Raw genomic sequence first — 80875 nt, 5'->3', positions numbered from 1 at the left:
GCCCTCGACGGTACCACCACCCATTTCGCCCGCGCCCTCGGCCGCCCCCTCCTGGGGATGACCGAGGCTGCCGCCCCCGCCCCCCTGCGCCCTGCNTTCCCCCCCCTGCCCCTWACCCAGSCCTGCCCCCTKTYCCGTTTGCCCCCGCGCGARSCCCKGGCSGGTATGCCCCCCCAKGCCGCCCGCGCCCKCGSCCGCCCTGMCCGGGGGSGGATCGANGGTTGGGGCCCCCGCCGATCTGTGCCTGTGGGATGTGCAGCAACCTGCCGAGTTGGCCTATGCAGTCCAGCCGGGCCGGCTGCGTCAGCGCATCTTCAGCGGCGTCATTAGCTACAGCAAAGAGGCCAATACCCATGCACGCTGATCGCAACTCCATGGACCTCTGGCAGGGCCGCGTCGACCCGGAAGCCGACAGCCCGCGCTGGCATCAGCGCATTCAGGCCCTGAGCGCGGACAGCCAGCCTGGCGTCGCCCTGCTCGGTTTCGCCAGCGACGAAGGCGTGCGCCGCAATCATGGCCGCGTTGGCGCGGTAAATGGTCCGCTGGCGATACGCAAGGCGTTGGCCAACCTGGCCTGGCATCGCCAGGGCGCGGCCTATGACGCCGGTGATGTGCTGTGCGCCGATGGCGATCTGGAAAGCGCTCAGGCGCGTCTCGGCCACAACGTCTGCGCGCTGCTGGATGCCGGGCATCTGCCCATCGTTCTGGGTGGCGGCCATGAGGTGGCCTTCGGCAGCTGGCAGGGTATTGCCGAACACTTAGCTGGTGGCAAACCTCGGATCGGCATTATCAATTTCGATGCGCATTTTGATCTGCGCGACCCGGCTCACGCCCGCTCCTCCGGCACGCCGTTCGCGCAGATTGCCGAGCAGTGCGCCGCACGCGGCTGGCCGTTCGCCTATGCCTGCCTCGGCGTCAGCCGGGCGAGCAACACCCGCGCCTTATTCCAGCGCGCCGCCGAATTGAACGTGCTGGTGCGTGAAGACCGCGAGATCCGCGAAGGCAGCCTGGCGGCTATCAGTGCCGAACTGTCGGCCTTTGTCGCCGGTTGCGATGCGATCTACCTGACCATCGATATCGACGTGCTGCCCGCCTGCGAAGCACCGGGCGTCAGCGCCCCGGCAGCGCGTGGCGTGCCGCTGGCGCTGCTTGAGCCGCTGCTGGAAACCGTGCGCGACAGCGGCAAGCTGCGCCTGATGGACCTGGCCGAACTCAACCCCGAACACGATATCGACAGCCGCACCGCCAAGGTCGCGGCGCGGCTGATTCACCTGTTGACCCTGACCGGCTAAGCGCTACTTGGCCACTTCCCTGACAACAATAAATACAGAGGAATGCACAGATGACACCCTTCACCCAGCACCGCCACGGCGGCAGCCCGGCACCCCGTTTGTTGCGCGCGGAGAGCCGTCATGTCTGAACAGCTCACGGCTTTTGCCAGCGTGTCCAAGGGCCGCGCCCTGGTCCGGCTGCTCGGCTACAGCCTGATTGGCCTGTTGCTGTTTTTCGTACCCTTCGAAATCGGCGGGCGCTCGACCATCCTTCTCGACCATGCCGCCAGCGCCCTGCAAACCCATGCGCGGCCGCTGGTGATCACTATTGCCATGCTGTTTATGCTCTACGGCGCACTGCAGCCCTGGCTTAGCGGCAGCTGGCGCGGCGATCTGACGCGCACCGTGTTCAGCGTACTCAAGGTGCTCGGCCTGCTGATCGGCGTGGCCTATCTATTCCGTGTCGGGCCTGAAGCGCTGTATCAGCCGGGCATGCTGCCGTTTCTGTTCGACAAGCTGGTACTCAGCCTGGCGCTGATCGTGCCGCTGGGTGCGCTGGCGCTGGTTTTTCTGATCGGCTTCGGCCTGCTCGAATTGGTCGGCGTGCTGATGCAGCCGGTGATGCGACCGATCTGGCGCACGCCGGGCAAGTCGGCAATCGATGCCGTGGCCTCGTTCGTGGGTAGCTACTCGGTGGGACTTTTGATCACCGATCGCATGTACCAGCAGGGCCACTACAGCGTGCGTGAGGCGGCGATTATCGCCACCGGCTTCTCTACGGTGTCGGCGCCTTTTATGGTGATCATCGCCAAGACCCTGGGCCTGATGGAGGTCTGGAACCTGTATTTCTGGAGCGCGATGCTGGTGACCTTTGCCGTTACTGCCGTCAGCGCGCGTATCTACCCGCTGTCACGTCTACCTACTGAAAGTCGTCCGGAGCCACAGCTGCAAGCAGGCGAAAGCCGTATCGGCAGCGCCTGGCGTGCCGGGCTGAGCCAAGCCGCCAGTGCGCCCTCGTTGCTTAGTGCGTTGCGCGAGACCTTTGTCGATGGCCTGCGCATGACCGCCGCCATCCTGCCGAGCATCCTCGCCGTCGGCCTGCTCGGTTTGCTCGCCGCCAAATACACCCCGCTGTTCGATGCCCTCGGTGTGCTGTTCTACCCGCTGACCTGGCTGTTTGGCCTGAATGAGCCGATGCAGGTGGCCCGCGCCATTTCCTCAGGCCTGGCGGAGATGTTCCTGCCAGCCATGTTGCTGAAAGACGCCGACGTGCTGGTCAAGTTCGTCACCGCCATCGTCTCGGTGAGCAGCGTGCTGTTTCTCTCTGCCTCGATTCCCTGCGTGCTGGCCACGCGAATTCCCCTGCGTCTGCGCGACCTGTTGCTGGTCTGGCTGCAACGCACGTTCTTAAGCCTGTTGTTCAGCATTCCGCTGGGCTACCTGGCGCTCTACATGGGCTGGCTGTAAGCCGCCCGCACCTAACGATCTGTTGATAAGGAGCTTGCTATGAGCCTTTTCCGTGACACCGAAATCCGCGCCGCCCGTGGCACTACGCTGACCGCCAAGAGCTGGCTGACCGAAGCGCCCCTGCGCATGCTGATGAACAACCTCGACCCGGAAGTGGCTGAGAACCCCAAGGAACTGGTGGTGTATGGCGGCATCGGCCGCGCCGCACGCAACTGGGAGTGCTACGACAAGATCGTCGAAGTGCTGACCCGTCTGGAAGACAACCAGACCCTGCTGATTCAATCCGGCAAGCCGGTTGGCGTGTTTGAAACGCACAAGGACGCGCCACGCGTGCTGCTGGCCAACTCCAACCTGGTGCCGCACTGGGCCACCTGGGAGCACTTCAACGAACTGGATGCCAAGGGGCTGGCCATGTACGGCCAGATGACCGCTGGCAGCTGGATCTATATCGGCAGCCAGGGCATCGTCCAGGGCACCTATGAAACCTTCGTCGAAGCCGGTCGCCAGCATTACGGCGGCAACCTCAAGGGCCGTTGGGTACTGACTGCCGGCCTCGGCGGCATGGGCGGCGCGCAACCACTGGCCGCGACCCTGGCCGGCGCCTGCTCGCTGAATATCGAGTGCCAGCAGAGCCGTATCGATTTCCGCCTGAAAACCCGTTATGTCGACGAGCAGGCCAGCGATCTGGACGACGCCCTGGCGCGTATCGACAAGTACTGCAGCGAAGGCAAGGCGGTGTCCATTGCCCTCTGCGGCAACGCTGCGGAGATCCTCCCGGAACTGGTACGCCGCGGTGTGCGCCCGGATATGGTCACCGACCAGACCAGCGCCCACGACCCGCGTCACGGCTACCTGCCGGCCGGCTGGAGCTGGGACGAATACGTGGCCCGCGGCAAAACCGAGGAGGCCGTGGTGGTCAAGGCCGCCAAGCAGTCCATGGCCGTGCATGTACGCGCCATGCTGGCCTTCCAGCAGATGGGCGTGCCGACGTTCGATTACGGCAACAATATCCGCCAGATGGCTCTGCAGGAGGGCGTCGATAACGCCTTCGACTTCCCCGGTTTCGTCCCGGCCTATATCCGTCCGCTGTTCTGCCAGGGCATCGGCCCGTTCCGCTGGGTGGCGCTGTCCGGCGACCCTGAGGACATCTACAAGACCGATGCCAAGGTCAAGGAACTGATCCCGGACGACGCCCACCTGCACAACTGGCTGGATATGGCCCGCGAGCGCATCAGCTTCCAGGGCCTGCCAGCACGTATCTGCTGGGTCGGCCTGAAAGACCGCGCACGCCTGGCTCAAGCCTTCAACGACATGGTCGCCAGCGGCGAGCTGAAAGCGCCGATCGTGATTGGCCGCGACCACCTCGATTCCGGCTCGGTGGCCAGCCCCAACCGTGAAACCGAGTCCATGCAGGACGGCTCCGACGCCGTATCCGACTGGCCGCTGCTCAACGCCCTGCTGAATACCGCAGGCGGCGCGACCTGGGTGTCGCTGCACCATGGTGGCGGCGTCGGTATGGGCTATTCGCAGCACTCCGGTGTGGTGATCGTCGCCGATGGCACGCCAGAAGCCCACGCCCGCCTTGGCCGCGTGCTGCGCAACGACCCGGGCACCGGGGTAATGCGTCACGCCGATGCCGGTTATCAGATCGCCGCCGATTGTGCCCGCGAGCAGGGCCTGGACCTGCCCATGCTGGGTGGTCGTTAACCATGAGCTGAAAGAGCGGGTTCGGCGCGGCGAGCAGAGGCTCGCGCCGAACCTGTGTTTCTACCGAGTGTAGTTTGCAGAGGGCAGGCAATAATGAATACAAGTAGCCGTAAGCGCCTGAATGCAGGGGTCTTTATCCCCGCATTTACCATCATTCTTCTCGCCGTAATCGTCGGGCTGGTCGACAACGCGGCGCTGGTCAGCGTGGCCAAGAAAATCTTCTATTTCTCCCTGTCCGACTTCGCCTGGCTGTATCAGCTGCTGGCGTTTTCGGCGTTGGCGGTGACCGCTTATATCTTCTGTTCCAAGGCCGGTGATATTCGCCTGGGCGGGGCACATGCCAAGCCGGCGTTTTCCATGGCTTCGACCTTCGCCATGGCGCTGACGGGCGGAATCGCCACGGGTGTGGTCACCTATTCGGTGAATGAGCCGATCATCTACCTGGGCAATGTCTACGGCGAAATCGGCAACCAATCCTTCGCCGCCGGCAGTGCCGAGGCGGCGGTCTTCGCCCTGGCGCGCAGCTTCCATAACTGGAGCTTTATCCCCTACGCCATGTATTCGGTAGTGGGCCTGATGATCGGTTATATGCACTACAACCGGAAACAGGCGTTCTCCATCTCCTCGGCCCTGGCGCCGGTGATCGGCCGTTATGGCGAGCGGCCGTGGGTCAAGTCGCTGATCAACGTGGTGGCAGTGCTGGCCATCGCCCTCGGTCTGGCTTCCTCGCTGGGCGCCGGGCTGGCGCTGATCGGTTCGGGTATCGAGTCACAGTACGGCATCAGCTCGACGCCGACGACTTGGCTGGTGCTGACGTTGATTATCTCCGTGGTGTTTATCGCCTCCGCCCTGTCGGGGCTCAAGCGCGGTATCCAGTTTCTTTCCTCGGTTAACGCCTACATCTTCTACGCCTTCGTGATCGTGTTGCTGATCATCGGCCCGATCAGCTACATCTTCAGCCTGTCGACCACCGCGCTGGGTTACTGGCTGAACAACTTCTTCCTCTGGTCGTTCGACACCAAGGAGTCCGGCGGTGAGGCCCTGGTGACCTGGTGGACGATGTACGACTGGTCGATCTGGATCGCCTACGCGCCGCTGATGGGGCTGTTCCTCGCGCGTATTTCCTACGGCCGTACCCTGCGTGAGTTTCTGATCATCAATTGGGTGCTGCCGTCGGTATTCGGCATCGTCTGGTTCGCCATCTGGGGTGGCTCGGCGATCAAGTGGCAGATGGACGGCACCCTTGACCTGGTGCGTATCGTCACCGAGAACGGCGCGGTCTCCGGGCTCTGGGGCTTCCTGCAGAACCTGCCGCTGGCCGTGATTCTGGTGCCGCTGGCAATCTTTACCCTGATCATTTCCTTCGCCACCGCTGCGGACTCCATGACCTCGACCATCGCCTCGATCTGCACCCACGACATCCGTGCGGATGAAGAGTCGCCGAAGCGGCAGAAGGTCATCTGGGGCGTTTCCATCGCCGCCATTGCCTACATCATGGTGGCCTTCGGTGGCGGCGCCCAGGGTGTCGAAGGGATCAAGTACCTGGCGGCGGCGGGTGGCTTCACCGTGCTGTTTGTGTTCATTCTGATTGTCGCTTCAGCGGCCCGGGTGTTTGTCTTCAACAGGGGCGAGCCGGTCAGCGAGCAACCCGAGGCGCAAGAGCGGCTGGCGGGAGCGGTCCATGAGTAAGCCGGCCGAGGCAGTGCTGATTGGCGATGGCCCTATCGCCTGGCAGGACGTGGTCGCGGTGGCCCGTGATCGCCGTCCGCTAAAGCTGTCGACGCAAGCCTGGTCGCGGGTGCAGGAGGCCCGTGCGGCGATCCTCGCCATCGCCGGCTCAAGCAAGCCGCATTACGGCATCAACACCGGCTTGGGCGCGCTGTGCCATGTGGTGCTGGCGCCGAGCGAGCTGCAGAAGCTATCCCGCCACACCCTGATGAGCCATGCCTGCGGCATTGGTGCGCCGCTGCGCGCCGAGCAGGTGCGGGCGATCATCTGCTGTGCGGTGGTCAATTACAGCCACGGCTATTCGGGCGTCAGCCCGCAGGTGGTGGAAGGCCTGTTGAACCTGCTCAACCACGACATCGTGCCGTTGGTGCCGGCGCAGGGCTCGGTCGGCTACCTCTCGCATATGGCGCACATTGGCCTGGCGTTGCTGGGGCAGGGTGAGGTCGAGTTTCGCGGTCAGCGGGTTATGGCTCAGGCGGCGCTTGAGGCCGTGGGCATGGCCAGCGTTGCGCTGGGCGCGAAGGATGGCTTGTGCCTGGTCAATGGCACGCCGGCAATGACCGGACTGGCCTGCCTGACCCTGGCCGACGCCAGCGCGCTGGCCGATTGGGCCGATATCATTGCGGCCATGAGTTTCGAGGCACTTGGCGGGCAGCTGGATGCCATCAGTGTGGCGGCGATCCAGCGCAAAGCCCACGTGGGCATGCAGCAAAGCGCGAGCAATCTGCGTCATCTGCTACAGGGCAGCCGGGTGATTGAGCGTTGCCAGGGTGAACACCTGCAGGATGCCTTGAGTGTGCGTTCAATCCCCCAGGTGCAGGGTGCCTGCCGCGATCAGCTGCAACACGCGGCCCAGCAGATTGCCGGCGAACTCAACTCGGCGACCGACAACCCGCTGGTGGTCAAGGAGAACGGCACCTATCGGGTAATTTCCCAGGCCAACCCCCACGGCGAGTCGGTGGCGATGGCCTGTGACCTGCTGGCGATTGCCGTCTGCGAGTGGAGCAGTATTTCCGAGCGGCGCAGCTTCCGTCTGGTCACCCCGCAAGCGAACAAGTTGCCGCCGTTTCTGACCCACGGCAGCGGCGTCAAATCGGGGATGATGATCGTCCAGTACAGCGCGGCGTCATTGGTGGCGGACAACAAGCGCCTGGCGCTGCCGGCGGTTACCGACAACTTCCTCACCTCCGGGCTGCAAGAAGACCATCTGAGCCTGGGCGAAAGCGCGGCCCTGAAACTGGATAAGGCCCTGGATAATGCCTTGCATGTGCTGGCCATCGAGTACCTGCTTGCCGGCCAGGCCTTCGACTTTATCGAGGACCGACCCTTTGGCCAGGGCACCGGGCGTGCCTGGCAGTTACTGCGCGAGCATGTGGCCTTCTACGAGGAGGAGCACCCGCTGCATCTGGATGTACGTGCCACCTATGAGGTGCTGCGCAATCAAACAAACCTGGAAGCGCTGCGTGAGCTGCTTCCCCAGTTCGAATCCTGAGGCTACCCAGTCATGTCGACTATCGAAGTTACCCCTGGCCAGTTGACCCTGGCCCAACTGCGCGCCGCCTACCAGGCACCCCTGCGCGTGAGCCTGGCTGCGTCGGCCTATCCGGCCATCGAAGCCAGTGTTGCCTGCGTCAACGGCATCATTGCTGAAGGCCGTACCGCTTACGGCATCAATACCGGTTTCGGCCTGCTGGCCTCGACCCGCATCGCCAATGATGATCTGGAAAAACTGCAGCGCTCGCTGGTGCTGTCGCATGCCGCCGGTATCGGTGCGCCGCTGGATGACGCCATGGTGCGGCTGATCATGCTGCTCAAGGTCAACAGCCTGGCGCGCGGTTTCTCTGGCATTCGCCGCCAGGTGATCGAGGCGCTGATCGCCCTGATCAATGCCGAGGTCTATCCGCATATTCCGCTCAAGGGCTCGGTCGGAGCGTCTGGCGACCTCGCGCCGCTGGCGCATATGTCGCTGGTGCTGCTCGGTGAAAGCCAGGCGCGGTACCGCGGTGAGTGGCTGCCGGCAACCGAGGCATTGGCCATCGCCGGTTTGCAGCCGATGACCCTGGCCGCAAAAGAAGGGCTGGCGCTGCTTAACGGCACCCAGGTGTCCACCGCCTACGCCTTGCGCGGGTTGTTCGAGGCCGAGGATCTGTTTGCTGCGGCCACCGTTTGCGGCGGCCTGACTGTCGAGGCTGCACTGGGCTCGCGTGCGCCGTTCGATGCGCGCATCCATGCAGCGCGTGGTCAACGTGGGCAGATCGATGTGGCGGCGGTTTATCGTCATCTGCTCGGTGAGAGCAGCGAAGTCGGCCGCTCCCACGAAGCCTGCGACAAGGTGCAGGACCCGTACTCGCTGCGCTGTCAGCCGCAGGTCATGGGCGCCTGCCTGACTCAGCTGCGTCAGGCCGCCGAGGTACTGGCGGTAGAAGCCAACGCGGTGTCGGATAACCCGCTGGTGTTCGCCGCCGAAGGCGAGGTGATTTCCGGTGGTAACTTCCACGCCGAGCCGGTGGCCATGGCCGCCGACAATATCGCCCTGGCCATCGCCGAAATCGGTGCGCTTTCCGAGCGACGCACCTCGCTGATGATGGACAAGCATATGTCGCAATTGCCGCCGTTTCTGGTGGCCAATGGCGGGGTCAATTCCGGCTTTATGATCGCCCAGGTTACTGCTGCCGCATTGGCCAGCGAGAACAAGGCGCTGGCCCATCCGCACAGCGTCGACAGTCTGCCGACCTCGGCGAATCAGGAAGACCATGTGTCCATGGCCCCGGCTGCTGGCAAGCGTCTGTGGGAAATGGCCGCCAACACCCGTGGCGTGCTGGCCATCGAATGGCTGGGCGCCTGCCAGGGCCTGGATTTCCGCGAAGGGCTGAAGAGCTCACCGCTGCTCGAACAGGCGCGTCAGGCCCTGCGCGCGCAGGTGCCGTATTACGTGGAAGACCGCTTCTTTGCTCCGGATATCGAGGCCGCCAATGCCCTGCTCGCCGAGCGGGTGCTGACCCCGTTGTTGCCGAGCGGGGTATTGCCGTCGCTGGCGTAAGCCGTTGCACCCCTCTCCATGGTGGGAGAGGGCAGGTAAGCCGGTTATTATCCGCGCATCGGGTAACCACCCAAGGAGCCGCTGTGAGCAGTACAACCCCGCGCTACAAGGCGATTGAAGCGTTCCTGCTGGAGCGCATCCACAGCGGCGCTTACCCGGTCAATCATCAGATTCCGCCGGAAGAGCAGTTGGCGCGGGATTTCGGGGTCAGCCGGATGACGGCCAACAAGGCCATTCGCGACCTGGTACAGAAGGGCTACCTGCTGCGCCAGGCGGGCCTGGGCACCTTTGTCACTGATCGCAAGGCCGAATCATCGCTGCATGAAGTGCTGAACATCGCCAATGAAGTGCGCGGCCGTGGGCATGCCTACAGCAACGACATCATTCGCTGTGAGGCGTTGGCGGCGGATGATGAGGTGGCGCTGCGTCTGGGCCTGCGTCTGGGCGCGGAGGTGTTTCACAGCATCCTGGTGCACCGCGAGGATGGCGTGCCGATCCAGCTGGAAGACCGCTTCGTCAACCCGCGCTGGGTGCCGCATTACCTGGACAGTGATTTTTCCCGGCAGACGCCCAACGAGGTGCTGGTCAGCAGCTGCCCGATCTCCGATGTCGAGCATGTGGTCGAGGCAGTGCTGGTGGATCAGCAGGTGGCCGACTGGCTGGCTATCGAAGTGGCCGCGCCATGCCTGAGCGTGATTCGTCGAACCTGGTCGGATGAGCATCTGATCAGCTACGCCCGGCTGATCCATCCGGGCGATCGCTATAAGCTGCGTTCCTCACACAAACCACGCCGCTAAAATCGATCAGTTATTGATCTGCTGCTCGACCAGTTCGGGGTTGTCGATAAAGCGGTTGCGGGTGCCTTGCAGGCTGGCGATCTTGTCGTTGCGCGCCTTTTCCTCGGCATCAGGCGGGTCCATCTGGTGCCACTTCTTGTACATCTGCACCTGGCCGACGATGGGCAGGTCGTATTCGACATGCATATAAAAAATCGCCCGGGCCACGTTGCCCTTGGCTTCGTCGCGTGGCTCGACCAGCTGGAAACTGGTTTTCATATCGCAGCCGATATCGGCGAACTTGCTCGGCACGCTGTCATCCAGCTCGCCGAACTGCGCATTGCGCCGCACCAGTTCCACGCGGGTCATGGCCGGGTAGAGGTTGTGCAGGTCGGATGCCATATAGACGTAGCGCGGGTTCATGATCCCGCACTGGCGATCGGTTATGCAGCGCAGCGCGCTTTTCAGCTGTTTGCTGCTGTAGATCGCACTGGCTTTGAGCTGGCCGCTTTCCTCGGTGAACTCTTTACCGCAATACAGCGTGCTACCGCCCTGGCCATAAAGTTGGCTCCAGAACAGTTGTAAAGCGGCTTTAGGGTCGGAAAGCTGGCTTTGCCCGTTAGCCAGTGTGGGTAAGCTGATACTGGCTGCTAGGCAACCGATGGCAAGAAGCAATGAGCGCATGTGTGGCCCCATGACCGCCGTTGACGGGGTCTGTTGTTTTTGTAAGACAAGATCGAGTCTAACAAGACCTGCGTCACAAAATAAAGCCGAGCGTTTGCTCGGTTTTCCTCGGAAAAGTTCGCTGTAGGCTTTGGCTTACACGGCGTGCTGCAGATCGCCACTATGCCCGGTAGCGGACGATGGCTAATCTTCTTCCATGGACGTCGCGCAGGAAGCGCACTTTAGCAACAGGGATACGTGGGACAGCTGCCAGGATGGCAAGCAGATCAAGGATGTCAGCAAACAGTCTGCAAAGGCCCCGCAATGCGGGGTTTTCTTTTTTATAGCCTGCCATCCATGGCAGCCACCCTTCGGGCCATCGCTGCGCGATGTTAAAAATCATTCCAGATGATTTTTTGTGCTCAGCGCATCCATGCGCTTCACCCCTCTGGGGCTTCGCCAAACCGCATAACCCTTCTCGACCTACCGAAGCTATCGCGTGATCACGCTAAATACCGCGCTGGCGCGGGCGATACGCACGGTCTCGACCACAAAGTAGCAATTGGCAAACGCCAGGCTTTTGCCGACCTTCTGCACATCGGTTTCGATGCTTATCCAATCACCAAGTTTGGCGGTGCCGGCGTAGTCGATGGTCAGGCTGCTGGTGACTATGGGCGTGGGCGGCTCTTGGGCGAAGGCGCTGTTGTAGCCCAGGGCCACGTCGGCCAGGCTGCTGAGTACGCCGCCATGCACCAGCCCGCGTGCATTGCAGTGTTTCTCTTCGGCGCGCAGGCCAATCACCAGGCCTGTGTTGCTGCGCTGGTTGTAGATCGGTCCCAGTAGGTCAAGAAAGGGGCTGCTTCTAAACAGCGGGGTAAACCCTGGCGCGATCATGCTCATCAGCGAAACCTCCTTTGTTGTGGGATGTTCAGGCGGCCTGGCGCTGCGCCTGTAATTCGGCAAACCAGTTCAGCGTTTCATCCCACAGCGTCTGCGCCGCCGGGCGGAAGTAGCCCATATGACCGATGGCACCGATGCCTGAGGTTGAATCGATGGTGCGCGCTTGATAGGGCGCGGCGCTGTATGCCGCCATAAAGGCGTCGCGCGAGGCGGGCGGGGCCCACAGGTCGTCCAGGGCATTGGCGGCAATGATCGGCGTGCTGATCTGAGCAAAACGCTCCGCCAGTTCCGGCATCTGCGGGTCTTCAAAGAAGTAGCGTGGGTAGCCGCACCAGCGCTTCCACTGTTTGTACACACCCAGCGGCAAGTCCTCGCCCATGCCCAGCTTGCTCCAGGCCAGATAGCCCTTGTAGCGGGTCAGCAGTGGGCCGATCAGCCGCCACATGGTCAGCACGCGCAACTGCTCGGCCTTGGGCATCCAGCCGTGCCAGCCGGCCCCGGTGCCGAAGGTGTAGAAACCCTGGACTTGATCATGGTTCGGCAGCAGGCCGAAGGCATGCCCGCCAAAGGAGTGGCCGACCATATACAGCGGTCGCTGCGAGTGACGGTGCTGGTCGACGGCGGCCGCCAGGTCGAGGTGCGCCCAGTCCAGATAATCCATGGCAAAGCCGCGCAGGCTGGCCGGTTTCGATTGTCCGATACCGCGGTAATCCAGAGTCAGGGTGCTGTAACCGCGCTGTGCTGCGTACTCGGCAAAGCGTCGGTAGAAACCCTGGGGCACGCCGGTGGCGCCGGCAATCACTAGCTGCGCGATCGGCTCGGGGGCGTGATACAGCGTGGCGGTCAGCGGATAACCGTCAAGTGCCGGCAGCTGCACGCTTTCGCTAAGGATGGCTGGGGTATTGAGGCTCATGGGCGGACTCCTCCCGGAAACTGTTCGCGGGTCAGGTTGAACAGGGCAGTGGCGGCGCGCTTGAGCGGCTCGCTGCTGCCGGCCACGCGGGCTTGCAGCAGCCCGCCTTCATACAGCGCGACAAACAGCGCAGCGAGGTTATCCGCCTGCTCGCTGGGGTAGCCGTAGGCATGCAATTGCTGGCTCAGTGCCTGGCGCACGGCGGCAAAACTGCGTTGCAGGGCGGCGCGAATCTCCACATCTTCCGGGCCGCTTTCCAGGGCGATGGTGGCCAGCGGGCAACCGCGTTCGAACTGGCTGTTCTCCAGCTGTTGCAGTGCACCTTGCAACCAGTTGTGCAGCGCCTTGAGCGGGTCCGGCTGCTGGGTAAAAAGCTGGGTGAACAGGCTATCGATATGCCGGCTGATATGGTCGATAGCCGCCACCGCCAGCTCGCTTTTGCCGCCAGGGAAGTGGTGATAGAGGCTGCCCTTGGGCGCCCCAGCAATTTCCAGCAGCTCACTCAGGCCAACGCCGTGCAGCCCCTTGCGTTGCAGGGAGTCGGCCATGGCGTGAATCAGTTTGTCGCGGGTTGAGGTCTTTTTCATGAGGTAAATATATAGACCGGTCGGTCTATTTTGCCAAGGTTTTTTCCTCCATAGCGAGTCGGTATGACGCTGCATAAGTTGCCTTTGCGGCCGCCGCTGCCCCAGGCGTGTTGTCAGGGTGCGCCGGTGAGCATTTCCTTCAGCCGTTTTCCGCTACCATCTGCTTCTCTCCCGCATGCGATAAGGATTTCCCCCATGTCCATCTCCACGATGATTTTCCTGGCGGTTGTCGCCGCGCTGATCTTTTACGTGATTGGCATCTACAACCAGCTGGTGACCCTGCGTAACCGCTTTCAGAACGCCTTTGCGCAGATCGAGGTGCAGCTCAAGCGCCGTTATGACCTGATCCCCAATCTGGTGGAAACCGCCAAGGGCTATATGTCTCACGAGCGGGAAACCCTGGAGGCGGTGATTGCCGCGCGCAATAACGCGGTGACCGGGCTTAAGGCCGCGGCGGCGCAGCCGGGCAATGCGCAGAGCATGGCGCAGCTGGGCGGTGCGGAAGGGCTGCTGAACAGTGCCCTGGGCCGCCTGAATGTCACGCTTGAGGCTTACCCGGACCTCAAGGCCTCGGCGAATATGCAGCAGCTCAGTGAAGAGCTGAGCAGCACCGAGAACAAGGTGGCCTTCGCCCGCCAGGCCTTCAACGATGCGGTGATGGCCTACAACACCTACAAGCAGGCGTTCCCGCCGGTATTGTTGGCCGCCAGCTTTGGCCACGCTCAGGACGCCAGCCTGCTGGAGTTCGCCGACAGCGCGGCGATTCAGGAAGCGCCGAAGGTGTCGTTCTAAGGACTCCCTGGAATGAATTTCTTCGAGCAACAGGATCGCGCCCGGCGTAACAGTGGGCGTCTGCTGATTCTGATGGCGCTGGCGGTGCTTAGTCTGATCACTCTGACCAGTCTGGTGCTGGGGTTGGTCTGGCAGCTCTTTGGTCAGAGTCACAGCTCGCTGTGGTTGGCCAGTGATACGCCGAACAGCGTATTGCCCAGTTGGCCACTGGTGGGTTGCGTCGCGTTGGCGGTGATCGGTGTGGTGCTGCTGGGCAGTCTGTACAAGCAGCTGCAGCTGAGCCGTGGCGGCCAGGCGATTGCCGAACGGTTGGGTGGGCGCTTGATCAACCTGTCGCCACAAAACCTCGAAGAACGGCGGCTGCTCAATGTGGTGGAGGAAATGGCCCTGGCCTCCGGCACCTCGGTGCCGCCGGTGTATGTGCTCGATGATGCCGGAATCAACGCCTTTGCCGCTGGCCTGACGCCGCAGGATGCGGTGATCGGGATTACCCGTGGCGCGATCTGCCAGCTCAGTCGCGATGAATTGCAGGGCGTGATTGCCCATGAATTCAGCCATATCTTCCACGGCGATATGCGCCTCAACACGCGTCTGGTTTCGGTGCTGCACGGCATTCTGCTGCTCGGCCTGATTGGCGGTTTTCTGCTGCGCAGCAGTGGGCGTGGGAGCCGTTCCAGTCGCGATAACTCGGTGGCGATCGTGCTCGCCATTGGCGTCACGCTTTGGGTGCTGGGCTATGCCGGGACCTTTTTCGGCAATCTGATCAAGGCCGCCGTAAGCCGCCAGCGCGAGTTTCTTGCCGATGCCTCGGCGGTGCAGTACACCCGCAACCCGGACAGCATCGCCGGGGCTTTGAAGAAGATCGGCGGCAACCTGTATGGCTCGCAGCTGCAGGCCGGGCATGCTGCCGAGTTCAGCCATATGTACTTTGCCGCCGGCGTCCGCCAGGCGCTGGACGGCATGCTGGCCACCCATCCGCCCTTGGATCAGCGCATCCTCCGCATCACGCCAGGCTGGGATGGTCGTTATCCGCATGTGGCGGATATCAGCGCGGCAACGCCGGCGGCTGCAGCCAGCGATTCGGCGGTCAATCTGCATGATCTGAGCGCTTTTGCCCCAGGCTTGAGCGCAGCCTCGGCGAGTGAAGCGATTGGCGCCATTGGCGATCCGCAGGCGCCACATCTGCTGGCCGCGCGTAGCACTCTGGCGCATCTGGATCTTGCCCTGAGTGAGGCGGCGCACAGCTGCAGTGGTGCCCAGGCGTTGCTCTACGGCCTGCTGCTCGACCCTATCGAGACGCAAGCGGCGCAGCAATTACAGCTGTTGCAGCCACGTATCGCCGCCGAGGTTGCCGCGCAGCTTGAGCAGTTGCGTGAGCCGCTGCGTCAGCTGGCGCCTGGCATGCGTTTGTCTCTTCTGGATCTGGCCATGCCCGCCCTCAAACAACTGGCGGCCGATCAGTTCGCCACGCTCAAGGCCAACCTGGCCCTGCTGATTCGCGCCGATGGCCGGGTCGCACTGCTGGAATGGACGCTGCTACGGATTGTCGAGCGCAACGTCGCAGGCGTGCGTGCGCAAACTAGCCGTTATCAGCTGAAGGACCTGGCCGCTGAAACCTGCGTGGTGCTGTCACTGCTGGCCCGCGCCGGCGGAGTGGATGAACCAGCCGCGCAGCTCGCGTTCAAGCATGCCGGCAGTGAGCTGCCGTTCCCGCTCGCACAATTGCTACCGGCCAGTGCCAGTAATTTATCGGCGCTTGAACCTGCGTTGCGGCGCCTGAGCCTGCTCTGGCCGTTGCAGAAACCGCAGTTGCTCAAGGCCATGGCGCGCTGCATCGAACATGACGGCCAGATCAATGCCGCCGAGGCCGAGCTGATGCGCGCGGTGGCGGATATTCTCGATTGCCCGATGCCGCCTTTGCTCGCCGCGCAGGGCTGATCATCTGGTTGACCGTCTGGCGGTGCGGCTTGACCCTGCGCCGCTGCGGGTAGACTGTAAAACTGCGTCGCGTTGTCATGCCCTGGTCATCAAACGGGGCAATGCTGAAGCGGCCAATAACAATCTTCCTTCTTTCAGGGCGTTCGCCCCTTTCATTGCACTGCCTCCTGACCCCGTCACGCCGTTTTGTACGGCAAGGAGAGAGCCATGAACCTGTTGCAACCTGTCACCGCTGGGTTTTTTGACCCACAGCTACAGCTTGAAGCCGAGCCTGATGAGGCTGAGCCGCACGGCGCTAGCATCCATGCGGAAATCATCCACACCATCGCCGCTATCGACCAATTGACTGCGCACTTGCAGCGTCCACCTGAGTCATCGTTGCGCTAAACGTCACCAGCGTCTGGCGGTGTAGTGGCCGCCATGCGTCTGCTCATGTGGCAAAGGCTAGCGTCAGATCCTCGATAAACGCTTGCTGCGCATCCCCTTGATGCTGGCCGCGGTGGCTGGCCAGATGAAACTGCACTTCAAAACTCAGCGCATCGGCTTGCAGCGCACGCAAACGGCCGCTGGCCAGCCAGGGCGCGGCGATATGTTCGGGCAGGTAACCGATATGCCGGCCGGAGAGGATAAATGCCAGGGTGCCGTCTACCTGCTCGGTCTGCGCGGAACTGGCGGCGCTCTGGAAGGGCTCGCGGGCCTGCACAAAGCGGTAGGGGTGATGCACTCTGTCGGCCTGTTGCAAGTCGGCGAAGTTGATCTGCGCGCGCTTGAACAATGGATGGCCCTCCGCGCAGAACAGCACCTGGCGCTCGCGAAACAGAGGCTGATAATCCAGCGCGGCCTGGTTGCCGGAGAAGTAGCCGATGGCCAGGTGCAGCTGGTCCTGCAACAGGCGCCGCTCCAGTTCGGCCGGCATAGCGGTGAGCAGTTCGATCTGCACCGCCTGGTTGCGCCCGCGAAAGCGGCCAATAGCATCGGCTACCTGTTCCAGCACATTGGCCGCCAAACCCTCGGACAGGCCGATACGCAGCTCGCCCAGCAGTTTGTCAGCCATGCCCTGGGCTTCGCCCTTGAACGTATCGATGGCGCTGAACAGTTTGCGCGTGGCGCTCAGCACCTGCTCGCCCTTGGGCGTCAGGCGAAAACCGCCCTTGCCGCGTTCGCACAAGCGAAAACCCAGGCGGGTTTCCAGCTTGGCCATCTGCGTGCTGATGGTCGACTGGCCAATCCCCAGCTCGCCCTGAGCGGCGCTAAAGCCGCCGCATTCCACCACGGTGACAAACAGGCGCAGCAACTGCAGGTCAAGGTCGCGCAACTGGCTGAGCATGCCGGCTCCAAACATTGTTGGTTATCGATGCGCGAGTAGATCACTTGGTTTTTCTTCAATGCAACCTGGGATGCATCGCGTCTGCCTGACGCTGCGCCGTGGCAGCATTGCAGCCTGTGCGCAAGAACGATCAAGCGCGCTGCGTATTGGCTGCCGATACTGCCGCCATGTCTTGTGAGGAGCGGAAATGGACCCCGTCAGCAAAGCCCTTTGGCTGATCGAAACGGAACTCGATAAAGCACTCGACCTGGAGCTGCTCGCCAGTGTCTGCGGTCTGTCGCGGTTCAGCCTGTCGCGGGTATTTGCCGGTGCCACGGGGTGGTCGGTGATGCGCTACGTCAAGGCGCGTCGCTTGAGCCGCGCGGCGCATCGTCTGGCGCTGGGTGCGCCGGATATTCTTGAGGTTGCGCTGGAGGTCGGTTATGGCTCCCATGAGGCATTTACCCGAGCGTTCCGCGAGCACTTCGGGCTAACCCCCGAAGCGTTGCGTGCGAACGGTACATTGAATGGAATCGAATTGCGGGAGGCCCTGCGCATGCAAGCTACTACTACTTTTCCCCTGTTAGAACCCCGTTTTGTCGACGGCGAAGAACTGCTGATTGCCGGGCTCGGCGAACGTTTCACCGCCGATACGACCCAGGGCATTGCCGCGCTGTGGCAGCGTTTCGTGCCCTATATCGGCCGCGTGCCAGGGCAGCAAGGCTGGGAAACCTTTGGTGTGTGCTGCAACCCACAGAATGACGGCAGTTTTGAATACATCGCCGGGGTACTGGTCAATCGCACCGATGACTTGCCTGCGGGTTTCACCCAGCAGCGTTTAGCTGCCCACCGCTACGCAGTGTTTCTGCACCGCGGGCATATCTCGAGCATTCACGAGACCTTCAACGCCATCTTCCAGCGCTGGCTGCCCAACGCCGGGCTGCAGGGCGCCGATGCGCCGGAGTTCGAGCGTTACAGCGGCGACTTCAACCCGATGACGGGTACGGGCCAGGTGGAAATCTGGGTGCCGCTGCGGGGTTAGCGGGTCATCTTTTTCACGAAAACCACGACAAACAGCGCCATGGTGAAGCTGCCGGCGAACGCCTCGAAGGCGGCAATCGGGCGAGCCAGACCGTGTGGGGTGATATCGCCGTAGCCGAGGGTGGTGAAGGTCACCACGCTGAAGTAGAGGCAGTCGCCGAGGTCATCCAGGTTAGCCAGCCAGCCGCGCTCCAGGGCCAGGCCCAGGGTTTGCCCGGCGTGTTGTACGCCGACCAGAAAGTACAGCAGGCCGCAGAACACGATCAGCGCGATGGAGAACAGCACGACATTGAGCGGCTTTTCGCCGTAGCCGCTAAACAGGTCGACCAGCCAGGACAGCAGACGTCTGCCGCCATAGCGCGGCAGTTGGCGGCGGCGCATGACCATTTCGCGGTGGAAGAATATGCCGGCCTGCTCGAACAGCCCAGCTTTCTCCAGGTGCAGACGCAGGTTGCGATAGGTTTCCTCGGCCTCTTCAAAGCAGCGTCTAGCGGCGTCGCTGTCGCCAAGGCGTTGGTGCGCGCTGCCCTGGCGTTCCTGGCGCAGGCGCCGATCCCAGATCACGTTGTCCAGGCGCGCGCCGTCGAGTTGCACGCCGAGCAGGTTGCAGTCGCGCAGGTCGCAGCAATGCAGGTTGGCGCCACGCAGGTCAGCTTTCATCAGCGAGCTGCCGCGCAGATCGAGGCCGAACAGGTGGGCTTTCTGTAGGTCAGCGCGGTACAGGTCACTATCGCGCAGGTCGTAGCCGGTGCGCTGGTGGTGATTGACCAGATCGATACCGGCCAGCTTGGCGTACTTGAGCTGAAAGCCGCGCATCGGCGCGCCGCTTTGCGCGCGCTGGTGCAGGGCGGCGCAGAGCCCTTCGGCGTCGCGCTTGTCCTGGTCGGCATCGAGCCAGAAACTTTCGTCGGGCTCAGTCATAGGGCCGCTCTCTGGGAGTTATCTAACAAGCCTAGTCGGCTGCTGATGGGGCAGACGGCTTCGCTTGGTTAAACATTGATGGGTGGCAATGTCAGCGTGCGCCACTTCATATTTATCCGAAGCAAATGGCGGCGCAGGATGCACTGGCCCGATAAAAAAGCCGATGAGGTAATTCGCCATGCGCCCGCTCATGCCCCTGTTGCTGCTGTGCTGCGCCGTTGCCGCGCAGGCCGAGGAGAAGGCCCTCAACCTCTACAGCTGGTCCGCCTACCTGCCTGAGCAAGCGTTGCAGCGTTTCCAGGCCGAAACGGGGATCAAGGTCAAATACGACATCTTCGACAGCGCCGAAGCCCTGGACAGCAAACTGCTGACCGGCGGCAGTGGTTATGACGTGGTCTTCCCGGCTTCCAGCGGCCTGGCTCGGGCGATACAGGCCAAGGCCGTGCAGCCGCTGGATCGCACCCAGCTGCAAAACCTGGATAACCTCGACGGCGAGCTGCTGGGCAAACTTGCCAGCGCCGACCCCGGCAACCAGTACGGCTTGCCGTACACCTGGGGCACGGTCGGCGTGGGCTTTAACCTTCAGGCGTTGGAGCAGCGTCTGCCCGGCGTGCCGCTGAATAGCCTGGATCTGCTGTTCAAACCCGAGTACGCCAGCAAGCTCAAGGACTGCGGCATCGCGGTGATCGACTCGCCGCAGGAAGTGATCAGCATCGTCCTCAACTACCTCGGCAAAGACCCCTACAGCAGCGAGCGTGCCGACCTCGATGCGGTGGCGCAGCTGCTCACTCAGCTGCAACCGAACCTGCGTTACGTTGGCGCCGGGCGGCATATCAATGACCTGGCCAAGGGCGAAATCTGCCTGGCGCTGACCTACAACGGCGACGCCTATATGGCGGCTGCCAACGCCGCTGAGGCCAAGCAGCCGTTTGAGGTGCAGTACCGCATCCCGCGTGAGGGTACTTTGCTGTGGTTTGACACCATGGCCATTCCCGCCGATGCACCGCACCCCAAGGCCGCCCACGCCTTTATCGATTACATGCTGCGCCCCGAGGCCATCGCCGAGCTGACCAACAGCGTGTTTTTCGCCAACGCCAACCATGCGGCCACTGCGCTGGTTGACCCGGAAATTACCGGTGATGCCGATATCTACCCCGGTGAAACCGTGCGGGCCCGGCTGTTCGCCGAACAGCTGATGCCGCTGCGTCAACAGCGTGAACGCACGCGCATCTGGACCACTTTCCGCAGTCAGTATTGAGGACAAGGCAATGGAAGCATTCAACGGCAACGACCTGGCCTTCACCCGCGACAGCCTCTACGGCACTTTTTCCGAGCCGACCTACGCCGGCGTCACCAGTTTTATGCGCCGGCGTTACAGCCGCGACTTGCAGGGCGTGGACCTGGTGGTCAGCGGCGTGCCCTTCGACACCGCCACCACCAACCGCCCCGGCACCCGCTTCGGTCCGCGAGCGATTCGCGCCGCTTCGATCACCAGCGCCTGGGAGCGGCATTACCCCTGGGAGTTCGACCCCTTCGATCACCTGGCAGTGATCGATTACGGCGACTGCAATTTCGATCACGCCCTGCCGCACAAAATTCCGGCGGCCATCGAGGCGCATGCCGAGCATATCGTTCAGGCCGGTTGCGCCATGCTCACCCTGGGCGGCGACCACTTCATCAGCTACCCGCTGCTCAAGGCCCATGCGCGCAAACACGGCGCGCTGTCGCTGGTGCACTTCGATGCACACAGCGACACTTGGCCGGACAGCGACGACAGCGAACAGGGCGTCAGCCACGGCACCATGTTCTATCACGCTGCTCGCGAAGGGTTGGTCGATCCGTCACGCTCGGTGCAGATCGGCCTGCGCACCACCAATGACGACGTGATGGGTTTTCAGGTGCTGGATGCGCGCCAGGTGCACCGCAGCACGCCGGAGCAGATCGCCGCACAGGTACGCGCGCGGGTCGGCGATAACCCGGTGTACCTGACCTTTGATATCGACTGCCTCGACCCGGCCTTTGCCCCCGGCACCGGCACGCCGGTATGCGGCGGCCTGAGTACCCATCAGGCGCTGGAAATTCTGCGCGCTCTGCGCGGCATCAATCTGGTCGGCATGGATGTGGTGGAAGTCTCGCCGCCTTACGACCATGCCGAACTCACCGCTCTGGCTGGTGCCACGGTGGCGATGGAATTGGTGTGCCTGTATGCCGCGCGGCATAAATTGGGCGAGCGTTGAGAGGGAAATACCTAGGATGGAAATCGCTGTTTATTTCCACCATTGGCGTTCACCTCGGCTGCCCATGGCGGACCGATGAAGCCTGGTCCACCCTAGGATTAGCAGCAAAACCTGGGCAAAAAAACGGGCCCAGCGGGCCCGTAAATTCACACTCAAGTTTTACTCGGCGTGCAGCTGCTCGCACAGGCCGATGGGGGGCGGCAGAAACAGCCGCGCATCCATCAGCTGCGGCGTACGCACGATGGGGGTGAAGTCCATGCGGTCGAGGATGTCGCGCTGGATATCCACCCCCGGCGCCACTTCGATCAGCTCCAGGCCATCTAAGGTCAGGCGGAACACGCAGCGTTCGGTGACATACAGCACCGGCTGGCCGCGCTCGGCAGCCTGGTGACCGGCGAAGGTGCGGTGTTCCACCTCGGCGACGAACTTGCGCAGCTCGCCGTCCTTGATGATGCACAGCTGGCCATCCGCGATGCGGATATCCTGCGGCCCGGCGCTGAAGGTGCCGAGGAACACCACCTGCTTGGCGTTCTGGCTGATATTGATAAAACCGCCCGCTCCGGCCAGGCGTGAGCCGAACTTGGACACGTTGAGGTTGCCCGCGGCATCGGCCTGGGCCAGGCCGAGAAAGGCGATATCCAGGCCGCCGCCGTCGTAGAAATCGAACTGATAAGGCTGGTCGAGCAGCGCGCTGTGGTTGCTCGCTGCGCCAAAATCCAGCCCCGAGGCGGGGATGCCGCCGATCACCCCAGGTTCGGCGGTCAGGGTCAGGCGTTCAATCACCCCTTCCTCGGCCGCAACTCCGGCCACACCTTCCGGCATGCCGATGCCGAGGTTGACCACCGCACCGGCTTTCAGCTCCAGCGCCGCGCGGCGGGCGATCAGTTTGCGCACATCCAGCGGCATGGCTTTCAGGCTGTCCATCGGCACCCGGGTTTCGCCGGCGAAGGCCGGGTTGTAGGCGGTGGCAAAGGTTTGCTGATGATTGGCCGGCTCGGCCAGCACCACGCAGTCCACCAGAATCCCAGGGATCTTCACCTCGCGAGCATTTAGCGAACCGCGTTCGACAATGCGCTCAACCTGGGCGATCACCAGCCCGCCCGAGTTGCGCGCGGCCATGGCGATGGCCAGGCTCTCGATGGTCAGCGCCTCACGCTCGAAGCTCAGGTTGCCGTCCGGGTCGGCACTGGTGGCGCGCACCACGGCCACGTGAATCGGGAAGGTCGGGTAGAACAGATAGTCCTCACCGTCGATGGGCATCAGCCGCACCAGCTCGGTGGTGGTGCGCGCATTGAGCTTGCCGCCGCCGTGGCGCGGGTCGACGTAGGTGCCCAGGCCGACGCGCGACAGTTGCCCCGGCTTGCCGGCGGCGATGTCGCGGAACAGTTGGGAAATTACCCCCTGCGGTAGGTTGTAGGCCTCGATACGGTTATCCACCGCCAGCTTCTGCAGCCCCGGCACCAGCCCCCAATGGCCGCCGATGACCCGGCGCACCAGTCCTTCGTGGGCCAGGTGATTGAGGCCGCGACCCTTGCCATCGCCTTGGCCGGCGGCATACACCAGGGTCAGGTCGCGCGGTGCCTGTTCAGCGAGAAAGCGCTGCTCCAGCGCGATGGCGATCTGCTCGGCGAAACCGATGCCGACGAAGCCGCCGGTGGCCAGGTTGGCGTTATCCGGGATGCGCGCCACAGCGGCGGCGGCGGTCATGATCTTGCTCATAGCGGGTACTCGAAAGCGATTGAACAACATTGAGTAGAGGCGGCATGGCGCACAGGGGCGCCATGCCAGGCCCGTCAGAAACTACCGAACAGCGTGCCCAAGGTGATGACGACCACCAGCGCCACCATCGGGAAAGCCACGGTGTTAACGAAGATAAATTTGTACGACTCACGGTGCGTCAGCTTGCAGATCGCCAGCAGCGAGATCACCGCGCCGTTGTGCGGCAGGGTGTCCATGCAGCCGGAAGCCATCGCGGCGACGCGGTGCAGCAGCTCGGGGCTGATGCCGGCGGCGTTGGCCATGGTCAGGTACTGCTCGCCGAGGGTCTTCAGCGCAATCGACATACCGCCGGACGCCGAACCGGTGATGCCGGCGAGGATATTCACCGCCACGGCTTCGGAGATCAGCGGGTTGTCGGAGACGCCGAGCACCAGGTCGCGAATGATCACAAAGCCGGCCAGGGATGCGATCACCGTGCCGTAACCCACTTCGGCGGCGGTGTTGAGGATTGGCAGCATGGAGCCGAACGCGCCGTCGTTGACGCTCTTCTTCAGGTCCATCCAGCGCTTCCAGTGCATGGCGATCAACAGCAGGATGGCCGCGCTGAGGGCCACGATGATCGACCAGATACCGATCAGCGACTTGGCGTCCTGCAGGCCGCCGAACTCCGGCTTGGCCAGGTAGCTGGTGTCGATGCTCGGCAGAATCTGCTTGGCCATCAGGAAGTTCAGGCCGATCACCACAAAGATCGGCAGCAGGGCCAGCCAGAAACCGGGGATCGTGCGCTGGTCCTCGACGACCGGGTCGTCGCGGTGCTCGCCGTAGCTTTCACCGGCAGCCATCAGCTTGCGCGACTGCGCGGTGAGCCACCAGGTGCCGAGGCCGAACATGATCAACCCGGCGATAACACCAAGACCCGGTGCGGCAAAGGCGTCGGTGCCGAAAAACGGGTTGGGAATGGCGTTCTGAATTGCCGGCGTGCCGGGCAGTGCGGTCATGGTGAAGGTGAACGAGCCAAGGGCTATGGCACCGGGAATCAGGCGCTTGGGAATACCCGCCTCACGAAACAACGCCGCGCCAATCGGGTACACCGCAAAGGCCACCACAAACAGCGACACGCCGCCGTAGGTGAGGATGCCGCATGCCAGCACGATAGCCAGAATCGCCCGCTCACTGCCGACCTTGGCAACGATGCCATGGGCGATGGCGCGGGCTGACCCCGAGTCGTCCATCAACTTGCCGAACAGCGCGCCGAGCAAGAACAGCGGGAAGAACTGGATCACGTAGCCGCCCATGGCCTTCATAAACACCTGGGTGTAGGTGGGCAGCAGCAGGCCGATATCGCCGGCAAACAGCAATGCCAGCAGAGCGAGCAGTGGGGCGAGGATCAGCACGTTGATGCCGCGATAGGCGAGATACATCAACAATGCGAGGGAAATCAGAATACCGAGGGTACCCATGGCTGGTTCCTTTTGTTGTTGTTTTAAGCACCGCTCTATGGCGACGCTGATGAGCTTGCTCGTTAAGTCAGGCAGCGAAGCAAAGCGTTGAGCAGACTAGAGCGAAAGCTGTGCCAGACGGGGCTACGACTTTGGTCTAGGTGGGTGAAAGGCTTGTGGTTGATGGGTTGCGTGGGTTTTTAGGGGAGACGGCGGGGTTGCAGGGGGAGGAGGGTGTGTCTTTATCTTTGGAATTAGTCCAGAAATTTAGATGGAAAGAGTCGCGTAATTCCAGATATCTGGATTGGTGCTTTTCGTAGGAGCGGGCTTGCCCGCGATCTCTTTCTGACTCAAAAGCATCGCGGGCAAGCCCGCTCCTACAGGGAATTGCGCTCGCGTTAGGCGGGGGTGAGCCTGGCTTAATCGTGCTTACCCAGTCCATGCTGCGCCAGCTTGGCGTATAGGCCTGCGCGGGAAATGCCTAGGCGTTCGGCGGCCTGTTGGCGGTTGCCGGTCGTGGCGTGCAGGGCTTCGACCAGGGCCTGGCGTTCGGCCTGCGCCAGTTGCTCGGCCAGGGTTTGCGCCCCTGTGGCGGCGGGCTGTGGCGCAAGGCTGGGTGCTGCGGGCGTCACCGGATCAACCAGCAGCGCCCGCGCAGCCGACGCATTCAGGTGGCCATCGACATCTAATTGCGCGCGTTCCAGCAGGTTGCGCAGTTCGCGCACGTTACCGCGCCAGGGTTGCGCGCTAAGCAGGGCGAGGGCGTCGTCGCTTACTTCCAGCGGCGCCTGAGTCGAGCGGTTGGCGATATCGTCGAGCAGGTGCTCTAGCAGCGCCGGGATATCTTCGCGGCGCTCGCGCAGTGGTGGCACACGCAGGGCCAGCACGTTAAGGCGGTAGTAGAGGTCATCGCGGAACTGTCCGGCGGCTACCTTGGCTTCCAGGTCGATATGCGTCGCCGCGATTACCCGCACATTCAGCGGTTTGACCTGGTTGGAGCCGAGCGGCTCAACCTCCTGCTCCTGCAGTACCCGCAGCAGCTTGGCTTGCAGCGGTAGCGGCAGGTCGCCGATCTCATCGAGAAACAGCGTGCCGCCGTTGGCCACCTCGAACTTGCCGATGCGTGCCTTGCGATCCGCGCCGGTAAAGGCGCCGGGCGCGGTGCCGAACAGTTCAGCCTCGACCAGGGTTTCCGGGATGGCCGCAACGTTGACCGCGACAAACGGCCCGTTGGCCCGTGGCGACAGGTTGTGGATGCCCTGGGCCAGCAGCTCTTTGCCGGTGCCGGTTTCACCGCGCAGCAGCACTGTGGCGTCCAGTTGTGCGGCGCGACGGGCCTGGCGTTTGACTTCACTGGCTGCGCTGCTGGCGCCGATAAACCCGGCGATGGTGTAACGCGCGCGGCGGGCCTTGGCCAGTTCGTGCTGGGTCGCCACCAGCTGGCTTTGCAGGGTGTTGAACTTGGCCATCAGCGGTTTGAGATGGCGAGCTCGGTCGAACAGTACAAAGCCCAGCGCGCCGACCAGGGTGCCGTCCTCGTCGCGCAGCGGAATACGGGTGACCACGAAATGTTCGCTGCCGAAAGCCATCAGGTCGAGCATGCTCGGCTGGCCGCTTTCCACCACCTCACGCAGGCGACTGGCCGGCAGCACTTCTTCGATCTCCTTGCCGAGCACGCTGCGCGGATCGCTGATGCCAACCTTTTCGGCGTACTTGTCGTTGATCCAGACAATCCGCGCCTGCCGGTTGACCGCAATAGTGCCCTCGCATTGCGCGTTCAGGTGGTCGAACAACAGCGGCATGGCCACGGCGCGGAAGCGCTCGGGCGAAACACCAATGATCAGGCCGTGTTGGTCGAGGTCGTCGCGGGCAATGGCCATGGGCGCAGTACATCCAGAATCAGGTGCGGCCGATTATGGGTGGCGCTGTGCGCAGGGGGCAACCAGCGGGCGGTGCGCAGCTGCTGAACAAGGCTTGATAAAAGGTTCGCGGGTCTACGCAGCCAGTGGCGCGCGGCTCTTAGGTAAGCCGTGGAGTGCGGCGTTGTCTGGCCAAGGGCCTAGCAGTTGAGGCACAGTGAGCCATCAAACCGCCATCTATGCAGCGCCGGGCCATGTTTTTTCGACCGCGAACCAAACCGGGCAGTGACAACAGCGTAGCCGTCGACGATTTGCAGGATGTCGGCCAGCGTTCGTTGATCCGCATGATCTTTGCCACCACCGGGCTGACCCTCGGGGTGTTCTGCGTGCTGCAATTTATGGCCGGCAACTACCTGTTTGCCAGCTTCGAACTGGTAGCGACCGGGATCTTGCTGTGGGGCGCCTGGCGCATTGTCCGGGTGCGCAACCTGCTGCCCTGGATCTACCTCTACCTGCTGCCGACCTTCAGTTTTCTGCTGTACATCATCGTCATCCCCAATGCCTCGAAGACTGCCTTCGTCTGGGTCTACAGCATCCCCGTGCTGTCCTACCTGCTGCTTGGGCGCACGCGCGGCAGCCTGCTGTCGCTGCCTTTCGTGATCGGCGCCTGCCTGCTGTACCTCTACACCTACCCGATCCAGATGGATGCCGAAAGCCTGATCGACCTGGGCAATGCAGTGTTCTGCGGAGTGATGATTCTGGTCTTCGTCTACCTCTACGAAGCCCGCCGCGCCGCTGCCTACCAGCAGCTGCAACATATGGCGCGCACCGACGCGCTGACCGGTGTGGCCAGCCGTGGCAGCTTCCAGCAAAGCCTGGAGCAGAGCATCCGCGAGGCGCAGCGTAGCCAGGCCAAACTGGTACTGGTGGTGCTGGATGTCGACCACTTCAAAGCGGTCAACGATCAGTACGGCCACGATGCCGGCGACCAGGCCCTGCGGCACATCTGCAATAGCCTCAGCTCACGCCTGCGCGCCACCGACACCCTTGGCCGTTTGGGTGGTGAGGAGTTCGGCCTGCTGCTGCGCAATACCGATGGCCAGGGCGCCGAACCGCTGGTGGAAACCCTGCGCGAGCAGCTGTGCAGCCAGCCGATGCGCTATGGCAACCAGGAGATTTCGCTGTCCGCCACCTTCGGCCTGGCCGAATGGCCCGCCGATGGCAGCACCGCCGAGCAGCTTTACCGCTGCGCCGATCAGCGCCTGTATCGCGGCAAAGAGCTGGGTCGCAATCGCCTTGTTGGCCGCAGCAGCGCCGTGGATAAGCACCGCGCCGAGTAAACACCTCCGGCACGCCGCGCAATCGCGCAGAAGGCCCTGGTTAGGGCGTCTACACTCATCTCTGCCCATCCAAAAGCCGCAGCAGGCATGCATTCGACGGCGCTTTTCGCGACACCACAGGTCACTCAGGGACTTTCCATGACCGTCCTTTCAGCCTCTATCAAGCAGGTCATCAAACTCTGGCATTCGCCCGATCTGGCGCTGATCGGTCAGCGCCGTGAGCGGCGCATGCGCATGCTCGCCAGCCTGGTACTGCTGCTGGTCGGCAGCTTCTGGGGCATCTTCTTCACCCTGCGCGGCGCGTGGGGCATCGTGCTGATGGACCTGCTGATGATCTTCTGCGGCCTTGGCGTATTTATCCTCACCCTGCGCAACCGCGTGCGCCTCGCCAACCTGCTGCTGTTCGGCGTGATCATCCTGGTGATTGTCGGCACCACATTGCTGATGGACCCACACACGGCAGCGGCACCACGGGCCACTCATCTGTACCTGCTGCCGCTCGCGGTGGCGGCGCTGATGGCGTTTCGCGACGAGCGTCTGTGGCTGCGCTACGGCGTTGCCGTGCTGTGCCTGAGTTTGTTCACCGTGCTGGCCTCGTCATCCTGGAGTCCCACCAGCGCCTTCAACCTGCCGGATGAAGTGCGGGTGATTGGCTCCTGGGTGCAGGGCGTGGCGGCCATGCTGATGCTATTTGTGCTGTTGCACATCCTGCAAAGCGACGCCGCAGAACGCTCGGTACTCGACCGCGATCTGCACGCGGCGCTGCGTGAGCAACAGTTTGTGCTGCACTACCAGCCGCAACTGAACAGCAGCGGCACGGTGATCGGCGCCGAAGTGCTGATCCGCTGGCAACACCCGCAGCGCGGGCTGGTGCAGCCTACCGAATTTATTGGCCATGCTGAGAAAACCGGGCTGATTATCCCGATCGGCCAATGGGTGCTGGAGCAGGCCTTTACCCAGCTGCACGCCTGGAAAGACGACCCGCTGTACCGCGACATCAGCCTGGCGGTAAACATCAGCCAGAAGCAGTTTCGCCAGGCCAGCTTTGTCACCGACATGCTCGGGCTGATCGAAACCTACGCCATCGACGCCCGGCAGCTTGAACTGGAACTGACCGAAACCCTGATCGTCCACGACATCGACGACCTGATGCGCAAAATGGCTGCGCTGGTTGAGCGTGGCGTGCGCTTCTCCCTGGACGATTTCGGCACCGGTTTCTCCTCCCTCAGCCACCTTAAACGCCTGCCCCTCAACACCCTGAAAATCGACCGCTCATTTATCAGCGACGTCCTCACCGATGCCAATAGCCAAGCCATCGTGCGCACCGTTATCGCCCTGGCGCAAAGCATGGGCATGACGGTAATTGCCGAAGGCGTGGAAACCGAAGCGCAACAGCAGTTTTTGCTGAGCAACGGCTGTATGCAGTTTCAGGGGTATTTGTTTAGTAAGCCGCTGCCGCTGGGGGCGTTTACTGCGTTTGTGGAGAGGCAGAATGGTTGAGGGGTAGATGTGGATTCGATAAGGGTAGAAACGCAAAAGCCGCGCAATGCGCGGCTTTTTATTTGGTGGGCCCACACGGACTCGAACCGTGGACCAAAGGATTATGAGTCCTCTGCTCTAACCAACTGAGCTATGGGCCCTCAGAAGCGGGCGGATTATACCGGTGCCTTCTCGGCAGCGCCAACCGAATGGCGCGGGGTGAGGAAGTTTTGTGCGAAGGCGTCCGCATGGATCGCGCGGCTGATGACGAAGCCTTGGATTTGCTCGCACCCTTCTGCGGCGAGGAACAGTTCCTGGGCTTTGGTTTCCACCCCTTCGGCGATCACGGTCAGTTGCATGCTGCGGCCCAGGGCGATGATGGCGCGCACGATGGCGACGTCGTTGCTGTCGTTGGGTAGGCCGCGCACGAAGGATTGGTCGATTTTCAGGGTGTCGACCGGCAGGCGCTTGAGGTAGCTGAGCGAGGAGTAGCCGGTGCCGAAGTCGTCGATGGCTAGTTGAATGCCCAGGCTTTTCAGCTGATGCAGCAGGTTCAGGGCTTCTTCGGCCTGGTTCATGATGAAGCTTTCGGTGATTTCCAGTTGCAGCAGCTCTGGGGCCAGGTTGTGGTCTTCCAGCAGGCTGGAGATGCGTACCAGCAGGTGTGGCTGGCGCAGTTGCACGCCGGTCAGGTTGACCGACAGCGGGCCGAATGGGGCGTGCTGTTGTTGCCATTGCTGCATTTGCCAGCAGGCCTGGCGCAGTACCCAGTCGCCGAGGGCGATGATCAGGCCGGTTTCTTCGGCCAGGGGAATAAAGCGATCCGGTGGGATTTCGCCGAATACCGGGTGATGCCAGCGCACCAGCGCTTCGGCGCCGATCAGGCGGTTGTTGCTGAGGCTGCGCTTGGGTTGGTAGTAGAGCTGCAGCTGCTCCAGTTCGATGGCGCGGCGCAGTTCGCGTTCCAGGGCCATGCGCTCGGTGGCCTGGAAGGTCAGGTCGCGGGTGTACAGCTCGACGCGGTTACGCCCGCGCGCTTTGGAGCGGTACATGGCGGCGTCGGCATTTTTCACCAAGGTGGCGACATCATCGCCGTCATCCGGGTAGCGGCTGATGCCGATGCTGGCGCTGATAAATAGCTCCTGCTCGTCGAACTGGAAGGGCAGGCTGAAACAGTCGAGCAGCTTGTGCGCGACCAGTTCGGCGTCGCCATCGTGCTGCAGGCCGGGCAGCAGGATGATGAATTCATCGCCGCCGAGGCGGGCCACGGTGTCGATATCACGCAGGTGGGCTTTCAGGCGTTCGGCAATGCTCTTCAGCAGTTGGTCGCCGACCGGGTGGCCGAGGCTGTCGTTGATGTGTTTGAAGCGATCCAGGTCGATAAACAGTACGGCGCCCATGCGTTTGTCGATGTGCGCGTCTTCGAGGGCGGCGCGCAGGCGCGCTTCGAACAGCATGCGGTTGGGCAGGCCGGTGAGCGGGTCGTGATGGGCCTGGTGATCAAGGCTGGCCTGGGCGTGTTTGAGCGAGCTGATATCGGCAAACACCCCGACAAAGTGGGTGATGTGCTGATCGCTGTCGCGCACGGCGCTGATGGTCAGCCATTCTGGATAGAGCTCGCCGTTCTTGCGCTTGTTCCAGATCTCGCCTTGCCAGTGCCCGGAAGCGCTGAGGTTGTGCCACATGGCGGCGTAGAACGCGCTGTCGTGGTTGCCGGAGGCGAGCAGGCGCGGCGACTGGCCGAGGGCTTCGGCTTCGCTGTAGCCGGTGATGGTGGTGAAGGCGCGATTGACCGCAGTAATGCGTTGCTGCAGGTCGGTGATCATCACGCCTTCGGCGGTGCTTTCGAAGACGGTGGCGGCCTGCTTCAGGTTTTCCTGCATCTGCTCGCGCTCGGTGATGTCGCGTGCGATGGTCAGCATGCAGGTGTCGCCTTCGATGGGGACCGGCTGCACCGACATCTCGCAGGTGCGTAGCGAGCCGTTACGGGTGCGGATAAGGGCGCGGAAATCACGCACCGAGCCATGCTGCTGCACGTGCTCGAACATGCGGGTGCGGTCGTCCGGGTCGGCCCAGATGCCCAGTTGCAGGGTTGAGCTGTCGGTCGCTTCGTCGATGCTGTAGCCGGTGATGCGGCTGAAGCCTTCGTTGACATCCAACAGCTGGCCGTCGCTCAGGCGGGTGATCAGCAGACCGTCGGGGGAGGCGTGGAAGGCCTTGGCGAATTTGTCTTCGGATAGCTTGAGGCGCTGCTGGGTGTCTTTCAGCTCGCTGATGTCACGTACCGCTACGACCAGGGTGCTGCTGTCATCTAGGGTTACCTTTTGCGCGGAAATCAGCGCGGTGAACTGGCTGCCGTCGCGGCGACGAAAGGTGCCTTCGATGTTGTGTGCATTGCCCTTGCGCAGCATTTCCAGAATGCGTGGGCCGATGCCTTGTTCGATCCACAGGTCCAGCTCCGAGCTGGTGTGGCCGATGGCCTCGGCGGCGCTGATGCCGAACTGTTGCTCGAAGGTGTTGTTGACCGCCAGCAGGCGGCCGTCGTGCAGGTTGAGCAGGGCGATGATGTCCGGGCAGTTGTGGAATACCGAGGCGAATTTCTGCTCCGACAGGGCCAGCGCCTGTTCGGTACGCTTGGTTTCGGTGATGTCGATCAGCAGGCCGCGCAGCATCGGGCCGCCATCCTGCGACGACAGCGTGACGATGTCGCGCACCCAGACCTCGCGGCCGTCGGCGGCGAGCATGCGGTAATCCATGCTGTGGTCGCGGCCGGCCTGGGTTTCGCTGCGGCAATAGTCGAGGGTACGGTGCGCGTCATCGGGGTGCAGGATGCGTTCGATAAAGCCAGGTTGCAGCCAGTCCTGGGGCGGATAGCCAAGCAGGCGCTCCGCCTGGGGCGCGACATAGGTGTAGCGAAAGTCGTTGGGGTCCATCTGCCAGGCCACGGCGTTGAGGCTTTCCACCAGGCCGCGGTAGTGCTGCTCGCTGTTGCGCAGCTCGCCTTCCAGCAAGGCGCGGTTGTGCATTTCACTGCGCAGGCGATGGTTGATGCGCAGGATGCTGAAGATGATCAGCAAGGCCGCCAGCAGGCCGGGCAGGCCAAACAGCAGCAGGCGGCGCCAGAATGGCCGTTGGTCAATCGGCTCGCCGACCCAGCGCTGCTGGATTTCGGCGATTTCGCTCGGGGTGAGTTCGTCCAGCAGCTTGTCGAGAATGCCGGCCAGGATGGCTTGGTCCTTGGGTACGGCCATGGCCAGTTGGTAGCGATAGGGCGTCTGGCCGCTGATGACGATGCCATCGAGTTTGAGCTGGCGTAGATGCCAGACGCTGGAGGCGAGGTCGCCGACCATCGCGTCGGCTTGCCCGGAGGCCAGCACCTGCAGAGCGGCGGCTACGCTGGGGCGCGGCCAGAGACGCAGCTCGGGGTGTTTGTCGCGCAGTAATTCGTGGGTGGCGTAGCTGTCGACCACGGCAACTCTCAGTCCCTGCAGCTCGCGGAGCTTGCTCGGTTGCGGGCCTTTTTCCTGGGTCAGGATGACAATCGGGAAGTCGAGGTAGGGGCGGGTGAAGGTCAGGTACTGCTCGCGCTCGGGGGTGGCCATCAGGCTGGGCAGCAGGTGCAGCTTGCCGGTTCTGGCATCGGCCAGCACTTGGCGCCAGTTTTGTGCGGGTGCCGGACGCAGGGTGATCGACAGGCGCTCTTCGATCAGCCGCACATAGTCGGCTGCAAGGCCCTGGTAGAGGCCGTCGTCATCGATAAATTCGTAAGGGTGCCAGTCGCGGTCAACGCCCAGGCTCAGTTGCGGATGCTCGGCCAGCCAGGTTTGCTCGGCGGGCGTCAGCTCAAGGCCGAGCGCGGGCACGGCCCAGCACGCCAAACACAACAGGAGGGTGGCTGCAACACGCGGCATGGGTGGGCTCGTTCGCTGGGCTATTAGAGAAAGTGTAGACCGCCTGGCAGGCCTTGGTAGTTGCCCAGAATGCAAAACCCCCGGCAGGGCCGGGGGTTTTGGTGTTACTCGTCGAGGAAGGAGCGCAGATGCTCGCTTCTCGTCGGGTGGCGCAGCTTACGCAGCGCCTTGGCTTCGATCTGACGAATCCGCTCGCGGGTTACATCGAACTGCTTACCAACTTCCTCAAGGGTATGGTCGGTATTCATGTCGATGCCGAAACGCATGCGCAGAACCTTGGCTTCACGTGCGGTGAGGCCGGAGAGTACTTCGCGAGTCGCTTCTTTAAGGCTCTCAACGGTGGCGACATCGATTGGCGACTGCATGGTCGAGTCTTCGATGAAGTCACCCAGATGGGAGTCTTCGTCATCACCGATCGGGGTTTCCATGGAGATCGGCTCTTTAGCGATCTTCAATACCTTACGGATCTTGTCCTCAGGCATTTCCATGCGTTCGCCCAGCTCTTCCGGGGTCGGTTCGCGACCCATTTCCTGCAGCATCTGCCGGGAAATACGGTTGAGCTTGTTGATTGTCTCGATCATGTGCACCGGAATACGGATGGTCCGCGCCTGGTCAGCGATCGAGCGAGTGATCGCCTGACGGATCCACCAGGTTGCATAGGTCGAGAACTTGTAGCCGCGACGGTATTCGAACTTGTCCACCGCCTTCATCAGGCCGATGTTGCCTTCCTGGATCAGGTCGAGGAACTGCAGGCCGCGGTTGGTGTACTTCTTGGCAATCGAGATCACCAGGCGCAAGTTCGCTTCAACCATCTCTTTCTTCGCGCGACGGGCCTTGGCCTCGCCGATCGACATGCGACGGTTGATGTCCTTGATTTCAGCCAGGGTCAGCTCGCACTCGGCTTCCAGGGCGGACAGCTTCTGCTGGCAACGCTGGATGTCAGCTTGCACGGTACCAATGGCTTCGGCGTACTTGGCCTTGCCTTTGGCCAGGCCAGCAGACCACTCGACGTCGATTTCATTGCCTGGGAACAGGCGCAGGAAGTCGGCGCGCGGCATACGTGCATCACGTACGCAGAGTTGCATGATGGCGCGTTCCTGGGCGCGCAGGCGCTCCAGGGAGCTGCGTACACGCACAACCAGAGCGTCGTACTGTTTAGGTACCAGCTTGATCGGCATGAACAGCTCGGCCATTTCTTTCAGCGCGGCAATGCCTTGCTTACTGCTACGGCCGTGCTTTTTCAGGGCTTTCTTGGCGAGTTCGAGGGCGTCGCCAATCGCGGTGAAGCGGCGCAGGGCCTCTTCAGGATCCGGACCGCCGTCGCCTTCTTCTTCCTCGTCATCGCTGGATTCGGCTTCGTCGTCGTCAGTTTCTTCGGCAGCGTCGCCGTCTTTAACTGGGACAGGCGCAGCCGCTTCCGCGGGAACGATGCCGTCATCCGGATCGATATAGCCACTAAGGACTTCAACCAGGCGACCACCATCGGTGGTTACACGGGTGTACTCGGCCAGAATGCTGTCGACAGTGCCGGGGAAATGAGCGATAGCGCCCATCACTTCACGGATGCCTTCCTCGATGCGTTTGGCGATTTCGATCTCGCCTTCGCGGGTCAGCAATTCCACGGTGCCCATTTCACGCATATACATGCGCACTGGGTCCGTCGTGCGGCCGATATCGGTCTCCACCGCTGCCAGCGCTGCAGCGGCTTCTTCAGCGGCTGCCTCGTCGGTATCGGCGTCGGCCAACATAAGGGCGTCCGCATCCGGAGCACTCTCGTGTACGGGGATCCCCATGTCGTTGATCATGCGGATGATGTCTTCCACCTGCTCCGGATCAGAAATATCTTCCGGTAGGTGGTCGTTGACCTCTGCGTAAGTCAGATACTTCTGCTCACGACCCAGGGTGATCAACTCTTTGATACGAGACTGCTGTTGCGCTTTTCCGGACATAACACCCTATCCACTGAAGGTCTTGGCGGGCAAAAAACAAGCCGCGGATTATACCCGAGTAACACCCCTAAGCGCCAGTTGGACTCGGGATTACCGGTGATGCATTACGGCTCAGCAAGCTGCGCAGCTGATCTTTCTCTTCTGCACTCAACTCACTTTGACGGGCTTTGCGCAGCAAATGTTCCAGGCTGCGCTCGCGTTGGCGGGCTACTAGACTAGTTATAGTGTCGAAAAACTGTTGTTCAAGGTTGTCGGCTGAAATCAGCCATTCCTTTTCGGCCAAGGCTCGCAATAGACGGCCCTGTTCGGTGCCGTGCCAGCGTGCGATCAACTGCAGTGAGCGCAGGTTGGGGCTTTTCTGCAGGGCGCCAAGCAGGGCGACCAGCAGCTGTGCGTAAGTGTCGTCTTCGGCGGCGAAATGGCTGACATCTTCGACCTTCTGCGCCAGTTGCGGATGGTGCAGCAAGGTGCGCAGGGCGCTCAGGTGTGGCGATTCGACGCTGACAGCGGTGCGTGGCGCGCGCGGAGCGAACTCGCCCTGGCCTTTCTTGTTCCACTTGCCGCCTTCTTTCTTCCAGTTGCCTTTGCCTTTTCCGCTGTTGTGTTCGAATTGCGGCGCGGGGCTGGGGTTTTCGTATTCGTTGCGGCTCGGTTCGACATCGTAATAGGCGCTGTCGGGAATTTCGGGGTAGTCCGGGTAGTCGCTGGGCGGTCCGCTGCTCTGGCTTGGCTGGCTGCTGCGCGTTGCTGGCGCCATCTGCTGCAGGGCTTCGCCGGACAGGCCGGTGATTTCGCTCAGGCGCTGGCGCATCAGGGCGCGCAGGTTGTTGCCGGGGATCTTGTCGATCAATGGCGCGGCCAGGGTCATCAGGTGCGCTTTGCCTTCCAGGGAGCGCGGATCGGCTTCTTCACTCAGTTGCTGGAAGAAGTAGTCGGCCAGCGGTTGGGCGTGCTGGTTGATGCGGGCGCGGAAGGCGTCGGTGCCTTCGCTGCGTACCAGGGTGTCCGGGTCTTCGCCGTCGGGCAGAAACAGAAAGCGTGCGCGGCGGCCGTCCTGCAGGCTCGACAGGGTCGCCTCCAGGGCGCGCCAGGCGGCGTTACGACCGGCGGCGTCGCCATCGAAGCAAAACAATACGCTGGGCACGACGCGAAACAGGCGCTTGAGGTGTTCTTCGCTGGTGGCGGTGCCGAGGGTGGCGACGGCGTTGCGCAGGCCTTGCTGGGCCAGGGCGATCACGTCCATATAGCCCTCGACGACCATGATTTCGTCGAGATCGCGGTTGTGCTTGCGGGCCTCGAACAGCCCGTAAAGCTCCTGGCCCTTATGGAACACCGGGGTTTCCGGGGAGTTCAGGTATTTCGGTTTTTCGTCACCCAGCACCCGGCCGCCGAAGGCGATCACCCGGCCGCGGCTGTCGCGGATGGGGAACATGATGCGGTCGCGGAAGCGATCGTAACGTTTGCCGCTTTCGGCGTTCTCCACCAGCAGGCCGGCATCGATCATCGCCTTCTGTTGCAGGCTGTCGCTGGCCAGGTGCTTGAGCAGGTTGTCCCAGCCGGGCGGGGCGAAGCCCATGCCGAAGTCGCGGGCGATCTCGCCGGACAGGCCGCGACCTTTGAGGTATTCAATCGCGGCTTTACGTTGCGGATGGCTTTTCAGTGCCTGCTTGTAGAACTCGGCGGCGGCAGTCAGCAGCGGGTAAAGCGGAGAGTCGGTGGGTTGGCGCGGTTTGTTGCTGCGGCCGCCTTCCTCGCGCGGCACTTCCATGCCGGCGCGCTTGGCCAGGTCCTCGATTGCCTGGGGAAAATCCAGTTGGTCGTGGTCCATGACAAAACCCAGGGCGTTGCCGCCGGCGCCGCAACCAAAGCAGTAATAGAACTGTTTGTCCGGGCTGACGCTGAACGATGGGGTTTTTTCTTTATGGAAGGGGCAGCAGGCGGTGTAGTTCTTGCCGGCTTTTTTCAGCTGGATGCGCGAGGCGACCACGTCGACGATATCGGTGCGGTTGAGCAGATCATCGATAAAAGACTGTGGGATCAGGCCGGCCATAGGCGCTCAGAATACTGTCATGCGCAGGGGCAGAACAGGCAGGGGCAAAAACTAAAAGACTCCGATCGTCACCCGAGGGTGGCGCGGAGTCTAAAAGCGAAGCCCGGCCGAGGCCGGACATCAGGCGTTGCTTGTAGCTAATCGTGCAGGCGAAGCTGCGGTGATTAGTACAGGCGAACGCTGCGGCGCTGCTCGCGCTGCACTTTCTTGGCGTGACGCTTAACAGCGGCTGCTGCTTTGCGCTTACGCTCGGAAGTCGGCTTTTCGTAGAATTCACGGCTGCGAACTTCAGCCAGAACACCGGCTTTTTCGCAGGAGCGCTTGAAACGACGCAGAGCTACGTCGAAGGGTTCGTTCTCTTTAACTTTGACGGCTGGCATCCAGGGCTTACCTTCTTTATTACCGGGGGTAACGTTACTCCTGGCAGATGGCGCTGGAGAACGTAGGTTTTTAAGGGTTGCGGATGTTACCGCCTCATCGAGAGGAATGCAAAGCCTCTGATCGAAAAGCGCTGGCCGGCTCGCGCCAGCGGCCATTATCATGCGCGCCTTCGAAGTTGCACACACTACTACAAGGCACTGCCCATGCTGGTTCTGGGATTGGAAACCTCCTGCGACGAAACCGGTGTCGCGCTCTACGACAGCGAGCGTGGCCTGCTGGCCGACGCGCTGTTTAGCCAGATCGATCTGCACCGTGTGTATGGCGGCGTAGTGCCGGAGCTGGCCTCGCGCGATCACGTCAAACGCATGCTGCCCCTGATCCGCCAGGTGTTGAGCGAGGCCGGCTGCGTTGCGACTGACATCGACGCAATTGCCTATACCGCCGGCCCCGGCCTGGTCGGTGCACTGCTGGTTGGCGCGTCCTGCGCGCAAGCCTTGGCCTTTGCCTGGGATATTCCAGCGCTCGGTGTGCACCATATGGAAGGCCACTTGCTGGCGCCGATGCTGGAAGAACAACCGCCGGCCTTTCCGTTCGTCGCTTTGTTGGTTTCCGGTGGGCATACCCAGCTGGTTCGGGTCGATGGTATTGGTCAGTACCAACTTCTCGGCGAGTCTTTGGATGATGCCGCAGGCGAGGCCTTCGACAAGACCGCCAAGCTGATGGGGCTGCAATACCCCGGTGGGCCGGAGATTGCCCGACTGGCGCTGAGCGGTACGCCTGGGCGCTTCAAGTTTCCGCGGCCGATGACTGATCGTCCGGGGCTGGAGTTCAGCTTCAGCGGCCTGAAGACCTTTACCCTGAATATCTGGCAGCAGTGCCAGGCGGCTGGCGACAAATCCGAACAGACCCGTTGCGATATCGCTCTGGCGTTCCAGCAGGCCGTGGTCGATACCCTCACCATCAAATGCAAGCGCGCGCTCAAGCAGGCCGGGTTGAACAATCTGGTTATCGCCGGTGGGGTGAGTGCCAACCAGGCGCTGCGACAGTCGCTGGAGAAAATGCTCGGCGAGCTGAAAGGCGAGGTGTTTTACGCTCGCCCGGCATTTTGCACCGATAACGGCGCGATGATCGCCTATGCCGGCTGCCAGCGCTTGCTGGCGGGGCAACACGAGGATTTGAGCATCAAGGTGCAGGCGCGCTGGCCGATGGAGCAACTGCCTGCGCTGTAAGCGTGTACGTGATGAGCCGGATTCACTGGGTAGATTTAGAAATGCCGCTCACGGCCGGCGAACAGATCGCGTAAATTGCCGCGATGACGCCAGACGATCAGCCCGGTCAGCACGCACATAGGCAGTAGGGCGGCGGGCTGTTGCCAGGCCAGCAGTGGCAGGGTAAGGGGTGTGGCAATCAGCGCGGCCAGCGAACTGGTGCGAGTCAGGATGAATGCCAGTACCCAGGCGGCAACGGCCAGCAGGGCGGCTGGCGGGTACAGACCAAGAAGCATGCCGGCGGCTGTGGCGACACCTTTGCCGCCACGGAAGTTGAAGTACAGCGGATACAGGTGGCCGATAACGGCTGCCAGGCCGATCCAGGCTTGTTGTTGCAGATTGAAGCCGAGCAGGCCGGCGATCAGCACGGGAAGCAGGCCTTTGAGCAGGTCGCCGATCAGCGTGAGGATGGCCAGGCGTTTGCCGGCAACCCGGAACATGTTGGTGGCGCCGGGATTGCCCGAACCACTGGCGCGCGGGTCCGGTCCGCCGCTTAAGCGGCTGAGCAGAATGGCGAAGGACAACGAGCCGAGCAGGTAGGCGAGGGTCGCCAACAGCCAAAACATGGTATCCATTCCGGGGCAAGGGAGCCCTGATTCTAACTAGGTGCGACAGCCTTGTCGTGCCACGGAGAGCGTGCTTGGACACAGTTTTTATCGAGGGTCTGGAAGTCGATACGGTGATCGGTGCCTACGACTGGGAACGCACCATTCGCCAGTGTTTGCGCCTGGACCTCTATCTGGGCTGGGATAACCGTCCCGCTGCGATCGGTGACGAGCTGGACAAGGCACTGGATTACGCCAAAGTCTCGCAACGTATCCAGGCTTTCGCCAGCGAGTCGCAGTTCATCCTGGTGGAAACCTTTGCCGAGCGGCTGGTCGAGTTGCTCATGGCTGAGTTCCAGATTCCCTGGGTGCGGCTCAAACTGACCAAGCCCGGCGCCGTGCCGGCGGCTAGCGGTGGCGTGGGCGTGGAGATCGAGCGCGGATGTCGCTAACTCCCGTTCTACTCGGCCTGGGCAGCAATATCGGCCGCGAAGCGCACCTGTGCGCTGGCCTTGATGCGCTCGCCGGTCTACTGAGCGAGATGCGCTGCTCGCCGGTGTTCGAAAGCCAGGCCGTGGGCATCAAGAGCGGGCCGTTCTTCAATCTGGTGGTGGCAGGCTTCAGTGAGCTGCCGCTGGGCGAGCTGGACCGTCGGCTGAAGTTTATCGAAGCCGATAACGGCCGCTACGCGCCGGAGCGCAAAGGGCTGCCGCTGGATATCGACGTGCTGCTGTACGGCGATCTGGTCGGCAATTTCGACGGTCTGATTCTGCCTCGGGCGGAAATCCTCAAGAACGCCTTTGTACTCTGGCCCCTGTCCCTGCTGGCGCCGGATGTTTTGCACCCGGCGCAGCAGCGCAGCTTTGCCGAGCTATGGCAGGCCGCGCAGATCGACCAGCAGCTGTGGCCGGTGGCGTTTAGCTGGGGTGAGCAGCAGCTGACGTCTGCGGAGTTGATTCAGGCGCATCCCGCCTCTTAGTCCAATTGCGGCATCGCGCCTGCTTTGTATGCCGTAAGGGCCTGCAATCGTTCGCGGTTTAATGCCTCCCCCAGTTCCGCACCCTGAAAACCCTGCGCTAGCAGCGGTTGCACGGCCACCGCACGGGCGGCGTGCATGGCGGCGCGTAGGTAGTCGGCTTGTGGGTAGGCGCGTTGTTCCAGGCCGAGTCGGCCGCGGGCGTCCATTTCACAGGCCGCGATAAATTCTTCGAAGCGTTGCGGGCGGCGGAATACATCGAAGCCTTGCAGCAGCTTGAGCAGGGTTGTGGCTTTCAGCTCCAGAGCGCGATGGCCGTGGGTGTGGAATTCGCCGACCTGCAGGGCCAGTTCCTGGCAATCCTTGGGGGCCTTGCAGCGCTGGTTGATCGCACGGATCAGCTTCAGCCCGGTGTGTTCGTGGGCGATATGTCGCGGCCATTCGGCCTCGGGCGTCAGGCCCTTGCCGACATCGTGCAGCAGGCAGGCCCAACGCACGGTCAGCGGTTGCTGGTGTTCGGCGCATTGGCGCAGCACGCTAAGCACATGCACACCGGTGTCGATCTCCGGGTGATGGGCGGCGGGTTGCGGGACGCCGAACAGCGCATCGACCTCCGGCAGCAGTTCGCGCAGGGCGCCGCAGTCGCGCAGTACCTGGATAAATACATCCGGGCGCGGCTCCATCAGGGCGCGGGAGATTTCCTTCCAGCTGCGTTCGGGCGTTAACGCGCTTAGCTCGCCGGATTCGCTCAGTTCGCGCATCAGCGCCATGGTCTCGCGCGCAACCGTAAAGCCCAATGTAGCGTAACGGGCGGCGAAGCGGGCGACGCGCAATACGCGTAGCGGGTCTTCGGCAAAGGCCGGAGATACGTGGCGCAGCAACCGGGCTTCAAGGTCGCGCTGGCCGCCGTAGGGATCGATCAAATTACCCAGGTCGTCTTCGGCCATGGCATTGACGGTCAGATCGCGGCGAATCAGGTCTTCTTCCAGGGTGACTTCCGGACTGGCAAAGAAGGTGAAGCCGCCGTAGCCGCGCCCGCTCTTACGCTCGGTACGGGCCAGGGCGTATTCCTCGCCGCTCTGCGGGTGCAGAAACACCGGGAAATCTGCACCTACCGGACGATAGCCCTGTTCGAGCATCTGCTCGGCGCTGGCGCCGACCACTACCCAGTCGATCTCGCTAACTTCGCGGCCTAACAGGCGATCACGCACTGCACCGCCTACTTTGTAAATCTGCATGACTAATCCTCCGTTGTGCAGAGCATAACGGCTGGATAGTCAGGCTGTCTGTTAAGGGGTGGCTTTGGGGATATGCTGCAATAGCGCTTGCGTGGCGCGCTCCAGCAGTTCGGCGCTGTCTTTGGCGGGGCTTAGGCCGGTGCTGATCAGGCCTTCCCAGAGGATTTGCTGCTCCGGGGTGGTTAGGCGGATGCGCAGGGTGCCGGTTTCATCGCGCAGGCGGTGGATCGCCTGGTAGGGGCCGAGCGGGGTGGGTGGGGCGGCGTCGACCTTGAAATCCAACGGGCTGTCCTGCACCGCCAGCCAGTAATACACCTGAATCTGCGCCTGCGGGCTGGCCTGGTAACCGCGTGCGCTCAAACCTTCGCGCAGCAATTGCTCCAGCTGCGCATAGCGTTCGGCAAATGGCACGTCGCCTTCTACGGCCTGTTCGGCGGCGATCAAGGTAAAGGCGCGCTTGCTCGCTAGTTCGGCGCTGGCTGGGGTCAGTACCTGGACGCGGGGCAACTGGCTGCTGCAGGTGGCCAGTGCCAGGCACAGCAGTAACACGATAAACAGGCGCATCAGCAGATTCCCGGTTGGTCTGCAGCGCATGCTGATGCTTGGCGTAGCGGCTGCGCAACCGATCAAATGGGCGGAATCATCAGATCGAGACGCGGGTAGTCGCTGTCATGTTCGGCTTCGTGCTTGGGCGGCACGTGCTGGGTGCCGATCAACTGTTCGCCCTGGTACAGCTCCAGGTGGATATTGAAGCCCCACAGACGGTGCAGGTGTTTCAGCACTTCCTCGGTGGAGTTGCCCAGCGGTTTACGGTCGTGCTGCTGGTGGCGCAGGGTCAGCGAACGGTCGCCGCGGCGGTCGATACTCCAGATCTGCACATTGGGTTCGCGGTTGCCCAGGTTGTATTGCGCGGCCAGGGTTTCACGAATCTGCTGGTAGCCGGGCTCGTCGTGGATTGCTGGGACGTAGAGTTCGTCTTTCTGGTCGTCATCGAGAATGCTGAACAGCTTGAGGTCGCGGATCACCTTGGGCGATAGGTACTGCAGGATAAAGCTCTCGTCCTTGAAACTGTTCATGGCGAATTTCAGGGTGCTTAGCCAGTCACTGCCGGCAATCTCCGGGAACCAGCGGCGATCTTCTTCGGTGGGTTCCTCGCAGATGCGGCGGATATCACGGTACATGGCAAAGCCCAGGGCATAGGGGTTGATGCCGCTGTAGTAGGGGCTGTCGAACGGCGGCTGGTAGACCACGCTGGTGTGCGACTGGAGGAACTCCATCATAAAGCCTTCGGTAACCAGGCCCTCGTCGTACAGGTCGTTCATCAGGGTGTAGTGCCAGAACGTGGCCCAGCCTTCGTTCATCACCTGGGTCTGGCGCTGCGGATAGAAGTACTGGGCGATCTTGCGCACGATGCGAATGATCTCGCGCTGCCAGGGTTCCAGCAGCGGCGCGTGTTTTTCCAGAAAATACAGGATGTTTTCCTGCGGCTCGGCGGGAAAGCGCTTGCTGTCCTTGTCGCCACCCTTGCTGGCGTTTTTCGGGATGGTGCGCCAGAGGTCGTTGATCTGCTTTTGCAGGTGTTCTTCACGGTCCTTCATGCGCCGCCGTTCTTCCTCGGCGGAAATCGGGTAGGGGCGCTTGTAGCGGTCGACGCCGTAGTTCATCAGGGCGTGGCAGGAGTCGAGCAAGTCCTCCACCGCGTCGATGCCGTGGCGCTCCTCGCACTGCATGATGTACTGCTTGGCAAACACCAGGTAATCGATGATCGAGCTGGCATCGGTCCAGGTGCGGAACAGGTAGTTGCCCTTGAAGAAGCTGTTATGGCCGTAGCAGGCATGGGCGATCACCAGGGCCTGCATGCAGATGGTGTTTTCTTCCATCAGGTAGGCGATGCACGGGTCGGAGTTGATCACGATCTCGTAGGCCAGGCCCATCTGCCCGCGCTTGTAGCCCTTTTCGGTGCTGAGGAAGTGTTTGCCGTAGGACCAGTGGTGGTAACCGAGCGGCATGCCGACCGAGGCGTAGGCGTCCATCATCTGCTCGGCAGTGATCACCTCGATCTGGTTTGGGTAGGTGTCCAGGGCATAGCGTTCGGCGAGGCGGCCGATTTCGCGGTCGTACTGACGGATCAGCTCGAAGGTCCATTCCGAACCGGTGGAGATCGGTTGGCGGCGCTTGTCTTTGCTGTTGCTCATGTGGCTAGCCTCCGCTGGAACAGGTCGCGGAATACCGGGTAGATGTCGCCGGCCGATACCAGCTGCTGCTGGGCGAAGGTGTCGGCGAAGGCCTCGCTGACCTGCTCGTATTCGAACCACAGCGCCTGGTGCTCGCGCGGGGTGATCTCGACGTAGGTGAAGTACTGCACGAACGGCATGATCTGCTTGATCAATATATCCCTGCAGATCGGCGAGTCATCATTCCAGTTGTCACCATCCGACGCCTGGGCGGCGTAGATATTCCATTCGTTGATCGGGTAACGCTCGGCCATGATCTCCTGCATCAGCTTGAGCGCGCTGGAAACGATGGTGCCGCCGGTCTCGCGCGAGTAGAAGAACTCCTCTTCATCCACCTCGCGGGCGCTGGTGTGGTGGCGGATAAACACCACTTCAATCTTGTCGTAGTTCCGCTTGAGGAACAGGTAAAGCAGGATAAAGAAGCGTTTGGCGATGTCCTTGGTCGACTGGGTCATGGAGCCGGAAACGTCCATCAGGCAGAACATCACCGCCTTGGAACTGGGGTTGGGCTGTTTAACCAGCAGGTTGTACTTAAGGTCGAAGGTGTCGAGGAAGGGGATGCGCTTGATCCGCGCACGCAGTTTGCTGACTTCCTCCTCAAGTGCCTGGATATCGCCGAGGTTGTCCGGTTGCTCCAGCTTCAGGCGTTCCAGTTCGGCCTCGGCGCTCTTGAGCTTGTTACGGCTGCTGCCGGACAGGGCAATGCGCCGGGCGTGGGCCGAGCGCAGGGTGCGCACGATGTTTATACGCGAGGGGTTGCCCTCATTGCTGATGCCGGCGCGCACGCTCTTGAAGGTGTCGCTGCCTGTCAGGTGGCGTTTGATCAGGTTGGGCAGTTCAAGATCCTCGAACATAAAGTCGAGGAATTCTTCCTGGGTGATCTGGAAGACGAACTCATCCATACCTTCGCCGGAATTGCTCGCCTTGCCGGCGCCTTGGCCGCTGCCACCGCCTTGCGGGCGGGCAATCTTTTCACCGCTGGTGAATTCGCGGTTGCCAGGATGCACTGTGGTCTGGCGGCCGCCACGGCCGTGGTGCAGCACCGGTTCGTCGATATCGCGGCCGGGGATGCTGATCTGCTCGCCGTGCTCCATATCGGTGATGGAGCGGCGGCTGACGGCCTCTTCCACGGCCTTCTTGATATGGTCGCGGTAACGCCGCAGGAAGCGCTGGCGGTTTACCGTGCTCTTGTTCTTACCGTTCAGACGTCGGTCGATCACATGGCTCATAACTGCCCTCCGTGCGCTGCAGACATCAGGCGCAGCCAGCACAGGGCGGCGTTTGTCGCGCGCCCTGTGCCCGCTGGCAGCCTGTCGCGTCAGGCCGCGTTATTGCGATTTACGAACCCGCAGATACCACTCGGACAGCAGGCGTACCTGCTTGTCGGTGTAACCGCGCTCGACCATGCGAGTTACGAAGTCGTTGTGCTTCTGTTGGTCCTCCTTGCTCGCTTTGGCGTTGAAGCTGATGACCGGCAGCAGGTCCTCGGTGTTGGAGAACATCTTCTTCTCGATGACTACGCGCAGTTTTTCGTAGCTGAGCCAGGTCGGGTTTTTGCCATTGTTGTTGGCCCGGGCACGCAGCACGAAGTTGACGATCTCGTTGCGGAAATCCTTCGGGTTGCTGATCCCGGCCGGTTTTTCGATCTTCTCCAGCTCCTCGTTGAGCGCCACGCGGTTGAGGATCTCGCCGGTTTCCGGGTCGCGGTATTCCTGGTCCTGAATCCAGAAGTCGGCGTACAGCACGTAGCGGTCGAAGATGTTCTGCCCGTATTCGCTGTAGGACTCCAGGTAGGCGGTCTGGATCTCCTTGCCGATAAACTCGATATAGCGCGGCGCCAGGTATTCCTTGATAAAACGCAGGTAACGCTCGCGTACTTCGGCAGGGAACTGTTCCTGCTCGATCTGCTGCTCCAGCACGTAGAGCAGGTGCACCGGGTTAGCGGCGATCTCGTGGGGGTCGAAGTTGAACACCTTGGAGAGGATCTTGAAGGCGAAGCGGGTCGACAGACCGTTCATGCCTTCATCCACACCAGCGGTGTCGCGGTACTCCTGAATCGACTTGGCCTTGGGGTCGGTGTCTTTGAGGTTTTCGCCGTCGTAGACGCGCATCTTCGAGTAGACGTTGGAGTTTTCCGGCTCTTTCAGGCGGCTGAGGGTGGAGAACTGCGCGAGCATCTTCAGGGTGTCCGGCGCGCAGTGGGCCTTGGCCAGGGAGCTGTTGAACAGCAGCTTGTCGTAGATCTTGATCTCGTCGGTCACGCGCAGGCAGTACGGCACCTTGACGATATAGATACGGTCGATAAAGGCTTCGTTGTTCTTGTTGTTGCGGAAACTGTGCCATTCCGACTCGTTGGAGTGGGCCAGCAGGATGCCGCTGTAGGGGATCGCGCCGAGGCCTTCGGTGCTGTTGTAGTTACCTTCCTGGGTGGCGGTCAATAGTGGATGCAGCACCTTGATCGGCGCCTTGAACATCTCGACGAATTCCATCAGGCCCTGGTTAGCCCGGCACAGTGCGCCTGAGTAGCTGTAGGCGTCGGCGTCGTTCTGTGGATATTCCTCGAGCTTGCGGATGTCCACCTTGCCGACTAGGGCGGAGATATCCTGGTTGTTCTCATCGCCCGGCTCGGTCTTGGCCACAGCGATCTGATTGAGGATCGAAGGGTAGAGTTTGACCACGCGGAACTGGCTGATGTCGCCGCCGAACTCCTGCAGGCGCTTGGTTGCCCAGGGCGACATGATGCTGTTGAGGTAGCGCCGTGGGATGCCGTAATCCTCTTCGAGGATGGCGCCGTCTTCGGCGTCGCTGAACAGCCCTAGCGGTGACTCGAACACTGGCGAGCCCTTGATCGCGTAGAACGGTACTTTCTCGATCAGGTGCTTGAGCTTTTCTGCCAGGGACGATTTACCGCCGCCCACCGGGCCGAGGAGGTAGAGGATTTGTTTCTTTTCTTCCAGGCCCTGAGCCGCATGACGGAAGTAGGAGACGATCTGGTCGATGCACTCTTCCATGCCATGGAAGTCGGCAAAGGCCGGATAACGGCGGATCACCTTGTTGGAGAAAATCCGCGATAGCCGCGAGTTGCTCGAAGTGTCGAGCAGTTCGGGTTCGCCAATGGCCATCAGCAAGCGCTCGGCTGCCGAGGCATAAGCACTGCGATCCTGCTTGCACAGTTCGAGGTACTCCTGGAGGGAGAGTTCCTCCTGGCGAGTCGCTTCGAAACGTTGTTGGAAGTGGCTGAAAATGCTCATGACTTCACCTCGCTCGATGCGCAGAGCCGGTGCGGGATCGGTCAGGTGCTTGGCAGCTCCGGTGCTGATGCAGCCGGGATAAAACCCCCGAACACCTAAAAGTCATACCGATGGCCCGATGCCGTTTGGCCGGCTCTACCTTGTTTTGGATGGCCTGAGCTAAAGGATAGTTCGGAATCGGCAGGGTCAAGGGTTGCGGAACGATAACAGGATATTACCGTTGGTCGGCAGTGGCCGGCAGGCCGCTGCTGATGCGGCCTGGGCGGGGGAAAATTTATTCTTCGGGCGTGTGCGCTGTTTCGTCGGGGAAGGTCGCGCGCCACAGCTCAAAACCGCCATCGAGGCTGTAAACATCGCTGAAGCCCTGGCCGACCAGATAGGCCGCCGCGCTCTGGCTGGAGTTGCCGTGATAGCAGGCGACGATCAGTGGCGCATCGAGATCGGCCTGGGTGATAAAGGCGTGCAGCGAGTGGTTGTCGAGGTGCTGCGAGCCGCTGATATGACCGGCGGCGAAGCTCTGCGGGTCACGGATGTCGACCACCACTGCGCCTTGCTGGCGCAGGGCTTGAGCCTGCTCAGGGGGGATGCGTTTGAATTCGCTCATGCTTGCTCCTTACAGTCGCAGCTGTATTTCTCGCCGCTGTCGATATTCATCAGGGTCATGCTCGCGCCCCATACGCAGCCGGTATCCAGCGCGACCACGTCGGGCTCCTGGGATTGCCCTTCGAGCGCCGCCCAGTGGCCGAAGATGATGCGCTGGCCGCGGGTCTTGCGCTGCTTGTAGCTGAACCAGGGGGCGTAACCGGGCGGGGCGCTGGCCACGCCTTCCTTGCTTTTCAGGTCGAGGGTGCCATCGGCTTTGCAGAAACGCATGCGGGTGAAGTAGTTGGTGATCACCCGCAGGCGCGTCACACCGTGCAGGTCGCCGTCCCACTTGGCCGGCTCGTTGCCATACATGCCGTCGAGAAACAGCGGCATGCGCGCATCATCGCGTAGGGCTTCTTCCACTTCGGCAGCGCGCTTGAGCGCTTTGCTCATGTTCCACTGCGGCGGGATGCCGGCATGTACCAGAGCGGTATCGCGGGCTTCGTCGTAATGCAGGAGCTTTTGCCGGCGCAGCCAGTCGAGCAGGTCCGCAGCATCCGGCGCGTCGATGATCTCGCGCAGGGTGTCGCCCTTTTTCAGCCGCTCAATATTGTGCGCCACGGCCAGCAGGTGCAGATCGTGATTGCCCAGTACGCAGATCAGTGCATCACGGATGCCGTAGAGAAAACGCAGCGTCGCCAGGGACTCGGGGCCGCGATTGACCAGGTCGCCGACCAGCCACAGCTGGTCCTGCGCCGGATCAAAGGCCACGCGCGCAAGTAGACATTGCAGGGGTTTCAGGCAACCTTGCAGATCGCCGACCGCGTAAGTGGCCATCAGTGCAACGAGCCCGGCACCGCAAGACGGAAGGGCGCGATCACCGCGTCAAAGCGTTTGCCGTCGTCGGCGAGCATCTGGTAACTGCCCTGCATGATGCCAACGCGAGTGGTCATCACCGTGCCGCTGCTGTAGGTGTGGCTGGCGCCTGCTTCGATCAGCGGTTGTTGGCCAACTACACCAGCACCGCGCACTTCCTGCACGCGGCCATCGCCGTCGGTAATCACCCAGTGCCGCGAGAGCAGCTTGGCCGGCAGCTCGCCGTTGTTGCTCACCGTGACGGTGTAGGCAAAGGCAAAGCGGTTCTGCTCCGGCTGGGATTGCTCCGGCAGGTAGCGGGTGACGACGCTGACGTCGATGTTGTAGCGCGAATCGCTCATGCGTAATTAACTCGGTGGGCAGAAACCCAGTCTAGCCGCTGTCAGTCGGCGATGGGTTGTTCAGCCAGTTTGTCCGCCAGGCGTACAAACGCAGCCAGGTCCAGTTGTTCAGGGCGCAGGCTGCCATCCACACCTGCCGCTTCGATGGCATCGGCGGGCAGCAGGGCCTTGAGGGTATTACGCAAGGTCTTGCGGCGCTGGTTGAAGGCTTCGCGCACCACGCGCTCGAGCAGGTGATGGTCTTTAGCCGGATGTGGCAGCACCTCGTGTGGCACCAGGCGGACGATCGCCGAATCAACCTTGGGCGGCGGATTGAACGCGCCAGGGCCGACGTTGAACAGATGCTCCACGCGGCAGTGGTACTGCACCATGATCGACAGCCGGCCCCAGTCACCACCACCCGGTTCGGCGGCCAGGCGCTCGACCACTTCCTTCTGCAGCATAAAGTGCATGTCGCGAATCAGCGCGGCATTGCTCAGCAGGTGGAAGATCAGCGGCGTGGAGATGTTGTACGGCAGATTGCCAACCACGCGCAGGCTATGTGGTGCGGCCTGCAGCTGATTGAAGTCGAACTTGAGGGCATCGCCCTGGTTCAGGCGAAAACGCGGGTTGCTGCCGAACTGGTGTTGCAGGATCGGGATCAGGTCGCGGTCGAGCTCAATCACGTCTAGCTGCGCCCCGCTGTTCAGCAGGCCTTCGGTCAGCGCCCCCTGACCTGGGCCGATCTCCAGCATGTGCTCGCCTTCGCGGGCATGGATGGCGCGCAGAATGCGGTGAATCACCCCGGCGTCATGCAGGAAGTTCTGGCCGAAACGCTTGCGCGCGCGGTGTTGGTATTCGGACATGCAGCAGCTCCAGGCTTCAAAGCATCGGCTTGAAGCGAATTTAACGCGGGTAGAAAGCCCGGCAGTTTAACAGCATTGGCGGCGTACGCCCCGTGCCTGGCGTGGCAGTCAGGCGCTTTTCACCTGGCTTGCGGCCATTTCATACGCGGTTTGCAGTGCGACCTGCAGGCTGCCGCTGTCGATTTTGCCGCTTCCGGCCAAATCCAGCGCGGTGCCGTGGTCGACCGAGGTGCGGATGATCGGCAGACCCAGGGTGATGTTCACCGCTGCGCCAAAGCCTTTGTATTTGAGTACCGGCAAGCCCTGGTCGTGGTACATCGCCAGCACTGCATCGCAATGCTCAAGGTGCTTGGGGGTGAACAAGGTGTCGGCCGGTAGCGGGCCGATCAGGTCGATACCTTCGCTGCGCAACTGCTGCAGGGTGGGCTCGATGACTTCGATCTCCTCCCGGCCCAGATGGCCGCCTTCGCCGGCATGCGGGTTGAGGCCGCAGACCAGAATGCGCGGCCGGGCGATGCCGAATTTCGTGCGCAGGTCATGGTCGAGAATTCGTGTGACACGGCTGAGGCGTTCAGGGGTGATGGCTTCGGCTACATCCTTCAGTGGCAAGTGTGTGGTCACCAGCGCCACACGCAGGCCATGGGTGGCGAGCATCATCACCACCTGCTCGGTGTGGGTTAGCTCGGTGAGGAATTCGGTATGTCCGGAGAAGGCAATTCCGGCTTCGTTAATCACGCCCTTGTGCACGGGGGCGGTAATCATCCCCGCGAAGTGGCCGTCGAGGCAGCCCTGGCCCGCGCGGGTGAGGGTTTCTAGCACATAGGTCGCGTTGCTTGCGTTCAGCTGTCCTGGCGTTACGGCGGCGGCCAGTGGCGTGTCCCAAACATACAGGCTGCCGGCCGGTGCGGCCTGGCTTGGCCAGCAATCAGGGGCGACGCTGATCAGTTGAATGCTTAGCCCCAGCAACTGGGCGCGCTTAGCCAGTAGGTCGCGGCTGGCGATGGCGACAAGGCCATGCGGCTGCGCTTCGCGGGCCAGCAATAGGCACAGGTCCGGGCCTATGCCGGCGGGTTCTCCTGGGGTCAGTGCGAAAAGGCGTGCGGCAGTCATCGGCGAACTCTCGGTTATGCGCCAACTCGGTTGGGGCGTCAGTTAATAAGAGGGTAAGGCCATTATGCGTCGGCCCACAGGATCGCGGCCAGCGATGAGCAGCCACAAAAAAGCCCGGCTCTGCGTGTGCATGGGCCGGGCTTGATTGGTTGCTGTGCTAGCACACTGCGCCTGTCAGAGTTTGCTCTCGACGTAGGCTTCGTCGCGGATCTGCCGTAGCCAGGCTTGCAGTTCTTCGTCGTACTTGCGGTTACGCAGTACAGTCATCGCCTGCTGCTCGCGGAACTGCGCGCTGCTGTCAGTGGCGCGACGGCCCATGACTTCCAGCACGTGCCAGCCGTAAGGACTCTTGAACGGCTTGGACAACTCGCCAGCCGGGGTGCTGTTCATCACCTCGCGGAACTCGGGTACCAGCACGTTCGGGTCGATCCAGCTCAGGGTGCCGCCGTTCAGTGCAGAGCCCGGGTCTTCAGAGAAGTTTTTCGCCAGCTCACTGAAGTCTTCCCCGGCCAGAATGCGCTGATACAGACGTTCGACCAGGCGCTTGGTTTCGGCTTCGCTACGAATTTCGCTGGGCTTGATCAGGATGTGGCGAACATTTACTTCGTCACGTACCTGGCTATCGCCGCCGCGCTTTTCCAGCAGCTTGATCATGATAAAGCCGCCGGGAGTACGCATCGGCTCAGTCACCTGGCCGACCGACAAGGCGCTAAGCATGCTGTCGAAAGGCGGAGGCAGTTGCCCGGCTTTACGCCAGCCCATTTCGCCGCCTTCCAGCGCGGTTTCACTGGCCGAGCGAGCAATGGCCAGCTGGGCGAAATCAGCGCCTTGCTGCAATTGCTGGTACAGATCGCGGGCCTGACGGTCAGCCGCCTGGATATCTTCGGGCGAGGCGCCTTCGGTTACTGGAATCAGGATGTTCGCCAGGCGGAATTCTTCCGAAAGCTGCATCTTGCCCATGTCCGAAGCGAGGAAGTTCTGCACTTCCTGATCGGTCACCTGGATGCGCTCAGCCACGCGGCGTTGGCGCACACGGCTGATGATCATCTCGCGGCGCACCTGGTCACGTGCATCGGTGTACGACAGGCCATCCGCCGCCAGGGCGGCGCGGAACTGCTCGATGCTCATGCCATTGCGCTGGGCGATGGTGCCGATGGCCTGGTTCAGCTCTTCGTCAGTAATCCGAATGCCGGAACGCTCACCAATCTGCAGTTGGATGTTCTCGATGATCAGGCGTTCCAGCACCTGCTGGCTGAGTACATGCTCAGGCGGCAGGGCTGCGCCGCGCTGGGCAATAGTCTGCTGCACTTCACGCAGGCGTGAATCGAGCTGGCTTTGCATGACGACATCGTTATCGACAATCGCTACAACGCGGTTGAGTGGTTGTACCTCAGCGTGTGCCGCAGTACCCAGAAACAGCGCGCCCAACAGCAGGGGGCGCACGCAATCAGAAAGCTTGATCTTCACGTTCACGATAACCTTGAATGCCTTGGTCGAGGAAAGTCTCAACTTTATTGCCGACTACACCGCCCAGACCTTTGAGTACGATCTGCAGGAAGATGCCGCGATCCGGTTCGTCGTTGAGCGACGGATTCAGGCTGACTTCGTCGTAGTCGATCCAGTAGCGATTGATCAGGCGCAGTTTCCAGCAGCAGTTGTCGTACTCGAAACCACCGAAGGCTTCCAGGGTGCGATTGCGACCGTAGTCATACTGCCAGCGGGAAATCACGTTCCATTGCGGCACGATTGGCCAGATGACCGAGAAGTCGTGCTGGCTGATCTTGTAGTAGTCCTTGATGTAGTTCGGGCTGCCGGGTGTGCCGTAGTCCCCGCCACCAACTACCCAGTTACCACTGGCTTGGTCATAGCGCACGCTGTCATTGCGATAGCGATAGCCTGCATTGACCACCTTGTTTGGGTTGTCTTCCGGTTGGTAGTGGAACATCGCGCTACCCGAGCGGGTACTGCGGGTGTCCGGGTCCCAGTTGAAGTCCGAATTCAGGCGCCAGTCACGGTTGAAACGGTACATGTACTGCATCGCATAAGGCGACTGGGATGCCTGTGAGTCCGAGCGGGTGCGATAGTCAATACCAGGCATCTGCACCTTGCGGTCTTCGAAGTAGAAGGCCTGGCCGATGCTAAAGCGCTGCCGTTCGAAACCGTTGCTTTCAATCCAGCGGTTGGTCACGCCCACGGACAGTTTGTTCTCGTCGCCGATGCGATCCTTGCCGGAGAAGCGATTTTCACGCCACAGCGAGGCGTAGCTAAAGCCGCTTTCGCTGGTGTCGAACACCGGGATATCAGTCTGGTCTTCCTCTGGTACGTTGAGGTAGAACAGGCGCGGCTCGAGGGTTTGGCGGTAGTTTTTGCCAAACCACTGGGTGTCGCGGTCGAAGTACAGGCCACTGTCGATGCTGAAAATCGCTACGTTGCGATCAGGTGCATCATCGAACGCACTTTTCTGTATACCGCCAGGATTCGGGGCGAATCCTTGTGAGTCCAGTTCCAGGTCGTACTGAGTGTGGGCGTACTTGATCTTGGGCGTAAGAAAGCCCCAACTCCAGTTCAAAGGCAGGCTGACAGCTGGCGCAACATGCAGGCGCTCAGCGTTGGCGCGAGCCAGGCCGCGCAAACGAGCGTCATACCAGAGTTGTTCGGCTACGCCGTCTTCGTTGATAAAGTTGCCCGAGCGCAGGCTACGGTCGAAGCGCACATATTCGGTACCGTAAGCGAAGTTCACCCCTGCTGGCTTAAATGGCAGTACACCATCCAGGGTCAGCTGCGGCAGGCGGTTATACGGCGTTACGTCAGTAATATTGGCCAGTTCATAGGCATGCACATTCAAACGCGCTGTGTAGCTGCCGCCGCGATAAGTCAGGGTGCCGCGCTGATTGACGTAGCTGGTGGAGCCGACCCCCAGGTCTGTGCTCAGGTCCTGGAAGTAGTACGGATCACTAATGTCGGTGTAATCAACTTCTGCCAGCAGGCGTGAGGTCAGGCCGGTTTTGTGTTGCCAGCTGTACATCCAGCGCTGATCTTCGTACTCCGACTGTAGTTTGCGGTCGTCGTTGCTGTCGTCGAGATATGCGCCGCCAACCTGGCCTTCGCTGTTCTTGGTGAGGTAGCGGAATTCGCCTTCCATCATCAAGCCGCGATCGGCCATATAGGTCGGGTACAGCGTGGCATCGTAGTTCGGTGCCAGGTTGAAATAGTACGGTGTTTGCAGCGTCAGGCCGTTATCGCTTGAGCTGCCGATACTTGGCGGCAGGAAGCCGGACTGGCGACGGTCATCAATCGGGAAGTAGATATAAGGTGTGTAGAACACCGGGATATTCTTCACCCGCAGAGTGACGTTGGTCGCGGTACCGAAACCGGTGGCCGGGTTCAGAGTGATGTTGTTGCCCTTCAGGTGCCAGGCGTTGCTGCCTGGTTCGCAGCTGGTATAGGTGCCGTCTTTCAGGCGGATAATCGCGCTTTCTTCGCGTTTAGCGTAGAGCGCGTTACCGCGAATATGGCTCTTGTGCAGCACATATTCGGCGTTGTCGACTTTGGCCTCACCGTTGTCCAGTTGCAGCTCGGCGCGGTCACCCACCACCAGCATACCCTGATCACGCAGGCGTACATTGCCGATTAGCTCGCCGCGGTTTTCCGCCTGACGCAGGTTGGCTTCATCCGCCTCGACCTGCATGCCGGCCTGGCGCAGGACCACATCACCGGCGAGGGTGGCGACCTGCTCTTCCTGCTCATAGCGCGAAGCTTTAGCCGATACGAACATCGGCGCTTCATCCATCGGCGTCTGGTCGTCCATGCCCGGACGCGTCGGCTCTATATAAGCACCTGCGCAGTAAGGGCCAGCTTCAGCCAGCTGGGCGGCGCTGAGATTTTCTCGCGGCACCCAATCCAGATGGCTGTAGTCGGCGCTGCGCGAAGCGAGGCCCTTGCCACGGCTTTCAGTCACCAGGGTCGCTTGCGCGGTTTTCCCCTGAGGTGCTTCGGTGCTGCCTTCACCAGCGTTGCTGCTAGCGGCCGAATCACGTTGTACTGGCCGTGCTGGCAGTGCAGCATTGCTGGTCTTCGGGGCACATGCCCAGCCGCCGGTGGCGGAAACCTGGCAATCATACTGCTCGGCAGCGATAGCAAAAGGAACGGCTAAAGGTTGTAGCGCCAGAAGGCTGCCAGTGACCAGTAGAGGGAATTTTTTACGAAACGCGGGGTATTTTACTGCCATCTTATTTTTCCGGGCTTCCTGCGCGCCATTGGCCCTGAGGCCGCACGCCTCTCGATGGGCTTGAAAAGATGCTGGATAATAAAGCATGACCCGCGCAACGGCTAGCGCCGTCGGAGACCTTGTAATGCCTGATGAAGATGTACGCTTAAAACTTCTCGAAAACTGGCTGGATCAGCAGCTGCCTGGGCTGTTCACTGAGCAGGGTTGGGGTGCTGTACCCGCCGCCACGCTTACCTCTGCCAGCAGTGACGCCAGCTTTCGTCGCTATTTTCGCTGGCAAGGCGCTGGGCGCAGCCTGATAGTGATGGATGCACCGCCGCCGCAGGAAGACTGCGCGCCCTTCGTCAAAGTGGCGCATTTGCTGGCTGAGGCACGCCTCAATGTGCCGCAGATTCTTGCCGCTGACTTTGAGCGAGGCTTTCTATTGCTCAACGATTTAGGTCGGCAGACTTATCTGGATGTGATCAACGACGGTAATGCCGATGCGTTATTTGCTGATGCCATGCAGGCGCTGCTGGCATTTCAGCAGCTGCCGATGAGCACGCCGCTGCCCAGCTACGATGACGCGTTGTTGCGCCGTGAGCTGCAGCTTTTCCCTGAGTGGTATGTGCAGCGTCATCTGGGCGTCGAGTTCAGCGAGCAGCAACAGGCCATGTGGCAGCGCGCCAGTCAGCTGTTGATCGACAGTGCCCTGGCTCAGCCAAAGGTTCTGGTGCATCGCGACTATATGCCGCGCAACCTGATGCTCAGCGAGCCGAATCCGGGCGTGTTGGATTTTCAGGATGCGGTCTATGGCCCGGTTACCTATGACGTCACCTGCTTGTTCAAGGATGCTTTCCTCAGCTGGCCTGAGGCGCGGGTGCGCAGTTGGCTGGAACAGTATTGGCAGCAGGCGCGTGAGGCGGGTGTGCCGGTTCAGTCGGTGCTGGATGATTTTCTGCGCGCCAGCGACTTGATGGGTGTGCAACGCCACCTCAAGGTAATTGGCATCTTCGCACGCATTTGCCATCGCGATGGCAAGCCCAAGTACCTGGGTGATGTGCCGCGATTCTTCTCTTATATAGAGGCGGTACTGGCGCGTCGGCCGGAGCTGGCCGAACTGGCAGAGTTGCTTGGTAGCCTGCGACAGGAGCCTGTATGAAGGCGATGATTCTGGCCGCCGGTAAAGGTGAGCGGCTGCGCCCGCTGACCCTGCATACCCCCAAACCATTGGTGCGTGCGGCCGGCGTGCCCTTGATTGAATACCACGTGCGCGCGTTGGCGGGGGCCGGGTTTACCGAGCTGGTGATCAATCATGCCTGGCTGGGGCAGCAGATTGAGGATTACCTGGGTGATGGATCGCGCTTCGGCGTCAGCATTGCCTATTCCGCCGAGGGTGAGCCGTTGGAGACCGGTGGCGGGATCTTTCACGCGTTGCCGTTGCTGGGCGATCAGCCGTTTGTGCTGATCAACGGCGATATCTTCACTGACTACCCCTTTGTTGAGTTGCGCCGTCCGTTATCCGGCCTGGCGCACCTGGTGCTGATCGAAAATCCTGGTCATCACGTCAAGGGCGACTTCTGTTTGCAGAACGGGCAGGTTACGGATGCGCAGGCGGGGCAGGACAGCCTGACTTATAGCGGAATGGCCGTGTTATCCCCCGCGTTGTTCGCCGGTTGTCAGGCTGGCGTCTTCTCGCTTGCGCCATTGTTGCGCGCGGCCATGGCGACGGGGCAGGTTACGGGCGAGCGGTTTGACGGTTGCTGGGTGGATGTGGGTACCCATGAGCGTCTGGCTCAGGTCGAGCGTTTGCTTGAGGCGCGCGGCTAGGATGATCTGGCCTGTGACCCTTCTAGGGGCGGTTGCCGGGCTGGCGGTTGCCAGTATTCCGGGTGCCATGCTCGGTGGTTTGCTGGGCCAGGTGCTTGATCGGCGTTTGCGTCTGCAGTCCTGGGCAGCCTTGCGTGAGCGTCTGGGCGGCCGCGCCGAGTCGCGTGATGAGTGGCTGCTATTCGTACTGTTAGGGCGGTTGGCCAAGAGCGGTGGCCGGGTGCTACCGGCACATATCCAGCAGGCGCGTGCAGAAATGCAGCGTCTGGGGCTGGATGCCGAGGGGCAGCGCCAGGCCATAGCGGCTTTTGCTCGGGGCAAGGTCGGGCACGACAGCTTGCGGGCGCCGCTGCGTCGTCAGCGCGAGCGTAGTGAAGCGTTGTTGCGCGCGTGCTGGCGGATGGCTTGGGTGGATGGCCAGGCCGGCCAGGCTGAGCGTGAACTGATTATGCTCTGGGGCAAGTGGCTGCAGGTTTCATCGGCGACCCAGGCGCTGTTGAGTGACGCCTACGCGCCGCAGCAGGGACCGCTGGTTTCGACGGCCAGTAATGCCTATCAGCGTGCCCTGAATCTGTTGAACGTAAATGCCGATGCTGAGTCTGCGCAGATCAAGCAGGCGTATCGGCGTTTATTGAGTCGGCATCATCCTGACAAGTTGGCGGGAAGCGGCGCTACGCCGGAGCGCGTGCGCGAGGCGACTGAACGTACCCGTGAGTTGCACCAGGCCTATGATTTGATTCGCCAGCGCCACGGTTTCCGTTAGCAGGCTGTTGAAAAACTACCTACGTTGCCATCGCGGCGTTAAAAACAGGCTCGGATGCTCATGTACAGCTCGTACACTCGCGTGCGAGCCCAGTCCTCTTCCTCGCCGTTTTGACCGGCCGGAGGCTGTTGCTGGTGTAGCGCCTTGCGCTGACTGCCTCGCCAACGTTTTTCAACGGCCTGCTATGGACTATTTCACCTGCAACTTTAGCGTCAACCAGCCGCGGATGCGGCGGTAGAGCTGTTCCTGTTCGGCTTCGCGGTTGCCCGGCAGGGCCTTCATGGCTATCTGTATATAGGTGGGATGTTTCTGCCGTTTGCTGGCTTGCGAGCGTTTGAGCGCGGCCTGCCGGTCAGCGGTGAGGTCCTTGTAGTAGAAGTCGCCAGTGGCCAGCTGCAGTTGCGGGATCAGCTCATCCAGTGGCGGGGTATAGCCGGCGGGCAATTGTGCGGCGACCAGCAGCAGATTCTGAATCTTGGCTGGCTTGCGTTCGGCCAGGTAGCGAGCGGCCCAGTAGGCGCCACTGCCATGGCCGAGCAGCACGATGGTCTTGGCTTGCTGTTGCTCGGCAAAGCCAATGGCGGAATCGATGCGCGCCAATACGCGCTCTGCATGGGCTTTCTGCTGCTCCTCAATGTTCTTCACTTTGCTCGCTGCGGTTTCGGCGCTATCGAGCGGGCTATTGCTGGTTTCTGCAGCCGCTTCATCTATGGCTGGGCTAACCTCGGCGCTTTCCTCTGCCGGTGCCGCCGTGGTATCGGCAGCGGCGTCTTCTGTCGGGGCTGTAGTGGGTGGTTCGGCGCTGCGCAGTGGCGGCGCGTCACTGTTAGGGTCGGGCAGGGTCAGGCTGAGGCTGTGCCAGCCGCCATTGGGCAGTTTGCTGCGCAATGGGCCAACGCTTTGCGGCCAATCGGCAGTTTCATCGTCGCCCGGCAGAATGATCACTGCGCCGCTGGGTTCGCCGACATTGGCCGGCAGCCAGAGGGCAAGAAAGCTTTCATCGCGCGCCTGCAGTTGCTGCTGTTCCTTTTGCTCCAGCCGCTGTTCCAGGGCCGTGGCTTCCACCTCGCTGCGCTCGGCTAAGGGCGCGCGTAGTTCTTCCGCCGGCTCGGTTGAGGCGTCCGTAGCGGCGGGAGCTTCTTCTGCGGCTGTTTGTTCTTCCGCCTGTAGTGGGCTGATCGATAGCAGCAGGCTCAGGACAAGGGCGGCGGGGCGCGAAAACATGGTGCTCTCCAGCGAACATCGGGTCTCAGCAGCCTAGCCTTTTCCGCTCGGCTTTGTCAGGTGTCGCTCATGCGCGCCAGGCCTTGGATCGGGCTGGTACAATGCGCGCCTTCCGTGAATGCCACCGAGGTGCGCTATGCAACCCTTCGCCATTGCTCCGTCGATTCTTTCCGCTGACTTCGCTCGCCTGGGTGAGGAAGTGGACAAGGTGCTCGCCGCCGGCGCTGACATCGTGCACTTCGATGTAATGGACAACCACTATGTGCCGAACCTGACCATCGGCCCGATGGTCTGCGCGGCGCTGCGCAAATACGGCATCACCGCGCCGATTGACGCGCACCTGATGGTCAAGCCGGTGGATCGCATCATCGGTGACTTTATCGAGGCGGGCGCGAGCTACATCACCTTCCACCCTGAGGCCAGCGAGCATATTGATCGCTCCCTGCAGCTGATTCGCGATGGAGGCTGCAAGGCCGGTTTGGTGTTCAACCCGGCTACGCCGTTGGAGGTGCTCAAACACGTCATGGACAAGGTCGACATGATCCTGCTGATGAGCGTCAACCCGGGCTTCGGCGGGCAGAAATTTATCCCCCATACCCTGGAAAAACTCAAAGAGGCGCGCGCGCTGATCGATGCTTCCGGTCGCGAGATTCGTCTGGAAATCGATGGTGGGGTGAATGTGCAGAACATTCGCGAAATCGCCGCGGCGGGTGCAGATACTTTTGTCGCCGGCTCGGCGATCTTCAATCAGCCTGACTACAAGGCCGTGATCGACGCCATGCGCGCCGAACTGGCTCAGGCGCGCGGGTGAGTCTGCTGCGCGAGCTGTTCCAGGGTGAGTTGCCGCGCCTGGTGATGTTTGACCTGGACGGCACCCTGGTGGATTCGGTGCCGGATCTGGCCGCTGCTGTCGACAACACCCTGCGCGAGCTGGGGCGGCCGGTTGCCGGTGTGGAGCAGGTACGCAACTGGGTCGGCAATGGCGCGCGGGTGCTGGTGCGCCGTGCGCTGGCGGGCGGGCTGGAGCATACGCATGTTGATGATGGGCTGGCCGAACAGGCGCTGGAACTGTTTATGCAGTTTTACGCTGCAAACCACGCCCTGACCCAGGTCTACCCCGGCGTGCAAACCACCCTGGATTGGTTGCGTGAGCAGCAGGTTGAGCTGGCGATTGTCACCAACAAGCCCGAGCGATTTGTTGCGCCCTTGCTGGATGAAAAGGGCCTGGGCGGTTATTTCCGCTGGATTGTCGGCGGCGACACTTTGCCTCAGCAGAAACCTGATCCGGCGGCGCTGCTATATGTGCTGCAACTGGCCCGAGTGAATGCTGCGCAGGCGCTGTTTGTTGGCGACTCGCGCAATGATGTGCTGGCGGCCAAGGCTGCTGGCGTGCCCTGTGTGGCGTTGAGTTACGGCTATAACCACGGTCGCCCGATTGCCGAGGAGAATCCTGCGCATGTGCTGGATTGCCTGAGCGGTTTGCTGCGCCCTGGCGAGCCCCCGATTTTGCTGGGGGTTGCGGGTTGATTCGGGTCCGGCCCTGCGCTAGTGTGGCCGGACTTCAATCCCGCCTGAAATAAGAGAGCTTCGTGGTGGTTACCTGCACGCGCTGGTCGGCAAGCACCGACATGAAAATCATCAAGGCCCTGGCCCGTTGGCGCTGGCGCCCCTGACCTGATCTTGGCCGCCTAGGCGGCGCGTTTGCACTCGACCGAATTACCTCAAGCCACGAGGCTGATCATGACCCGCGAAGAATTCCTGCGTTTAGCCGCTGCCGGCTATAACCGCATTCCTGTTGCCTGCGAAACCCTGGTGGATTTCGACACCCCGCTGTCGATCTACCTGAAGCTGGCCGATGAGGCCAATACCTACCTGCTCGAATCCGTCCAAGGCGGCGAGAAGTGGGGGCGTTACTCCATCATCGGCCTGCCGGCCCGCACTGTGCTGCGCGCTTATGGCCATGAAGTACTGATCAGCGTCGACGGTGTCGAGGTCGAGCGCCACCAGTGCGAAGATCCTCTGGCCTTTGTCGAACAGTTCCAGGCGCGCTATAAGGTGCCAACCTTGCCGGGCTTGCCGCGCTTTAACGGCGGCCTGGTGGGCTACTTCGGCTATGACAGCGTGCGTTATGTCGAGCCCAAACTGGCCAAGGGCGTTAACCCCGATGCCCTGGGCACCCCGGATATCCTGCTGATGGTCTCCGATGCGGTGGTGGTATTCGACAACCTCGCTGGCAAGATGCACGCCATCGTCCTCGCCGATCCGGCCCAGGCCGACGCGCTGGAACAGGGCCAGGCGCGCCTGCAGGAGATCCTGCATAAGCTGCGTCAGCCAATTACCCCGCGGCTGGGTGTAGATCTGGCAGCGCCGGCGGGTGCCGAGCCGGATTTCATTTCCAGCTTTAAACGCGATGACTATGAACATGCGGTCAAGGCGATCAAGGAGTACATCCTTGCCGGCGACTGCATGCAGGTGGTGATCTCCCAGCGCATGTCGATCCCGTTCAAGGCGGCGCCGATTGATCTGTACCGGGCGCTGCGCTGCATCAACCCGACGCCTTACATGTATTTCTTCAACTTCGGCGACTTCCATGTGGTCGGCAGCTCGCCGGAGGTGCTGGTGCGTCTGGAAGATGGCTTAGTCACGGTGCGGCCGATTGCCGGCACCCGCCCGCGCGGCGCCACCGAGGAGGCCGATCTGGCCCTGGAAGAGGATTTGTTGTCGGACGCCAAGGAAGTCGCCGAGCACCTGATGCTGATTGATCTGGGCCGCAACGATGTCGGCCGGGTTGCCAGCACCGGTAGCGTCAAGCTCACCGAGAAGATGGTGATCGAGCGTTATTCCAACGTCATGCATATCGTCTCCAACGTCACTGGTCAGCTCAAGGAAGGCCTGACGGCGATGGACGCCCTGCGCGCCATCCTGCCGGCCGGCACCCTGTCTGGTGCGCCGAAGATTCGCGCCATGGAAATTATCGACGAGCTGGAGCCGGTCAAGCGTGGCGTCTACGGCGGTGCCGTGGGTTATCTGGCCTGGAACGGCAATATGGACACCGCTATCGCCATCCGTACCGCGGTGATCAAAGATGGCGAGCTGCATGTGCAGGCCGGTGCCGGCATCGTTGCCGACTCGGTGCCAGCCCTGGAGTGGGAGGAAACGCTAAACAAGCGTCGCGCCATGTTCCGTGCTGTGGCGCTCGCCGAACAAACTGCCTCCGAGCAAACCGTTCCTGACCAGTCCAAGCGCTGAGGAGTCCCGCCATGCTTTTAATGATCGATAACTACGACTCCTTTACCTACAACGTGGTGCAGTACCTGGGCGAACTGGGTGCCGATGTGCATGTGATCCGCAATGACGAACTGTCGATTGCCGAGATTGAGGCGCTGCAGCCCGAGCGTATCGTGGTCTCGCCCGGCCCGTGCACGCCGACCGAAGCCGGGGTGTCCATCGAGGCCATCCTGCATTTTGCCGGCAAGCTGCCGATTCTCGGTGTGTGCCTTGGCCACCAGAGCATCGGCCAGGCCTTCGGCGGCGATGTAGTGCGTGCGCGCCAGGTGATGCACGGCAAGACTAGCCCGGTGTTCCATAAGGACCTAAGCGTATTTGCCGGCCTGAACAACCCGCTGACGGTAACCCGCTACCATTCTTTGGTGGTCAAGCGCGAAACCCTGCCCGACTGCCTGGAAATCACCGCCTGGACCCAGTTTGAAAACGGTGAAGTGGACGAAATTATGGGCCTGCGCCACAAGACCCTGCATATCGAGGGCGTGCAGTTCCACCCTGAGTCGATTCTGACCGAACAGGGCCATGAGCTGTTTGCCAACTTCCTCAAACAACAAGGAGGCCTGCGCTGATGAATATCAAGGAAGCCCTCAATCGGGTGGTCAGCCAGCTCGATCTGACGACCGAAGAAATGCAGAGCGTCATGCGCGAGATCATGACCGGCCAATGCACGGATGCGCAGATCGGCGCCTTTCTGATGGGCATGCGCATGAAGAGCGAGACCATCGATGAAATCGTCGGCGCGGTCTCGGTGATGCGTGAGCTGGCCAGCCATGTGCACCTGCAGACCCTCGACCACGTGGTCGATGTGGTCGGCACCGGTGGCGATGGCGCGAATATCTTCAACGTATCGACTGCAGCGAGCTTTGTTGTCGCTGCGGCTGGCGGCAAGGTGGCCAAGCATGGCAACCGCGCGGTGTCGGGCAAGAGCGGCAGTGCCGACCTGCTCGAAGCGGCTGGTATTTACCTGAGCCTGACGCCGGAGCAGGTGGCACGTTGCATCGAGAACGTCGGCGTCGGCTTTATGTTCGCTCAGGTGCATCACTCGGCGATGAAGTACGCGGCGGTGCCGCGTCGTGAGCTGGGCCTGCGCACCATCTTCAATATGCTCGGCCCGCTGACCAACCCGGCAGGCGTCAAGCATCAGGTGGTCGGCGTATTCAGTCAGGCGCTGTGCCGGCCGCTGGCCGAGGTGCTCAAGCGTCTGGGCAGCCAACATATCCTGGTGGTGCATTCGCGCGATGGTCTGGATGAATTCAGCCTGGCTGCCGCGACTCATGTGGCAGAGCTGAAGGATGGGCAGATCACTGAGTACGAAGTGCTGCCGGAAGACCTCGGGCTGAAGAGCCAGAGCCTGATCGGTCTGGCGGTGGAAAGCCCCGAGGCATCGCTGGCGTTGATTCGTGATGCCCTGAGCAAACGCAAGACAGAAGCCGGGCAGAAGGCCGCAGATATGATCGTGCTGAATGCCGGCGCGGCGCTGTATGCGGCGGATCTGGCTGCTAGCCTTAAAGAGGGCGTGCAGCTGGCCCACGATGCCTTGCACACTGGCCTGGCATGGGAAAAACTGCAGGAGTTGGTGTCCTTTACCGCCGTATTCAAAGAGGAGAATGCTGGGTGAGTATTCCAACCGTTCTGGAGAAAATCCTCGCGCGCAAGACTGAGGAAGTGGCGGCCCGCCGCAGTATCGTCAGCCTGGCTGAAGTCGAGCAGCAAGCCCGTGGCGCCGATCCGGTGCGCGGCTTTGCTCAGGCTCTGCTGGCCCAGGCAAAACGCAAGCAGCCGGCGGTAATCGCCGAGATCAAGAAGGCCTCGCCGAGCAAGGGCGTGCTGCGCGATAACTTTGTGCCGGCCGAGATTGCCCTGAGTTACCAGAACGGTGGGGCCACTGGCCTATCGGTGCTGACCGATATCGATTTCTTCCAGGGCGCTGATCGCTACCTGCAGGAAGCTCGTGCAGCCTGTGCGCTGCCGGTGATCCGCAAGGATTTTATGATCGATCCCTATCAGATCGTTGAAGCCCGCGCCTTGGGTGCCGATTGCGTGCTGTTGATCGTGTCGGCGCTGGAGGACGGGCAGATGGCTGAGCTGGCTGCCACCGCCAAAGCTTTCGATCTCGATGTGCTGGTGGAAGTGCACGATGGCGACGAGCTGGAGCGTGCGCTGAAAACCCTGGATACGCCGCTGGTGGGTATCAACAACCGCAACCTGCACACCTTTGAACTCAACCTGGAAACAACCCTCGACCTGCTGCCGCGAATTCCCCGTGATCGCCTGGTGGTAACCGAGAGCGGCATTCTCAACCGCGCCGATGTCGAGTTAATGGAGATCAGCGAGGTGTATGCCTTTTTGGTTGGCGAGGCGTTTATGCGCGCCGACAATCCGGGGGCTGAGCTGGAGCGGTTGTTCTTCCCCGAGCGCAAGCGGGTGTTTGCTGCGCCTGATGTGGACTGAAACCGGCAGCACAAAAAAGCCGACGCATGCGTCGGCTTTTTCATATATCGAGCATGCTGTTTAGCGCGTGCCGAACACCACCATGGTCTTGCCTTTGACGTTGACCAGGCCTTGCTCTTCCAGGGCCTTGAGCACGCGGCCAACCATTTCGCGGGAGCAGCCAACAATACGGCCGATTTCCTGGCGGGTGATCTTGATCTGCATGCCGTCCGGGTGGGTCATGGCGTCAGGTTGTTTGCACAGGTCGAGCAGAGTGCGGGCAACACGACCGGTGACATCAAGGAAGGCCAAATCACCAACCTTGCGCGTGGTGTTACGCAGGCGCTCGGCCATCTGGCTGCCCAAAGCGTAGAGGATGTCCGGGTCCTGTTGGGTGAGCTCGCGGAATTTGGCGTAGCTCAGCTCCGCCACTTCGCACTCGGTCTTGGCGCGCACCCAGGCGCTGCGTTCTTTCTCGGTACCGTCCTTTTCGAACAGACCCATTTCCCCGAAGAAATCGCCGGAGTTGAGGTAAGCGATGATCATTTCACGACCATCATCGTCTTCGATCAGGATAGTGACCGACCCTTTGACGATGAAAAACAGCGTTTCGCAGCGATCGCCCGCATAGATGATGGTGCTCTTGGCGGTGTAGCGACGGCGGTGGCAATGCGCGAGAAGCTTGTCGAGATTTTTTATTTTAGGTGTGAGGGTAATAGCTACCATGCCTGAATCCCGAATTTATAAAGGTAAGCCGTTGTGCGGCTGAAGTTCTAATAATAGTTATCTGTACAAGTGTGCCAGTAATCCGACGTCAGCTTAACCAAGCCTCCATGGCGAGGTCCGGTTTTGCGACCTGGCTAACATTCAGCACGGAACTTTTTACTCATCGGGCAGCGGGTCGGCAAGTAAAAGTGCTGTGCTAAGCTGCCTTCCTTTTTAACAGCGGAGCCCGAGTAATGAAAGCGCGTATTCAGTGGGCTGGCGAAGCCCTGTTTATCGGTGAGTCGGGCAGCGGCCATGCGGTGGTAATGGACGGCCCGCCGGAGAGCGGTGGACGCAACCTGGGCGTGCGCCCGATGGAGATGGTGCTGATCGGTTTGGGCGGTTGCAGCAACTTCGATGTGGTCAGCATTCTGAAAAAATCCCGCCAGGCGGTAGAGAGCTGTGAAGTCTTTCTGGAAGCTGAGCGCGCCACCGAAGAGCCCAAGGTATTTACCAAGATTCACCTGCATTTCGTGGTCAAGGGCCGTGGTTTGAAGGAGGCTCAGGTCAAGCGTGCAGTTGAGCTGTCAGCCGAGAAATACTGCTCGGCCTCGATCATGCTGGGCCGCGGCGGCGTTGAAATCACTCACGACTACGAGATTATCGAACTGGGCGAGTAAGCGGTTGCAGATACCTAGTGACATGAAAAAGGGCATCTCGGTACCCTTTTCTGTGCCTGCGATTCAGTTCTATACGCGGTAGGTAGTGCTGGTCATCACCTTGGCCAGCAAGCTCATGCCGAACTTCACCGGTGCCGGGAAGCGCAGGCCGCCGGCATCCAGGGCGTTGCAGGCATGCTGTTCTTCATCGACGCGCATCTGTTCGAGAATCGCGCGGGATTTCTGGTCTTCCAGCGGGATCTGCTGCAGGTGATCGTCGAGATGCTTGACCACCTGATCTTCGGTAGCAGCGACAAAGCCCAGGCTGACCTTGTCGCTGATCAGACCAGCCGCCGCGCCTACGCCAAAGGACAGGCCATAGAACAGCGGGTTAAGAATGCTTGGCTGGCTGCCAAGTTGGCGGATGCGCTGTTCGCACCAGGCCAGATGGTCGATTTCTTCATCGGCGGCGTGTTCCATGGCTTTGCGCACTTGCGGCAGCTTGGCGGTCAGAGCCTGGCCCTGGTACAGCGCCTGCGCACAGACCTCGCCAGTGTGGTTGATCCGCATCAGGCCAGCGACGTGCTGGGCCTGGTGCTCGTCCAGCTCGGCTTCCGGTTGCACAATGGCCGGTGATGGCCGGCTTGGCTGGCCGCTAAAGGGCAGCAAGGTACGCAGTGCGGCATCGGCTTGCAGCAGCAGGCGATCAACAGGTGAGAAGTGACGTTCGCTGGCCATAGGGACCTCCGGCGATGATTACGGCGCTCAGTTTACTCCACGCGCGGGAGAAGGTCTGTTGACGTTTCGTCGCAGCCTCGCCGATTCGTCAACCACCGATGAAGCATGGCCAGCGTCAGGGCAGTTCGCGTAGCACACGAAAACCCAGGGCGTAGTCCTTGTGCTGCGGCTGCTTCATATCACGCTGGCTGCTGCGCAGGTAGCTCGGGCCGCTGTTCCAGGCGCCACCGCGCACTACCCGCGGGCTTTTGTCGAGCAGGCTGGCCGCCTGTTGCTCGCTACCGTCGAAGGGGCTGGCAAAGCGTGAGGCGGTCCATTCCCAGACGTTGCCGGCGGTGTCATACAGGCCAAAGGCGTTGGCGGGGAACTGGCCGACACGTTCAGTCTTGCTCTGGATCAGCCGCGAGGTGGCGCAGCCACGGCAATGCGCGCGCGGTCGGTTTTCCGGGCTGTCGAGCTGCTCGCCCCACCAGTAGTAGCTGGTGCTGCCTGCGCGGGCGGCGTATTCCCATTCGGCTTCGGTAGGCAGTCGATAACGCTGACCAGTGACCTTCGACAGCCATTGGCTGTAGGCCTGAGCCTGGTGCCAGGACACATGGATCACCGGCCGCTGCGCCGACAGTCCCCAGCCCTCGTTGTCCGGCATGGCCGTGGCGGTGGCGTAGGCATACTGCTGCCAGTCAGCGAAGCTGACTTCGTAGCGGCCGATGGCGAAGGGTTGGCCGATTTCAATCGGCGTCAGCGGGCGTTCGTTATGGTTGCCGCGGCCACTGTGATCACCGAGCAGGTAGCGCCCGGCAGGCAGCACAACCAACTGCGGCCCTTGCTCGCCCTTGGGCAAGACGTCGCTGAATACGCTGCCAATCGTATGCGCCTGCGCTGGATTGCCAATCAGCAGGGCGAGCATGGTCAGTGCGCCGAGTAACGAACGACTCAACCCGGTGGCCATGCCATCTGCCGCTGACCCAGCACGTGCATATGGATGTGGTGTACCGTCTGGCCGCCCAGGTCATTGCAGTTCATCACCACGCGAAAGCCTTCCTCGCAGCCTTGCTCCTTGGCCAGGCGTTGGGCAGTGAAGAGGATATGCCCGGCCAGCGGCTTGTCTGTCTCACTCAGGTCATTGAGGGTGCTGATGTGTTTTTTCGGGATAACCAGAAAGTGCACGGGTGCCTGCGGGCCGATATCGTGAAAGGCAATCACCTGGTCATCTTCATAAAGCTTGCGCGCCGGTATTTCACCAGCGACGATCTTGCAAAATAGACAGTCCATGGACAGTCTCCCGGCCGGTATTTAAAGAGGCCCGAGTTTAGTGGACAAGGAGCGTGGGTGAAAAACGATATTCATGATCTGGGCTTGGTACTGGACTCCAAGACCAAGCTGGTGCTGATCGAATCCTGGGATGAACCGCGGGTTCTGGAAACTCTGACCAGCCTCGCCGTGCGCCGCAGCCTTGGTTTGCAGCTGTGGTCCGTGACCGAGGGTTTGCAGCGCGTGGGGTTTTCCATTCAGGAACCGGTCGACAGCACAACGCTGGAGCCGGAAACCGCGCTGCGCCTGATCAAGGCTGACACGCAGCCAACACTGTATGTGATGTGCGACCTGCATCCGTTTCTTGAGGGCAACCCCAAGCTGGTGCGCCTGCTCAAGGAAATCGCCATGAGCGAGCTACCCAGCAAGCCGACTCTGGTGCTGGTGTCCCACGCCTGCAAGTTGCCGCCCGAGGTGCAGCGCTATGCCTCGCGCTTCAGCCTGTCGCTGCCTTCCGAGGAAGAGCTGCTGGCCATTGTGCGCGACGAGGCTACGGGCTGGAGTGCACGTAACCGCAATGCCCGGGTGCGCACCGATAACCGCACCTTGCAGCAGGTGGTGAAGAATCTGCGTGGCCTCAGCCATGCCGAGGCGCGCGCGCTGGCGCGCAATGTGATCTGTGATGACGGCGCGATTACCCAGGAAGACCTGCCGGAGCTGAACAAGACCAAATTCAAACTACTCGATCTCGATGGCGTACTGAGTTTCGAGTACGACACCGCACGTTTCGCTGAGGTCGGTGGGCTGAGCAACCTCAAGCGCTGGCTGGGGGATCGGCAGAGCATCTTTCTTGAAGGCAAAGGCGTCGATCTGCCCAAGGGCGTGCTGTTGGTTGGCGTACAGGGCGGCGGCAAGAGTCTGGCCGCCAAGGCTATTGCCGGCTTGTGGGGCTTGCCCTTGCTACGGTTGGACTTTGCCTGCCTGTACAACAAGTTCTTCGGCGAGACCGAGCGCAACCTGCGTGAAGCCCTCAAGCTGGCCGAGCAGATGGCGCCTTGTGTGCTGTGGATGGATGAGATCGAAAAGGGCCTGGCCAGTGGTGATCACGATGGTGGCGTCAGTCAGCGGGTACTCGGCACCCTGTTGACCTGGATGGCCGAGCGCAAGGCGCCAGTCTTTATGGTGGCCACCGCCAACGTGATTTCACGGCTACCGCCAGAGCTGGTGCGCAAGGGGCGTTTCGATGAGTTGTTCTTTGTCGACCTACCGGATGCGGCGGTGCGTGCCGAGATCTTCCGGATTCACCTGGCGCGGCGCGAGCTGGAGGTGACAGGCTTCGACCTGGCGCAGCTGGCGGCGGCTTGTGACGGGTTCTCCGGTGCTGAGATCGAGCAGGCGGTGGTCAGTGCCCTGTATGCCGCGCAAGCCCAACAGCAATCGGTCAACCAGGCATTGCTGCTGCAGAGCATTCAGGGCACCGCACCGCTGTCGGTGGTGATGGCTGAAGATCTTGCTGCGCTGCGCGCCTGGGCGGATGGGCGCACGGTCAACGCCGGCTAGCTACGCGGCCGGCTTGCCGAACTGGCGATTTAGCCGTGCGCTGATTCGCCGTACCAGCCAGCGCGGTCCCAGCCGAGGGCTGAGGGCGAGCAAGCGGTTGCGCCAGCCTGGGATGATGATCGCGCGGTTTTTCTCCAGCGCCTTGACGGTGATAAGCGCCACTTCTTCGGCGCTCATCATCAGCTTGCTGCCCTGTAGCGCTTCACTGTTCACGCGTGCAGTGCGGAAAAACGCGCTGCGGGTTGGCCCAGGGCAGAGTACGGATACTTTAACGCCGTACTCTTTCAGCTCTTCGCGCAGGCCTTCGGAGAAGTGCAGTACGTAGGCCTTGCTCGCGTAGTAGTTGCTCATGCCGGGCCCCGGCTGAAAGCCGGCAACCGAAGCGACGTTGAGAATCTGTCCGCTGCCCTGGCCGGCCATGATGGTGCCGATGGCGTGGCAGAGGCGAGCGAGGGCCAGGATATTCAGCTCGATCAGCTGTTGCTCGCGAGCCCAGTCCTGGGCCACGTAGGCGCCAGAGGTGCCGATACCGGCGTTGTTCACTAGTAAATCGATAGTGCGCTCGCCTTGCTCCAGCTCATGCAGCAGGCCGCTGACCTGCAGTGGCTGGCTGAGGTCGCAGACGCGAAACAGCACCTCCACGGAAAAGCGTTGAGTCAGTTCGCAGGCAATGCTTTCTAGCGCATCGCGTTGGCGCGCCACCAGAATCAGATTGCGGCCACGCCGAGCCAGGGCTTCCGCCAGGGCCAGGCCAATACCGCTGGAGGCTCCGGTAATAAGCGCGTAACGGGTCATAGGGTTCTCCGTGATGGGGCCTTTCGACCCCATGTACCGCGCAAGGTTGCGTAGTTTAGAGCCTGTACAAAGGCTCGCGAGCTAGAGTCCTGCAAGGCGAAAACAGGCGAGGAAGCGGAGTGTACTTTTGTACATGAGCATTCCGAGCCTGTTTTTAACACAGCAGGGCCGACGCGCAGCAGGCTTTGAACAGGTTCTTACAGGCCGGCGTCGGCATAACCCATATAGGCAGGCAGGGCGATGGCCGCAACGATCGCGATGACAATAATCGCCACCCAGAGCAGAGCGAGGATTTTCACTGCGCGACTATTCGGTGGTGGCGGCGGACCAAAGCGGTTGGCGGCGGTGCTGCCGGGGATAATAAACATCAGCAGGGAGAACACCCCGCCAACAATCGGCACCAGGGTGACCAGCAGCAGCCAGCCCGACCAGCCGATGTCATGCAGACGCTGTACGCCGAACATGATGCCGACCACCGCCACGGCGATACCCACCACGACCATCAGCAGGCCGCCAAGAATCTCCGATGCGGCGAAGAAACCGCCGGCGATGCCGAACAGCGGCAAGCAGGCCAGCATTAGCACCATCGACCAGGCCAGATAGCGCAAACGACCGATTCGCCCGTCGGTGGTAAAGGCCTTCAGCTCGCCGAATTCCGGCAGGGCCTCTGCCACTGCTGCTTTCGGTGTGGCGTAGGGCGTGGCAGCTGCGCTGACCACTTCTGGTGGGCTTTCCGCGAGCATGGCCTGGCGGGCGATAAATTTCTCGATAACGATGCCGCAGGCCGAGCACTCGATGGCTTTGCTTTGCTGGTGGCCGCACTTGGGGCAGGTCATTCCACTTGTGCTTTCGGCTTTCTGTGTCGTGCTCTGAGGTGGTGGCGATGTGGGGTGGTCGTCAGTTGTCACCAGGCTCAGGCTGGCGGCTAGATCCTGTTCCTTGCGCACTTTGGCGCCGGCGCTCTGCAAGGCCTTGAGGTACTGGTCGGCCTCGTTTTCGCTGAGGTCGCGCTTGATATCGACATTGCCGCCGCTAAACAGTGAGTTGATCCGGGTCAGGTCGCTCTTGAACAGGCGCGCGAGGTTTTCTTTGGCTGTTTCCAGGCTGACGTCGGGCATCAACTCGCCGTTGAACACAATCTTGAAGCGGGCTTGGGTCATGTCGGCGTCCTTGTCGGTGCCAGAATGGAGTTGCGCTACAGACTAGCCGGCCTGCAGGCCAGTAAACAAGCTGCCTGCGTGCAAATGTGCAGGGGCCTAGAGGCGGTTCACGCTCTGCTGGCGGACCAGCTGCCGACCAGGCGGCCGTTGCGCAGAAGAACGAGTTGGTTGAACAGCTCGAACAGGCCCTCCGAACGTTGCGGGCGGAGAAATACCCAGTCGTCGACTTGTAAGCCTGTGCCGGCTGAGCCGATCAAGCGTTCCTGGTTGGCACTGCGGCCATACAGGGCGTCATAACTGAGCCCTGCGGGTGATACCGGTGTTGCTGGCCATTGCCCGCCATACAGGTAGTAAGCCTGTTGGCGATTGGGGTTCCAGCGTTGCAGAAGTTGGTGTGATCCGTCGAGAAACGGCAGTTGCCCAGGCAACGCCTTGAGCACCGGGCTGGCAATCCATAGTGCGGCTTGCTGGACGCTAAGCAGTGGACTGTCGAAATCGCTGGGCTTGAGCAATGCAGAGCCGACCGCGACTTCATTCAGCGGCGTATCGAGCTTGGCATGCAGGGTGTAGGTCAGGCTGCCAGCGCCATTGAGCAGCGGTTGTTGCGGCCACAGCTCGCTGAATGCGGCGGCGCTGGTGATAAACGCCCGATAGCGTGCGGCGCTCTGGGTAAAGGCGCTGGTCTGCTCGGTCCAGAACGGCGTATGGGCGAGGTGCGCGTCATAACCCATTAAGCCGCGTACGCGTAGCCGGTTGGGCGTATTACGCAGCCAGGTGAGTGCGGCGCCAAGTTCTGCGGGAGTGGCAAAGCCGCCGCGGGCCAGGCCGATATCGATTTCAAAGGCAATCTGCAGCGGCTGGTTGAGGGCATTGGCCAGGGCGGCGTATTCCTGCAGACGGGTTTGGCTATCGATCAGCCAGGTCAGCTGCTCGGCGGGGACAAAGCCGCTGCCTTGTGGCAGTTGCTGGTAGAAACTCAGGGCCGCTGCACTGGGCAAGGGTTTGCCGAGCAGCAGGTCGGACTGAGGAAAGCTCAACGCCAGCTGATTGATCTGCGGCTGGTGAAACACCATAAAGCGCTGCGTGCCGAGCTTCTTCGCCAGGTAGTCGAGCAGCCCGGTGGAGGCCAGTGATTTTGCCACCAGACGCAGCGGCAGTTGGCTACCGAGCTGGCTAGCAAGCAACTCGGCGTTCTGGTCGAGGCGCTCCAGGTCTACCACCAGCAGCGGCAGTCCGGCCCCTGCACGCCGCAGCAACTGGTTGAGCGCAGCAAAGTAGGGCTCGTGCGGTTGGCCGAGATCGCTCGGACGCAGCGCCCAGCCACCGAACAGCCCCAGCGCGCCGAGACCGAGCAGATTGCGTCGCTTCATCGCGCCCAGCGTTGTTGCAGCTGCAGGCTCTGCTTGAGGGCGGCGCGGTATTCGCTGTCGAGGCGGGCGATCAACTGCTCGACGCTGGGCAGGTCGCGGATATTGCCGACGCCCTGGCCGGCCGACCACACGGTTTTCCAGGCCTTGGCTTCTTCATCCATTGGCTTGAGCTTCTCGCCGTAGTTGACCTCGCCTTTGTTCTGCAGCTGCTTGAGGTCGTAGCCGGCCAGCTCCAGGCTCTGGCGCATAAAGCTCGCCGGTACGCCGGAGACCGCTGGGGTGTGAATGATGTCGGCGGCTTTGGCGTCGAGAATCATCTGCTTGTAAGCGGCGGAAGCGGCGTTTTCCTGGGTGGCGATCAGACGGGTGCCGAGATACGCAAGGTCGGCGCCAAGCAGTTGCGCGGCCAATACTTCGTGGCCCTGGTTAAGGCAGCCGGCCAGCAGCAGGGTCTTGTCGAAGAACTGGCGGATTTCGGCGATCAGTGCGAACGGGCTCCAGGTGCCGGCATGTCCGCCTGCGCCGGCGGCCACCGCGATCAGGCCGTCGACGCCAGCTTCGGTGGCTTTCTCGGCATGCCGGCGGGTGGTCACGTCGTGGAATACCAGGCCACCGTAGCTGTGTACGGCGTCTACCACTTCCTTCACCGCGCCGAGGCTGGTGATGACGATAGGCACGCGCTGCTCGACGCAGATGGCCAGATCCGCCTGTAGACGCGGGTTGCTGCCGTGCACGATCAGGTTGACCGCATAAGGCGCGGCGGTGCTGTCCAGGCCGGCTTCGATCTCTTCCAGCCATCCCTTGAAGCCGCTGCTGTCACGCTGGTTCAGCGCCGGGAAGCTACCGACGATGCCGCTGTTGCAGCAGGCCAGAACCAGTTGCGGGTTGGACACTAGAAACATCGGCGCGGCGACGACGGGCAGGCGCAGGCGTTGTTCGAGCAGGGCTGGAAGCGACATGCGGTAATCCTCTTGGAGTATTTAGAACGGGCGAACCACGACCAGAATGACAATGCCGAGCAAGGCCAGCACGGGTGCTTCATTAAACCAGCGGTAGAACACATGGCCGCGTTGATTCTCGCCGCGGGTAAAGGCCTTGAGCTGGGCGCCGCACATAAACTGGTAGACCACCAACAGCGCCACCAGGCTCAGCTTGGCGTGCATCCAGCCCTGGCTGAAGTAGTAGCTGGGGTTAAGGCTGAGCAGCCACAGGCCCAGGCCGACGGTAAGAATCAGCGACGGCCACATGATGCCGCGATAGAGCTTGCGCTCCATGATGCAGAAGCGTTCGCGGCTGACTTCGTCGGTGCTCATGGCGTGATAGACGAACAGGCGCGGCAAGTAGAACAGGCCGGCGAACCAGCAGACCATGGCGATGATGTGCAGAGCCTTGAGCCACAGATAGAGCATTGTGCGCACTCGTTGCAGGAAAGTGCCCCGATAGTAGTGGGCATGACCGCCTCCGTCATCACTGGCGGCGCTCAAGTGTTGGCCCCTGGCCGAAGCGGCCGTATCATCGGCAGCTTTCCACTGCTGGTATTACAAAGGGGCAAGTGATGATCAAGGTCGGAATCGTCGGCGGCACGGGGTATACCGGTGTCGAGCTGTTGCGTTTGTTGGCGCAACACCCGCAAGCGCAGGTCGAGGTGATTACCTCGCGCTCCGAGGCCGGCATGCGTGTCGACGAGATGTACCCGAACCTGCGCGGTCATTACGACAGCCTGGCGTTCAGCGTGCCGGATGTTGCCACCCTGGGCGCTTGCGATGTGGTGTTCTTCGCCACGCCGCACGGTGTTGCCCATGCCCTGGCCGGCGAGCTGCTGGCGGCCGGGACCAAGGTGATCGACCTGTCAGCCGACTTCCGCTTGCAGGATGCCGATGAGTGGGCCAAGTGGTACGGCCAGCCGCACGGCGCGCCGGACCTGCTGCCGGAGGCGGTTTATGGCTTGCCGGAAGTCAACCGTGAAGCCATCAAGCAGGCGCGACTGATCGCCGTACCGGGTTGCTATCCCACCGCCGCACAGCTGGCGCTGATTCCGCTGTTGGAGGCCGGCCTGGCTGATACCACGCAGGTGATCGCCGACTGCAAGTCCGGGGTCAGCGGTGCCGGCCGCGGTGCCAGCGTGGGTTCGCTGTTCAGCGAAGCCGGCGAGAGCATGAAAGCCTACGGGGTCAAAGGCCATCGGCATCTGCCGGAAATCCGTCAGGGCCTGCGCCGGGCTGCGGGCAAGGATGTCGGCCTGACCTTTGTGCCGCACCTGACGCCGATGATCCGCGGTATCCACGCCACGCTTTACGCCACTGTGGTCGACCGCTCGGTTGATCTGCAGGCGTTGTTCGAGAAGCGTTACGCCAACGAGCCTTTCGTCGATGTGATGCCCGCTGGCAGTCATCCGGAAACCCGCAGTGTGCGCGGCGCCAATGTGTGCCGGATCGCTGTACACCGGCCGCAGGATGGTGATCTGGTGGTGGTGTTGTCGGTCATCGATAACCTGGTCAAAGGCGCGTCGGGTCAGGCGGTACAGAACATGAACATCCTCTTCGGCCTCGATGAGCGTCTGGGCTTGTCCCACGCGGCCATGCTGCCTTGACGGCGGGCTGGGAGGTTCGCCCAAGCGATCCGGGACGTGCTCGGCGGCGGCGCATGCTCGGCTTGCTGCTGGTGCTGTGTATTCCGCTGGCGTTTTATGCCGGCGGCTGGTGGCAGCAGTACAGCCAGCCTGCAGTGATTGCGGGGCAACCGGCCGAGCCGGTGCGCGATGAGCAGTTGCTGCGCGAAGTCGATGAGTTGCGTCAGCGCGTGGCGGTGCTCAGCAGCGCGGAAAAGGTCAGCCAGCAGGCCAACGAGCAGAGCCGTCTGACTATCAAGCTGCTGGAAGAGCAGATCTACAAACAGCAACAGGATCTGGCCTTCTATAAAGGCGTACTGGCGCCCGCCAGTCGTCGTGAGGGTTTGCGCATCAAAACCTTTGAGCTACAGGCCACGGACAGGCCTGAGCATTTCCGCTACAAGATACTCCTCAGCCGTGTGGGTAAAGGCGAGACGCCGCTGGAAGGCCAGTTGCAGGTATCGATCGTCGGCAAGCAGGGCGGGCAGGATGTCACGCTCGAGCTGGCGGCGCTGGGCGCAGACTTGCCCGATGCCCTGCCTGAGCAGCCGATAGCCTTCGCCTTCAAGCACTTTCAGGCCATTCCCGAGGCTGGGCGATTTGCCGAGCTAAAGTTGCCTGAAGGGTTTATCCCGCGCGAGATCAAGGTGCGTGCCGAGGTGCAGGGCGAGAAGCCTCTGCTGCGCACATTCAAATGGAACAAAGAGGAGTAACTGTTCCTTATGTGGAATAAAGATAAGGCGCGCACTGACGTGCAGCGTTTCGCGGGCAAGACCAGCCTGATTGCGGTGGGTGCCGAATTGCATGGCGATTTGCGCTTTCAAGGCGCGGTACAGGTCGATGGCAAGGTCATCGGTAATCTGGTGGCGAGCGAAGGCATGGTGCGCGTCAGTGTGCAGGGGCGGGTTGAAGGTGAGATCCGCGCCCCCCATATAGTGATTGATGGTGAAGTGGTCGGCGACGTGCACGCCAGTGGCCATCTTGAGCTGGGCGCGCGCGCGCGAGTGCGTGGCAATCTGTATTACGCCCTGATGGAAATGGCCATGGGCGCGCAGATCGAAGGCCGTCTCTGCCGTTTGCAGGACGAGGCGCGGCCGTTGGAATTGCCCGAAACGCTGGATGTCGCACAATAGTTGACCGCTTTTCTAGGGTAAGCGGATAATGCCGATCAGAATGCAGTATGGCGCGTAGCGTCGGGAGTTAATCAGCATGAGCGTCGAAACCTTCACCCCCAGTGCTATGCAATTTACGCAGGGCGCGGCGAACAAGGTGAAGAGCCTGGTCGATGAGGAAGGCAACCCGCGTCTGAAATTGCGCGTGTTTGTAACGGGAGGCGGTTGTTCCGGCTTCCAGTATGGCTTCACCTTCGATGAAGAAGTGGCAGAGGACGACACCATCGTCGAGCGCGAAGGCGTAAGCCTGGTGGTCGATCCGATGAGCTTCCAGTACCTGGCAGGTGCCGAGGTCGATTATCAGGAAGGTCTAGAGGGGTCGCGGTTTGTCATCAACAACCCGAACGCCACGACCACCTGCGGTTGCGGTTCTTCGTTCTCGATCTGAGTTGCAGGCTGTTCATGCTAACGCCGTGCCTTGTGCGCGGCGTTGTCGTTTCTGGGTGCAGCAGATTTGAAACGGTGATTAGGCGGGGTATATCGCGCCGAGTACCCGCAGGCCACGTGCGCCGGTAACGCTCGGCCGGTTGGCGGGTATGCCTTCCAGGCAGCAGTGCGCTAGCCAGGCAAAGGCCATGGCTTCGACCCAATCGGCGGGCACGCCATGGGCATCGGTATTGTTCACCTGGCTATTGGGCAGTAGCTGCGCCAGGCGGCGCATCAGCGCGTGGTTATGCGCGCCGCCACCGCACACCAGCAGCATCTCGGTGTTCTGCTGAGCAGCCTTGAGCGCCTCGGTAATGCTGATGGCGGTCATCTCCAGCAGGGTAGCCTGCACGTCAGCCTCAGCAAACGCCGGTAGGTTCTGCAGATGCTGATCCAGCCAGTCCAGGTTGAACAACTCACGGCCAGTACTTTTCGGGCCCTGAGTCTGGAAGTAGGGATCACTCAGCAAGGCTTGCAGAAGTTGCGTCTGTACCTGGCCACTGGCAGCCCACAGGCCGTCCTGGTCGTATGTCAGGCCCTGATGGCGCTGTATCCAGGCATCCAGCAGCACATTGCCCGGGCCGCAATCGAAACCGTGCACCGGACGCTCAGGCTCCAGCAAGCTGAGATTGCTGAAACCGCCGATGTTGAGGATTGCGCGGATGCTGCCTTCGCTGGCGAACAATGCCTGGTGAAATGCCGGAACCAGCGGTGCACCCTGACCACCGGCGGCAACATCGCGGCGGCGGAAGTCGCTGACGACACTGATGCCGGTCAGTTCAGCGAGCAGGGCGGAGTTGCCGATCTGGATACTGAACCCACGGGCAGGCTCATGGCGCACGGTTTGACCATGGCTGCCGATGGCGCGAACGCTGTGTGCGGGTGTGTCGTGTTGTATTAGCAGCTCACTGATGCCTTGCGCGGCGAGCGCGACCCACTGTTGTTCGGCGATTGCCGCACGGGCCAGTTCATCCGGGCCGGATGCGCACAAGCTGAGCAGGGCGCTGCGCAGCTCGTCTGGCATGGGTAGGTAGCGGGTGCCGAGCAGGCGGGTGCTGTGTTCCTGCTCAATCAGCGCAATGTCCAGGCCATCCAGGCTGGTACCGGACATCACGCCGAGGTAGAGGGGCATGGTTTAGCGCTGATTGTTGAGGGCGAGCATGGTGGACTTTTCTTTGTCCATCTGTGCCATCAACGGTTTGCTCAACTGCATAAAGCGGGCTTTCTCGCTGCTGGCGATAGGGTCAGCCATGGGCAGCTTCTGGCTCAGTGGGTCAACGTGCACGCCGTTAACCTGGAATTCATAGTGCAGGTGCGGCCCGGTGGACAGGCCGGTGGTGCCGATATAACCGATGATCTGGCCTTGCTTGACGTTGCCGCCGCTGCGGATGCCCTTGGCAAAGCCATTCATGTGGGCATACAGGGTGCGGTAGCGTTGGCCGTGCTGAATGATTACCGCATTGCCATAGCCACCGTGGCGACCGGCCAGGGTAATGCGGCCATCGCCGGCAGCCTTGATCGGCGTGCCGCGTGGGGCGGCGTAATCCACACCTTTGTGCGCACGAATCTTGTTCAGCACCGGATGGCGACGCCCAGTGGAGAAGCGCGAACTGATACGGGCGAAATCGACAGGGGTGCGGATAAAAGCTTTGCGCATGCTTTCGCCAGTGGCGCTGTAGTAGCTGCTATTACCTTGCTTGTTGGTGTAACGCACGGCGGTGTAGGTCTTGCCGCGGTTGGTGAAGCGCGCCGAGAGGATATTGCCGGTACCGACCTGTTTGCCGTTGGCCACTTTCTTTTCGTAGATCAGTTCGAACTCGTCGCCTTCACGAATATCCATGGCGAAGTCGATGTCGTAGCCGAATACGTTGGCCAGATCCATGGTCAGGCTGTGCGACAAACCTGCGCGTTTGGCCGAGAGAAACAGCGAGCTGTTGATCACTCCGTGGCTGTAGGTGGTCTGGACTTCAGGCTTGACCAGTTCGCGCTTGAAGCTGAAGCCCTTCTCGTTCTTCGTCAGGGCAATGCTTTCCAGGTCGCTGAGCTTGCTGTGCAGGCTTTCCAGCTGGCCGTCTGTATTCAGGTTGAACTCAAGCGCTTGGCCTACTTTCAGGCGTGTCAGCTGCTTGGCTTCCTTACTGCTATTAAGCACGTCATGCAGAGTGGTTGCGCTCAGTCCGACCTTGGCAAATACCGTGGACAGCGTGTCGCCGTTTTCCACGCGTAACGTGCGCTTCAGTGGGTCGATTTCTTTTTGCGGCGCTTCAGCCTGTGCTGCCTTCAGCTCATCGCCAGCTGGCTGCTCTGTAGCTGCTGTATTGGCGAAAGGTGATTGGCTTTTGTTCAGCGACTGCGAGGCATCTAAGTCCTGCTCATCTTGCAGCTCGGCGTACTCAGAGCCGTTGTCTAGCTCAAGGTTGATGTAGGTCTTTTGGGCTTCAACTTCGCGGGTGGGGAATACTAGTAGGGTTAGGCTCAGTAGGGCGGCGACGCCACTGGCCGCCAGAATATGGCTTTTCGGGTACAGGGGCGGCGCTTTAGTTGGAGAGGTCATAGGCTGCTTTTTGACTTTAAAAATGAAAAGAAATAGATAAACGAAATGATGAATATGCAGTAACTGTATAAAATATAACCAAATCGCTAGCTAGGCAACCCCGGTTGTCGCAAGGCGGTCTTAGCCTAGGTGGGGTGGCCGGCAGAACTTGTGATTTGTCTGCGATCTTGTATGGTTGGTTCCCTTTTGTTTTGAGTGGTCGTGAGTCCTGTCATGAAGTCGGTTGAAGAGCAGTTGGCGCTGATCAAGCGTGGCGCAGAAGAGGTTCTGGTTGAGGCCGAGCTGGTTGAGAAGCTCAAGCGTGGTCAGGCACTGCGTATCAAGGCAGGTTTTGATCCGACTGCGCCGGATCTGCACCTCGGGCACACCGTGCTTATTAATAAGCTGCGTCAGTTCCAGGAGTTGGGGCATCAGGTGATTTTCCTGATCGGCGACTTCACTGGAATGATTGGTGACCCCAGCGGTAAGAGCGCCACGCGCCCACCGCTGACCCGCGAGCAGGTACTGGAGAACGCGGAGACCTATAAAACCCAGGTGTTCAAGATTCTCGATCCGGCGAAAACCGAGGTCGCCTTCAACTCCACTTGGATGGACAAGATGGGGCCAGCTGATTTCATTCGGTTGACCTCGCAGTACACCGTGGCCCGGATGTTGGAGCGCGATGACTTCAGTAAGCGGTATTCGACCAATCAGCCTATCGCCATTCACGAGTTTCTCTACCCTCTTGTTCAGGGTTATGACTCGGTAGCCTTGCAGGCGGATGTCGAGCTGGGCGGCACCGATCAGAAGTTCAACCTGCTGATGGGGCGCGAGTTGCAGCGCTCCTATGGTCAATCCTCGCAGTGCATCGTCACCATGCCGTTGCTTGAAGGTCTGGATGGCGTGAAGAAAATGTCGAAGTCGCTGGGCAACTATATTGGTATCCAGGAAGCGCCGGGTGTCATGTACAACAAGCTGGTATCCATGCCAGATGCGCTGATGTGGCGCTACTTCGAGCTGCTCAGCTTCCGTTCGATGGATGAGATCGAGCAGTTCAAGCGGGATGTCGAGCAGGGCGCTAACCCGCGTGACATCAAGATCAAGCTGGCCGAAGAGATTGTTGCCCGCTTCCATGGCGAAGAGGCTGCGCTCAATGCCCATCGCTCGGCGGGCAATCGTATGAAGGAAGGCGAGCTGCCTGAAGATCTGCCAGAGATCGAGGTTCTGTCGGCTGAGGATATGCCGATTGCCGCGCTGCTTAATAAAGCAGGCCTAGTGAAGAACGCCGCGATGGCGCGTGATCTGTTGGGCTCCGGCAGTGTGCGCGTGGATGGTGAGGTGGTGGATCGCGCCTTCATATATAAGGTGGGTGCTGTGCACGTCTGCCAGGCGGGCAAGAAAGCGTTCGCGCGTATCACGCTTAAGGCCGAGTAATCGGTTGCACGCTTGCGTGATGGTTTCGACAAAGCCGTTGAA

The 80875-nt window shown here is 61.5% G+C and carries 71 protein-coding genes, 1 tRNA gene and 1 pseudogene; 34 read left to right on the top strand and 39 right to left on the bottom strand.

Annotation, left to right across the window (positions count from 1 at the left end):
* The first annotated feature begins 353 nt into the window (after positions 1 to 353).
* The 7 genes from hutG to hutC all read left to right on the top strand — a co-directional run bounded on the left by hutG (position 354) and on the right by hutC (position 10010).
* Positions 354 to 1292, top strand: coding sequence for a formimidoylglutamase (gene hutG, locus ACQ4LH_RS16210; protein WP_430698096.1), 939 nt, complete (start codon positions 354 to 356; stop codon positions 1290 to 1292).
* Between the two features lie 120 nt (positions 1293 to 1412).
* The gene (locus ACQ4LH_RS16205) at positions 1413 to 2738 is read left to right on the top strand and encodes a YjiH family protein (protein WP_430698095.1); all 1326 of its coding nucleotides are present in this window, start codon (positions 1413 to 1415) and stop codon (positions 2736 to 2738) included.
* Positions 2739 to 2777: 39 nt separating this feature from the next.
* A complete protein-coding gene (hutU, locus tag ACQ4LH_RS16200) occupies positions 2778 to 4445 on the top strand; it encodes a urocanate hydratase (protein ID WP_430698094.1) in 1668 nt (555 codons plus the stop codon).
* A gap of 93 nt (positions 4446 to 4538) precedes the next feature.
* On the top strand, positions 4539 to 6134 hold the full coding sequence (locus ACQ4LH_RS16195; protein WP_430698093.1) for a BCCT family transporter: 1596 nt from the start codon (positions 4539 to 4541) through the stop codon (positions 6132 to 6134).
* Complete coding sequence (locus ACQ4LH_RS16190) at positions 6127 to 7665, top strand: HAL/PAL/TAL family ammonia-lyase (protein WP_430698092.1); 1539 nt, start codon at positions 6127 to 6129, stop codon at positions 7663 to 7665. The genes ACQ4LH_RS16195 and ACQ4LH_RS16190 overlap by 8 nt, the downstream gene beginning before the upstream one ends.
* Before the next feature lie 12 nt (positions 7666 to 7677).
* A complete protein-coding gene (gene hutH / locus ACQ4LH_RS16185; RefSeq protein ID WP_430698091.1) occupies positions 7678 to 9213 on the top strand; it encodes a histidine ammonia-lyase in 1536 nt (511 codons plus the stop codon).
* 83 nt (positions 9214 to 9296) lie between these two features.
* The gene (hutC, locus tag ACQ4LH_RS16180) at positions 9297 to 10010 is read left to right on the top strand and encodes a histidine utilization repressor (protein ID WP_304871128.1); all 714 of its coding nucleotides are present in this window, start codon (positions 9297 to 9299) and stop codon (positions 10008 to 10010) included.
* Between the two features lie 6 nt (positions 10011 to 10016).
* Here hutC and ACQ4LH_RS16175 read toward each other — a convergent pair whose 3' ends face one another.
* From ACQ4LH_RS16175 to ACQ4LH_RS16160, 4 genes are all read right to left on the bottom strand, one after another.
* The gene (locus ACQ4LH_RS16175) at positions 10017 to 10673 is read right to left on the bottom strand and encodes an endonuclease I family protein (RefSeq protein WP_430698090.1); all 657 of its coding nucleotides are present in this window, start codon (positions 10671 to 10673) and stop codon (positions 10017 to 10019) included.
* Positions 10674 to 11144: 471 nt separating this feature from the next.
* Positions 11145 to 11552: a PaaI family thioesterase gene (locus ACQ4LH_RS16170; protein ID WP_430698088.1), complete on the bottom strand. Its 408-nt coding sequence runs from the start codon at positions 11550 to 11552 to the stop codon at positions 11145 to 11147.
* A gap of 28 nt (positions 11553 to 11580) precedes the next feature.
* Complete coding sequence (locus ACQ4LH_RS16165) at positions 11581 to 12465, bottom strand: alpha/beta hydrolase family protein (protein ID WP_430698087.1); 885 nt, start codon at positions 12463 to 12465, stop codon at positions 11581 to 11583.
* A complete protein-coding gene (locus ACQ4LH_RS16160; protein ID WP_430698086.1) occupies positions 12462 to 13052 on the bottom strand; it encodes a TetR/AcrR family transcriptional regulator in 591 nt (196 codons plus the stop codon). The genes ACQ4LH_RS16165 and ACQ4LH_RS16160 overlap by 4 nt, the downstream gene beginning before the upstream one ends.
* A 195-nt stretch (positions 13053 to 13247) precedes the next feature.
* Here ACQ4LH_RS16160 and ACQ4LH_RS16155 point away from each other — a divergent pair, with 195 nt between their 5' ends.
* The 3 genes from ACQ4LH_RS16155 to ACQ4LH_RS16145 all read left to right on the top strand — a co-directional run bounded on the left by ACQ4LH_RS16155 (position 13248) and on the right by ACQ4LH_RS16145 (position 16169).
* The gene (locus ACQ4LH_RS16155) at positions 13248 to 13844 is read left to right on the top strand and encodes a LemA family protein (protein WP_430698085.1); all 597 of its coding nucleotides are present in this window, start codon (positions 13248 to 13250) and stop codon (positions 13842 to 13844) included.
* Positions 13845 to 13856: 12 nt separating this feature from the next.
* Positions 13857 to 15782 carry a M48 family metallopeptidase gene (locus ACQ4LH_RS16150; RefSeq protein ID WP_430698084.1) on the top strand — a complete coding sequence of 642 codons (1926 nt, stop codon included), beginning with the start codon at positions 13857 to 13859 and terminating at the stop codon, positions 15780 to 15782.
* Between the two features lie 207 nt (positions 15783 to 15989).
* A complete protein-coding gene (locus tag ACQ4LH_RS16145) occupies positions 15990 to 16169 on the top strand; it encodes a hypothetical protein (protein WP_430698083.1) in 180 nt (59 codons plus the stop codon).
* 43 nt (positions 16170 to 16212) lie between these two features.
* Here ACQ4LH_RS16145 and ACQ4LH_RS16140 read toward each other — a convergent pair whose 3' ends face one another.
* Positions 16213 to 17109 (bottom strand): LysR family transcriptional regulator, encoded by an 897-nt coding sequence (locus ACQ4LH_RS16140; protein ID WP_430698082.1) that lies wholly within the window; start codon positions 17107 to 17109, stop codon positions 16213 to 16215.
* 187 nt (positions 17110 to 17296) lie between these two features.
* Between ACQ4LH_RS16140 and ACQ4LH_RS16135 the strand changes: the two genes are divergently transcribed.
* The gene (locus ACQ4LH_RS16135; RefSeq protein ID WP_430698081.1) at positions 17297 to 18130 is read left to right on the top strand and encodes an AraC family transcriptional regulator; all 834 of its coding nucleotides are present in this window, start codon (positions 17297 to 17299) and stop codon (positions 18128 to 18130) included.
* On the opposite strand, the gene ACQ4LH_RS16130 is transcribed toward ACQ4LH_RS16135, so the two are convergent.
* A complete protein-coding gene (locus tag ACQ4LH_RS16130; protein WP_430698080.1) occupies positions 18127 to 19050 on the bottom strand; it encodes an ion channel in 924 nt (307 codons plus the stop codon). The genes ACQ4LH_RS16135 and ACQ4LH_RS16130 overlap by 4 nt on opposite strands.
* Positions 19051 to 19228: 178 nt before the next feature.
* Here ACQ4LH_RS16130 and ACQ4LH_RS16125 point away from each other — a divergent pair, with 178 nt between their 5' ends.
* Complete coding sequence (locus ACQ4LH_RS16125) at positions 19229 to 20308, top strand: extracellular solute-binding protein (RefSeq protein WP_430698079.1); 1080 nt, start codon at positions 19229 to 19231, stop codon at positions 20306 to 20308.
* A gap of 10 nt (positions 20309 to 20318) precedes the next feature.
* Positions 20319 to 21287, top strand: a complete 969-nt coding sequence (speB, locus tag ACQ4LH_RS16120; RefSeq protein ID WP_430698078.1) for an agmatinase — start codon at positions 20319 to 20321, stop codon at positions 21285 to 21287.
* Between the two features lie 159 nt (positions 21288 to 21446).
* Here the strand turns inward: speB and ACQ4LH_RS16115 are convergent, their stop codons facing one another.
* The 3 genes from ACQ4LH_RS16115 to ACQ4LH_RS16105 form a co-directional block, all read right to left on the bottom strand.
* Entirely contained in the window at positions 21447 to 23006 is a 1560-nt protein-coding gene (locus ACQ4LH_RS16115) for an acyl CoA:acetate/3-ketoacid CoA transferase (RefSeq protein WP_430698077.1), read from the bottom strand.
* Between the two features lie 74 nt (positions 23007 to 23080).
* Positions 23081 to 24466: a GntP family permease gene (locus tag ACQ4LH_RS16110; protein ID WP_430698076.1), complete on the bottom strand. Its 1386-nt coding sequence runs from the start codon at positions 24464 to 24466 to the stop codon at positions 23081 to 23083.
* A gap of 398 nt (positions 24467 to 24864) precedes the next feature.
* Positions 24865 to 26325, bottom strand: a complete 1461-nt coding sequence (locus tag ACQ4LH_RS16105) for a sigma-54 interaction domain-containing protein (protein WP_430698075.1) — start codon at positions 26323 to 26325, stop codon at positions 24865 to 24867.
* A gap of 233 nt (positions 26326 to 26558) precedes the next feature.
* Here ACQ4LH_RS16105 and ACQ4LH_RS16100 point away from each other — a divergent pair, with 233 nt between their 5' ends.
* Positions 26559 to 27644, top strand: coding sequence for a GGDEF domain-containing protein (locus ACQ4LH_RS16100; RefSeq protein ID WP_430698074.1), 1086 nt, complete (start codon positions 26559 to 26561; stop codon positions 27642 to 27644).
* Between the two features lie 138 nt (positions 27645 to 27782).
* Positions 27783 to 29144 carry a putative bifunctional diguanylate cyclase/phosphodiesterase gene (locus tag ACQ4LH_RS16095; RefSeq protein WP_430698073.1) on the top strand — a complete coding sequence of 454 codons (1362 nt, stop codon included), beginning with the start codon at positions 27783 to 27785 and terminating at the stop codon, positions 29142 to 29144.
* A 63-nt stretch (positions 29145 to 29207) separates the two neighbouring features.
* Here the strand turns inward: ACQ4LH_RS16095 and ACQ4LH_RS16090 are convergent.
* The 5 genes from ACQ4LH_RS16090 to rpsU form a co-directional block, all read right to left on the bottom strand.
* A tRNA-Ile gene (locus ACQ4LH_RS16090) sits at positions 29208 to 29284 on the bottom strand.
* Between the two features lie 15 nt (positions 29285 to 29299).
* Entirely contained in the window at positions 29300 to 33034 is a 3735-nt protein-coding gene (locus tag ACQ4LH_RS16085; protein ID WP_430698072.1) for a bifunctional diguanylate cyclase/phosphodiesterase, read from the bottom strand.
* Positions 33035 to 33138: 104 nt separating this feature from the next.
* A complete protein-coding gene (gene rpoD / locus ACQ4LH_RS16080) occupies positions 33139 to 34983 on the bottom strand; it encodes an RNA polymerase sigma factor RpoD (RefSeq protein ID WP_430698071.1) in 1845 nt (614 codons plus the stop codon).
* 67 nt (positions 34984 to 35050) lie between these two features.
* The gene (gene dnaG, locus ACQ4LH_RS16075; RefSeq protein WP_430698070.1) at positions 35051 to 37033 is read right to left on the bottom strand and encodes a DNA primase; all 1983 of its coding nucleotides are present in this window, start codon (positions 37031 to 37033) and stop codon (positions 35051 to 35053) included.
* A 164-nt stretch (positions 37034 to 37197) separates the two neighbouring features.
* Positions 37198 to 37413, bottom strand: coding sequence for a 30S ribosomal protein S21 (gene rpsU, locus ACQ4LH_RS16070; RefSeq protein WP_003296736.1), 216 nt, complete (start codon positions 37411 to 37413; stop codon positions 37198 to 37200).
* Between the two features lie 204 nt (positions 37414 to 37617).
* On the opposite strand from rpsU, the gene tsaD reads away from it, so the two are divergent.
* Positions 37618 to 38643, top strand: a complete 1026-nt coding sequence (tsaD, locus tag ACQ4LH_RS16065; protein ID WP_430698069.1) for a tRNA (adenosine(37)-N6)-threonylcarbamoyltransferase complex transferase subunit TsaD — start codon at positions 37618 to 37620, stop codon at positions 38641 to 38643.
* 35 nt (positions 38644 to 38678) lie between these two features.
* Here the strand turns inward: tsaD and plsY are convergent, their stop codons facing one another.
* Positions 38679 to 39248 (bottom strand): glycerol-3-phosphate 1-O-acyltransferase PlsY, encoded by a 570-nt coding sequence (gene plsY, locus ACQ4LH_RS16060; protein ID WP_430698068.1) that lies wholly within the window; start codon positions 39246 to 39248, stop codon positions 38679 to 38681.
* A 74-nt stretch (positions 39249 to 39322) separates the two neighbouring features.
* Between plsY and folB the strand changes: the two genes are divergently transcribed.
* Both folB and folK read left to right on the top strand, forming a co-directional pair.
* The gene (gene folB / locus ACQ4LH_RS16055) at positions 39323 to 39679 is read left to right on the top strand and encodes a dihydroneopterin aldolase (protein WP_430698067.1); all 357 of its coding nucleotides are present in this window, start codon (positions 39323 to 39325) and stop codon (positions 39677 to 39679) included.
* Positions 39670 to 40206: a 2-amino-4-hydroxy-6-hydroxymethyldihydropteridine diphosphokinase gene (gene folK, locus ACQ4LH_RS16050; RefSeq protein WP_430698066.1), complete on the top strand. Its 537-nt coding sequence runs from the start codon at positions 39670 to 39672 to the stop codon at positions 40204 to 40206. Before folB ends, folK begins: the two co-directional genes overlap by 10 nt.
* Here folK and ACQ4LH_RS16045 read toward each other — a convergent pair.
* The 12 genes from ACQ4LH_RS16045 to ACQ4LH_RS15990 all read right to left on the bottom strand — a co-directional run bounded on the left by ACQ4LH_RS16045 (position 40203) and on the right by ACQ4LH_RS15990 (position 54911).
* Positions 40203 to 41441, bottom strand: coding sequence for a multifunctional CCA addition/repair protein (locus ACQ4LH_RS16045; RefSeq protein ID WP_430698065.1), 1239 nt, complete (start codon positions 41439 to 41441; stop codon positions 40203 to 40205). The genes folK and ACQ4LH_RS16045 overlap by 4 nt on opposite strands.
* A gap of 51 nt (positions 41442 to 41492) precedes the next feature.
* Entirely contained in the window at positions 41493 to 42005 is a 513-nt protein-coding gene (locus tag ACQ4LH_RS16040; RefSeq protein ID WP_430698064.1) for a DUF4136 domain-containing protein, read from the bottom strand.
* A 62-nt stretch (positions 42006 to 42067) separates the two neighbouring features.
* Positions 42068 to 43636, bottom strand: coding sequence for a SpoVR family protein (locus tag ACQ4LH_RS16035; RefSeq protein WP_430698063.1), 1569 nt, complete (start codon positions 43634 to 43636; stop codon positions 42068 to 42070).
* Positions 43633 to 44904, bottom strand: a complete 1272-nt coding sequence (locus ACQ4LH_RS16030; protein WP_430698062.1) for a YeaH/YhbH family protein — start codon at positions 44902 to 44904, stop codon at positions 43633 to 43635. The genes ACQ4LH_RS16035 and ACQ4LH_RS16030 overlap by 4 nt, the downstream gene beginning before the upstream one ends.
* A gap of 99 nt (positions 44905 to 45003) precedes the next feature.
* Positions 45004 to 46926 (bottom strand): PrkA family serine protein kinase, encoded by a 1923-nt coding sequence (locus ACQ4LH_RS16025; RefSeq protein ID WP_430698061.1) that lies wholly within the window; start codon positions 46924 to 46926, stop codon positions 45004 to 45006.
* A 274-nt stretch (positions 46927 to 47200) separates the two neighbouring features.
* Positions 47201 to 47530, bottom strand: coding sequence for a thiosulfate sulfurtransferase GlpE (gene glpE / locus ACQ4LH_RS16020; protein WP_430698060.1), 330 nt, complete (start codon positions 47528 to 47530; stop codon positions 47201 to 47203).
* Positions 47527 to 48348, bottom strand: a complete 822-nt coding sequence (locus ACQ4LH_RS16015) for a symmetrical bis(5'-nucleosyl)-tetraphosphatase (protein ID WP_430698059.1) — start codon at positions 48346 to 48348, stop codon at positions 47527 to 47529. Before ACQ4LH_RS16015 ends, glpE begins: the two co-directional genes overlap by 4 nt.
* Positions 48348 to 48728, bottom strand: a complete 381-nt coding sequence (gene apaG / locus ACQ4LH_RS16010; protein WP_430698058.1) for a Co2+/Mg2+ efflux protein ApaG — start codon at positions 48726 to 48728, stop codon at positions 48348 to 48350. The genes ACQ4LH_RS16015 and apaG overlap by 1 nt, the downstream gene beginning before the upstream one ends.
* Before the next feature lie 41 nt (positions 48729 to 48769).
* Positions 48770 to 49573, bottom strand: coding sequence for a 16S rRNA (adenine(1518)-N(6)/adenine(1519)-N(6))-dimethyltransferase RsmA (gene rsmA, locus ACQ4LH_RS16005; RefSeq protein WP_430698057.1), 804 nt, complete (start codon positions 49571 to 49573; stop codon positions 48770 to 48772).
* 108 nt (positions 49574 to 49681) lie between these two features.
* Positions 49682 to 50683: a 4-hydroxythreonine-4-phosphate dehydrogenase PdxA gene (pdxA, locus tag ACQ4LH_RS16000; RefSeq protein ID WP_430698056.1), complete on the bottom strand. Its 1002-nt coding sequence runs from the start codon at positions 50681 to 50683 to the stop codon at positions 49682 to 49684.
* Between the two features lie 174 nt (positions 50684 to 50857).
* Positions 50858 to 52150, bottom strand: a complete 1293-nt coding sequence (locus ACQ4LH_RS15995) for a peptidylprolyl isomerase (RefSeq protein WP_430698055.1) — start codon at positions 52148 to 52150, stop codon at positions 50858 to 50860.
* Positions 52131 to 54911 carry an LPS-assembly protein LptD gene (locus tag ACQ4LH_RS15990; RefSeq protein ID WP_430698054.1) on the bottom strand — a complete coding sequence of 927 codons (2781 nt, stop codon included), beginning with the start codon at positions 54909 to 54911 and terminating at the stop codon, positions 52131 to 52133. The genes ACQ4LH_RS15995 and ACQ4LH_RS15990 overlap by 20 nt, the downstream gene beginning before the upstream one ends.
* 124 nt (positions 54912 to 55035) lie before the next feature.
* Between ACQ4LH_RS15990 and ACQ4LH_RS15985 the strand changes: the two genes are divergently transcribed.
* From ACQ4LH_RS15985 to ACQ4LH_RS15975, 3 genes are read left to right on the top strand one after another with little or no spacing between them, the layout of a single operon-like run.
* Positions 55036 to 56052, top strand: a complete 1017-nt coding sequence (locus ACQ4LH_RS15985; protein WP_430698053.1) for an aminoglycoside phosphotransferase family protein — start codon at positions 55036 to 55038, stop codon at positions 56050 to 56052.
* Positions 56049 to 56720: an N-acetylmuramate alpha-1-phosphate uridylyltransferase MurU gene (gene murU / locus ACQ4LH_RS15980; protein ID WP_430698052.1), complete on the top strand. Its 672-nt coding sequence runs from the start codon at positions 56049 to 56051 to the stop codon at positions 56718 to 56720. The genes ACQ4LH_RS15985 and murU overlap by 4 nt, the downstream gene beginning before the upstream one ends.
* A 1-nt stretch (position 56721) precedes the next feature.
* Entirely contained in the window at positions 56722 to 57483 is a 762-nt protein-coding gene (locus ACQ4LH_RS15975; protein WP_430698050.1) for a DnaJ domain-containing protein, read from the top strand.
* A gap of 189 nt (positions 57484 to 57672) precedes the next feature.
* On the opposite strand, the gene ACQ4LH_RS15970 is transcribed toward ACQ4LH_RS15975, so the two are convergent.
* Positions 57673 to 58707, bottom strand: a complete 1035-nt coding sequence (locus ACQ4LH_RS15970; protein ID WP_430698049.1) for an alpha/beta hydrolase family protein — start codon at positions 58705 to 58707, stop codon at positions 57673 to 57675.
* Between the two features lie 136 nt (positions 58708 to 58843).
* Here ACQ4LH_RS15970 and rpe point away from each other — a divergent pair, with 136 nt between their 5' ends.
* The 6 genes and pseudogenes from rpe to trpC all read left to right on the top strand — a co-directional run bounded on the left by rpe (position 58844) and on the right by trpC (position 64443).
* A complete protein-coding gene (gene rpe, locus ACQ4LH_RS15965) occupies positions 58844 to 59518 on the top strand; it encodes a ribulose-phosphate 3-epimerase (protein ID WP_170050369.1) in 675 nt (224 codons plus the stop codon).
* A pseudogene (locus ACQ4LH_RS15960) lies at positions 59515 to 60380 on the top strand (phosphoglycolate phosphatase). The gene rpe and the pseudogene ACQ4LH_RS15960 overlap by 4 nt, the downstream one beginning before the upstream one ends.
* A 67-nt stretch (positions 60381 to 60447) precedes the next feature.
* Complete coding sequence (gene trpE, locus ACQ4LH_RS15955; RefSeq protein ID WP_430698048.1) at positions 60448 to 61956, top strand: anthranilate synthase component I; 1509 nt, start codon at positions 60448 to 60450, stop codon at positions 61954 to 61956.
* An 11-nt stretch (positions 61957 to 61967) separates the two neighbouring features.
* Positions 61968 to 62561 (top strand): aminodeoxychorismate/anthranilate synthase component II, encoded by a 594-nt coding sequence (locus ACQ4LH_RS15950; protein ID WP_430698047.1) that lies wholly within the window; start codon positions 61968 to 61970, stop codon positions 62559 to 62561.
* Positions 62561 to 63610: an anthranilate phosphoribosyltransferase gene (gene trpD / locus ACQ4LH_RS15945; protein WP_430698046.1), complete on the top strand. Its 1050-nt coding sequence runs from the start codon at positions 62561 to 62563 to the stop codon at positions 63608 to 63610. Before ACQ4LH_RS15950 ends, trpD begins: the two co-directional genes overlap by 1 nt.
* Positions 63607 to 64443 carry an indole-3-glycerol phosphate synthase TrpC gene (gene trpC / locus ACQ4LH_RS15940; RefSeq protein WP_430698045.1) on the top strand — a complete coding sequence of 279 codons (837 nt, stop codon included), beginning with the start codon at positions 63607 to 63609 and terminating at the stop codon, positions 64441 to 64443. The genes trpD and trpC overlap by 4 nt, the downstream gene beginning before the upstream one ends.
* Before the next feature lie 60 nt (positions 64444 to 64503).
* Here the strand turns inward: trpC and crp are convergent, their stop codons facing one another.
* Complete coding sequence (gene crp / locus ACQ4LH_RS15935; protein ID WP_136664372.1) at positions 64504 to 65148, bottom strand: cAMP-activated global transcriptional regulator CRP; 645 nt, start codon at positions 65146 to 65148, stop codon at positions 64504 to 64506.
* Positions 65149 to 65381: 233 nt separating this feature from the next.
* On the opposite strand from crp, the gene ACQ4LH_RS15930 reads away from it, so the two are divergent.
* On the top strand, positions 65382 to 65807 hold the full coding sequence (locus ACQ4LH_RS15930) for an OsmC family protein (RefSeq protein ID WP_430698044.1): 426 nt from the start codon (positions 65382 to 65384) through the stop codon (positions 65805 to 65807).
* A gap of 69 nt (positions 65808 to 65876) precedes the next feature.
* Here the strand turns inward: ACQ4LH_RS15930 and coq7 are convergent, their stop codons facing one another.
* From coq7 to ACQ4LH_RS15915, 3 genes are all read right to left on the bottom strand, one after another.
* Positions 65877 to 66524: a 2-polyprenyl-3-methyl-6-methoxy-1,4-benzoquinone monooxygenase gene (coq7, locus tag ACQ4LH_RS15925; RefSeq protein ID WP_430698043.1), complete on the bottom strand. Its 648-nt coding sequence runs from the start codon at positions 66522 to 66524 to the stop codon at positions 65877 to 65879.
* Positions 66525 to 66639: 115 nt separating this feature from the next.
* Positions 66640 to 67473 carry a formylglycine-generating enzyme family protein gene (locus ACQ4LH_RS15920; protein WP_430698042.1) on the bottom strand — a complete coding sequence of 278 codons (834 nt, stop codon included), beginning with the start codon at positions 67471 to 67473 and terminating at the stop codon, positions 66640 to 66642.
* Entirely contained in the window at positions 67458 to 67796 is a 339-nt protein-coding gene (locus ACQ4LH_RS15915) for a histidine triad nucleotide-binding protein (RefSeq protein WP_430698041.1), read from the bottom strand. The genes ACQ4LH_RS15920 and ACQ4LH_RS15915 overlap by 16 nt, the downstream gene beginning before the upstream one ends.
* A 57-nt stretch (positions 67797 to 67853) precedes the next feature.
* On the opposite strand from ACQ4LH_RS15915, the gene ACQ4LH_RS15910 reads away from it, so the two are divergent.
* Positions 67854 to 69335: an AAA family ATPase gene (locus ACQ4LH_RS15910; protein WP_430698040.1), complete on the top strand. Its 1482-nt coding sequence runs from the start codon at positions 67854 to 67856 to the stop codon at positions 69333 to 69335.
* On the opposite strand, the gene ACQ4LH_RS15905 is transcribed toward ACQ4LH_RS15910, so the two are convergent.
* The 5 genes from ACQ4LH_RS15905 to hemJ all read right to left on the bottom strand — a co-directional run bounded on the left by ACQ4LH_RS15905 (position 69336) and on the right by hemJ (position 74069).
* Entirely contained in the window at positions 69336 to 70130 is a 795-nt protein-coding gene (locus ACQ4LH_RS15905; protein ID WP_430698039.1) for an SDR family NAD(P)-dependent oxidoreductase, read from the bottom strand.
* A gap of 197 nt (positions 70131 to 70327) precedes the next feature.
* Positions 70328 to 71290, bottom strand: a complete 963-nt coding sequence (locus ACQ4LH_RS15900; RefSeq protein WP_430698038.1) for a DUF805 domain-containing protein — start codon at positions 71288 to 71290, stop codon at positions 70328 to 70330.
* Between the two features lie 107 nt (positions 71291 to 71397).
* On the bottom strand, positions 71398 to 72660 hold the full coding sequence (locus tag ACQ4LH_RS15895) for an alanine racemase (protein WP_430698037.1): 1263 nt from the start codon (positions 72658 to 72660) through the stop codon (positions 71398 to 71400).
* On the bottom strand, positions 72657 to 73619 hold the full coding sequence (locus tag ACQ4LH_RS15890; protein ID WP_430698036.1) for an NAD(P)H-dependent flavin oxidoreductase: 963 nt from the start codon (positions 73617 to 73619) through the stop codon (positions 72657 to 72659). The genes ACQ4LH_RS15895 and ACQ4LH_RS15890 overlap by 4 nt, the downstream gene beginning before the upstream one ends.
* Positions 73620 to 73640: 21 nt before the next feature.
* Entirely contained in the window at positions 73641 to 74069 is a 429-nt protein-coding gene (gene hemJ, locus ACQ4LH_RS15885; RefSeq protein WP_430698035.1) for a protoporphyrinogen oxidase HemJ, read from the bottom strand.
* A 146-nt stretch (positions 74070 to 74215) separates the two neighbouring features.
* Here hemJ and argC point away from each other — a divergent pair, with 146 nt between their 5' ends.
* From argC to erpA, 4 genes are all read left to right on the top strand, one after another.
* Complete coding sequence (gene argC, locus ACQ4LH_RS15880; protein WP_430698034.1) at positions 74216 to 75250, top strand: N-acetyl-gamma-glutamyl-phosphate reductase; 1035 nt, start codon at positions 74216 to 74218, stop codon at positions 75248 to 75250.
* A 53-nt stretch (positions 75251 to 75303) separates the two neighbouring features.
* The gene (locus ACQ4LH_RS15875; protein ID WP_430698033.1) at positions 75304 to 75981 is read left to right on the top strand and encodes a DUF6776 family protein; all 678 of its coding nucleotides are present in this window, start codon (positions 75304 to 75306) and stop codon (positions 75979 to 75981) included.
* Positions 75982 to 75990: 9 nt separating this feature from the next.
* Complete coding sequence (locus ACQ4LH_RS15870) at positions 75991 to 76401, top strand: bactofilin family protein (protein WP_430698032.1); 411 nt, start codon at positions 75991 to 75993, stop codon at positions 76399 to 76401.
* A 76-nt stretch (positions 76402 to 76477) separates the two neighbouring features.
* Entirely contained in the window at positions 76478 to 76828 is a 351-nt protein-coding gene (erpA, locus tag ACQ4LH_RS15865) for an iron-sulfur cluster insertion protein ErpA (RefSeq protein ID WP_430698031.1), read from the top strand.
* 78 nt (positions 76829 to 76906) lie between these two features.
* On the opposite strand, the gene ACQ4LH_RS15860 is transcribed toward erpA, so the two are convergent.
* Both ACQ4LH_RS15860 and ACQ4LH_RS15855 read right to left on the bottom strand, forming a co-directional pair.
* Positions 76907 to 77998 carry an anhydro-N-acetylmuramic acid kinase gene (locus tag ACQ4LH_RS15860; protein WP_430698030.1) on the bottom strand — a complete coding sequence of 364 codons (1092 nt, stop codon included), beginning with the start codon at positions 77996 to 77998 and terminating at the stop codon, positions 76907 to 76909.
* Positions 77999 to 78001: 3 nt separating this feature from the next.
* Positions 78002 to 79420, bottom strand: a complete 1419-nt coding sequence (locus tag ACQ4LH_RS15855; protein WP_430698029.1) for a peptidoglycan DD-metalloendopeptidase family protein — start codon at positions 79418 to 79420, stop codon at positions 78002 to 78004.
* Positions 79421 to 79633: 213 nt separating this feature from the next.
* Between ACQ4LH_RS15855 and tyrS the strand changes: the two genes are divergently transcribed.
* Entirely contained in the window at positions 79634 to 80833 is a 1200-nt protein-coding gene (gene tyrS / locus ACQ4LH_RS15850; RefSeq protein WP_430698028.1) for a tyrosine--tRNA ligase, read from the top strand.
* Positions 80834 to 80875 lie beyond the last annotated feature (42 nt).

Source organism: Pseudomonas peli, from assembly GCF_050563605.1.
In the GTDB taxonomy this organism is placed as follows: domain Bacteria; phylum Pseudomonadota; class Gammaproteobacteria; order Pseudomonadales; family Pseudomonadaceae; genus Aquipseudomonas; species Aquipseudomonas peli_A.
This window is presented reverse-complemented; position numbering and strand designations above follow the sequence as displayed.

What these genes read in the sequence shown, in the direction of transcription:
- hutG (WP_430698096.1), top strand. Translation starts at nt 354, where the DNA reads ATGCACGCTGATCGCAACTCCATGGACCTCTGGCAGGGCCGCGTCGAC.
- ACQ4LH_RS16205 (WP_430698095.1), top strand. Translation starts at nt 1,413, where the DNA reads ATGTCTGAACAGCTCACGGCTTTTGCCAGCGTGTCCAAGGGCCGCGCC.
- hutU (WP_430698094.1), top strand. Translation starts at nt 2,778, where the DNA reads ATGAGCCTTTTCCGTGACACCGAAATCCGCGCCGCCCGTGGCACTACG.
- ACQ4LH_RS16195 (WP_430698093.1), top strand. Translation starts at nt 4,539, where the DNA reads ATGAATACAAGTAGCCGTAAGCGCCTGAATGCAGGGGTCTTTATCCCC.
- ACQ4LH_RS16190 (WP_430698092.1), top strand. Translation starts at nt 6,127, where the DNA reads ATGAGTAAGCCGGCCGAGGCAGTGCTGATTGGCGATGGCCCTATCGCC.
- hutH (WP_430698091.1), top strand. Translation starts at nt 7,678, where the DNA reads ATGTCGACTATCGAAGTTACCCCTGGCCAGTTGACCCTGGCCCAACTG.
- ACQ4LH_RS16175 (WP_430698090.1), bottom strand. Translation starts at nt 10,673, where the DNA reads ATGCGCTCATTGCTTCTTGCCATCGGTTGCCTAGCAGCCAGTATCAGC.
- ACQ4LH_RS16170 (WP_430698088.1), bottom strand. Translation starts at nt 11,552, where the DNA reads ATGAGCATGATCGCGCCAGGGTTTACCCCGCTGTTTAGAAGCAGCCCC.
- ACQ4LH_RS16165 (WP_430698087.1), bottom strand. Translation starts at nt 12,465, where the DNA reads ATGAGCCTCAATACCCCAGCCATCCTTAGCGAAAGCGTGCAGCTGCCG.
- ACQ4LH_RS16160 (WP_430698086.1), bottom strand. Translation starts at nt 13,052, where the DNA reads ATGAAAAAGACCTCAACCCGCGACAAACTGATTCACGCCATGGCCGAC.
- ACQ4LH_RS16155 (WP_430698085.1), top strand. Translation starts at nt 13,248, where the DNA reads ATGTCCATCTCCACGATGATTTTCCTGGCGGTTGTCGCCGCGCTGATC.
- ACQ4LH_RS16150 (WP_430698084.1), top strand. Translation starts at nt 13,857, where the DNA reads ATGAATTTCTTCGAGCAACAGGATCGCGCCCGGCGTAACAGTGGGCGT.
- ACQ4LH_RS16145 (WP_430698083.1), top strand. Translation starts at nt 15,990, where the DNA reads ATGAACCTGTTGCAACCTGTCACCGCTGGGTTTTTTGACCCACAGCTA.
- ACQ4LH_RS16140 (WP_430698082.1), bottom strand. Translation starts at nt 17,109, where the DNA reads ATGCTCAGCCAGTTGCGCGACCTTGACCTGCAGTTGCTGCGCCTGTTT.
- ACQ4LH_RS16135 (WP_430698081.1), top strand. Translation starts at nt 17,297, where the DNA reads ATGGACCCCGTCAGCAAAGCCCTTTGGCTGATCGAAACGGAACTCGAT.
- ACQ4LH_RS16130 (WP_430698080.1), bottom strand. Translation starts at nt 19,050, where the DNA reads ATGACTGAGCCCGACGAAAGTTTCTGGCTCGATGCCGACCAGGACAAG.
- ACQ4LH_RS16125 (WP_430698079.1), top strand. Translation starts at nt 19,229, where the DNA reads ATGCGCCCGCTCATGCCCCTGTTGCTGCTGTGCTGCGCCGTTGCCGCG.
- speB (WP_430698078.1), top strand. Translation starts at nt 20,319, where the DNA reads ATGGAAGCATTCAACGGCAACGACCTGGCCTTCACCCGCGACAGCCTC.
- ACQ4LH_RS16115 (WP_430698077.1), bottom strand. Translation starts at nt 23,006, where the DNA reads ATGAGCAAGATCATGACCGCCGCCGCCGCTGTGGCGCGCATCCCGGAT.
- ACQ4LH_RS16110 (WP_430698076.1), bottom strand. Translation starts at nt 24,466, where the DNA reads ATGGGTACCCTCGGTATTCTGATTTCCCTCGCATTGTTGATGTATCTC.
- ACQ4LH_RS16105 (WP_430698075.1), bottom strand. Translation starts at nt 26,325, where the DNA reads ATGGCCATTGCCCGCGACGACCTCGACCAACACGGCCTGATCATTGGT.
- ACQ4LH_RS16100 (WP_430698074.1), top strand. Translation starts at nt 26,559, where the DNA reads ATGTTTTTTCGACCGCGAACCAAACCGGGCAGTGACAACAGCGTAGCC.
- ACQ4LH_RS16095 (WP_430698073.1), top strand. Translation starts at nt 27,783, where the DNA reads ATGACCGTCCTTTCAGCCTCTATCAAGCAGGTCATCAAACTCTGGCAT.
- ACQ4LH_RS16085 (WP_430698072.1), bottom strand. Translation starts at nt 33,034, where the DNA reads ATGCCGCGTGTTGCAGCCACCCTCCTGTTGTGTTTGGCGTGCTGGGCC.
- rpoD (WP_430698071.1), bottom strand. Translation starts at nt 34,983, where the DNA reads ATGTCCGGAAAAGCGCAACAGCAGTCTCGTATCAAAGAGTTGATCACC.
- dnaG (WP_430698070.1), bottom strand. Translation starts at nt 37,033, where the DNA reads ATGGCCGGCCTGATCCCACAGTCTTTTATCGATGATCTGCTCAACCGC.
- rpsU (WP_003296736.1), bottom strand. Translation starts at nt 37,413, where the DNA reads ATGCCAGCCGTCAAAGTTAAAGAGAACGAACCCTTCGACGTAGCTCTG.
- tsaD (WP_430698069.1), top strand. Translation starts at nt 37,618, where the DNA reads ATGCTGGTTCTGGGATTGGAAACCTCCTGCGACGAAACCGGTGTCGCG.
- plsY (WP_430698068.1), bottom strand. Translation starts at nt 39,248, where the DNA reads ATGTTTTGGCTGTTGGCGACCCTCGCCTACCTGCTCGGCTCGTTGTCC.
- folK (WP_430698066.1), top strand. Translation starts at nt 39,670, where the DNA reads ATGTCGCTAACTCCCGTTCTACTCGGCCTGGGCAGCAATATCGGCCGC.
- ACQ4LH_RS16045 (WP_430698065.1), bottom strand. Translation starts at nt 41,441, where the DNA reads ATGCAGATTTACAAAGTAGGCGGTGCAGTGCGTGATCGCCTGTTAGGC.
- ACQ4LH_RS16040 (WP_430698064.1), bottom strand. Translation starts at nt 42,005, where the DNA reads ATGCGCCTGTTTATCGTGTTACTGCTGTGCCTGGCACTGGCCACCTGC.
- ACQ4LH_RS16035 (WP_430698063.1), bottom strand. Translation starts at nt 43,636, where the DNA reads ATGAGCAACAGCAAAGACAAGCGCCGCCAACCGATCTCCACCGGTTCG.
- ACQ4LH_RS16030 (WP_430698062.1), bottom strand. Translation starts at nt 44,904, where the DNA reads ATGAGCCATGTGATCGACCGACGTCTGAACGGTAAGAACAAGAGCACG.
- ACQ4LH_RS16025 (WP_430698061.1), bottom strand. Translation starts at nt 46,926, where the DNA reads ATGAGCATTTTCAGCCACTTCCAACAACGTTTCGAAGCGACTCGCCAG.
- glpE (WP_430698060.1), bottom strand. Translation starts at nt 47,530, where the DNA reads ATGAGCGAATTCAAACGCATCCCCCCTGAGCAGGCTCAAGCCCTGCGC.
- ACQ4LH_RS16015 (WP_430698059.1), bottom strand. Translation starts at nt 48,348, where the DNA reads ATGGCCACTTACGCGGTCGGCGATCTGCAAGGTTGCCTGAAACCCCTG.
- apaG (WP_430698058.1), bottom strand. Translation starts at nt 48,728, where the DNA reads ATGAGCGATTCGCGCTACAACATCGACGTCAGCGTCGTCACCCGCTAC.
- rsmA (WP_430698057.1), bottom strand. Translation starts at nt 49,573, where the DNA reads ATGTCCGAATACCAACACCGCGCGCGCAAGCGTTTCGGCCAGAACTTC.
- pdxA (WP_430698056.1), bottom strand. Translation starts at nt 50,683, where the DNA reads ATGACTGCCGCACGCCTTTTCGCACTGACCCCAGGAGAACCCGCCGGC.
- ACQ4LH_RS15990 (WP_430698054.1), bottom strand. Translation starts at nt 54,911, where the DNA reads ATGGCAGTAAAATACCCCGCGTTTCGTAAAAAATTCCCTCTACTGGTC.
- ACQ4LH_RS15985 (WP_430698053.1), top strand. Translation starts at nt 55,036, where the DNA reads ATGCCTGATGAAGATGTACGCTTAAAACTTCTCGAAAACTGGCTGGAT.
- murU (WP_430698052.1), top strand. Translation starts at nt 56,049, where the DNA reads ATGAAGGCGATGATTCTGGCCGCCGGTAAAGGTGAGCGGCTGCGCCCG.
- ACQ4LH_RS15975 (WP_430698050.1), top strand. Translation starts at nt 56,722, where the DNA reads ATGATCTGGCCTGTGACCCTTCTAGGGGCGGTTGCCGGGCTGGCGGTT.
- ACQ4LH_RS15970 (WP_430698049.1), bottom strand. Translation starts at nt 58,707, where the DNA reads ATGTTTTCGCGCCCCGCCGCCCTTGTCCTGAGCCTGCTGCTATCGATC.
- rpe (WP_170050369.1), top strand. Translation starts at nt 58,844, where the DNA reads ATGCAACCCTTCGCCATTGCTCCGTCGATTCTTTCCGCTGACTTCGCT.
- trpE (WP_430698048.1), top strand. Translation starts at nt 60,448, where the DNA reads ATGACCCGCGAAGAATTCCTGCGTTTAGCCGCTGCCGGCTATAACCGC.
- ACQ4LH_RS15950 (WP_430698047.1), top strand. Translation starts at nt 61,968, where the DNA reads ATGCTTTTAATGATCGATAACTACGACTCCTTTACCTACAACGTGGTG.
- trpD (WP_430698046.1), top strand. Translation starts at nt 62,561, where the DNA reads ATGAATATCAAGGAAGCCCTCAATCGGGTGGTCAGCCAGCTCGATCTG.
- crp (WP_136664372.1), bottom strand. Translation starts at nt 65,148, where the DNA reads ATGGTAGCTATTACCCTCACACCTAAAATAAAAAATCTCGACAAGCTT.
- ACQ4LH_RS15930 (WP_430698044.1), top strand. Translation starts at nt 65,382, where the DNA reads ATGAAAGCGCGTATTCAGTGGGCTGGCGAAGCCCTGTTTATCGGTGAG.
- coq7 (WP_430698043.1), bottom strand. Translation starts at nt 66,524, where the DNA reads ATGGCCAGCGAACGTCACTTCTCACCTGTTGATCGCCTGCTGCTGCAA.
- ACQ4LH_RS15920 (WP_430698042.1), bottom strand. Translation starts at nt 67,473, where the DNA reads ATGGCCACCGGGTTGAGTCGTTCGTTACTCGGCGCACTGACCATGCTC.
- ACQ4LH_RS15915 (WP_430698041.1), bottom strand. Translation starts at nt 67,796, where the DNA reads ATGGACTGTCTATTTTGCAAGATCGTCGCTGGTGAAATACCGGCGCGC.
- ACQ4LH_RS15905 (WP_430698039.1), bottom strand. Translation starts at nt 70,130, where the DNA reads ATGACCCGTTACGCGCTTATTACCGGAGCCTCCAGCGGTATTGGCCTG.
- ACQ4LH_RS15900 (WP_430698038.1), bottom strand. Translation starts at nt 71,290, where the DNA reads ATGACCCAAGCCCGCTTCAAGATTGTGTTCAACGGCGAGTTGATGCCC.
- ACQ4LH_RS15895 (WP_430698037.1), bottom strand. Translation starts at nt 72,660, where the DNA reads ATGAAGCGACGCAATCTGCTCGGTCTCGGCGCGCTGGGGCTGTTCGGT.
- ACQ4LH_RS15890 (WP_430698036.1), bottom strand. Translation starts at nt 73,619, where the DNA reads ATGTCGCTTCCAGCCCTGCTCGAACAACGCCTGCGCCTGCCCGTCGTC.
- hemJ (WP_430698035.1), bottom strand. Translation starts at nt 74,069, where the DNA reads ATGCTCTATCTGTGGCTCAAGGCTCTGCACATCATCGCCATGGTCTGC.
- argC (WP_430698034.1), top strand. Translation starts at nt 74,216, where the DNA reads ATGATCAAGGTCGGAATCGTCGGCGGCACGGGGTATACCGGTGTCGAG.
- ACQ4LH_RS15875 (WP_430698033.1), top strand. Translation starts at nt 75,304, where the DNA reads ATGCTCGGCTTGCTGCTGGTGCTGTGTATTCCGCTGGCGTTTTATGCC.
- ACQ4LH_RS15870 (WP_430698032.1), top strand. Translation starts at nt 75,991, where the DNA reads ATGTGGAATAAAGATAAGGCGCGCACTGACGTGCAGCGTTTCGCGGGC.
- erpA (WP_430698031.1), top strand. Translation starts at nt 76,478, where the DNA reads ATGAGCGTCGAAACCTTCACCCCCAGTGCTATGCAATTTACGCAGGGC.
- ACQ4LH_RS15860 (WP_430698030.1), bottom strand. Translation starts at nt 77,998, where the DNA reads ATGCCCCTCTACCTCGGCGTGATGTCCGGTACCAGCCTGGATGGCCTG.
- ACQ4LH_RS15855 (WP_430698029.1), bottom strand. Translation starts at nt 79,420, where the DNA reads ATGACCTCTCCAACTAAAGCGCCGCCCCTGTACCCGAAAAGCCATATT.
- tyrS (WP_430698028.1), top strand. Translation starts at nt 79,634, where the DNA reads ATGAAGTCGGTTGAAGAGCAGTTGGCGCTGATCAAGCGTGGCGCAGAA.